An 89,927-nucleotide genomic window follows, 5' to 3' on the forward strand; every position below is an offset into this window, starting at 1 on the left:
GATTCTCCCGTCAGAACCCGCTGGCGGCGGTCTTCGGCCAGGACGTCCTGAAACTTCAGCCACTCCCAGTGCTTGCGAAGGCTTTTCAGCCAGCGCTCCCCGTTGCCAACGGGCACAACAGACACCACACAGCGGACGCGATCGTCGGTTGCGGTCGCGACCACGACATTGCCCCCGCCGAACGACGTGCCGTAGAGAGCGATGCGGTCGGTATCCACTGAGGGCAAAGTGGAGACGAAGGTGATCGCGTTGCGAATATCCTCCACCTGCTCGGGCGGTATCAGACGCGCACGCACACCCTCGCTCTTGCCGAAGCCGCGATGGTCGAATGCGAATGCCACGTAACCGTGCACAGCCAAGCGCTCAGGAACGGGGAGAAGATATACGTCCTTCATGCCGGTGTAGCCATGGCAGCACACGACGGTGGGGCGTTTTTCTCCCGGCTTGAGATCGTCCGGCTCATAGAGCAAGCCCTTGAGCTTCAAGCCTTCACTAAAGAACGTTAATTCCGTAACCTTAGGCATACTTCTACCTTTCAATTCGTCGATTGAATGAGGGGTCGGTGAAACCGGGAATTTCTATTTCGCTTCAGCCGTGACGGTCTCATTTTGCAGACGCTTCACGAGTGTCTCGAAAAAGCGATCGGCAATTTTCTTGCTGGTGCTGGCGATCAAACGCTGTCCCAGCTGAGCGATCTTGCCGTTGACGTTGGCTTCGGCCTCGTAGGACAGAAGTGTTCCGCCTTCGCCGTCTGGTGCCAGCTTCAGAGCAGCACCTCCCTTGGCGAACCCGGCGATGCCGCCGTCACCTTCGCCTATGATCCGGTAGCCGTTCGGAGGATCCAAATCCTCCAAGCGAACTTTACCTCGGAAGCGCGTCTTCAAAGGACCAAGCTCGAGCCGGACCACAGCCGCGAATATACCGTCTGCACGAGCTTCCAGCTCCTCGCAGCCTGGGATACATTCGCGAAGGACGTCCGCATCATTGAGCGCGGCGTAAACCTCAGCCTGACTCGCTGGCAAAGAATAATTTCCAGATAGCAGAACCGCCATCATCAACCTCCCTGGATACGTTTGGCCGGCCTCTCTCTTAGATGCGCCGTACCTTACCAAACCGGCCGAAGTCGCTTCGCGCCCCGACCTGAATTGAAATAGAATTCGACAACCCGTCCGGCGCTCCGCGCCAGCTCCCGTCCATCAAGCCGCTAATGTCGCGGACCACAAATCTCATTCGGCGGCTTCACAAGATGGACAACCGCCTGGCCGATGGAAGCTCTTACAACGCGGCGGTCGGGGCACACGTGCTTTGCCTCTACGAAAAGGTGCGCGAGGCCGCCGCGTTATCGATGGCGACCGGCACTTCGTAGATCGAAAGGGTCGGTGGCGCGCCATAGCGTTGCGTCAGCGACTGGCGCCACTCTTCGGTGTATAGTGCTTCCGCATCAGCCCGCGTCGACCAAACGTAGAAGGCTCCGCCCTGACCGGCGCCGTCGAACAGATAGTGTTTGCTAAGAAGACCGGGCATTCCGGTAAAGCGAGGCGCCGACAGCTCGTACGCTTCCTTTATCTGCTCCATCGTCGTTCCAGCGGGAACGGGGAACAGCACCAAAGCTGCGATCAAGATTTCCTCCTCCTATATCTCCCAAAGGCGGCTCCATTCCGCCTGTCAAGGGACGAGCCCTTGAATGATTGTCACGGTAATCCAGGCTCTGATACCGGTCCAATATCATTTTGCTACGAGCCGATGCCGGATTACTATGGCTGTCCCAAATGCCTCACGCAGACCAGATTAGCGGCAAGATAGCGCGCGCCTTGCAATGAACGGGTGGCCGCTGAATGATCAGGTTAAGAGACCGTGCCGGGTAAGTCAGCGGCTCCATCTGGGCCAATAGCAGGTGGCGATGGCTTGCCAAGCTTACCGAGGGGCAGACGGATCGATCGTCTGAAAAGCACTTCATACAAAGGCGGCGCGGAAGCTACTGCTTCCGCGCCGCTGCTGGAAATCAAGGCTTCGCTGCGTCCCAAACGCCACCGACGCCGTCGCCGGTGACATCGCCTTGCTTGGCGTCCTTGACCCAATAATAGAGCGGCTTTCCGTCCTTTGCCCACTGCTTCGTGCCGTCTTTGCGGGTTACGATCGAGTAGGCGCCATTGGCCTTGGCGTTGCCGGCGGCAATAGCCGAGGGCCAGTTCTGGGCACACTCGTCGTAGCAATTCGAGGCTCCCGCTTCATCCTTCTTGAAGGTATAAAGCGTCAGGCCCTTTTCGCCGGAAAGGACCACGCCTTTTTCGGTCTTGACCGTCTTGAAGGGAGTGGCGGCGAAGACAACGCCGGTCATCGAGGCCAGCAGGATCGGTACGAGAATAAGTTTCTTCATAATAATCTCCAGATTTTAATGATGGATTAGTGGCCGTAGGCGGCAGTGAAGGACGCCTTGCCCAGCAATTTGTCGCCAAGGCCCTTGTTCAGGACGAAGCCATGAAGCGCTGCCGTGCCAGTTTTTGGAACGCCGGCTGCCGCGTCGATGTCATCAACCGCGAGTGCGAAAAGCGAGAATTCGTACCGGTGCGGCTTGTCGCCAGCCGGCGGGCACGGGCCGCCATAATTGCCGTTGCCGCCAGTTGCACCCGTGTCCTGGAAGTCGTTGACGCCGCCATAGGCGCCTGCCGGCAGGTTTGCCGGGGCATTGCCGGCACCCTGGGTCAGCTGCGTGACGTTGGCCGGGATGTTATTGACCGTCCAATGCCAGAAACCGCTGCCGGTGGGTGCATCCGGATCATAGACCTGCAGGACAAATGACTTGGTGCCAGCCGGGGCATTTTTCCATTGCAGGGCTGGTGAGATATTTCCGCCCTTGCAGCCAAAGCCGTTGAGGACGAATTTATCGTCGATTTTGCTGCCGGGCGCGATGTCAGGGCTGGAAAGCTCGAACTTGTCGGTCGAACCGGCAACGGCCGGCGCGGACGCAAGACCAGTCGCGCTGGCTAGGAGCGCGACAAGCAGCGAGAGCCGGGTAGATACATTCAGGGTCATGTGATTGCTTTCTAAATTGGTCGAGGTCATTGCCTGTCCTCGACGCGATTGTCAGTTCGCAGTCGTTTCGTTCTTCAGGCCCAACACTTGGATCAACTCGATGGCGGGTGCCGTAGCGAACAGATCCGGTGCCTTTGCCATCAGGGTTTGCGCGATCGGGCCGGACAGGTGGTCCTGCCGCGCCTTTTCGTCGTGGAACGCGTCAAAGATGCCGAACGTCGAGGGCGAGAGTCGCAAGGCAAACCAGATTGGGGTCGGGCCTTCGTCCCGTGCCATTTCGAGCGCTGCCTATAGGAAGTTTTCGACTTCTGCCTCTTTGCCGGGCTTGGCTTCGAGACGGGCAAACAGGGCATACTGGATCATGGCATTGAACTCCTTCACTGACGTCGAACATCCGACGAAGACCAAATTAGGTCCCGAGTTTCCTCAACGGTATTGCCGCAAATGACATTTTCGGTATCATAAGCGCCATGAAGATCGTCGTCCTTGCCCACAACAATGTGTTCGACACCGGCTTGGCAGCCGTGCTCGACACACTCGCCACTGCGAACGAACTGGCTGAGCTTGAGTCCTTGCGCATCCCACGGTTCGAATGCGTCATGGCCGGCGTCAGGGAGACCGTACAGACCTCGCTTGGCCTGAGCGTGCCGGTGCAACCCGCAGCCACAATCAGGCAGCCCGACTGGGTGATCGTTCCAGCGCTGGGGACCAAAATGCCTGGGCCGCTTCTAGAGCTACTGGATGGGCGCGAGTCCCACGATGCAGCTGACCAACTGCAAACCTGGCATGCCGACGGCGCGCGGATCGGTGCGGCGTGCATCGGGACGTTTCTGCTGGCTGAGTCGGGCCTCTTGGCTGGTCACGAGGCGACGACGGCCTGGTGGTTGGGGCCGCTATTTCGTCAACAATATCCTGATGTTCGCCTGGACGAGCGGCGAATGTTGGTGCCATCGGGCGATGTCGTCACCGCTGGCGCTGCGATGGGGCATCTGGAACTCGCCCTTTGGCTGGTGCGCCAAACCAGTCCTGCGCTTGCCGACATGGTCGCACGCTATCTGCTCGTGGATACGAGGCCCTCACAAGCCCCGTATATGATACCAATGCACCTGGCGAATGCCGATCCCTTGATCCAGCACTTCGAACGCTGGGCGCGCAATCGGTTGCACGAAGGGTTCTCTCTTGACGTGGCGGCGGACGCCCTCCATGTCAGCAAAAGAACGCTTCAACGCCGCATGGAGGCTGTCCTGGGGAAGTCGCCGCTATCGTATTTTCAGGACCTGCGCGTGGAGCGGGCCGTTCACCTCTTGCGTACAAGCCGCAAGGACATCGAGTCGATCGCCACGGAGATAGGCTATGCCGACGGGGTCACCCTACGCACGCTGCTGCGCCGGCGGCTTGGACGCGGGGTGCGTGAACTGCGGGCTGTTTACAACCCATGAACGAAAAGCATCGACGCTGCGGGTCCGGTCTCCCGACGTGTGTCCGCTCGCTTCGCGATTGTGGACTACCGTTGCCCATGTGCTGGTCTCCAACACCTTATGCCATAGAAACGCCCGTCGCAGAACCGCTGAAAATCATGCGGTTGCAGGCACGGCGCTCGTAGTCACGAGTGCCGCCATATCTTGATCGCGGAGATCACGAGGATCAAAGTGAGCCCTGGCAGCAGCACGGCGCTCGGGACAATGCCGGGGAGCTGTCCGCCGATAAACGCTCCAACGACCGATCCAGCCACCATGACAAGCAAGAATACCCGGTTGCTTCTGATGACGGCAAAGCTCTGGTCGCGGCTGTAGAGCGTGCCGCGCCAATAGTTGCGGTCATGAGGCGACAATGCAGCGAGCCTATTCCTGAAGATCGCGACTTCCTTGTGCTCGAAAGGATTCAAATCAATGCAAACGGTGTCGATGTCACAATGATCTGCAGCTGCTTTCGCGGCCGTGAGCATCGGCCACGCAGATTGTCCCCTCGCCGTCAAATCCCCAGCCTCGCACTTCCCGCATTCCAGCGTTATCGCTGGCGCCGTCCCAAGCAACCGTGACGTCTCCTCGGAGCTGCACTAGTCGCACGAACCCGTCACCCCAAAGTAGTATTTGCTTTTCTCTGAAGATGTCAAAGTCAAATCGATGTTTGCGGGATGCAATTGCGTTCGCTTCTGGAGACAGCTACTGGCTGTGGGTGTCGTTGTATGAATGCGCTTGACAGTATCTTCCTGGAAAGTGTGTGCCCTTGAAATTCAAACCCGTCGGAGACGGCAATCGCAAACTGATGAAGGCAATGAGACGCCCAAACTGAAGGACGTGGTGAGAAAATCTTACCAATTTAGAGACTTTAACCGCACCTTAAAGCTCATTCGAGACCTCGATGTCCTGATTCAAGACGGCGCTCTCGACGAAGTTTCCGAGCGCACGAGCAGTTGAGTCATAGATCGACTTTTCTCCGTCCGCGCTTGAAAGCGTAAGCACGAACGCAACTTCTTGCGCCCCCGCCTGGCTGTGATGCGTCCACCCAAATTGGTAGAGATCACGCATGAACACGCGGGCATAAAGCCGCAGGTGTGGACCGGAAAACCCAAGCCCGCTCCCCTTGGAAAAGTCCCTGCAGTGCCGTCTGATAGGCTGCCATTTGCGAAGCTCATCGCGAGCGTCGTTTTCCGGAAGCGTCGACTCTTTCATTGAGCCAAGTAGCGACGGCCACTTATCCGCTCCAGACTGATACGCCAGAGATGTCTCCAAGCGGGAAGCGAAGTAGTTAGCGCCGCCAAACGGCGACACGAGAGGCCGCAGAACAGCGGTCAAGCTGGCGCGTCCGAACAATTTTCCGTCACGCACCAGCTCGGGAGGGATGGGAATATCGTTCCAGTAGTATGCGGTTCCCGGCTCGAGTTGTGCCCGCCACGCAAGCGTGACACTGCCGGGCACGCAGGTCCAAGGAAGGTGCCCTTGATACGGGGTTCCCCAACCGAGGTTGGGATCGTGCTCACTTCGCTCGGCTGAATTGATGAGGAGAGCCTTAACCAGATCCGGCGTTGGTTCCCGTAAGCTATCGAAAGTGTGGGCTGCCAAAGACGACACCAACGGCGTTGCGTAACTGCTTCCCGTATCGACGACCCCACCCAGCATCCTGAGATTCGAAAACCACGATAGGTCCGGTTTCATCATCCCATCGGGGCCGGGACCGGGGAGACAGGCAGGGCAACGGTCGCCTGGCGTTCCATCCGGGAGTGCCTGACGGCCACCTACGACAATCGCGGCTTCGCAATCAGCTGGCGGATTGGGCCGGGAATTGTTGTCCGGGCTGACATTTCCAACGGAGATCACTGGAAGAAATCCAGCCGATCTCGCCAGAAGACTGATTTCATGGCCGAGAACGCTGACCTCGGAGGGATCCAAACCGGCGCCATCCTGATTGGCAGAGATGTTCCAGACGCGCGCTTCTGGGTAAAGACGCGCAACCTCCGCCAGATAGTCTACCAACTCCCGCTCATCGAAGCGCCGATTGGCGTTCCGATGGGGGACGGCCTGAACAGTTCCGATACGGCAGTTTAGTTCAGGCAGCGAGCGATTTTTGTTCCAGGCGTGCCCGTGGATAACGAGGGAGCTAACGCTATTTCCGTGCGGCTTGTCGGCTTGGGCGTTCGTGACGAAAGGTGTCGCCCTGAAAGCTTCAGCCGCAGTGTAGCTTCGCGCATGCAGACCGCCATCGACGACGGCAACGATTGGAGCGTTCTCATCGATTACTGGTGCAGGAGGCTCCGCTCCTTCGCCAGGTGCTGCCACTCTGATCGGCCGCACAGGATCAATGCGATAAGAAGCGCCTGACGCGATGAGCTGTCTCAACCCTTCTTTGTTCGGAATTCGAACTGTAGCGCGTCCGACGCCGGTGTTTCGATAATCTCGCATTGCCCGTGCAATGCTGGATTGTCGTGGTGTCGTGAGAGAACGCGGTTCTTCCGTTTCCTCAGATGTCCCGAGCGTGAGCCGCACGCTGGTAAATGTCGGCATGACCAGCCTCTCATTGGCAAAGCCCTGGATACGCTCGAGGACTTCGGCCTTGGCATCTCGATCGCGGAACGGCGCAAGCCAAACAACGAACAAACGTCCGTCATCATCTTCCGGTGCGGAATTCCAGAGTTCATTGACCGATCGACCGCGCAAACGACTTTTCGCATCAAATTGTCCGAGAGACGAAACACGGGATATGTCGGCTTGCACCGCATAGCCGATTGGATGTTCGATTGCGTGAAGGAGGCGAGGCAATTCTTTGACATCAGCCTCGATCAAATAGCCGCCAGGAAGAGGAGCAACGAGCCTGCATCCATGACGCTGCGAGAACAAGTCATCGGGGGTGTGCGTTGGAGCAAGGGAATCCTCACTGAACATCCGAACGACTAGGTGCGTTAAACCCGAGTATGTGGGCAACTCTGTCCGGTGTTCATAAATGTCGCGTGTTTCGCTCGCGAGCACGTCCTGCTGCCGGCCGAGCCGCTCCTTGACGATGCTGTCGATGCCTTTGCCACGCCCCGTCGGACTCCGCAGCGCCGGATCCATCTGAAGGCTCAGAACGGGATAGAGAAGGGGTTGGTCTCTCGGCTCCACCATACTACACCTCCCCTTCCTGTTGCTTCAGGTAAGCATAGATGGCTTGCCGTGAAACTCCGAGAATGCGGGCGGTATCCGCCCCCCCAATGGCGTACTTCTCCTTGAGGGCTATTGCTACCTGGCGTTTCTGCTCCGCATCCAATGGCTGCCGCTGCACAGGGACAGTACGGCCTGAACGCGGCTCCAGCAGAGCCGCAACGACGGCTCCAAAATCAATGTTACGCGACTCATGAACGGCATGACGCCGCGCCGACAGACTCATCGTTTCGATATCGGCCCCCGACAACCCTTCGGACACGACGCCGAATAGCTCGGCGCGACCCTCCTCATCTTTGTCCTCAAAAAGAAAATGGCGCCAAAGGTCAGCGCGAACGCTTTCATCCGGAAGACCGAGTTCAATTTTATAAGGAAACCGCCTCCATATTGCAGGATCAAGAAGATGCGCATGATTGGTTGCAGCAACCACGATCGAGCTCGGGTCCAGCCCGTCCAACGCTTGAATGACAGTATTGACGACGCGTTTGAGCTCGCCCAACTCGTGCCGATCGTCACGCAGCTTTGCGACTGCATCCATCTCATCGAGAAAAAGAACGGCGTTTCGCGCCGGCACGAAATCAAACACCGAACGGATATTTTTGGCGGTGTCCCCGAGCAAAGAGGAGATGACCGAGTCGAGCCGGACGACATATAGCGGACGAGACAACTGCGCAGCGATATGGCCGGCAAGGAGAGACTTGCCTGTTCCTGGCGGGCCAGAGAGCAGAAGCCCAAGACGTGACGCCAATCCTTTGGCGCTCAGGTCATCAATGCGCCGGGCATCCGCGATGAAATCGCTGAACACATGCCACCCGCCTTCGTTCAGAAAAATAGGCGTATCGGGCCAGGTCTGCTCCTCGACAAGCGGCAAGCGGGATTTCGAGTCCACGGGTAGCGATTCCACGTAGCCAGACGCCTTCAAAGGCACCCCCCTCTTCCGCACCAGGGCCTTCAGTTCCTTGGCAATGGAAGTCTCACCATTCTTGTCGAGATCTCGCGCGAGCGCATTCGCAGCTCTGCGTACGCGCGTGTAGTCAGCGGAAAGTGCCGCATCGGCCAACTCCAGCACATTTTTCATCTCAATGGTCATGATCACTCCATGTATAAAATTTCTATTCCAATTCGTAAACGATAATAGCCGTATTGACAATTAAATTTTGATTAATGTAAATTGATATGGCGCTCAAGAAAAAGGAATCTGATGCGATGACAAATAAAAATCAACATGTGGTTCCCCATAACGGCGAATGGGCCGTGCGGGGCGCTGGAAATCAGCGAGTGACCTCCACCCATGGAACGCAGGCCGACGCGGCTGCTGCTGCTCGCAAGATTGCGATCAACCAGCAGAGCGAAGTAGTCATCCACCGTCCCAACGGACAAATCCGGGACAAGGATTCCTACGGTCGCGACCCGTTCCCGCCGCGTGGCTAAAACCTGAGGCCGCCTGGAATGAGGCGGCCTCTTCATCAAAGGAGAGAAGAAATGCAGTTTGAAGGCGCATTAGTTCGCGAGCAGGGCGTCACATTCGCCATCGTCATTGTTAAGCCGCACGTTATCAATAGCGGCCCCCAAGCCGATGAGGTTGCGTATAGCTTCCAGCCAGCATTCCCCGGCGTGCCGATTGTTCTCATGGCGCAAAACAGCCACGGCGTCCCGACATATCGTGGCCGACGTGATCTCGTTGATTTTCTGTCGCGGGTGCCTACTCAGGCGATACCCTGGAAGCGCTTCACCCTGAACTGATCGGGAAAGCTAAAGCCTATGAAGCCTGGGCGACAGGAAAACGGCGTCGTAGAAGGCGGCAAAAGAATTTTTCCGACTAGATAATCCCCCATGCCCGAAACCTCCCCCTCCCCGTCATCTCTCTGAGGCCGAGTTCCAAAACAATCCGCCGCGCCGCCTGCGGCGTGACGTCCAGCGTCTTCGCCACCATGCCCGCCGACACCAACGGTTTTGCCATCACCAGCTCGACCAGATCCGGCAATTTCGAAGAGGTCCGGCGCCCCTCCAGCTTCCGCTCCATCATCTTTTTGGCGAGCGCCAGCCGGTCATGCTCCTTCATGCCGATCTCGGCGGTCGCCAAAAAACCGTGGGCGATGGCGAGCAGCCGGGTCTCCCGGTCGCGGTGCCGGCGCCGATCGACGGGAATGGTTTTGAGGCCGAGATTGACGGCGGCGAGATGGGCGCCTGACGTGGCGCCGGCCTGGCGCAGGATCGACGCGGAAAACAGCCGGCCGAGCCAGGGCGAATGCTGCAGCACCGCAATCTCGTTCCAGGCATCGAGGGCGACGATCGCCCGAAACACCGCCGGCAGATTTTCCGTCTGCCGCAGCACCGTTCGCCATTCCTCCAGCCGCTCATCCTCGTCCCAGTCGAGATCATAGATCATCGGATCTTTTTCGGCAGCCCTGTTGCCTCCGGCGTCGCCAGGCCGTGTTGCACTCTCGATCGCGGCTTCCGATCGGGCGAGCACCGCATCGATGGCGGCATAGTCAACGCCGGGGAGATTTTCGATGTCATCGAAGTCGTCCCCCTCCCCTTCCGGATCGATGGCGACCGCCGGCCGAATGACGTCGCTTGGCTGCCCCGCCTCAGCGCCGGCCGGATTGCTGTCCGACGTCTGTCGCAAATTTCGGATACCCTCGGTCGATAACGCCCAATCCGGCGACTGCGCGGCAATGCGCCGGCGGGTCCGTAGAACGTCGCGGGCGATGGTCAGTTCGTGCGTCGGGGTGCGGATGTCGCGGGTGGCGTCGTGCAGGACAAGGTCTTCGAGATGGACGAGTTCACCGTCGACCCACAGCGAGGCGCAGGCGTCGGCAAAATGGGTGCGTTCGATCCACCCCGCGCCGACCGGCGAACGGGCGATCCGTTCGTCCAGACGCGTCAGCGCGATGGCGGCGTCGAAAGCCGGCTGCATCAAGGCTGTCATGCTGATTTTGGCGAGATCGTAAGCCATTGATATTATGGTAAACGATTTACTAAACGAACTCTATATGAATATTATGGTTCCTCGCATCGTATGATTGTCGGATGGCGCTCTAACCACCGATAACTACCAATTATCGATGGTAGATTGATTTTGCGGGGCAAATCACCGAAAGTGGCCTTCGCCACCGGCCCGTGAAGCTTCCGCGTAGCCATTTCAGGAACCGAAATGCCGCCACTGCAAAAATCTGCCGTCGATCGCCGCGCCGAAGAACTCGACACGATCGCCGCCGTCCTACCGCTCGAGCGCCGCGACGAACTCGCCGAACTGCTCACCGACCACGACGTCGAGACGCTGCGCCACCTGGTCAACCAGGGCATGGGCGACAACACGCTGCGGGCGCTGACCTCCGATCTCACTTACCTCGAAGCCTGGGGTCTGGCGGCGACCGGACGTTCCCTGCCTTGGCCGGCGCCCGAGGCGCTGTTGTTGAAATTCGTTGCCCATCATCTCTGGGACCCACGACACCGCGAGACGGATGCCGATCACGGCATGCCGGCCGACGTCGACGAAAGCCTCAGGAGCCAAGGGTTTCTGAAATCCGTCGGTCCACACGCGCCAGCCACGGTGCGGCGGCGGCTGGCGAACTGGTCGACGCTGACCAAGTGGCGGGGCCTCGACGGCGCGTTCGCCTCCCCTGCCCTCAAATCAGCCATTCGGCTGGCGATCCGAGCCGCGCCAAGACAACGTCTTCGCAAGAGCGCCAAGGCGGTCACCGGCGACGTCCTGGCAAGACTGCTGGCGACCTGCGCGACCGACAGTCTGCGCGATCTGCGGGACCGGGCGATCCTGATGGTCGCCTTTGCCTCCGGCGGTCGCCGGCGCAGCGAGATCGCCGGGCTGCGCCGCGAGCAGCTGACCGTCGAACCGCCCATTCCGGTCGAAGGCGGGAGCCCCCTCCCCTCTCTCGCCATCCATCTCGGCCGCACCAAGACGACCAGCGGCGACGAGGACGACGTTGTCTACCTGACCGGTCGGCCGGTGGATGCGCTGAATGCCTGGATGGTGGCCGCCAAGATCGACAGCGGCAGCGTGTTTCGGGCGATCGGGCGATGGGGGACTGTTTCGCGACGGGCGATCGATCCGCAGTCGGTCAATGCGATCATCAAGCAGCGGGTGGAACTGGCTGGATTAGAGCGTGGGGAGTTTTCCGCGCACGGGATCCGATCGGGATATCTGACCGAGGCGGCGAACCGCGGTATCCCTCTTCCAGAGGCTATGGAGCAGTCGCGTCATCGTTCGGTACAGCAGGCATCGAGCTACTATAACAATGCCACGCGCCGGAGCGGCCGCGCAGCTCGAATGCTTTGATACAATTCGCGGGCTAAATCCACTTGAAAGGGATCGCTTTGTCCGCGGCGCCTAGCTTAGACCGTAGCACTCCAAGATCGCGGGCTCGTCGAAGCACTGCTCCTGAACGATCGCAATGATAATTGCCAGGGTCGAGAAGCATACGTTGACGTCATCGTGAGTGATTACTGCGATCTTCGTGTTGTGGGCAATAGCGTTTCGGGTCTCTGTGATCCGATTAAATCGACCAAAGACTTCGCCCCAAATTCTCAGACCATTGAGTCCGTTCAAATTGGTGGGCAGGTTGCGCTTTACGACATGCCGAAGCTTCTCGTTCAACCTAATGTCGGGAGCGATTATATTTTCATGTATCTCTTCATCTATTTCGTCATCATCCAAGCCGCCGTTGAGCTTGATGCGTTCCGCATCGATGAAGCTGTCCAATGCAGCGTAATAGGAAAAGAAGGCTTGTTTGAGCTTCCCTTCTTCTTCAAACGCCCATCCTTCGGCTATCGCCTCGGCCGCATGTCTAAGCCTTGTTTCGCCTTCACGATATCCAGCGGCGATGAATTTGAAACGCACGTCCATATTCATCTCGATGGATGAACCAGATAGCAGGCCCCGGAGCATCGCCCGGCACCCGAACCTATCGACGGTATGGAGTTCCAGTTTCAGGATACCAGCCTCGCCGTATCCTGCCCTTCCAGAGGTGTATTTCGGAAGCTCGAAGTTGTCGTCATCTTCCGGGGCGTCGTCGACGAAGTAACCATAGTCACTCATCCTGAGCCGATGAATGAACAGGAATTCGTTACCGAACTCGAATTCGTGCCAGATCGGATAATCTTTCTCGCTTAGCCCCCCGTAGGACACGAAGTCAAAATCCGGCAAAAGTTCCGACTTTCGCTCAAGCTGTATTATTTCCGTCGCTTGGAGCTTCAGGCACACTTCGATTTTGTGCAGGCCGAGCTGCTTAAAAAGTTTCTTCACTTGCGATTCCGAAATTAGGTCGAGAGGTCGCTCCGATTTGATCGGAGCACCGGTAGTGGAGGTTATGATCAGATTGTCGACGGAACTGGGTCGATCCGCTCAAGCGGCGCCAGCATCATTCCGTCGGAACTCAAACTGGGTCCACTTGCATCGATACGAAAAGGTTGAGCCTTGATGACAGAGCCCGAGCGATATTGTTCCACAACGTCTGTTTCCAATCCGAGGAACCGGACCGTGGGGCGCAGGCGCTCTGGCAGGCTCGCTTGCACCGCGCGGGCATCATCAATGGACATCGGGAGAAAACCGAAGTTGTTGACGATACCTCCGATGAACGTGCGTTCTCCTAGCCCTTCTATCGTTGCCGAAACCTGCTGAGGACTGAAGCCTGGGCTCGCTCTCTTATCAACAAGGTCTGGCCTTCCCAGCCCATCGAGGAGAAGAGCAACATGCGACCGGGCGACGTCCTGTATGGCCTCTTCGAGCTCCTCTCCGCTCAGCGGCTCCCCTTCAGTGTCCGGGTCCAGAACACAATGATATGCCCTGCGAGCAGGGCTCTCGACACCCCATCGCGACATCACGCCCCAGCCTTTCACCTGTCGGTTTACCCAAACGCCGGCGGGGTCCACCTTCTGAACCCAGACTCTTGAAATCTGCTCGTACGCAGTGCGCAGTGGACCTGGCAGGCCAGAAGTCGGGGCCGGTCCTTTTGCGTGAGACCCCTTCGCTTCACCAATGGCAAGCACACCCGGACCGGCCATGATCCAGTCAGGCAAATCGAATTCTCTGCCTGGCTGGCGTACGACCCTCAGCCTGTTGCTCAAATTATATGGCGAACCACTGATCGGAGAAAACCAGGTGAAACCATAGTAGCGTTCCAGATATGCGCGGGCAAAGAACCGCCCAAAAAGGCCGGAAAACGCCCTCCTAATTTCAACACCTCGCCCCGGTCCCGACCCCTTCCAGACGAGCTGCGCAGTGCCCGGCGACAAGAGCTCGTCGAACAGCAGAGGTAGGGGATTTGATCCGGGTGCCGTCTGAATGATTTCACTCAGCGCACTCAACCCGACCTGATCGGTGTCAACCTCGCAGAGGTGTCCAGCGGGACTGAGATGCAAGAGAGCCGGCGGACAGGCTGAAGCCGGAAATATTCGGTATGCAATTGAATGAACTGCCATCACACTGCTCGTATTGCTGGTTGATTCCGGCGAAAATCGCGAATCACCAGACCTGTTGTAAAGCTGCCATTTTTTGCGATGTTCACAACCTGTAATGTGGGACAGCGATTCCAATTGATTTTACGGCTAGGTTTTACAGTCCATAGTCGTGTTGTCCGTGATGATGTGACCGAGAGAGTTCATGCCAGTTCAGGAAGCCTACTTCCACCTTCAAGACGTTCCTTATCTCCAGGCAGGTTCCTGGGTGCCACTTCGTCAAATTACCTTTTCAACGATTGCCTCCGATGACCCGGATATTCTTCGTTTAGAAGAGTGGATCGGGATCGGAAGCGCGGCCGTGATGGCCGAACGGCGCAAGGACGTGGAAGCGCTCGCATGGGACGATCTTGGCATCCAGCCCCACCGCTCCGTCGTTGAAAATGACGGCTACCGATCAGCCGACGTATTTCGCAACTGGCAGGGCGGTGACCTGGGGGTAAACCTGGTAATCGTCCAGCTCATCGACGAAGTCGACCATGAGATCTGGCATCTTCATACGGACCTTGTCGTGGCCCTGCATCTCGTTCGTGAGGGAGACGTTTGGAAGCGTCCTGAGGAAGACTGGATCGATGTCGCCAGATTGAAGCGAGATAGCGAGGGGAAGCCTACGGTTCTTGAAATCCGTAAGGAATATCTCGGCGACTATCTCGCCGCCCGCGGCATGGATCTTTACTGCTCCAGCTATCGCGAACGGACTATGATCACCGCCACTAAACCGTCGTACGCGTTTGAAGACACGCCTTCGGAAACGCGAGGGCGAGACAGCTGGGACAGAACAACCAACGAGGCTGGCTACCCCTTCCCTGCCGGCAGCTTCTTTACGCGAGGGGCCATCTGGCGGACTGAGTGGGTTCAAAGTGGTGGCCAGAGCGTGCGTGTGCGAGGCGACAAGGATAATCACGCCGCGGCCTTCGCGCTCGACACGGATGGTAACCGAGTCCTTGGTCCTCAGCTCATAGGCTCGAGCACCTGGCTCTTTTTCAATCCATCCGTCGCGGATGCGTTGCTGAGCCGCCGTGGCTCAAAACTGCATTGGTATAGCGCCGAAACTGGCGCCCTAGGAGCCAACGAGCCCGTGCATTTTGGCTTGAACAACCTTGGTCTGATCACTGTGTTCGCCAAGGATATAGGCCTACTCCCTCAATGGGAACAGCGGTTGTGGAGCGCATATAACGTCACGCCGGAAGGAGGCGTGTCTTCTGAACTCTTTGCGGCGCAAATGATGGTGCAGCCGGCTGCAACCGTCGCGCCTGAACGGGAGATGCCAAGTGTTTTGGAGGCGGTCGAGGCGGCGTTCAAAACTAAGTACGGCAGATCTCTTCTTCGAGAAAACGAAGCGGTCCCCTCGCTGCTGCGCAGGTTGCACCGCTTTCAGGCAGTGAAAACAGATGGGATTCTCGAGCTTGCAAAGGACCTGACCCGGCTGTTCATAGAAAGAATCGACGCTGATGCGATCGCTTCCCAACTTACCCTTTCTAAGAACGAAAAGCGGCCCGGATCTCTCAAGCTCTTGGAGCGGCTACTTTCCACGAGGCTCACTGCAGCGGAAGCTGGAAACCTGATGTCACCGCTTTTCGGAATCTACGACCTCAGGCTCGCTGACGCACATCTAGGGTCCGCCCGCATCGAGAGCGGAAGGACGCGTACCGGCATAGACGAAACTCTTCCTGCCCCGATGCAAGGGAGGCAGCTGCTGCACAGTTTCAATGAGACCCTTAAAAAGGTGAACGCTGCGCTCGTGTGATCCCGTCGATCTCCCTAAGCGACGCTGGTATTCACGAGCGGATCCCGACAAGTTAACGAATGGTTAAGATCGTTGCGCAGCGCGAGATGTTTTACGGTTCGCTGATAGTCGCAATGGCTGTATGGTTCAGAGACTCTCTTCAACTATGAATTACCTGGTCGCAGCCCAGTTTTTCAAATCGTTCATGATCCGGCTGGTGTTTTCCGAATGAGTATCTAGCGCCGCGACAGATGTCGGAAATCTGCTTCGATGGGCAAGGCGTATCATGCCATTTTCTTCCAGAGCCTTGAGACCGATCCAGAAGACCGGGTTGTTCTGGTTTCCAATGAAATCGTCTTCAGTGACGTCGACCGCGCTCCACTCGTCCCGCGGTATGTCGAGGCCTACCAGCGCATAGATTCCTGCAATGTAGATGGACGCTTGTCGCTCTTCAGAGAACTCTGCCGCTCGCGCTTTGAACCGGCGGTTTGTAATTTCCTGAAGATCTGTCTTCGAGATGAATGAAGTAAATTGCTCGTGCCGATCCCAGATCACGAAAATAAAATTCGCTAGGCGATAAGGCCGCATTCCATTCACAATGGCCCTCATTTTTCCTTCAGCCTCAAGCCGCATCAGAATTTTCTGAACATCTCCTTCTGCAGATATCGATGCTCTCCGCAAAATAGTCAGCAACGCCCTGCCACCGGTGCGACGATGATACCAGATTGAAGAGGTCGTCCTGCCTGCAACTCGGTCAGCTGCGACCTCCGAGAGATCATTCCTGCCCATGTCGTGCATCGTGTGGGCCAGAAGCAACAGCGTCGCGTCGCTGCAGTCACGGAACGTGATGTACCGTTTGAAAACTTCGCTATTTGCGCATCGGATCGCCGTCTGAACAGCCCTTGAAGAGCGAGACTCAATAAGCTCTTCCGGGATAAGGCGCTCGATGTATCCCTCGGCGAGGGCAGAGCGAAGCACAACTTCAAACCGGGCCTTGTGGTGTGGAAAGAACTCATCAATCAGGCCCCAGCAGATCTCGACCTTACTCGGACTTTCAGACCTGCATCGATAGGCAAAGGAATCTATACGCTTCCCTCTGTTGAGATATTTTCGAAGCGTTGAAAGAAACGGGAGGTTCCGTGAGTTCGCGCATCGGTAAAGTGTCGCGAAAGTCGTCGGGCCGACGGATGGGAGAAGCTCTTCGATCCGTCGAATCGTTTCCTGTTCGGCAAGTTTTTCCACAATGGCATTGTATACGCGCTCCATGTTTTCGGAGGCAGCCCCGAGGAAGGAGCTAAGGCCGGTTACAATATCCGGCTTTGTATCGAAAAAGGCGCCGATATCAGGAAGAAGGATACGCTCAATTTCGGGATAGGTAGTCACGTTGGACTGGACCAGGATACCGAAGACTCCGCCGGAGTTTCCCATCGAGAAATCTGGCGAGAGTGTGAGTGATTGAGAAAGGACTGACGACAACAATTCCTTTGCCAGGCTGGCTTCTCCGTTTCCGATAAGCTTCAGCCCGATATATGTTGCCTGGAAGGGATCAGCGGACATCACCTCTCCCAGCCGCGCCTTGATATCCGGATCTTTGAAGGACGTGATCAGCTTGCCCAGTTCGTGGTGAACGAGCTCATATCGCTGAGTTGTTGAACTCGAGTTCAGACGAACGAAGCCCAGATCCACAGCAGACTTTGGAACCCGGTGGTCGAGCGACCTGAGCGAGGTGGGAATTTCCAGAAGTGAGAGCGCAGCGATCTTGCCCACCTGTTTGACGTCGTCGGACGACAGCTTCGAGATGAACTTAGCTTGAAGGTATGTGCCTGCGTCCTCAACCTTGATCGCCCAATCGCGATCATAGCCGCCTCTCTTTGTGAGACCTTCAAGAGCAAGCGTGAGAATAACCAGATTGGGAATTTGATTTGACCATCGTGTGGTCACCGCTGGGGGAATATCGTTGAAACTGCTTCCGGGAAACTTTTGAGTGAGCAGGCGGTGATAGGCAGAGTTGACATCGGCTCCAGACGGAACTCTGCGGAGAAGCTCGATATTTCCCAGGCGCTTCCATTGTTCAACTTCGTCGCTGCTGCGCGTCGTCATCAAAAAGCGGAAATCATAACCGGACGCCTGGACATTTGTAATCAGTTCAGAAATGCCGGACGCATCGCCCAGATGTACGTTGTCCAATATAATCAGGACATTCGATTCCGCGAACATCGCCGCTACGTCAACGAGGCGAGCTCGCTCCGAACCGCTCTTCCAGTCAGCGACAGAGGCGTCTAAGAACAGAAAGATCTCGCCTTGCTTCCGATGCTCCGTCGCAACGGCTAGGGCCAGGCTTGTTTTGCCGCTACCGCCCTCGCCTTCGATCAACGTTAGTCTGTTTTTGAAGACCCGCTCATAGGTCCGGCTTACCTCATCGCGAGGAACAACACTCTCAGCCTCATATTCCTCAGCGGTCGGTACGAAATCGGCTAAGCCCTGCACGAAGCGCAAATCCGTGTAGAATGGCGCTGGCACAAGCTCGAGACCCAGAGCCAGCAATACGCGGTGGTATTTCGCCGATCTGACCTCACGCGCGAACTCGCCAAGAAAGACGAATTCTACCTGTCCTGCCTGGACACCCAAAAGCTTTTCAATCCGGCTCTCGGCCTGCTGGACGGTTTCCCGTGCCTTCTTCCTGTTGCTTTGAGTGAGTTCGGACTCGGACTTTCGGAAGCAGAGAAGTAGGAAACCCGCGTAGGCTCCTTTCTGCAGGCGGGACAGTTTTGATAGATCGCTCTGAAGATGTGTGCGCCAGTCGTCCTTCGTGACTTCGATCAGGTACTTCTTCTCACCCGGCACCCGCCCAGTAATGTCAGGGTATCCCTTGATGGTCTGCCCATCCGGGTTGCGACCAATTGGATTGATTGACATCCCATGCCGAATGGCAAAGAACGTCTCTGCCACCAGCTGCGATGCGGCCGCGTCAAGTTTTTTGGCTGCCGCGATGATCGTGTTTTCGGTCGGAAGCACAATTTCGGTCATTATACGGACGCCCATCAGGAAGATTATCTTCTGCCATTCACTCGACGCTTTAGATCGAGATAAAGTTGCCAGCCGGAAACTAGTCAAAATAGGTTAATTAGTTCAACCGGTTAGGCTAAACAATCATGATACTTTGACCTACGCTGACGCCTTGACGGTGCCCGAGTTCGCCCGCAATTGCGTAAACAGCATTGGCCCAAGTGAAAACTCCCCTCGCCGCGCCTTCCCCGTTAGATCCCGAAGATATCCCCCCGCCGAGTTGATGTGCCCGCCACGCTGGTAAATGCAAGCTATTGCTATCGCCGCTCCGGCCTGCCCCATCACCTCGCATGCCTCCTGATAGGCAGAGGGGCTGACGCCAAGCATGGACCGAACCGTTACCGCCGCTGACATCATTTCGCGCCAGCTTCCAATCGATCCACCAGGGCCAAATGCGTTGATCTCCGGGCAGGCACGCAACACCATGGACAACGGAAACGCTTCCGGTTCGTCTTTCCGCTCCGTTTTCTTGTTTGGCTCGGACTTTTCGCCCTGCTTCTTTTCGGAGCGGGGTTCAAGTTCATGGCAGGATTCGGTATTTGAATTCTGTATGTGGCATCCGTCCGGGATGGCATTGCCATCACTTTTTGCGGTTTCTTCTTTAATTTCCAGCATCCTGGAGACTTCTTCGTGAAGAAGGCTCATCTCGTCGAGGCTCGAAATCAGGTCCTGGAGCGTCGGGTGCCGAACGAACCTTCCCACAATCTCGACAAAGCACGTTTCCGCGGCAATCCAATCGCCGGCAAGGTTCTCTTCCATCCCGACGGTGATCAGCTTGCGGACATCTCGCCGAACGATCGTGAGGCGGTCTTTCGTGATGCGGAAGCGGCGCTGTTCAGCAGCCACGTCTTGGGCGAGGCTAGCAAACTCGCCGGCGCGCGCAAGAAGCGGTGCCAGACTGAAGCCGTAGGCGTCCTCTATGTTTCCTTCTTTGCCTTTTCGAGCATATCGCTTACCGTTAGGGCTATCCTTGCGGATGATTACACCGGCCTCCACCAGCGAACCGAGGCACTTGCGCAGAGTTGTCCCAGCGATACCGTTTGTGCGGGCTGATAGCTGAGCATTTGATGGAAAGACGACCAGGTTCCTCTCATTGCTGAGTTCAGCAACTGGGAAGAATGTTAAAAGTGCATTCAAGACCGCCAAGGCTCGATCTTGAAGGCCAAGGCGTGAGCGGGCGTCGCTTATGTCGCGAAACACGCGCCACTTGTCGACCGAGCCATCCGCTATTGCCTGCTCGGTCTTAACCTGACGCTTCACCAGAGCAAGCGTCATCGGCCGCCGCCCAAAGGGCGTCGTGATATAACCCGTTTCCATGTCCTTCACCTTTCGCAAGGCAAAGAAAAGGCTACGCCGGTGTGGCGTTGACTCTTGACTGTGATTCCGGGAAATGCGATTCTCTAAGCGACCAAACTGAGAGAGGCCTTCTGGAACACCGTTTCGGAGGGCTTTTTCTTTGCGCTATCGGCACCTTTCTTCGTTACGACTCATCTATTGCTTCGACTTCTTGAACGAAGCGTAGATCTCGGGGAGAGCCGACATCAGGTACTCACCGAATTCCGGCGCTGCCTTCTTGTCGATCATCAATGTCAGTGTTCGTTTGTCCTGGCGGAAACTCGCAGCCTTGACCCCATCGTCAGCTTGCCAGACATCCGCCTGAACTTTTTCCTTCTTAGATTTCTTCGGCGCAACCGCGTCGAAAACGCGAACAAATCGCTCATCAGAACCCAGGGAGCCAACCTCGCTAGTCGAAAGAAGAGCGCGCGCCTTCTCCGCAGCACCTTCTGCAGCCAACCGCGATGATAGCTCGTACCAGCGATCACGGCCGGTCTTAGGCGCAGCACCAATTAGTCGGATGACGTCGTCCGGCAATTGGGTCGCAGCCTGAATCAACCGCGAAAGGTTACTTTTGTCGACAGCCAGCGCTGCCATGATGACGGGACGCTGGTAGCCACTCGCTTCGAGCTGGGCTGCATAGAGCGCCCGCTCGATAAACGACAGATCCTGACGCGCGCTGTTTTCCTGACCTTGCGCCAGTACAAGCTCGTCATCTGTCAGATTTCTGATTGCGGCTTTGACCTTGAGGCCGGCCGCCTTGACCGCTCTCAACCGTCTCCGGCCGTAGGCAATCTGATACCGTCCTTCCACGGTCGGGTGAGGCCGGACAAGAATCGGAACCTGCTGCCCATTCTCACGGATGTTGCGAGCGAACTCCTCAAACTGAGCCCCATCCTCATCAAGGCGATCAGTAACGGACGGCGCATCTATCAGTTCGGGATCGAGTTCACTCAGTCCCTGCGACTTCAAAGCTTCAATCGATCGCGAGACGGCACCGATTGCACCTCGAGGCGCATACTGCGGAGTAGGGACGTCTGCAGCCCTAGCTTCATCGAACTCCGTAGATGATGAAGCAGGAGCTTTCAAATCTGAAAGGAGGTGTTTTCTAGCCATCTTGCTTTCCCCTGAGGTACTCGTGACAAGCCGGATTCCTCGACATAGAGAGTGCAAATTCCGAAAAGTTTCCGGCTGGCAACTTCTCCATCAATGTCGCGTTTTCTGAGATCTCTAGAGCCATCATTTGCGACCCCAAGATGATTGAATGAGTTGTTCGATTTCGCTGTTCACGTTGTCGAGCGATTCCATGGCTCGGTCGTATGTTGCTCGCGTGAACTGGTCGCGGCTCACCTCATAGAGAGTCTGCTTAGTAATCCCCGCGTCTGAAATGGCTGTGCTCTTGAGCATCGGGTGGTTCAGGACATGGTCGCCAAACATCGTGCGCATGAACGACACCATCTGGTTTTGCGGTCCGTCTCCCGGCTCGTAGCGCGTAACGAGATAACGCATCCAATCGTAGTTCATGCTCCCGCCAGCATCCGCAACGACGCTCAGAAGTTCTGAGGTCATCAGCAGAAACTGGCACATCGACATCACATCGAGCATCTGAGGATGTACAGTAACAAGAACGGCGGTTGCCGCGCATAGAGCCGAGATCGTCAGAAAGCCGAGCTGGGGAGGGCAGTCGACGACGACAACGTCATAGTCGTCCGCCACTGACGCGATTGCGTCATCCATTCGCGTGAAGAAGATGTTCTTGCGGTCGTTAGAGCCGAGCACTTTAGCGGTGTCGTGCTCGAATTCCATAAGCTCGAGGTTGCCCGGAACGAGATCAAGGTTCGCAAAGTAGGTTTTCTTGATTATATCCTTCAGCGGGCGCCGCTCTTCATCATAACGAACGGCGCCGTAGAGCGTTTCGTTGTCGCCAACGTCAAACTCAGGCTGGAATCCGTGCAAAGCGGACATGCTGGCCTGCGGATCAAGATCAATCGCAAGAACCCGGTATCCATTAAGCGCAAGATACTGAGCAAGATGAGCAGCCGTCGTGGTCTTACCGCTGCCTCCCTTGAAGTTCACTGCGGTTATAACCTGCAAATGCTCACGACCGCTCCGGCGTGGTGAGTACCGACGGTCACCCTTGCCGTTCTCGTCGAGATACTCGCGGAGCGCCTGAATAGTCTCGACCGAATACGAACGGCGATTGTTATTTCCGATCTCAGGCTGCGGCCCCTTACCCTCGAGCGAAAGATGGCGGAGATAGCCATCGTTGACGCCAATGAGCTTCGCAGCCTCTATCGACGAAAATGACCGAAGCGTCTTTCGAGCTTCAGGCGGATAAAGCTTCACACGATGCTCGTGAAGCGCGCCCGAGAGATCTCGCGCGTGGGCCGCTATCAGTTTATGAATAGCCTTCTGAAGCTGAGCGGGATTCTCCACGACGTCCTCTCGTACACACGGTAAATTTCGTAAATACATCTTTTTGCCGTGGATAAGACAACTCATTCCAGCGCGTTTTGCAAGATTTTTAAAGTTAACAAAGCCTTAACGCAAAACGACCATTTCCGAAGCGAACGCAACTAATGCATAGATTCCAGCGATTTATCGATCATTTGGTGCAATCTCCGTGCCCATCTTTCCTGTGATTCATAATCCGCTCCGATAGCGGAACTCGCTGGTAAACCACCGAATCGAAGCGACCCTGACGGAATCAGCCGCGACTCGCGAGGTGCAAATTTGCACATGGACTTCGCGCGGCCACCGGGGTCTGTCTCCTCCTACACTCAAACGAGGAGACAAGCTTTCCCATGCTTCAGTCGCACTCCCGCCTTGTCCGTAAACTCCAAGACGCTCTCGGCGAGCACCTTTGCATTGCCCTCGAGGATCCAACAGTCGTTGAGATCATGCTCAACCCAGATGGCAAGCTCTTCATCGAACGCCTGGGTCATGGTGTAGCGCCAGCTGGCGAAATGCAGGCGACCGCCGCCGAGACTGTTATCGGATCGGTAGCGCACGCTCTCCAGTCCGAAGCCGACGGAGAACGACCGATCATCTCCGGCGAACTACCGATTGGCGGCCACCGCTTCGAAGGCCTCCTGCCTCCCGTCGTCAACTCGCCAACGTTTACGATCCGCAGGCGCGCTTCACGGCTCATTCCACTCGATGACTATGTGACCGCAAAGATCATGACCGAAGCTCAGGCTTCGATCATCCGCAGTGCCATCACCAACCGGCTGAACATCGTCATCGCTGGCGGGACGGGCTCAGGTAAGACAACACTCGCGAACGCGGTCATCGCTGAAATCGTTTCCTCCGCGCCTGAGGACAGGATGGTGATCCTGGAGGACACGTCCGAAATCCAATGCGCAGCGGAAAATGCCGTCTGCCTCCACACGAGCGACGCTGTCGACATGGCCAGGCTTCTCAAGAGCACGATGCGCCTGCGTCCCGACCGCATCATCGTTGGCGAGGTTCGTGACGGGGCGGCACTGACCCTGCTGAAAGCCTGGAACACAGGACACCCAGGAGGCGTCACGACGATCCATTCCAATTCCGCAATGTCGGCGCTTCGGCGCCTCGAGCAACTGACATCGGAAGCCAGTCAACAGCCAATGCAAGCCGTGATTGGCGAAGCGGTCGATCTCGTCATCTCGATCGAACGCGCCGGGCGAGGCCGCCGGGTGAGGGAGGTCCTCCATGTCGAGGGGTTCAACGGCTCGCGTTACCAGACAGAACACTATCCGCAGATCGATGAGGACAGTCATGCAGCATAATCGCTTTCTCCGTTTGGGAATTATCGGCGCATTGCTTTGCGCCTCGCTTGCCGGGCCAGCACTTGCAGGTTCAGGCGGAAGCCTGCCGTGGGAAGGTCCGCTCGAGCAGATCCAGCAGTCCATCACGGGACCGGTCGCCGGCTATATTGCACTGGCCGCCGTCGCGATTGCCGGCGGCATGCTGATCTTCGGCGGCGAGCTCAACGATTTCGCGCGGCGACTGATGTATGTGGTACTCGTCGCGGGGATCCTGCTTGGTGCCACAACAATTGTCGGCCTCTTCGGTTCGACCGGTGCCTCGATCGGTAGCTCGTTTGTCGCCGAGCAACCCCCAACTCCTTCTTCAACTCCGTTAGGGGGAGGGGAGGGGCGTCATGGCTGACGCCGGCGTCGGACTCCATCGCAACCGTATTCACCGTGCTCTCTCGCGACCGAACCTCTTGATGGGAGCGGATCGAGAACTCGTGCTGCTGACCGGGCTCGCCGCGATCATCCTCATCTTCGTCGTCCTGACCATCTACTCGGCACTTTTCGGCATCGCGATCTGGATCGTGGTCGTCGGCGCGCTCCGCATGATGGCGAAGGCGGACCCCATGATGCGCAAAGTCTATGCACGCCATATGCGGTACCGGGCGCACTACCTCCCGACCTCCGCGCCCTGGCGCCGGTACTGAGGAGGCTACAATGGTCGCTTTACGCACATTTCGATCGACCGGTCCGTCGTTCGCGGACCTCGTTCCGTATGCTGGCCTTGTCGATAACGGCATTCTCCTGCTGAAGGACGGTAGTCTGATGGCCGGGTGGTATTTTGCCGGTCCGGATTCCGAAAGCGCTACGGATTTCGAGCGAAACGAGCTTTCCCGCCAGATCAACTCGATCCTCTCGCGACTGGGTACGGGCTGGATGATCCAGGTCGAGGCAGTGCGCGTGCCGACGACCGAATACCCGTCTGCTGAACGCAGCCATTTTCCCGATGCCGTCACCCTGCTGATCGACCACGAGCGCCGTAGACATTTTGGACAGGAGCGCGGGCACTTCGAAAGCCGTCATGCGCTCATTCTGACCTATCGGCCGCCCGAGCGGCGGCGATCGGGTCTCACGCGTTATATCTACTCGGACAACGAAAGCCGCTCAGCGAAATATGCCGATACCGCTCTTGATGCGTTTCGCCGCTCGATCCGGGAGATTGAGCAGTATCTCGGCAATGTTCTCTCGGTGCAGCGCATGCAAACCCGAGAGGTTTCCGAGCGGGATGGTGCTCGCGTTGCACGCTACGACGAGCTTTTCCAGTTCATTCGATTTGCCATCACCGGCGAGAACCATCCCGTTCGCCTACCAGAAATCCCCATGTACCTAGACTGGCTCGCAACGGCGGAGCTGGAACATGGCCTGACGCCGCGGGTCGAGGGTCGGTTTCTTGGTGTGATCGCGATCGATGGGCTTCCGGCCGAGAGCTGGCCAGGGATTTTGAACAGCCTGAACCTCATGCCGCTGACTTATCGGTGGTCGTCGCGCTTCATCTTCCTCGATGCGGAGGAAGCAAAGCAGCGCCTTGAGAGGGCCCGCAAGAAGTGGCAGCAGAAAGTGCGGCCGTTTTTCGACCAGCTGTTCCAGACGCAATCCCGGTCGGTCGATCAGGATGCCATGGCAATGGTCGCCGAGACTGAGGATGCGATCGCCGAAGCCTCATCGCAATTGGTGGCCTACGGCTATTATACCCCGGTCATCGTTCTCTTCGACGAAAGCCGCTCGGCGCTGCAGGAGAAGGCGGAGGCGGTTCGTCGCCTCATCCAGGCGGAAGGCTTCGGAGCTCGCATCGAGACGCTGAATGCGACAGACCCGTTTCTTGGCAGCCTGCCGGGCAACTGGTATTGCAACATACGCGAACCGCTCATCAACACGCGCAATCTTGCCGACCTCGTCCCGCTCAACTCCGTCTGGTCGGGTCAGCCGTTCGCCCCGTGTCCGTTCTATCCTCCCGATGCGCCCCCACTCATGCAGGTTGCATCTGGCTCGACCCCCTTCCGACTGAACCTGCATGTCGACGATGTCGGCCATACCTTGATTTTCGGTCCGACTGGTTCCGGCAAATCCACGCTCCTCGCGCTGATTGCCGCCCAATTCTGCCGCTACGAGAAGGCGCAAGTCTTCGCCTTCGACAAAGGCAATTCGATGCTGACGCTGACGCTCGGTGTCGGCGGTGACCACTACGAGATCGGCGGCGAGAGCGGAGAGGGGGCCAGTCTTGCCTTCTGCCCATTGTCGGAGCTTTCGACTGACGCCGATCGAGCATGGGCTTCCGAGTGGATCGAGACCCTCGTTTCGCTTCAAGGAGTCACGATTGCGCCGGACCATCGCAATGCAATCTCGAGGCAAATAGGGTTGATGGCGTCGGCGCCCGGCCGTTCGCTGTCGGATTTTGTCAGCGGCGTCCAGATGCGGGAGATCAAAGATGCGCTGCACCATTACACGGTTGATGGCCCGATGGGTCTGCTCCTTGATGCGGAAGAGGATGGCCTGACGCTTGGGCGCTTCCAGTGCTTTGAGATCGAGCAGCTGATGAATATGGGCGAGCGTAATCTCGTCCCTGTTCTGACCTATCTCTTTCGACGGATTGAGAAGCGGCTCGATGGCTCGCCAAGCCTCATCGTTCTGGACGAGGCATGGCTGATGCTCGGCCATCCTGTGTTCCGCGACAAGATCAGGGAATGGCTCAAGGTGCTACGAAAGGCGAACTGCGCCGTCATTCTCGCGACGCAGTCGATCTCCGACGCTGAGCGCTCGGGCATTATCGACGTCCTGAAGGAATCTTGCCCGACCAAGATTTGCCTTCCGAACGGCGCAGCCCGGGAAACCGGCACCCGCGAATTCTACGAGCGGATCGGCTTCAATGCGCGGCAGATCGAGATTGTCGCGAACGCCATCCCGAAACGCGAATATTACGTGACCTCACCCGATGGCCGCAGGCTTTTCGACATGTCTCTCGGACCGGTCACGCTCTCCTTCGTCGGCGCCTCTGGCAAAGCCGATCTAGCCCGCATCAGGGCACTCTCGTCGACCCACGGCCTCGAATGGCCGGGTCAGTGGCTCATCGAAAGGGGGATCAACCGCAATGAGTGAAGCAATCCAGTTCTTGAAGCTCGGCAAATCATTGGTGGTGGGATTGGTCGCCGCCGGCCTTACCGCCACGCCCACTGTTTCCTATGCAGGAGGCGCAGTTACCGGCGCGACCGAAATGACGCAGCTCTTGAACAACGGCGAGCTGATATCTTTGGTCGGGCAATCGAGCGAGCAGATCGCAAATCAGATCACCCAGATTACCCAGCTTGCCGAGCAGATCCAAAACCAGCTCAATATCTATCAAAACATGCTGCAGAATACGGCCCAGCTTCCGAACCATATCTGGGGCCAGGTTGAAGGTGACCTGAACCAGCTGCGCGATATCGTCAATCAGGGTCAGGGCATCGCCTTTTCCATGGGCAACGCTGACGATCTTCTGAAGCAACGCTTCAAAAGCTATGCGGACTTGAAGACAAGCCTGCCAAACGCCGAGAGCTTTTCGTCCACCTATCAGACGTGGTCGAACACGAACCGCGACACGATTTCCAGCACTCTCAAGGCCGCAAGCCTCACCGCCGATCAGTTCGACAGCGAAGAGGATACGATGGGCCAACTGCAATCAATGTCGCAATCAGCGGACGGCCAGATGAAGGCACTTCAGGTCGGCCACCAGATCGCCGCTCAGCAGGTCGCCCAGATACAGAAGCTACGCGGAATTGTCTCCCAGCAGACCACGATGATGGGGACCTGGCTGCAGAGCGAACAGACGGACAAGGATCTGGCGCAGGCTCGTCGAGAGAAATTCTTCAATGCGGACGTCCAATCCATTCCCTCCGGTCAGAAAATGGAGCCCCGCTGGTGACCCGCCCCGTACTGATCGCCTCCGTGTGCGTCGTGATCACAGTGATTGCCGTCACCTCAGTCGTTCTGGTTCGTGGCGAAAGCTCCGCCGCGCCGCAGATGAGTGAAGAGCAACGAGCAAAACGCGAGAAGTTCTTTGGCACGGGCAAGGCGCTGCCGCCGATCGAAAAGGGCCAGGAGATGCGCCCGAGATGGTGAAGCGCAATCGGAGAAGCACCATCCTCGTCGCGGGAATCGCCTTCCTTGCTTTGGCGGCACCAGCCTTCGCCCAACAAGGCCAAGTGCTGACGGAGTTGGAAAACCAGGTCTCGACTGCCGCCAAAGGGTGGGAAACCACCGTCATGGATGCGGCGAAATCGCTGTTCTGGATCCTCGCAGGCATCGAGGTCGGCATTGCTGCGGTGTGGCTCGCGATCCAGGCAGCATCGCTGGACAGTTGGTTTGCCGAGCTCGTCCGTCGCATCATGTTCATCGGCTTTTTTGCCTTCGCTTTGACGCAGGGCCCGACCTTCGCCAGGGCTGTCGTCGACAGTCTTTTCCAAATCGGCGCCGGTGGCGGCTCTGCGTCTCCAGCCGAAGTCTTCGACGCCGGAATTCGCGTAGCGTCCCAGATGTCGGAACAGGCGAAGTTCGGCGTCTTCGAAGACAATGCCCTGGCTATCGCCGCCGTGCTTGCGATGGGCATCGTCGTCATCTGCTTCTCGCTTGTCGCGGCAATCTTCGTATCGGTCATGGTCGAGATGTATGTCGGCCTGCTGGCAGGCATGATCATGCTCGGGCTTGGCGGCTCCTCCTTCACCAAGGACTTTGCGATCCGCTATCTCGTCTATGCTTTCGGCGTTGGGATGAAGCTGATGGCCTTGGTCATGATCGCCAAGATCGGCTCGAACGTCCTGCTTGGACTGGCGCAGGCCCCGACAGCCGAAAGCGACCAGTTCATCACCACACTCGCGATCGCTGGCATTTCGGTCGTCGTCTTCATCATCGCGGTGTACGTCCCGAACATCATCCAGGGCGTCGTGCAAGGGGCGTCGGTCTCCGGCGGCATGGAGACAATTCGCCACGGCGGACAGGCGGCCTCGTTCGCAGCGGGCGGCGCATTCCTTGGAGCTGGCGCCGTCGGCGCCGGTTTTGCCGCCGCGCAGGCAGCGCGGGCCGGCGGTTCCTCGGCCGCAGCTTCGGTACTTCGGGGCATGGGCGCAAGTTTCAGCTCCGGTGCCATGGCTGCCGGATCCGCAGCCAAGGAGAAGGCAATCGGGTCACCCGGCGCTTATGCCGGTTCCCTTCTCGGCCTGGCCAACGCAAAGCTCGATCAGGCTAGGGGCAATTCCTCAGCTCCGACGCCCCCTCCGGAAAAACCGGAGAAACCATAATTCACGGACAGGATCACACAAATGGCAGGGCATCCCGCACCTGAGAACCCGTACCTTGCTGCAAGGCAGGAATGGTCAGAACGTTACGGCTCCTACGTCAGGGCGGCGTCCGCCTGGAAGGTCGTTGGAATCTTGAGCCTGGGAATGGCCGTGATTGGCTTTGGCTACGCGCTTTACCTCAGTACGCAGGTCAAACTCGTCCCGTATATCGTCGAGGTTGATAAGCTCGGGAACACGGTTTCCGGGGGCTTCCCGCAGCAGATCGAGTATGCGGACACGCGGGTCGTGCGCGCGACGCTCGGGAACTTCGTGACCAGCTTTCGTTCGATCACACCAGATGCGGTGGTCCAGAAGCAATATATCGACCGCACCTATGCCCTCCTGCGGACGAGCGATCCCTCGACGCAAAAGGTCAATGCATGGTTCCGCGGCAACTCGCCGTTCGAAAAGGCGGTCAACGCGACCGTCGCGATCGAGGTGAACAACATCGTCGCGCTTTCGAACCAGACCTTCCAGATCGACTGGACCGAGTACGAGCGCGATCGGAAAGGCAAGGAGGTCGCGACCCGACGTTTCCGGGGCATCGCGACCGTGTCGATCACATCACCACAAGACGAAGCAACAATCCGGCTCAATCCGATCGGCGTGTACGTGACCGATTTCGACTGGACCGCGCAACTTTAAGGGCAGGGATCTGCAATGAGGATCAAACACAAACGCGTCGCTCTTCGCTGCATGCTGGCGCTTGCCGTATCGACCGCAGTTTCACCGATGGCCATCGCGCAAAGCCTGACGGGCAATGAGGCCAAAGGGACGAACCTCTCGGGCAAATGGCGAGGGCAGACCGGACTGGTCACACGCGGACCGGACGGCAAGGTGATCTTCCTTTTTGGTGAGACGCAGCCCTCCGTCGTCTGCTCCCCTTTGCAGGTCTGCGATATCGAGCTGCAGGGCGGCGAAATTGTCCGCGACGTCCTTGTCGGTGATACCGTGCGCTGGAAGGTGGAGCCAGCAACGTCGGGCGCCGCCGGTGGACAGGCGATCCATCTGATTGTCAAGCCGTCCGAGCCGGGGCTCGTCACTTCCATGGTGGTGACGACCTCACGCCGCACCTACCATATCCAGCTGAAATCGCATCCGACTCAATACATGGCGCGGGTCGGCTTCGAATATCCCGAAGACGCCGCCACAAAGCTCTCCGATATCAATGCCCGCATCCAGGCTATGACCGGACCAGACGGCGGTGTCGCTCCCGAACAGCTTGCCTTCTCCTATTCCTTGAGTGGAAGCGCACCTTGGCGGCCGAAGCGGGTCTATTCCGATGGGCAGAAGACCTACATCCAGTTTCCGCGTGCGATCTCCGGTCAGGATGCGCCGGTTCTCTTCGTCGTCTCGGGCGGACAAAACCGCATCGTCAATTATCGGATGAAGAAAGACATGATGATCGTCGATTACAATATCGACAAGGCGATCCTGATTTCTGGGGTTGGCTGGAAACAGCAGAAGATCACGATCCGGCGGGGAGGGTGATCCATGCAGCTTTATCGCCTCATTCCGATTGTCCTTACCCTCAGCCTAGCCGGATGCCAGACCGCAACCGACGGACTGTCCACCAGCGGAGCACCCGCTGAGGTCACCGGGCCTGCCGCCGGTGCCATCGCTGGCGACATGGCAGGCCGTTTCGCCGAGCAGGCCGGATCGACGACCACTCCCATCAAACTGCACAAGGACACCTCCGAATTCTCCGTCGCGCTCGAAGCCGCTTTGAAAGGATGGGGCTTTGCCATCGTCACCGATGATAAGAGCGCAAGCGTGAAGGATGCGCCCAAGCCGGTCGAGCTGGCCTACTCGATCGCTACCGTCGACGGACAAGTGCTGGCGCGCCTTTCGACGGACACGATGGAGCTCGGCCGAGCTTACTCGGTCAATAATGGCCTGGCGACGCCGGCAAGCCCCCTTTCCCTTATGAAGCGAAACTGACAGGCGGAGACGATCATGGTCCAATCGCTGCAACTGGGAACGTCAAATCAGTCTGCTGACGAGAAAGGGATGAAGCGCCTCAATCGCGTGCCCCTGTTCGTCGGCATCGGAATCCTGGTTCTGTTCCTTGCCGTTCTCGTTTACGGCCTTTCATCACGCGGACTGAGGTTTGGTCAGCACGACCCGAACGAGAGCGGTTCCGGCACGCCGGCTTCGACCTTCGCCGATCAGCTGAAGCGGGGTGTTAAAGATGGAATTATCGGTGACCGGGAGGAACAGCAGCCGGTATTTCAGCCGACCCCGGTTCCCCAGCAGCAAGGCGATACCCGACCAGTGCAAACCGAGCCAAAGATCGAGCCACGAGAGCCGCGCAGGTCTCGCATGGAGTCGGACGAGGAGTGGAATGCCAGGATGCTTCGCGAACAGCGCGAGCAGATCTTTCGTGAGCAGCAGCGCCAGCGCATGGCAAGCCTTCAGGCAAGGGGGGCGGCCCTAGACTCGCCGCTGAAAGTCGACATCACCGATGTCTCCGCACAAGCGCCGGGCGCTGCGTCTGCCGCGCCGCGTCAATCAAACACCGCGCCGAACGGCTCGCAGGATCTTTATGCCGCAGCTTTGCGGGCCGGCGCGGCGGGTCAGGTCGATCAGAATGGACAAGCGTCCAAGGAAGATTTCTTTAACGCGGACATCAAGGATCTCGGCTACCTGCCCAATCAGGTCGTGCCTCAGCAGTCACGCTACGAGCTGAAGCGGGGGTCAGTTATCCCCGCAACGTTGATCACCGGCATCAATTCCGACTTGCCGGGCCGCATCACTGCGCAGGTTAGCCAGAACGTCTATGACAGCGCGACCGGTCATTTCATGTTGGTGCCGCAGGGGACAAAGCTCTTTGGTCGTTACGACAGCAAGGTCTCGTTCGGCCAGAATCGCGCTCTCGTCGTCTGGACCGATATCATCTTCCCGAATGGCTCGACTCTGCAGATCGGCGGTATGGCCGGGACCGACTCGGAGGGTTATAGCGGTTTCAGCGACAAGGTCGACAACCACTATCTCCGGACCTTTGGTTCGGCCGCGCTTGTCGCGCTTATCGGGACAGGGATCGACATGTCGATGCCTCAAAGCTCGACTCTTGCCACGCAAGACACGGCCTCCGACGCGGCGCGCCGGAATTTTGCGGAGACATTTGGGCGTGTCGCCGAACAGACCATTTCGAAGAACCTCATCGTCCAACCGACAATCAAGATCCGACCCGGTTTCCGGTTCAATGTCCTGGTCGACCAGGACATCATTTTTCCGGGTAATTACAGCAACTGAGGTATGAGCACGATGGCGGGTGACGTTCAGGCGACGGACACCGGCTCCGTCAACCAAAAAAAGTTGCTGCAAAACTACAGTGGATGAGTCCCGAGCCAATCGCTAAAATAACTCCCAAGGCCGTACGCGCTGCATTGCTCGATTCTCAGACGAGCAAACAAGGCGTACACCGCAGGCTGAGCCTGGGCGTTGGGAGATCTTATGGGTTACGAGAGAAATGACACTGCCACGGACATCGACCTGCGGCCGATCATCGGATTGCTCTCCAACGAGCCCGAGCAAGTTGTCGAAATCCTGACGGTCGGCGCGATCAAGAAACATCGCACGCTTGTCGACCGCGCCGAAAGAATGTTCCAGGTCGCCCATGCCGGTGACCGAAGCGACGAGAAAGAGCCTAGTGACGCTCACCTAGCCTATCTGGAGGCGACGATCGAAATGCATGCGCAGATGTCTGCGCTCACAACACTTCTCAACATCCTGGGTCGAACACCGAAAGTTTGATCAAATCAGACCACGCCGAATTGCCAGAGCCACGAGCTGCGTGTTGTTGCAGAGGTCATATCGCCGTCGTGCCTCGGCGAGCGCAATGCGGACGGTATTATATTTGACCTGCTCGATATCGGCCGTGTCTTCCACCGTTTTGCCGAGTGAAAGCCATCGCGTGTAGGTCCCTTCCTTCGGAGAGAGGTAAAACGATTCCTGGATTGAAGGCGTTACCTTTAGCTGCCCGATGCGGGCATGTAACTGCCCAACCGCAGAGGATGCAGCGATCGGATCGATTTCGTCCTGCGCGGTCAGAATCGACTTTGGAGAGACGAAGCTGAGGACTGAGATGGCGCCACTGGAAATAGCGATTGGAATGGTGATGCCTGAACGGATCCCGAACTGCGCTGCAGTCTCATAGAAAGTCTGGTCTTCCTCCAGCGGCGTCCCCGTCTGTGGGGTGCCAGACCAGATAAAGGCGCGGCGTGTTTGTTGGGCACGCTTCATAACCGGATTTCGTCGGTCCAGGTCCAACTTTCGGCTTCGTTTCAGCCAATCGGGATGAAGGTTCGATATCACGTAAAAGTCGCCCGGCAGCAGTTTGGCATAGTCGTAACCGGAAAATTCGAACCGTTCTGCCAAATCCGCCAGAGCGGCCTTCAGCGTTGCATCGTCATGCGCGACAGCGCTGATCTCTAGAAGCCCCGCGACAAGTTGGTTCATCCAATCCCCTTCCATTCGGTGCTGCTCTTCTGTCCCGGAGCGGCTCATAGCGACGGTAGCGGAACGCGGTCCTGCTCCTGTCCGGCCCCTTCTGCCAACGCTAACGAGCGCAGCGCGCGGCGGTTAACTCAGCCTCAGGTTGATTTACCAATTTGGTCATCTCGACCACTCACTATGAGTTCGCCCTAAAATTTTCCAACCTGAATTCGATAACCGGCGATTGAGTGATTTGGCACGATGTAATATGAAGTGCAGCGAAACGAAACGAAATCAGAACTGGTAATCGATTGTTTCAGAACGGAAAATTATTTCTACCACCGCCAAATGACGGCAGTGACTGGAAGGAATTGTTCAAGAAACTGGCTGCGGCGGGCGCAGGCAGAGCAGTCGGTGAAGACGGATTTCCCGCGGGCCCGTGGACGCCCGAACTGCTCGCCGCGGCGATTTCACAGATCGATTCGAACCGCTCTGGGGTTGATCTGAGGACGGTGCAGCTTTGGTTTCAGGAGAATGACAGGGGAATTAGCGCGACGAACATTCGTTGGCTCGCGAGGGTTTTTGGGTGCGATGATCCGGAGGCCACGGCTGCATGGCAGGTCGAGCTAAGCGCGGCTCAGGCGCGGCTGCAAGCCAAGAGACGGGAGGCGAAAAAGGCGGATAGCCTTGCTCCAGGAACCCGAGATGTGCCGCCAGACCCCACGGTTGACCACGAGCAGTGGTCACCGGTTAAGTTTACACCCGATGCCGAACCCGAAGCCGATCGGAAGAAGCAGCGCTTCAGTTTAGCGCGAAAATCGGAGACCCTTTTTAGCGGCGGCTCGCCGCTGAACTTGCCCGCGTCTGTGTTTGCAGGCGCCTCCGCTCTCGGTTTTCTGTCCTACATCGTGGGGATCCACAGCGCCGTTTACCTCCGCGCGGATAACGTTGCGAAAGAGGTTGGATTTCTCTGGGCGCCGAATTGGACCTTCCTTTTCATGGTGCTCTTGCCACTGTTTTTCGCTCTCGTCACAGAGCTACTCGCTTTTTGGACCAAGGAAGGGCGTGTGAGGCTATGGGCGTGGAACAACACGACGACAAGCGAGGATGATTGGGCGCGCAATGTGGAGGCGTCCTCCTCTTCTTATTGGGCGGTATTCCTGATCTGTGTGTTGTTCGCCGGTGTTTTTCAATGGATTGGCGTTTGCCTGATCCCGTTGCTGGAAGGCGGTGCAGACTACGCGACTAGTTGGGGCACGCTGGCGATTGTGCGACCGGAGGTTATATCGGTCCCGGTGTCGATCGCGTTTACGGCCCTCGCTTACCTCTATATGTGCCTCTGCTTTTACCTTTTTTTTGCCGGGCTCATTTTGCTCCACACCATGATCCATGATCTCAGGAAAATTGACCTTGAAGCAAAGATCCTTCAGCAGGTTGGATCTCAAGGCGAAGTCCATGAGCTTTGCCTGAGATTAATGCGTGGGATTTTTCGTTGCACAATTCTAGGCCTCCTGGTCGCGTTGTGCATGAAGGCTCAGAGCTCCTATCTGACATCGAACGCCAAAAACATCCTCGACTGGTTGATCGGGGATTTGTCTTCAGCGCTGGCTGGACGTGATGGTGCCAGCAATGGGTTCCACTATCGGATGCCTACCCATTACAGCAGCCTGCTCGTTGCACTTTCGACCATCGTTGTCTTTGTCTACGGTTCGATCTGCCTGCGAGCTATCGGCACGCGATTTCATGTGCCTCTCTGGAAGATGGCGGCGGTCGTGACATTGCTGTTTGCCACCTACCTGCTGGTTGACGCGTTCGTGGGATTCTCAATCGTTTTGGGCATCGGTGTGTTCGTCGCGTTGTTCAGCCTGGTTGATCCTGGCCTAGGCAGTCGGCGATCCAGTGAAATAGGAAGCAAACAAATTGTATCTTAGCTGGCTTGATCGGTGGGATGAACAGCGGGCGCGACGCGGTGAGGACGGGAAGGAAACGACGAGTTTCATCCTTGATGCAGACCGTGCCTTTCCAGGTGAGAGAATCGACAGTATCCGCGAATTTTGTGCCCGCGCAGATGAAGCTTCGATTGACCCAACGTTTTTCGATGAGCAGAACGGCGGCGATCAACGATTCGAAGTCCGAGAGCATTGGGTTAAGTTTCCATCGGATATTTCGACCGATGTCGCAGAGAACAATATCGTCTGGGCGAAAATCACAAAAAGTGGGTCACTCGACAAGGCACTGGTGATTTTTCACCATTGGAACGCACGAGCTCGAAACGCTCAAATCGCCGGCTTCTTGTCACGGCGCGGCATCACAGTCATCGAGATCGCGATGCCATATCACTTCGAGCGTAACCGTCCCGGTTCATTGCACGCGGATTACATGCTGAGCGCCAACCTTGGTCGAACGATCCAAGCCGTAAGGCAGGCCGTATGTGATGGAGGAAAACTCATCCGCTGGCTGAAAAGTGAGGGCTATCGAGAAATCTCCGTCCTCGGCATGAGCCTCGGTTCCTGGGTCGCAGGATTGATTGCCGCACATGATCCGAACGTTTCGAAAGCTTCGCTGTTTCTGACAGGTGGAAGCCTTGCGGATATGGTTTGGACGGGTCGCGCTACACGAACTATCCGGAGCAGCCTCGAGCCAGAGATCGAGCTGGCTGATCTCAGAAGAGCATGGAGTCCACTCAATCTCGAAAACTACGCGCATCGTTTGGCGCGGCCGGATCTCGATATCCAGATGGTGCTGGCCAGGAGAGACACGGTTGTGATGCCGGAGCTGTCGGAGAGCCTGTTACGCAGTTTGAAGAACGCCGGCGGCCGACCGCAAATTATGAAGCTAAGCTGTGGCCACTATTCCCTCGGTAAGTTGCCATACATTTTGTACGCCGGCTTGAGCTTGAAACGGTTTCTGTCTTGAGTTGACCGAGTACCGGGCAGACGAAAATGAACGTTTGCAGCGTGTCCGCGTTACGATGCTTGGCGCCAAGCCCCCCAGGTTTGCGCTTTTGCGGGAATCCATGTAATAAACTGCAAGAAGTTGGCTCAGGAGGGCCTCGGCGATGACAGACATCCAGCTGGAGGCGCTCATCGCGCTCATGGAAAAGCGGGCTGAAGACGCCGCCAAGTCTCCAGACGATGCACGCCGTCATCTGATGGACGCCGGCATTGTGTCTGCCGATGGCAAGCTCGCCCCGGAATATGCGCGCGACGACGACGCTGAGGAAGCGGCTGCCGCTTGAGTTCCAATTATCCTGCATACGTGCTCGGCTACCACGGCTGTGACAAGGCCGTGGGTATGGCTGCGCTAACTGGCGCATCGCCCCTTCTTCCGAGCGAAAAGGCGTATGACTGGCTCGGTTCTGGGATCTACTTTTGGGAAAACGATCCCGAGCGTGCGCTCGAATGGGCGACGCTGAAAGCTGAATCTGGCGCTTATAAAGAGCCCTTTGTGCTCGGCGCAATTATCGATCTCGGCAACTGCCTAGACCTCATCACCCGCAAGTACGTCCCCCTGATCCAGACTAGCTATCGAATGCTGAAAAGTCAGATCGAAGCCACCGGCGGCAAAATGCCGGTGAATTCCGATGCCAAGGGTGACAAGAATTCCGACAAACTGGTTCGGAAGCTGGATTGCGCCGTTATCAATTACGTCCACGAGATCGCCAAGGAAGCCGCCCTTCCGGCATTCGACACAGTTCGAGGCCTGTTTCCCGAAGGCAATGAGATCTACGATGGCGCTCGCTTTCACGAGCGTACCCACACGCAGATCGCCGTTCGCAATGACCCATGTATCAAGGGCTTCTTCCTGCCGCGAGGCGAGACGCCAGCGCTCACCTCTCCGGTTTCGCCCTAGCGCTGACCCATCCGCAGCGCTCGTTATTTTTGTCCGCCGATCCTCGAAAGATCGATCCTCATTCCTGCCTCCGTAGCCTTATCCGGCTCGGCCGATTGTGAGGCATCTTCACTTTCCATGGGAGGCGCCACGGGATCCGTACCTTCGGCACGCTTTTCTGAGCGTGTACCAAAGAAAGTCGGGCCACCAGGATCTGAGGCACGGAACACGTTGTCGCCCTCGAAGCTGCCCGTCTTCCAAGCGTAGATCGTATCGTCCACCAACTGCGGAAGAAGCTCTTTATTCGTGGGGCGGCCGTACCATTTGGCGACGATGCGGGCGACCTTTGCGAATATGCCTGTCCCTGTGCGCAAATTCGCGCAGGCCTCGAACATATCTGATTGAAGCTGCGATGCGTCGTCGACGCCAACGTCCGCCGGAAACTGGGTGATGCCGACCCGCACGATGGCATGACCGACATAGTCTTTGACCACACCCATGGCCTCGTCGGGCGAGCGAGGTTTGGGGATGAGAACCAGCCGACCATCAGCATTCACGGTGACGGCGAGTGGATCGTCGGAACCGACGGCCGAAATGAACTGTTCCACGATAGCGGGGGGAAGGCTTGGATCGGCGCATTTCGCAATGAGGGCAGCGTCCATGGTCTTTGCTCCAGATCAGGTGTTGAAAGACATCACGAGAGGTTTGTTGAACAGCCGCGCCCAAGCCTCGGCGCTGGCGCGCTGTATGCCGATGATTGCGGTCCCTTTGGTCCACCAGTCGTTTCCGACGGCGACGACGAGGTCTGGATCATGAAGCATCGACTGCAGGACGGGCCAGATGATGAGTTGCTCGTAGCAAATGAGTGGGGCCACGCGCTGGCCGCCAACGGACACGACCGGATTAGCAAAGAAGTCCGCTCTGGCTCCGCCGCTCTTTCCGATCGGTGCCAACCAGGGCTGCCACATCGAGCCAGGCACTGGCATGCGTTCCCGATAGAGGATCTCACTGTCGGTGGCCGAGACGCGAACCAGCACATTGTCATATCCTTCCCGATCGACGACAGCCGCGCCGGCGATGACGCTCAGATCGGCCTCGGCCAGTTGCTGCCGCCACACGCGTTCGACCGATGGCGTCCAAAACCCGAGAGCACTTTCAGGCAAGAGCATGAAAGTGGAGCCGGGGCGACGCTCAGAGCGCAGCGTTGCAACAAGATCACTATGCCGAGCAAGACTGTTATCGCGACCGAGTCTATTTCCGAGCTGCAGGTCGACCCCCTGCCAATGCCGCCCTATGTCCGGTGCTGTCCAGAATGCGGCGGACCAGAGCCAGAAGCCTGCAAGGGTTATGGCTACAGCCGGTCGATATTGCGTCGTCATGAGCGCGAGACCGGCTGTCACTGCCGCAAGTCCGGCCCAGCCCCATCCTGGAAAGAGAACGCCTGCCGCCGTGATCGGATGTGCCCAGCCAACAATGCCGAAGGGTGGAAGGGCCATGAGGACCATCGCGATCGTATATCGCAGGGCTTTCCAGCCGCCGGACTGACGCGACCAGAGTGCGACGTGAACGAAAACGAAGCCGCTTGAGGCGACGAGCCACAAGATCAGTCCCGGCCAGATATCGGATTGATAGAAGGCAGCCACGCCTTGCGGCAGACCGCGCGACGCCGCCAGAAAATAGGCGGCCGAAACGACACTTGCGGCCCGACGACTGTGCGCCAGCGACCAAAGCGCCGGAAATGCGATCGCTGCGGGAAGCGCCAGGGCATGCCCGCTCCAGGAGATATATCCAGTCGTGGCAGCAGCCAGAGCGAGGGTAAAAGGTTGAAGCCAATCAGGGCGCATAGGTAAGCACCTGTTCTGCGAGGCCGAGAACACCGGATCCTGGGACCGGCCCGAAATATCGAGAGTCCCAGGATCCGGGAAATGGCGAATGGAGGAACAGGAAGCCGGCCGGAATCGTCCCTCCTGCGTACGGGCGCAATGGCCGCCCCTGGCCGTCCTGAGACACGAGGCTCGAGTTTGCGATCGGCCGTCCATCGATCGTGACATTGCCGGCGATCTCGATGCGCTTCCCGCCGACCGCAGCCACCGTTTTGATGAGGGGGCCAAAGCCGCCGGGGCACAGGCCTGAGCGAAGGTAGCCTCTCTCAAATCCCTCCGAAACGGCGTCAGTCTCCGGCGGGCAGACGAACACCATTTCACCCACCTGAATCGGGTGTTCGAGGGGTGCGACACGCCAGAGCCCGAGTGGCTCGCTGGGCGTGGTGTTGATCCGCAGGCCGCCGATGAACCCGCCGATAATCACCACGAGCGCAATGCCACATGACACTGCGAGGAGGGCGAGAACCGGGCGCTTTTGGCGCACAACGGCAGAGGTGGGGGAGATATGAGACATCATTTCAGCGACAACCCTTTCGTCTGGGTCTGCCGTATGGCTTCTGCCTGTTTGAGTGCCACAGCTGTTCGCTCATGCGCAGCCAATTGCTGGACGGTGCGGATCGTGTCCCAAGCGGATCGCAGCTCGTTCTTCTGGGCCGGCTGCATACCTGCGGACGCTACCTCGAACGCCTTCCCGTCTGCAGTCTTTGCCGCAAGCGGAAGGAAGGTTCTTTCCCCGAAGCGCTCCGACACGGCCTTGGCAAAACCTTCGAGCTCGGCCTTCACCATTTTGTCCGCCAGAGCGAACTCGAGACCGGCGGGGATATCGTTTCGATCGATGGCATCGCGCACGCGCTCAAGCACCTGCTTTGCGGATGCGGAGAGAGCAGGAATATCGAGCGAGAGCTTGGTGCGGACCGCGCGTTCCTCGTCCTCATAGCGGCTGGCCGCCTCTGCGCGTTTCGCAATGAAGCCCTGCAGATCGCGGGCAAGTGCGGGTGCGTTGACAAGCGCAGTATCGTGGGCCCGCTTCTCGGCGCTCCCTGCAAAAAGACCGGTCTTCCCCTTCAGCGCACCGAAGCTTTCCGGTTGCTCGGCAATCTGCACAATCGTCGTTGCCGCTACCGTTCCATTCGCCAGCATGGCGTCGACATTGACTGTCTTGAAGGCGGCTTGTGGATCAGCAAAGACGTGATGGAAGCGAGCGGAAACCTCCTGCCAGCTAGCCTTCAGGCCGGGGTCGGCCGAGAGCTTGTCTTCGGCCGCCTGACCAATTGATCTGGGGAAGGTCGTCGTGCCAGAGACCATGGGTTTTGCCTCCTTGATTGCCGATGTTGTCGATACAGTCGACTTTGCTCCGCCAAGGCCGAGCTTTGCCGCGACGGCGACAAGGCGCGCGCCGAGCTCGGCGAGTTTCGACGATTGACGGATGGTCCATTGGAGCTGATCGTGCGCGATGGTGCGGGCGACATTCATCAGGTGGAGGCTACGCGCCTCCGCGAAACGCAGCGCAGCGCGATAGTGCGAAGCGTCCTGATAGTCGAGCGTCGTTTCCTTTGATCCGGGACGCGAGAGCCGCTCATGTAGCCGGGCCATCGCCAGCTCCTCGACCGGCACGACCTTCCAGGAATTGCGGTCAACCTCAGTGCCATCGGGGAGCGTGACGCGCTGCGATCCGACGTGTTTGAGGCCGATGCGATCCCCGATCCTGGCGCCCGACGCATCCATCGCCCGCGCGAGATCGACACCCCAGACGGTTCGTTCCTGGCCATCGGCAAAGCCGAGCGTCACATAGTAGCTGTCCCGGTTGCCCGGCTTATGCTCGTAAGGCGCTTCGCCATGGGCTATCAGCACGCCGCCGCGCCGTTGCGCGAACTCTTCCAGCCCGACATAGAGTTCCGCCGTCTCGCGGTGGCGGGTCATGGCGACATAGGATAGATGCCGGTCCAGCGTGCTCGACGCCAGCACCTTGACGCGATCGACGGTGGCGCCCTGGCTCTTGTGCACCGTGGTGGCGTAGCCGTGATCGACATTGGCGTAGAACCGCTGTTCGACCACGACCCGACGCCGGTCTTCACCATTGCCGATCTCAGCGACAATCCGCCCGGGCTGGGCGTCGACGACACGCGCCAACATACCGTTCTTGACGCCGAGCGACCCTTCATTCTTCAGAAAGACAATCTGATCACCGGCCGCAAGCTGCCTCGTCCCGTCTTCCGTCTTGAACGCATGGCCGGCCTCGATCAGCCCACGCTCGACGAGTTTGCTGCGCGCCATCTCGTTCAGCAAACGCACATCAATACGGCGATGAGCGAGTATCAGAGTCGACTTGGCCGGATCGTATTCGTGGTCCCAGTCGGCGATCAAAGCTGTGATCGCCTCGTCCCTGGTCCAACCGGTCCGCACCATATCCCGCTGCGCGTAAGCGTCGAGCGCAGCCGACACGTTTCCACGCGCCAGATCGAGGGAGGCATCGCGCATCCACTGTTCGCGCTGACGGTAGATTGTCTCGAGTTCCGCATAGCCGATCCGCCCTGAAATGGCGCGGAAGGCAGCGCCCGCTTCGATCGGCTGCAGCTGCTCGGGATCGCCGACCAGGACGAGCTTGGCACCGGACACGGTTACCGCTTCGACGAAGCGCGCCATCTGCCGGGAAGAGACCATTCCTGCCTCGTCGAGGACGAAGACAGACTTTTCATCAAGCCGGTCTCGCTCCTGATCCCATCTTAGTTCCCAGGCAGACAGCGTGCGGGAGGCAATGCCCGCTTCCTTCTCCAACCCCTCTGCCGCTTTGCCCGCAAGCGCGCCACCGACGACCCTATAACCGGCTGCTTCCCAGGCTTGACGCGCCGCCTTCATCATCGTCGTCTTGCCGGCACCGGCACGGCCGATCACGGCAGCGATCCTTTCCGGACCTGCGACATGTTCGATCGCGGTTTTCTGCTCATCCGATAGACGGTCATGTCGCGAAAACACACCGCTCAGAACCGCGTGCCTGACGCCATGAGAGGATCGCTGCGACAGCCAGATTGCCTGATTGGCCATCTGCGCTTCAAGCCGGATCAGCTCTCGCGTCGTGTATTTGCTCGGTGCCCTGACGCCAGTGACGAGATCCATCCGCTCACGGTCGAGCCGCAGTGTTTGCGGGCTTTGTAGGATCCGCGCCATCAGGTTTTGGAAGAGCGCCGCATCGTCGATGTAGCGGTAGAGGATCTTGGCGATATCGCGTTCGTCGAAGACGCTCTTCTCGCGGGTAATGAGGTCGAGCACGATCTCCGGATTGCGCTGGATCCGCCGGGCATTCTCGGCGCGCCGTTCTTCCTGCAGCTCCAACCGCTCGAGCGCGACCTTCTCCTCCCCCCATCCGGTTTTATTGTCGCCCTTCCGTTCGATCGCCTTCGTCCCGACGCCGAGATGAATGGTCGGCGTCAGCTCGATCCCCTGTTTCTCGAAGGACCGGCCGTCGATGCGGATGTCGAGACCTGCGAGCGCCAGATGCCGGTTCTGGCATGCGAACCAGCCATCGCGAAACGCGTTGAAGTCGTCGGTGCTTCCAGCCCAAAGCTCGTAGACGATCTTGCCGGCGTCGTTACGCACAGGTTTGCCGGCTGGTGCCAGAACCGCAACTTTCTTGGCGCCAAACCCGTCTTCGGTCAGCGGCCGCAGGGTCGTCATCAGATGGATGTGCGGATTGCCCAGAGCATCATGATACACCCAATCGGCGACCATGCCTTTGGCCGTGATGTGGCGCTCGACGAAGTCGCGGACCAGGGCAATGTTCTGGTCGTTCGAAAGCTCGACCGGCAGAGCGATGGTCACGTCCTTGGCGAGCTGTGCATCGGCGCGCTTTTCGAACGCCTCAACCTTGTTCCAGAAAGCTTCCGAGGCGCCCGAGACCGATCTATCGGCGATCATCGACCGTAGCCAGTCGGGTGCGGTTTCGGGGATGACGAACTCCTCATGGAGGAGTCCTTGCTTGCGGCTGTAATCGATCGTCCTCGCTTCCCGCTCGAATTCCATCTTGGCGCAGTGCCGGTAGGCCGCCGACAGCACCGCGCTGCGGCCTGAGCCGCGGGCAACGATGCTGACTGAGAAATGCGGGACGGCCACGGCTGAGACAGGCTCCTAAGATCGAACATTTTCGACGCGTTCGTTGGGAGCGGGCGGCCCCGCCAGGACCCTTCAGCAGGGCGTCGCGTCAGCGACGTATAATTGCGCCCTTGGATCCGCTCCTTCGGAACGGCGGGATCATTCGCCCAAAGCTAGCGCTTTGGCGAGGTGCAACATTGCACCTTTCCAGCGGGAGAAAATTCGGGGCAGGGTTCGTCTTCAACGGACCATCATGAACAAGGAAGCAACGCTTATGAAGAAGCCAACCGCCAAAATCCGGGAAGAGATTGCTCGCCTGCAGGAGCAACTCAAGCAGGCCGAAACACGTGACGCCGAGCGCATCGGTCGGATCGCGCTACGGGCAGGGCTCGGAGAGATCGAGATAGAGGAGGGTAAACTTCTGTCGGCGTTCGAAGAAGTCGCGGCTCGGTTTCGGGCACAGGCGAGACCCGCTCAGGGGCGCAAGCCTGCGACCACGCCGCCGAACGGCGCTGGCGAGGCTGCGGGCCGGTCTGCTGAGGCTTGAGCGGGTGCAAAAGATGTCGACGGCAGAGGCTCGGAAAAAGGACGCGCGGGAAAAGATCGAACTTGGCGGCCTGATCGTCAAGGCCGGCCTGCGCTACGAGAAGCGCGCGCTCTTGCTCGGGCTTCTGATCGATGCCAGCGCACGGATAAAGGCTGACGAGGCGGAGCGAACGCGTCTGAGTGAACTCGGTGCGAAGGCATTCGCCGATGACGCCTAAGCGGATCCTTGTCGCCGGTATTCCGGCCGTAGCCATGGTGGCCATCGCTTTGACTTTCCCAGGCATCGAACGGTGGCTCTCAGCATTCGGAACGACGGATCAGGCGAAGCTGATGCTGGGGCGGATCGGGCTTGCATTGCCCTATGCACTCGCCGGGGCATGTGGCGTCATGTTCCTGTTCGGCACCAAGGGATCGATCAACGTCAAGACATCAGGTTGGAGCGTTGCCGCGGGCGGTCTCGGCGTCATCGCCGTCGCAGCTCTTCGCGAGGGATCGCGTCTGTTGACCTTTGCCAGTCAGGTGCCCGCGCGCAGGACGCTTCTGTCCTACGCCGACCCTTCGACCATCATAGGAGCGGGCACCGCGCTGCTCGTCACCTTCTTCGCGCTGCGCGTCGCCAGGATGGGCAATGCGGCCTTTACCCGAAGCGAGCCGAGACGCATCCGGGGCAAACGCGCCCTGCACGGGGAGGCCGATTGGATGACGATGCAAGAGGCGGAAAAGCTCTTTCCGGAAACAGGAGGCATCGTCATCGGCGAGCGATATCGTGTCGATCGCGACGATCCGGCCGCCACGTCGTTTCGGCCTGGCGAGCCGACTTCCTGGGGGAGGGGAGGTTCCCCACCGCTGCTCTGCTTCGACGGCTCGTTCGGCTCATCGCATGGGATCGTTTTCGCCGGTTCAGGAGGTTTCAAGACGACCTCTGTTACGATCCCGACGGCGCTCAAATGGGGCGGCTCTCTCGTCGTGCTCGATCCGTCCAACGAGGTGGCGCCGATGGTGATGGAGCATCGGCGTAAGGCAGGCCGGCGCGTTATCGTTCTCGATCCGAAGAACGCCCAATCCGGCTTCAACGCGCTCGACTGGATCGGTCGCCACGGCGGCACCAAGGAAGAGGACATCGCAGCCGTCGCGTCGTGGATCATGAGCGACAGCGGTCGCGCGACCGGCGTCCGCGATGACTTCTTCCGCGCGTCCGGTCTTCAGCTGCTCACCGCCATGATCGCTGACGTCTGCCTGTCCGGCCATACCGATGAGAAGCACCAGACGCTGCGACAGGTGCGGGCCAATCTCTCAGAGCCGGAACCTAAGCTCCGCGCGCGCCTGCAGGAGATCTACGACAATTCCGCTTCCGATTTCGTGAAGGAGAATGTCGCCGCTTTCGTCAACATGACGCCGGAGACCTTCTCTGGCGTCTACGCCAATGCGATCAAGGAAACGCATTGGCTAAGCTATGCGAACTACGGCGCCCTCGTTTCCGGTTCCAGCTTCTCCACCGAGGCGCTGGCCGATGGTGAAACCGACGTCTTCATCAATATCGACCTCAAGGCTTTGGAAACCCATGCCGGCCTGGCGCGCGTCATCATCGGCTCCTTCCTCAACGCGATCTACCATCGCGACGGGGCGATCAAAGGCCGGGCACTGTTTCTCCTCGATGAGGTGGCGAGGCTCGGCTACATGCGGGTGCTGGAGACGGCGCGCGACGCCGGCCGGAAATATGGCATTACGCTCACGATGATCTATCAGTCGATCGGCCAGCTGCGGGAAACCTACGGCGGTCGTGACGCGTCCAGCAAATGGTTCGAAAGCGCCAGCTGGATCTCGTTTGCGGCAATCAACGATCCGGAAACCGCAGACTATATCTCCCGTCGATGTGGCACGACGACAGTCGAGATCGACCAGGTCAGCCGCAGTTTCCAATCGCGCGGGTCGTCACGAACCCGCTCGAAACAGCTCGCTTCAAGGCAGTTGATCCAACCGCACGAAGTCCTTCGCATGCGTGCTGACGAGCAGATCGTCTTCACCGCGGGCAACGCGCCATTGCGATGCGGCCGCGCGATCTGGTTCCGCCGGTCGGACATGAAGTCATGTGTCGGCGAAAACAGGTTTCAACAGCGCGGTGATCGTCCAGAAGTCTCAGCTTCGGCCGAACCGAACTAAACGCGGGAGGATCCATCAATGCGATATTGGGAAGCCTGTGAGGCTCAGGTTTCGGCTGAAGACGCGATCGAGGAATGCCGCATCCACGAAGTGGCGGCCGCCGTCCGAGAAGGTGACAAGGCATTGGTCGATGAAGCTGCTGGTGAGGTCATTGCTCATGCCGACGAGGAGGGGGAATATTATGGTGCGGATATCCTCGGCTATCTCGGGTACTGATCAATGCCGCGGTGACCGCGAGAAGATCGTGACCGAAATGGGCGAAGACCGCTTGCGGGCTTCGTTCGCCGTGGCGAATAGAGCCGTACGCCGAAGGCGGATCGCCCAAGACCTAACGTTTCGAACGCTTCACCAGATTGAATCGATCACGCGAAACCGATTCATAATTGTCGTTGGACCGCGGACTCCGTACGCGCGATTCTCAGTCATGATCGCACAGCCCTACCAGCTCTATGTCGAACGCAAGGACCGCGCCAAGAACATGGCTCGCTACTATGCCATGTCGATCGAGGCCAACCTGTTCGGTGAACTTTGCCTGACCCGGCGATGGGGACGGATCGGCAGCAAGGGCCAGACATTGACCCACCACTTCGAGCGGGAGCAGGATGCGGTTGCCCTCTTCCTCGACCTGACCCGACAGAAGCGCGCTCGAGGCTATCGAACGCGGTCAGCTGCAACCCGCGAATCTGATAGTTGCGCTCCATCTACCGTCATCGAGCTTGGGGCAATCAGGTGAAATCAATTCTGACAGGCGTCATTTCCGCCGCTGTTCTGCTAGGCGCAATCTTGATTGTCCCGCATGTTGAAGCGGCTCAATCTGGTCTACCCGCAACGTACCCCAAATGTGCGTCCGGCGCCCGTTACAACTGCGTCGTCGATGGTGATACGCTGTGGATCTACGGCCAGAAGGTGAGAGTTGCCGATATCGACGCCCCGGAGATCAGCACCCCGAAATGCGCGTCGGAACTGACACTTGGCAACAAGGCAACAGAGCGGTTGATCGAGCTCGTCAACGAGGGACCATTCCAACTCCAGGCGTGGCCAGGCCGCGATACGGATCGTTACGGCCGCAAGCTCCGGGTTCTCGTCCGGGAAGGACGAAGCCTCGGCGATCGGCTGGTGTCGGAAGGCCTGGCGCGGACCTGGTCGGGCCGGCGCGAGCCCTGGTGCTGAGGATCCGGCCCGCCAAAGCGGGCCGAGGCGCCTTACGGGCGCCGGTTCCAGTCGGTCTCGAAGTTGACCTCGATGTCTACGAAGAAGGGGATCTTGATCGCGACCTTCAGGCCGAGTTTACCCTTGCGGACGAAGTGACCGACGACCTTGCCGAGAGTGCGCAGGCGGCGGCCGGTAGCGGCGAGGAATTTGGCGAGCTGTTGGATGATCTTTCTCCTGTGATTGCGTTTCATCGCGGGGATGAGATGTGCCTCGGGAAGGAGTGCTGCATCGGCACGACCGCAGCGAAGCGGAGGACCTGAGAACGACTGAATTTTGCTGCGCGAGGAAGCCGAAGGCGGGGAAAATTCTGGCGGCATCAGGTTGCGGCACGACGCTCGAGACGCACCATCCCTGATGTCGATGATATGGGATCACAGGAGAACCGCGACGGTCGATAATGGCGCGGCGCTATCGGTTGCCCTCAGTGAGGGGGCTCCCAATCGAAGATGTTGCCCTGCAGGTCGACGGCCGCCGCAAGCTCCGCCTGAGCGACATCCAGCTCGGCCTGGATCTGGCGACGCTCACCGGCGTCGCAGGCATTATGAACGCTCGCACCGTTATCCTTACAGTCAAGCGCAGACCCTGCGAACTTGTCGCTCACGCGATCGGCCTGAACCATTCCCAATTGAGAGGCAGCCTTTGCCACCTCTCCGCGTCTAAGATTTGATCCGGTTCTGGCGATGCCATCGGCCCTAGACGGCACGAGCCGCATGAACGGGGATTCCGGTTTCCCGTGTGATATCCTTTACGATTTGTGCCAGCGAGCCGAGCTCGTCCTCCGTCAACGCAACCAATTCCGGACAATCGATATCGACGCCGCTGTAATCCGCCGTCAAGGCGTTGATCCAGTCGCTGCCGTTAATGCGATATTCATGCGTGTCGAAATCGATTTCGAGGTCGTCCAACAAGCTGATGGCGCAGCGTCCGAAAATCTCGGTCTCGCCGTCCAGCTGATAGGCGGCTTCGTCGCCGGTGAGAACGCTTCGTTCCAATGCCATGATGGTCTGGATACGAGCGATTGCCGCCTCAAGTCCTTCAACCAGGCGGTCATGAAGCTCTTGCAAGAAATCGGTGTCGCAGCCGACCCGATCTGCGAGGACGACGAGCCGGAAACCGACGAGCTTGGCGTAGAGCATGAGGTTCTGATCGGATGTCATAGTGGATCTCCTTCATCTTGATGACGGAGATCGGCCGCTCTGTTGCAATGAGGGGTCAAGGACCGCGAAGCGGCTTGCAAGCGGGGGAACCGATTTTTCCAGAGCGCAGTGCAACGCAGCGGCGGAAAAATTGGGGGAGACCGCGCCGTCCTTGACGCCGGATTTGCTGGAGCAGAATAGGACGTCAGAGAGAGAAGAGACCCGCGGACCCGAAGGGGACGCGACCGATTCCGGCGTGAGCCGGCGGGGAGTGTCGAGGGGTGAAATCCCTGACAGCTTGGTCGGCCGAGCGATCCGGCTGACCAAGCTCACGGATGCGGCAAAAGCCCCCTCAGAAGGGGGGCTCCGCCTTGAGCCAGCCATCCTTCTCGGCAATGATGACGGCCAGCTCGGCGCGCGCCAGCTCGAGTTCGACCTCGATCTCGCGACGTTCGTCGGGATCGATGCACTCCCTGAGCTCGGACCGCAGTTCTTCGATCTGGATTTCAATGTCGTAGGTCATCGTCTGATCTCCTTGGATGTGAAAGACGACGACAGCGGCCGGGAGGGGATGGCGGGGTCAGGGATCGCGCAAGCGACCGGCAGGGCCGGGGAGTGGGGGAGCCGATTTTCGGAAGGCGCCACAGGCGGCTGCAGAAAATTGGGGGAACCGCTCATCCTTGAGGCCGGCATGCGCGAGCGGCACACTCCCGGTTTCTGAGCAGCTATCCCTCCCTCCCGTGTGCCACCAAAAAAGCCGGACCAGGCTCGAAGCCTGATCCGGCTTTAGATATTTGCCGAGGGAAAGACCCCGCCCTTTCGGGCGGGGCCGGAGTTCTCAGTCCCGGTTCGGCCGGGACCAGATCAGCTGGTAGCCATCTTCGCCTTCGACCTCGGAGAGCGTTGCGTAGATGGGGGCGGGGAAGCTCGGGTCATCGAGCTTAACCGAGAGGTAGTCGCGGTCGGTCTGTTCCGAGCGCTTCTGCCAGGCGGCGCCGAGTTCAACGGCTCCCGCGAAGATGCGGAACTGCGGGCCCTTGTCGGAGGGATTTTCGATGCGGGCGATGCGGGCCTTGACGTTGAGCGCGAGGGTGCGGATCGAGCCGGTGAAGCCGTTTTCGGTAGAGGTGAAGGTGCCGATAGTAGCCATTGTCGTATTCCTTTTCGCTGTTTCGGGCCGCTCTATTGCGGCCTCGATGGCAGTCGCAAAGGCCGGGGACGATCGGACCGCATCCGTAGGGCCGGAACAACGTGGAGGGCGGCGCGGAGACACTTTCTTGTTTCGCGAGGAATGACGGCGACCTGGGGTCCCCACTCGACCTGTCGCGTGGGGTGGGTTCCGGCAGGGGATGAAAGTTTCGGAGCGCCGTTGCGGGAATACGAGCGAGGCGTAGCCGCTCTCCGGCCAGACATGCCTCATCGAGCCCGCGAATGGAGCCCTGTCGTCAAGGGAAAGGGATATGGCAATGGCGGGCCCGCACCGGGGAATCGAGGTGAACTGCCACAGCTGGTCAGCAATCTGACATAGCTACCACAACGATATGCACATTCTTCGCATGACGTCCGATCAAGGTCCGCTTGCGAGACGAACTTGCCGCGATAGAGTTGCCCCGCGAATCATCGCCTGGAGGATTTATGGCAAAGCAGACGAAACCGTTTATCGTCGAAATCAAGCAGTCCCGGAAGCTGAAGCCTTCCGCTCCTAAGCCGTCGATCTGGGGAAGGTTAGACTTGAGCACTACGGAAGATCTGGCTCCCGCTGACCCGTTGACAGAGCCGGCCACCACCGAGAGCGGCGACCGACCGTAAGCCTACCTGAAGCGTTCAAGCACTCAAGCAGCGTCCCGAAAGTTGGCCGCCTCCGGCTGTAGCCCGTGAAGGAAGACCGTTGCGCGCTGCGCATGGGCAGCCGCCTGGAAGATCGCCCGCTTGTCGTCGGCCAGCACCTTCAACCAGGACTGAAGGTACGACGCGTGATCAGGCCGCGGCTCGAGTTCAGGGGCTATCCCGAGGTCCGCGCAAAGGAAACAACTGCCAAGCTCGGCAATCAGCTCTTCGCGGGCACGTTCGCTCCTGTCTTTGGCATAACGTGACAGGTCTCGGCCGACGCGGTTCTCGGCGGCAGTCCAGTGCGTCGCTTCGTGGCTGAGCGTAGCATAAAAGCTCGCCGCATCCTTAAACGTCTCGAAGGGCGGCATCTGGATGAGATCAGGACCTGGCGCATAGAATGCCTGATTGCCACCATGGCGGATCACCGCGCCGGTATTCCGGAAGAACCGGTCCGCCTGCTCGATACGCTCAACATGGTCCTGGGCTGGCGCCGGCCGGTAATAATAGTGGTCGGGCAGACCATCGATCTGTTCGACGTTGAACACGGAATAGGCCTTCAGGAAGGGAATTTCCCGATCGACCTCACCACCTTTTCCGTCCGCTTCGGATTTGGTGAACCGGCTCGCGAACACGATCGTCGATCCGGTCTCGCCCTTTCGAACGGCGGCCTCGAGTTCCAACGCCTGCTTGAACGTCATCCACATCGACGAAGCAAAGCCACGCGACATCTGCTCTGACCAGAGCAGGAGAACGTTCATGCCCGAATAGGGCTGGCCGTTGTGGCGGAGCGGGCGGGTGATCCGGCCATCCGTATTCGCCGCATTCCAGGGCTTCATCCAGGGGCGGACCCCGCTTGCGAGGTCCTCGAGGATCCGATCGGTAATGCGGGAATAGATGTCGGTGCGCTGGCTTTCGACCTTCTTGCTCATTTCTCATCTCCACTATTCGGAGCCGCGCCAATCGCGGCCCCGTCGCGCAGGCCAAGGTCAGGAGCCATGAGCCGACGGCTTGCACCGGAACGGCCGAAACGAAGTGGAGGACGGCGAAGCCGTTGCCTGACGTGGGCGGCTCCTGCAGGTCCGACGCACGAGACGGGCCGCAACGGCTCGATCAAATTCCTATTTCCGCTTTCCCTCCATCGAGAGCCGGCATGAAAAAAGGCCGCCCCAAAGAGACGGCCTCTAACGATAAGGGGGGGCGGGCCCCGCCGCATGGTGTCAGTCGAAAGCGGACATCTGGGCCGCGGCCGCCTTGCGATCCACAGAATGTCCGGGGTTTTCGACTGGGCGATCGAACGGCTTCCAGCTCTCACCGACGATATGCTTGTAGGCGGCGACGGCACCTTCGGCTGCCATCCGTAACGCGTGAGCCTGGATGCCCATGTCGGCGGCGAATTCCCGCTTGCGGTGGGCGGCGCTATCGTAGCCGACGGGACCGTCGAGGTCTTCGTCGCGGGCATCGTTTGCCGCCTTGGCCGTGGCATCGCGTGCCTGGGTGACGGCATTGCTGTAGAATTGGCCGGCGCCGTGGGCGGAGCCGACATAGGCGCCGACGATGCGCTGCAGGTGGATCTGCATGGCCCGGTCACCGAGGCCTTCGCTGAGAGCATCCGCGGTCTCGGTGATGAGCCGTTCGTGGAGGTCGCGGATCCCCTCGCTGTCGATGACGGCGGTCCCGAAGCTTTCGGCGATCTTGATCGCCTGGGCGCTGTCTGGGCAGGTGAGGCGGACCATTTCGACGGTGGCGCCCTTGCGGAGCTGGACGACCCGGGCGGTCTGGCGAGTGGTTACGGGCTTGGCCATGTCTCTTCCTTTCGAGCCGAAGTGGTTCCGGCCCCGTGCCGGCTTGCCCTTCGGTGCGGTCGACCCGAACCGGCGGAAGACGGGCGCTTCAAGATCCGGGCGTGCCAGGCCAAGCGGAGCCGATCTGCGAGCCGGCAGGGCAACCGCCCTGCGAGGCCGAGCGGAACTGCTCCGCGCAGGACGGCGGGTTCCGGCCGCCCCGCGGCGCGATAGCGGCCTTGAAGTGGACGGCCGCTGGCTCAGACCGCAGCAAAACCGAAGGACAAACCGTCACGGTGCCATCACCGGACACGACAAGGATATGGCTCCAGCCCGTTCTACTCCTCGCTTTTGCCGATGCCCACATGCGAGACCGCTGCGTTCCCGTCGGACTGGCTCCGCAATACTGCCTTCGGCAACCGGTAGGATTGAAGCCATGTGGGACCATGGGTGTTACGGAGACCGCGCAAGATCCCGCCATCGTCATAAGGCGGTCCACCCCCCATCCAGACATCGCTGAAGATGCTCTTCCAGCGTCGTCCATGCCTGGCGGCATACGCTTGTAGTGCAGCTTCCTGATCGTCGCTCGGGGCTGGCCATTGCTGGCGCCTGTGTTTGGCAGCACGCAATTCGGTCCCGTTGCGCTCTGCGATCATGCGCTTGAGCTCGGCCACGCCCGCGTCAAGGCATGCTTTCCCTTCGAGATGATGAAACCGCAGCCAGAACGCAGTTCGCTCAGCATTGGAAGATCCGATCCCGGCGTTCCGCTCGAGGTCACCTATTGTTGCCATGTCATCAGCCCTCCGGACTCGAGTGTGGGCCGGCAGAAGATAAACGGTCGCGTAGCGCTGCGATCGCAGCGTCCTGTCGAGCCAGCTTTCTTGATAGGGCTTCGGCCTCTGGCTGACGCTCTGCTGTGAGGCCGGCTAGGTTGGCGCGATAGCGCTCGAGCAGGGTGCGGCCATCGGGCGCCTTTCCGCGATGGTAGCCAGTCTGGCGCCTCGCAAGCTTCGGCAGGATTGCCGTCATCCGGCGGGTGATCTGCCTGTCAATGAGTTCCAACTGCCTCTGGGTCTGACGGCGGGCGTCCTCCATGCGAGAGAGCTGGGTTTCGGGTGACATTACCGGTGCCATCATGCCGCCCTCGCGCTCCAACCGACGAAGCTCGACGGACCATCATAGGCGGCATGACGCGCGAGATCGATGACAAAGCCAAAGCGACCGCGCCTACCATATTCTTCATGAGGAACGAGAAAGCGACGCTCCTCTCGCTGGGGTTCGCGATTGCCGCCTCTCTTGGCGAACACCTCAGTCATGCCGGAGTGGTGAGAGGAGATGATTGCAGAGATGACGATCCAGTCGTCAGCATGCACGCGATCAAACTCAGCGCTATCCTTCAACCAGGATTCCCCGGCGCTGAGCTGACGGCCGCGAAGCTTCTCCCAATAATCCGGGAAGGTGTTGCGCGCGGCCTCATTGGCGCACTGGCGCTCGTAGCCGGTGAAGAGATCCGGGAACGTCAAGGCGACGATCGCCCATTCGCTATCTTCCTCGTACCAACCGCCCGCGCTGCGAACCGAGGCATCGACCTGAAGATTTCGATCGGGAGAAAGATGAAAGCCGCCATGTCCTGAGGTCGAGTGGCTGACAATTCCCTCGGCATAGATCGTCGCCAGCTGCGAGCCGCCCCATGGCGTGCTTGCCGACATGCGTGTCTGGATGCGGGAGAAGGCTGAAAGTTCCCGCATGTGCTCCGCGGTCTCGATTGCGCGGAGACGGAACGCCGCTTCGTCCTTCACGCGCCCATCGTGGCGATAAAAATGGTGACGCCGCACTTCGGCTAACGGCTTGGTGATGCGCCAAGCACTGGCCAGAAAGAAGTCGCCGCTTCCGTTGGAGATCAGGCCGAGGAGGATTTCGCCGATGCGTGCAACAGGAAATCCGTCGGCGCTTGTCCCGAACTCGACGCCATCGGCGGCTGAGGAGATGGATACTGGGTCTGTGGCGGAGGTAAATGATGCTCCGTTCATGGTCGGGCTCCTTTGTTTGAAGGTCCTGAAAAGCAAACCGCCGCCGGGATGACCGGCGGCGGAGCGGAAGATTTGGAAAGGACTGGTGGGATTACTCGGCCGCGATCCCGTAGGCCGTTTCGTGGTCGTCGAGCGTGCCCGGACCCTCATCCGCTTCGACCATGTCGGAGACATCAACCTCTCCATGCCCGTCATTAGCGACGATACCGCCGTCAGTGCCATCGTCGGTCTCGCCCTCATCCTGCGGGGTCGCTTCGTGATCAAGATGCTTGAGGAGGGCGAGAACCTCCGTCGGCTCCGGCGCGAACAGAGCAGACGGATGGACGAGGTTCGTATCGCCTTCGAAGTGGGTGACGAGAGCTGAGCGGGTCTCGCGGACACGCGCACGCGGCTCGACACCGGCATCCTTGGCGACGGTTTCAAGGGCCCGACGCGATAGGGATGCGAGGAAATCCTCCATGCCCATGTTCGGCAGGTAGCTGTCCGCACCGATCGCCTGGCCGGCGACACGGGACACGACGCCGCTGTTCGACATGCCGCGACGGCATGAGAGCACGTCGATCAGGGCTGCACGTGCAGCGCCGCGAACTGTATCCATGTCGAAAGACAGCTTGCCATCCTCGGTGAAGAGGCGAGCGGCATGGCGGCCGAAGCGCGCACCGCCGTAAAGGTTGCCGCCCGCGCCGGAGTCGACGCGAACGTTCTGTCCCGCGAAGGCAAGCACGAGCAGCGCCATCAGCATATCGTCTTCGATCAGAGCGCGGCCGAGGGCATCGTGCAGGGCGTCGGTGCGGAAATCGCCAATCATATCCTGACCCTTCTGGGTAACATCCGGGCGTGCCTTCGGTGTTGAGCCGGTATCGTCATTGATGGCGCTCTCGGCACCATTTGCACTGTCGCCCTTCGGCTTCGCCGCCTCGGGCATGCGGTAGTAGACGGTCTGAACCTTGCCGTCGCGATTGAGATAAAGGCCTGTGTCGTCGGATTTCGAGGGCTTGCCGTAGACCTGGCTTGCCTTCTTCGGCAGTTCCGGCTGACCCCAGCTGTTGACCTCGACGATCGCGCCGCGCTTCGGCAGATTGGACGTCATCCATTCGTGCTGGGCGCCGAGAAAACCTTCGACGTTGGTGGTGTAGCGGCTGTCCTGGTCGGCCGGCGCGAACAGATCTTCGACCCATTCGATGCCATAGGCCTCGCGCAGATCATCGCCGAAGCTGGCATCCTTGGCATACATGCGCTTCTTGGTCAGGGCATTGGCGATCGACCACCAGGCAGCGGTGTCGCCCTTCTTCGGCTTGTGCGCCTTCCAGACTTCCTTCTGTTCGACCTCACCGGCGGCAGCAATGATCCGCAACTGCTGCTCGGAGGGCATATCGCCCAGCGCCATCTGCTCGAGCATCGCCGGCAGAACGTTTGCAAGCAGGCGTAGCTTGCGGATCTGGCGAACGGGGAGCGCCAGCGCGACGGCGATCGCTTCCTCGGTCCAGCCGAGTGCGACGAGCCGCTCGATACCCCGCCATTGGTCGACCGGGTTTAGCGCTTCGCGCACGCTGTTTTCGACCATCGAGCGCATGGCGCCGTTGTCGTTCGCAGCATCCACCACGAGGATCTCGATTTCCCCGAGGCCCGCAGCGATCGCGAGGCGCACTCGGCGATGGCCGGCATCGATGATGTAGCCATTGCCACCATCCGCTTCGGGCGCAACGATGGGCGGCTGGACGATACCGACGGCTTTGATCGTCGCCAGCATCAGCGCATCGGCCTGTGGCGACGATTTCGTCTGACGCATGCGGTCGGGGTTTTCCTTCAGAGCGCGGGGATCGATCGTCTTGATCTGCATGGGACTGTCCTTTCGGGAGGGTTACGAGCCGGCGCCTTGCCAGCCCTTCCTGTCTTCATTTTTCTCGAAGACACCTCCGGGACCGCGGGGTCGGCCGAACTGCCGCAACTGCGGCCGAGCATCCCTGCTGGGCAGGACGAGCGGGGCATCTGCCCTGCGAAGGACAACCGGCCGGGATCGCACAGGCGGCGGTTGAGCGGAAGCGGCGGCAGGAGGACCGATCTGCGACCGGTTCCATTTTCTTTCCTATACTTCGCCCCTTTTCTAATTTACATCGCAGCGATTTCCGGTTCATCATGCAGCGCCAGATCTGCGTATAGACGCGGCCCGTCTGAAAGACTTAGGGGCGCCGTTTCAGAAGCGAGAACGCATCAGCCACTATCCTCTTCAGCATCGCCTTTCGATCGGCCTCGACCGCGGACGTTGGGGCAGGGTGAGTGGCCGGAACCGGCCCGCCATCCTCAGGATCCGCAACCGGATCTGCGAGTGAGATAGCCGGTTTCGCAGCAACGACGATGTGCGAGACGGTCGTTTCGTCGGACTTCACAGTGACGGCGACTTTGTTGCCGGATCGGATCTGGTCGACCGCAATTCGAGCAGCGGCCTCCTCGTCGTCGGCTTCAATGAGAGAGGTCTGGATTACAAGATAAAAAGGCATGGGTTCCCGCAGTGTTATTCTTCAGGTCTCATCGCGCGCGCATCGGTCAAGGCGCCAAAAGCGAAAACGAAATCCGTATCTCGTATCCACATCGACTTAGCGGCCGAAGCGAAAAGGGCGCTCGACCCGTGCGGGGAGCGCCCTTTTCTCTGATCCCGGACGATATCGAAAGCCGCGGCGGTTGCCCGGCGGCAGGACATCATCGAAACGGGAAGTGATGCTCAGATATTGTTGATAGCCACAGATTTCAAGTCGCGGCGTGAGCGACCCCCTGATAGATGTCGCCGCCCATCCGATAACTCCCAAGTCGAGGCAAGATGAGCACGGACCCCAACACCCGGAAATCCATCGCGCAGCGGGCCATCGACAGGGCGAAAGGCCATGGCGTGCCCATCGATGAAAATCCGGCCTTCATCGCGCTTCTCGACGAATGGGTTCGCGGCGAGATCGATATGAAGCAGATGCGGGAGCGCTACCTCGGCAGACTCGCCCTGCAGGAGGCCGAGCAACGCGGCCGCCTCGCGCGCAGGCGAGCACGACCGGAACCAGGCGAGACCTGAAGACCTCCGGTTCCGGCCGCAGTTTCAAGCGGCCTCCTGGGCACCGTCATCCACGGCGGCGGCCGCCAGTTCGTCTTCGATCCCAAGGAGAAGACGGCGCTTCTCGGAGAGCTCATCGGCGAACTGGAAGGTTCCGCCCGTGCGGGAACGATAGGACGTCAGGCGTCGCTCGGCGTCATCCAGGCGCTGGCGATAGCGCCGTTGTTCCTCCTCGAACCCGTCGAGCCCATGCTCGAGCCGGGAGATCGCTCCAAGTGGGGTGACAGTGATAGCAAGCTCGATCTCGTAGTCGGCGCCGCTGCGCTGGATGAGCGTCTTGTAGCGATAGCCATCGCCCCTGCCGAACCGCTCGCCCTCATAGACGAGATCGAACCCGCCGATCGTCGCCAGATGAACCTCGCCCTCGTGCTGGAGCTGCAGAAGCGTGAGGATCTCTTTCATCAGTGAGCGGCCGGCCTCCTTGCGCTCGGTATGGCTCTCTCCCAGCACCGTCATCGTAAAGGCGTCGCCTGACGTGGGCTGGAGCCGCTCGAGGTCCTGGCCGACCTCACCGATGCGGCGGGTCGAGATCTCGATCTCGCGTTCGGCATCGCGCATCTGCCCGCGGACGGCATACTGATCGTCTTCGTGGGCGGCGCGGAGCCGTTCGAGCCGGGCAATGTCGGCTTCCAGGCCGGCTTTCTGCATCAATCGCTCGTCGCCGGACGCGATGGCCTTGGCCATGGCGAACTGGTTGGCGGCGCCTTCGCCTACATCTTCGAGCCTGCGGATCGACGTGTCGCCTGAAAGGGCAGCGGCGATAAACCGCGCCTTGCGTTCGTTGTTCTGCCACATGGAAGCGTCGAGACTTCCCTCGGTGGCATAGGCGAAGATGTCGACCTCGTCATGCTGGTTTCCCTGTCGAACGATGCGTCCTTCGCGCTGTTCGATCTGCGACGGCAGCCACGGGACATCGAGATGGTGGAGCGCTTTCAGCCGGAGCTGGGCATTGACGCCGGTGCCCATGGTCTCGGAGGATCCAATCAGGAAACGCACCTTGCCGGCGCGGACATCGCCGAACAGCCGTTGCTTGGCCTCGGTCTTCTTGTAGTCCTGCATGAAGGCGATCTCCGCCGCGGGTACGCCGAGCCGGATCAGCTCGTCGCGGATGAACCGGTAGGCCGAAAACCCCCGGGTCTTCTCGACATTCATAGTGCCGAGATCGGAGAAGATCATCTGCGCGGCCCCCGGCAGTTCGAAATCCTTGCCATCGGGGCGCCGGTAGACCGCATCACCGGTCTCCTTCCAGATCCGGTGCGCATTGCGGACCAGGAGATTCAGCTTGTTATCGTCCTCGTTCCCAGCCGCCGGCATGACGAACCGCAGATCGATAGCGGCGTGGCGGCCGTCAGTGATGACGGATAGAAGAATGTCGTCACCGGGTTTGGCCGGACCCTCGCGCTGTTCGATCATCTTGATCCTGCTGCCGAGCGTCTGCTGATAGGTCTTGAACAGCGCCGTCGGCTTCGCGGTCATGATCTGCCGCCGGCCGGTCGAGATGTCGGGCACCCTCACATACTGCCGAAGGTCATCCGGCATGACCACATCGGCAAACGAGCGGAACATCGCGATCAGCTCGGGGACGTTGACGAACGACGCAAAGCGACTGACCGGCTTGTATTTGCCGGATGGTTGGATTTCCAGTTCGGTCGTCGTATCGCCGAAGCAGGACGCCCAGGCATCGAATTCATGCAGCCCGCGCTCGAAAAGAGCCGCGTGGCCAAGCAGTCTCTGGATCGAGAACATTTCGCCTAGCGTGTTGGTGATCGGCGTGCCGGAGGCCAGCACCAGCGCCCGGCCGGGATTTTTCGTCTCGATGTAGCGGGACTTCACATAGAGATCCCAGGCGCGCTGCGAGCCGTTCGGATCGATGCCCTTCAGCGTCGACATATTGGTGGCGAAGGAGAGCTTGCGGAATTCCTGCGCCTCGTCGACGACGATCTGATCCACACCGATCTCCGAGATCGTAAGAAGATCGTCCTTGCGGGTAGCGAGACCTTCGAGCCGCTCCTTCATTCCTTCTTTCAACCGCTCAAGCCGCTTACGCGAGACGCGGTCCTCGCTGTCGACCTTGGTCAGCAGATCCTCGTATAGCTGCAGCTCGTCCTGGATCATCTCCTGCTCGAAGGCCGACGGCACGGCGATGAAGCGAAACGCCGAATGGGTGATGATGATCGCGTCCCAAGTGGCGGTCGCTGCCCGCGACAGGAAGCGAGCGCGCTTGTCCTTGGTGAAATTGGTCTCGTCGGCCACGAGAATGCGCGCGTTGGGGTAAAGAGCCAGGAATTCGCGCGCCGCCTGCGCCAGGCAATGGCCGGGGACAACCAGCATCGCCTTGGCGATCAGCCCCAGCCGGCGTTGCTCCATGATCGCGGCCGCCATCGTCATGGTCTTGCCGGCGCCGACGGCGTGGGCGAGATAGGTCGAGCCATCGGCGATGATCCGCCAGATGCCGCGTTTCTGGTGCCCATAAAGAACGAAGGCGCCAGAGGCGCCGGGAAGTTTCAGATGGGAGCCGTCGAATTTGCGTGGCGCAATGTTGTTGAAGCGGTCGTTGTAATCGCGGGCCAACCGGTCGGTGCGGTCCGGATCGGTCCAAACCCAGTCTTGAAACGCCTGCTTGATCTTCTGCAACTTGTCGCGCGCCGCCTCGGTATCGACGACGTTCAGCACCCGGCGCTCGCCATCGACATCCTTGAACACATCGAAGATCTGCGGGACGCGGCTGTTTAACGCATCGGCGAGCAGCTCGCCGGCATGCCGGCGGCCCGTGCCCCATTCGGATGTGCCGGCTGCAGAATAGCCGAGCTGGCGCGCTTCCACCGTCCAGGAGCTAAGCTCCGGCATGTGGTGGATGCGGATATCGCTTTCCATCCTTTCCTTGACGAAGGCGACGACATCCGCGGCCGGGATCCAAGGCGCGCCGAGGCGTGCCGTGATGTCCGACGGACGCAGGTCGGCCGGTTGGACCGCCTGAAGGGCACGAACATTGCGCTCGTAGACCGGATCAAGTTCCGCTGCTGCCTGCGCGGCCGCCAGCTTGGTGCGGACCGATCCGGAGAGATAGGCATCGGCAGTCTTCCAGGAACCATCAGCCGGATCTTGAAACACCGTGTCACGGAGGTCATCGATGACTGCGGAGATTTCGCGATGGAGGAGTTCGGCGATATGATCGACATCGACATGGCCGCGCTCGTTGAGTACGACCGCCAGCGCATCAGCAGCATTGGTGATGACAGGCGACATCGGCGGAGCGATCACACGGGTGGCGAAGATCGGACCCGGCTTCGCCGTGTCGGTCTCCAGATCATAGTCCTCGATCGATGCAACCAGCCAGCAATCGGGATCATCGCGGAAGGGCAACAAGTTCGGCTGACGATGGGTCTCCTTCACCTCGCCGGTCTCTGGATCCTCCTGGATCGAGACGGTTGTGTGGTTGATCGGACCGAAGTCGCGGACGAATGCCGACCAGGCGAGGCGGAGCCGCACCTGCAGGTCGCGCCACGGCCGGTCCGTCTCCTGGGCCTTCAGTATCTCACGGACGGCATCGCGGATCGGGACCAGTTTCGAGATGATCCGAACATGCTTTTCAGAGATCCCGTCACCGGGGCGGCCCTTCCGGACGGTCACCGCTACCGCCGTGCCGTCGAGCATCTGCATCAGCCCCTTCGCCCGGTCAACGAAGAAGCTGCCTTCGCGGACCGGGCTATCCTTCGGCCTGAGGTCGACGATCTCGGCGAGCTCATCTTCCAGATCGATATCAATCGGGGTCGGCTCGCCGTCATAGACGTCGGCCGGAAGAAGTTCGATGGCGGCGTCGAGGATGGTGTCGAGATCGGCTCCGTCGCGGGCGACGCAGGTGTACGTCTCGCCAAACGGCCCAGAGGTGAGGGCATGGGTGCCGAGCACGAAGTCGGGATGGCGTGCAAACCAGCGGTTCACGCGGATCGCACCCTCATCGTCGACAGCAGGCCGCACCTCATCAACATCAAGCCAGATCTGATCGCCTTCCGGTTCTCCTGCCTTGCGCTTGCGGAAGAAGAGGATGTCAACGACGACATCGGTGCCGGCGTCGCGCCGAAAGCTGCCTTCTGGCAGGCGGATCGCCGCGATCAGGTCGGCGGTTTTGGCGATATGCTCGCGTGCGGTCGTCGCGGCCTTGTCCAACGTGCCATGCGAGGTGACGAAGGCGGCCAGTGCGCCCGGCTTCAACAAGTCGATCGAGCGCGCAATGAAATAATCGTGGAGCCGCAAGCCAAGCGACCGGTAGGCCCGGTCGGAGCGGACGGTGCGATCGGAAAAGGGCGGATTGCCGATGGCGAGATCGTAGATCGGCGCCAGATCCGTGCGGGCGAAGTCGCCTTCAATGATGCGAGACCGCGGCTGAAGAAGGCGCACGATGCGCGCCGTGACCGGATCGAGCTCGATCCCGGTGACATAGGCGGTGTCGCGGTACTCTGGTGGGATGAGGGCAGGGAAGAGCCCTGTCCCGATACCGGGCTCAAGCACCCGGCCCCCGCGCCAGCCGAGACGCTGGATCCCAGCCCAGATCGCCCGGACGATCAGTTCCGGCGTGAAATGGGCATATTGGGTGCAGCGGGCAAGCGAGGCATAATCAGCCTCCGACACGGCGGTTTCGAGCGAAGAACCGAGCGCGTCCCAGCCATCACAAAAATCGACCTCGCCCGGCCGGCGGAACATGCCATTGGCAAGCTCGCCAGCACCGAAGCCAGTGAAGCGGACCATCTGTGCCTGCTCCTTGGCGGTCGCCGGCCGCTCCTGCTTCACTATGCCCTCCGTGACCAGGATTGCCGCCACGTTGACGCGAGCACGATCCTTCCATGAGGCACCGAGACCGCGGTCGCCGTCCAGATAGAAATTCTGGCGCTGACTGTTCGGGCACGCCGCCGAAGTCACAACTGGCAAAGCCGGGGCGGGCGCCGGCGGAGTGGGATCGGGATCGTCGTCATTGGCCGCCACTGTGTCGAAGCCGCCAAATGCGGTGACACCTAGCGCAAGGCCTGAAGAGAGCGCAGAGCTACCGAACATGTCGAGAGTGAAAGGATCGTTGCTCATCGGGAGTTTTCCTTTTCGGATGCGCGCCATCGCTCGCCCGCCGCAATAGCGGGCTGGAAGCGCCTGATGGATTGAAGGGATTGATGACGCCTAGGCCGCGATGTCAGGCAGATGCCGCATATGAACGGGCAGTTTGGCGGCGGTCTCATCATCGGTAAGGTCGTCCAGCAGCTTCAGAAGCGTGCCATTGGTGCCGCTCCACAGCATGACCATGCGCTGCCCCTGCATCACCGGTGGAAACCGATCGCCGGCATAGCCGCGATAGGCATTCGTAGTGCTGCTCCAGATATGTTCTAGTAGCTCTTCACGGGACATGGCGTGAACCGGCTGGGTTTCGCGCTCGAAGATCGTCGCCCGCATCGTCTCGACCGAAGTGGGATCGGACAGGTCGCAATAGCCGTGGAAGTACCGAGGCTTTCCGTCGATCCGCAGCGCAAGGAAGATGCTGGTGGTCGAGCCCGTTAGGAATTCGCGCAACGCGAAGATCGGCCCGCACATCCACAATGGCGGCAGGATATTGAGCATGTAATCGTAGAGTGCCTCATCAAGTTCGAACCATTCTCCGCTGTAAAGCGGAGCAGCATCGCTCCGCCACCGGTCGGGGCGCTGACTATGGCGATCGAAAAGCCGGAACATTTGCGGGCGCGTTGCGACGCCCTCGAAAATCTTGCGGATGGGGGCAGGGGTGTTCATCTCTGGCTCCTTCAGGTTTCGGGACCTGGCGATGGCCACTCCATCACCTCTGTTTTAGTCCCTCATGACACCTTCCGGGCCGCCGGCATCCCGATCGGCCGCGTCAAGGGCCGGCTTTAGCCGGGCGAAGCCTCCCTTGATGCGGTCGGCGGCGATGCGGCACGCCTCTCTCTTCCTTCGCTCTTCAATTTCTCTCTCCTTCTCTCCTGCAGGACTTCATTCCAATCCTCCGCCGGCGGCCGGAGACGGACCGAAGGGCGATCGACCTGTGCGGCCAGTGCCTGAAGACGACGTGCGAACGCATCGCCTTGGCTATTGGCATCGGTGGCACAGACGAGGTGAGTGCCAGGGCAAGCGAGAAGGTCGACCAGCGCCGCTTCGGTTCTGGGCGACCATCCGCCACCGGTACTGAGGTAAAGACTTCCGTCCTGCAGATCTTCGATCGTGGCGAGGCTCATCGCGTCGATGGCAGCCTCCGTCACGCAGAGACGGAGAGCGTCAGGCGCACCCAGGCGAAACAGAACTTTGCTGCCACCCGTCGAAAAGCCGCGCCAGTCAGGTCCGCGCTCTTCCCATCCAACCACCAATCCGGCGCCATCGCTATGGGCGGCCCACATGCTGCCGAATGGACCTTCTCGAACGATCCCTTGATTGATGGCCGAGCGCAGGATGGAGATCGGGATCGCACGCGACCAGCAGAGATACCTCCAGACGCCGGATCCAGTAGCTGGAAGACCGCGACCTTGCCATCGTGTCAGAATATCCGCAGGCTCGACCTTGGACGGCGGCTTCTTCCAGATGACGGGTGCAGCTGTGAAGCCGATGAGATCGCCAACACGGTCGACAGCCTCTGAAAATCCTAAATGCTGAAGCAAGCAAGTAAGAGCGAAAACGTCGCCTTTGTCGTCGCTCAAGGGATCAAACCAGCCGCGACCTTCGTGGGTGACGATGATGATTTCCGCTCCGCGACGAAACTTCACCGCCCGGCGCGTGCTTTCCTTCACATCGACCGCGAACCCAGCCTGTTCGAGGACGGCAGCACAACTCACCGCCTCGCGTAGTTTCTCGATTTCTTCTCTTTTCATGATTTTTCCGATCGCCTGCGATCGTTCCTCAATTTAACTCCCCGCATGATCGGCGGGACATCTTCCAGCCGCCGCGAAGAGCAGAGGGGGCAAGGGCGCGGGAAGCAAGGTGCAAGGTTGCACCGCCCGCGGCGAAGCTTCCCTTGCCGCCGATAGGTCGCCAGCGGCACTCGGAACGGCAATTGCCGGCTCAGTGAGCCGGCCACGGATGAAATTCATGGATGACCGAAAGGTCATCATCGGCGTCGATCTCGTCAGAGGGCAGGACGCCATACTCCCCGTCGACTTCGAAGACGGTGACGGGGACCATCAGGTCGCGGGAGAGCTGGAAGGCGTGGGACTGTGCGAGAGAAAGATCGTGCGACATGTGAGAGGCTCCATTTGGGAGCGGGCCAATTCCCGCTCGATGGCTCCTCAAGAGGCCCTGGGACGGGCGCGATCACCGCGAGGGTGCAGCCCGAGTGGCCGCAGCTTGCTAGCGGACCCCTTGCGGGTTGATCGTGGAAGATCCGGATCTGGGCCAGGACGCCATCGCAAGAGAGCGGGTTTGGCGTGCTTCCGAATGGTGCCGCCCAGCCACAGCCGAATTCGAATGGAGTTGGACACTCAGCCGCGTACAAGCCAGACATTCGGGACATTTGCGGATGTCCTTCACAGACGAAAGGGAGAGGCGTGTATGCACACGCATGTGTTTGCAAACCGCTCGACGATAAGCCATGTCATGGAGGAGGTGAGGGCGAACAATGCTGGCATTCGGAAACATGTTGGACCTGGCGGGAATTGAACGAAGCACGGTCCGGCTGCTTCGACATCAGGACAACCGGCATGCCGGGTTCCCGACACCCTATGCTTTATGGCGTGACCATCGCGAACGCTTCGAGGCATACCAGGCGACCCAATCCTTCGCCAGTGAGCCGAAACTGCGCGCGACCTACTGGGCCTCTTTTGTCGGCATTCCCGAGCGGGAAACGTTGTTCGTTGGGCTATACGCAGCCCGGCTTCTCGGCCCATTGCCGGCCGATCGCCAGCACCCGATCACCGGCGGCATAGAGCCCGCCGGAAGCTGCAACGTTTACGAAGTTGATCGCCTGCCTTCGCTTTCCGAATACGCCGGCCGGCTCTGGATCGACTGGGGCGATAGCTATAGGTCCTGGATCCAGCGCGGTGACGGTAAGGCGAAGCGCCTAATCGAACTGCGGCGAACTCTAGGCGATCCTCCATTCCCCGGCTTTGCGGCCTTTATCGCCAATCTCTCCGATATCGAGAGCCTTCCCGCGACCTGGCAGGCACCTCTGTCTGCGACGAGCGGCATCTATCTTCTGACCTGCCCGAGAACGCGCGAGCAATATGTCGGCATGGCGTCGGGTGTCGACGGCTTCATCGGCAGGTGGCGCGAATACTTTGCAACGGGCCACGGCGGTAATGTCGGGCTTAAGAGTCGCGACGCCAGCGACTACCAGCTATCGATCCTTAAACGGTCGGCTCGACCGCGACGATCGCGGACCTCGGGGAGCTCGAACGACGCTGGAAGGACAAGCTGCAGAGCCGGGAAATGGGCCTTAACAGGAACTGACATGACAAAAGCAGATCAGATACGCTCATTAGCGGCGGATGGCCTGAAGGCGGCGGACATCGCTGCTCGATTGGGGATCCGCTATCAGCATGCCTACAATGTCATCAATGCCGGTCCCCGTCGGACGTTGGAAGCGGCGACCAAGCCGTCCCCCATCGGTCGACCGGAAACGCGCCCACAAAGCAAACCCGCGCTCACGACCGACATCCTGATCAGCGGCGGCTTTACACGGGTCGGACGCTGGATCATCTCGGGGGACAGCCTTGCTGTCGAAACGCCTGCGCCGAAGTCCAAGGGTGTCTATGCCTTCGTAAAAGCCGGCGTCGCGCTCTATGTCGGCGTCGCAACAAAAGGGCTCGCGGGCAGGCTCTATTCATATGGGCGCCCGGGGATCTCGCAGCGAACCAACCAGCGCCTCGAAGCCATCATCATGGCAGAGCTGTCAGGCCCTGAGGCCATTGAGATCTCCATAGCCATGCCTCCGGATCTCGAATGGAATGGCCTGCCGGTCAACGGAAGTGCGGGCCTTGAACTCGGATTGATCGAGAAATACTCGCTTCCGTGGAATATCCGCGGCGCCACTGCGCTCGAAGCCATAGCCGGCCCGGGTCAACCGGCGTTAGGCCGAGATCCGGGACAAAAAATGTAGAACATCGGAGAAATCAGCATAGCGACGGCCGCTCGGCCGGGATTTCGGGAATTCTCGACACGGCACTGCCGGAAGTAGCGCAGCCGCAGGAGGCTTAGCATAGCGCCGGTCAGTGGAAGCCGGGACCGACTGCGCCCGGCGGGGGCGTTCCGCTTCAGGCTGCTGCCTGGTCGTCCGAGACATATTCCCTCAAGCCGTCGAAGACTCCCAGTCTTTTTGGCGGAGCCTCCTTGACGCATCGTTGGGGCGGATCGGGGCCAGTCGATGACCATCGCTTCAAGAGGGCCGAGGCCGTCTCCTCCTTAATCGATCTCGTCAAACAAAAAAGCCTACGCGGTTGGGCGTGGCCACGGGCGCATAGACACAAGGTTGTGCGTTCTAGCTCAGATCGAAGCAACGCAGGATTGACCAATGCACTGGCTACAGGCGCTATTGCGCAACTCCTTGAAGCTGGGTTGATTCGCCCCGGAGAGATCCATGGCCGTCGTCGATGCTCGAATTCTTATTCTCTGCAAGACCTACCCGTCGCCGAGCGGAAAGTATGCGGAGACGACGTGTGTTGCTGGGATGGACGAGAGTGGCAAGCTGGTCCGCCTCTTCCCGGTTCCTTTTCGTCTTATTGCCACGGGTCAACAGTTTAAGAAGTGGCAGTGGATCCGTGCGAAGGTTGAAAAAGCGCGCAAAGATCATCGGCAGGAAAGCTTGACCATCAAGGTCGACACGATCGAAGGCGAAGCCGTCGTTCAGCCGGGCAAGGATTGGGCCGAACGAAGACACCTGATCTCGCCCATCCATGTCTACGATCATTTCGATAAGATAGATGCCGAGCAGCGGGCCAGCGGTATGTCGCTCGCCATGTTGAAGCCGGCGCGGATCCTTGGTCTGGATATCGAGCCAGTCTCGAATCCCGAATGGACCGAAGAGGAACTGGCGAAGCTAGTGCAAGAGCAAAAGCAGGGCGGTCTCTTCGATGATGAAGACAAGCCATCGATCAGGACCCTGCAGAAGCTTCCCTTCGACTTTTACTACCGCTACCAGTGCGGCGAAGGTCCAGGCGCGAAAATGTTCAGGCACAAGCTTGTGGACTGGGAGGTGGGTGCTCTCTATTTGAACTGTCATCGCTCCCATGGAGCCGACTGGGAAAAATACTTCCGGGACCAACTCGAAAATAAGATTCCAGCGAAGGACCTGATGTTTCTCATGGGCAACCAGCACCGGTTTCAGGACCAGTGGTTGATCATCAGCCTCATCTATCCGCCACATCTTGCCCAGGGGCTGCTGCTATAGCTAAAGAGCTACGACCGCTTCGGAAGCCGGTCCTGGTTTCGGATGTACCGTGCAGGATCGTCGCCGAAGAGATGCGTCATCTCGTATCCGAAAGCGCCCATGCGTTCGCCGACTATGAATCGGTGGCAGGTTTTCGGATCGCGTTCGAAGCAGAGGAGGCAGACCGCCTGCTCCTCGGAGGCGGTCGCGAGCTCTTCAATTGCCGCGGCTACTTCGGGAAGGTCAACATGCCCGGAATAGATCGAGCGGAACCGATCGTAGTCGCCCGCCTTCGCCGCTTCACGGCCTTCTTTCGGATCGCCAAGCTGCTGCATCGCGAGATACTTGATGCCGGCTTTTTCAAGATGCTCCCGCAAAGCGTTCTTGGAGAATCCCTTCTTGCGTGACAGGGGAACTGCCCGGACATCTGCTACCGCTTCGATTCCGACGGCGGTCAGCGTCTTCACGAAACGCTCGATGTCGGTGCCCTCGTAGCCGATGGTGTAGACTGTCTTCATGCGATGCTCCTTCTTCGCTCGTGATAGCGAGCGTCGCTGGCCTGACGCTTGCCTAGCGCGAACGCGCCTCGATACTGCATCGGGGAGGGGGCCGCCAGAGGGAAACGCCGATTTCCGCAAGGGCGGGTAACCTGGCCGCCGCTATTGACTTGCAATGCCGAAGACCTTCTAGCCCGAGTTTCTGTGGACGGCCCGCATCGCGCGTTTGCAGGAATCTTGGCCAGCCTTGTACCTTCCCGGTCGCTAAACGTTACAGGAGAGATGGAGATGGCACTGAAGTGGACCGCGCTTGGTGTCCTGCCGAACATTAACATGATGTCGGACGTCTTTGCAGGCGAGCACATGGCGCTGGTGGGCTTCCAGGATGATCGCTTCCTAGATGCCCTCGCCAACGGTCCAAACCTCCAGACCTTTCTCTCGAAATTCGAAGGCAACCACGGTCAGCGGCTAAGACCGAGCCTGCTGGTGAGATCGGATGCCTATCCGGATCGCCCGAACTCGGAGGCAATTTCGAGCTTCATGGATATAGTTGTCGCCTGTGTCGTGCTTGATGCCAGAGTGAGGGCGGTGACATGGCGCAGGAACGTCGGCCCGTTTCATACCGATGCCTTCGAGATCTACCCGTGGATGATCGACCCGCAGGGCAAGAGACTCGTCGCCGGTAACGCCGCGCTGTGGGCAATCCACGAACTCGACAAGTTCCGCGGCGCGGCGTCGGCGGCCGTTCCGGTCCAGGACGTCGGAAACGAGCCGGCGCATCCCCGGTTCTTCAAGCAGCTCCTCGCGCTATGGAAGTCCCGGTTCATCGACGGGCACAACGATTGGACGTCGCGCGCTATTCTACGGTCTCTGAAAATGGCTGCGTCCGCGATGCGCCTGTCGTCTCCTACCGGTTCCACCGAATCCTTCTACGACTACGGTCGCGTCCTGTCCCTGTGGGTCAGCGCGTTCGAGATCCTCGTGCATCCCGGAGCGACCGGCAAGGCGACCCGTCAGAGGGTGCTCGACCTGCTGAAGTCCATTCCATGGCAGAGCGAGATGGCGAGGGAGGAGACACATTCGGCTGACTTCGGCGGCGGAAAGACCTTCGACCTCCGGCTCGCGAATGCGCTCTATATGAAGATGAATGACCTGAGGAACAACTTCCTTCATGGAAATGCCGTCGAACCAGAGGACTTCCGACTCAAAAACGGGACGTTGATCCTGTCCTTCCCGGCCGCAATATTCCGGATGGCTCTTGCGACAATACTGGGCGATCCGGATGGGGTGACATCGGAGCAGGTCATTGCGGGTGAAAAAACTCGAGAGGAATACGGCAAGCACCTGCAGGCGACGAGGTTCAGGAACGACTGCGAGGAATGCCTTCTGGCGGCAGTCAAACCGCAGACTCCCGACGACGAATAGCAGCTTCCGACATTACGAATCAATTCGTGGAAAAGCTAACCCAAGTGCATCACGCCTGTTTTGCAGAGTAGGGGATCACCTATCTTCGTGCAAATGCGCCATAAACACCTCGGTCGGCGTCCTGTATCCGAGGCATTTGCGCGGTTGATCGTTGACATGACGCGTGAGGTGGAGAAGGTCGCGTTGCGACACAACTGCCAGATCTGTGGTGCCTGGCAGGAAGCGTCGAATGCGCTTGTTGGTGTTCTCGACTGTCCCTTTTTGCCAAGGCGCACTTGGGTCGCAAAACCAACTGCACGCACCGATCCCTTCTTCCAAAGCCCTGAACCCGGCAAACTCGGTCCCTCGATTCAACGTGAAGCTTTGACGCGCGAACGCCGGCAAAGGAGAAAACGCTCTGATGATCTTGTCCATGATTGGGCGCGAGTGCCGGCTCGGATTCTTGATGAGAACGGTATAGCGGCTCTTGCGCTCGACGAGAGTGGTGATATTGGCATGGCCGAGTGGGCGTTCGAAGATGAGAAGGTCACCCTCCCAATGGCCAAACCGCGATCTATCTCCAACAAAATCAGGCCGTTGGGATATGCGGTGCGTGGCTGGAAACGCACCGTCGCGCGGCTTCCTGGAGCGCATTGCACGACGTTTGCGGCGTGCCTCCGGTAGATACTGATAGAGACCAAGCCCATAATCTTCCTTGCTGTAGATGAAGCGATAGATTGTCTCCTTGCAAACGCGAATACGACTGAGGCCGTCCGACAGCAGGCGTCCGGCAATCTGTTCCGGCGACCAGCGAGCCTCCAACTGGTTGATGATCTCTGTGCGCAAGGTCGGGTGGCGCCGCAGCTTTCTCAGCCGGCGACGTCGGTCCTGCGCAATGTCGTTCGCAACCGTGCTGTAATAACCGTTGTAGTCCGGCAGTTCACGGTCGTGAAACGTATTGCGCTTGATCTCGCGGTAAATCGTCGAGCGATGACGGCCAAGCTGACGTGCCATCTCGTTGACGGGAACTTTTGCCGCCACCAGCTGATGTAGGCGTCGCCGGTCGGCGAGGGCAAGCTGCATATAGCATCGAGACATGCCAAAATCTCCAAAGTGAAGCCATTGAAATTACTGGCATGTCGCACTTGGAAATAGAATGTACCTCGTAATGTTATAACGTTGCATAAGCAGGTTTATGGAACTGCAGCTTTGAGAGAAACAGATGGCAATGTCACCAGACCTGGCTGAACGGTGACACCCCGCAGGTTCAGCGCCTTAGAGCCTCACCGGTACTTTTCAAGAAGAAATGCATCTTTTCCGGATCGATCGGAACATCGATCGTGTCCTCCGGTCTGACCCTGGATGAAGCGTGAATCTGAGCGGTAAACGCACTCGCACCAGCTTTACCGATGGCAAGCGTGTGCGGGCCGAGAGGTTCGATATCCGCGACGTGCACGCGGATCATCGGAAAGGTGCTGTCCGCTGTCATCGTGTGCTCTGGCCGAATACCGAGAACGACAGCCTGGCCAATACCCGCCGAGAGATGCTCCTCCATGCGTGCGGGAACGACAATCGCCACATCGCCTTCCGCCCGGAAGACAACGCCGCCGTCGCCGGCCTCCAACCGTCCTTGAACGAAATTCATGCTGGGCGCGCCGATGAAAGCGGCGACGAAGAGGTTCTTCGGCGATTCATAAAGCGTGATCGGGTCGGCAGCCTGTTCGATCCGGCCCTGGTTCATCACCACGACCCGGTCGGCCATGGTCATCGCCTCCACCTGGTCGTGCGTCACATAGACGATCGTGGTCTGCAGACGGCGATGCAGCAGTTTGATCTCGGTGCGCATTTCGATGCGCAACTTGGCGTCCAGATTGGATAGCGGTTCATCGAACAGAAAAACATCGGGCTGGCGTACAATGGCGCGCCCGATGGCGACGCGCTGACGTTGACCGCCCGAAAGCGCGCTCGGTTTGCGATTGAGATAGGCGCCGAGATTGAGAATGCGCGCAGCATTCGCAACAGCAGTGTCGATGTCCTCTTTCGGCGTTCCACGCACCTTCATGCCGTAGCCAATGTTTTCGGCGACCGTCATATGCGGATAGAGGGCATAATTCTGAAACACCATCGAGCAATTGCGCAGACCCGGACGCAACGCAGTAACCTCTCGCTCGCCGATGCGGATTTCTCCGGACGTCGCCTGTTCCAGCCCCGCGATCATTCGCAGCGTGGTTGTCTTCCCACAACCGGAAGGCCCGACGAGAACCACGAATTCCTTGTCGGCAATCACCAGATCGAGCGGAGGAATGACCGCAACGCTACCGAAGGACTTGGTGACCTGATCCAAACGCACCTGCGACATGCTGAAACCTTTTCATGAGAATTCCATCGCCTACCCGAAGCGGCGATGGTCCCTTCCTCTACCAACGATGCTGATCCCACCCCGCAGAGCCGGGATGGGATTTATTGAAGACGGCCTACTTCGCAGGCAGGCCCATCGACGAGCGATAAGCTGCCCGTTGTTTGTCACGGCCGAACTCGTCCGTAAGCTTGTTCCATCCGTCAGCCACGGTATCCAGCGCCTGCTGGGGCGTCACTTCTCCGGCCAATGCCTTGGAAAGCTCGATCTCGAGAATTTCCGTGTAGGAGAAGTAGCCCGGCAGGCGCATATCGAGCGCCGTGTTTTTCGCTGTGACGGCGTCCTTCTGCGCGCCGAGATATTCCTTAGCCTCGCGCTCGGAGAAGATCTTCGACCACAACTTGGTATTTGTCGTATGCGAAAGGCGGTAAGGGTTGACGCCTGTGCCGCCGGTAATCGCCGCCTGACCGGAAACCGCCGGGCTCGTCAGGAAGTGGATATAGTTCCAGGCCGCCTCCTGGTTCTTGGAGGACGACGGAACAGCCGCCTGCCAGCCACCGAAGGCCATGAAGGAGGTCTGGACGACCTCGGCCTGCTTGTCCCACTTCTTGGTCTTGTAGTTCCAGATTTCGTCCGAGCCCGGCAGCGATGCCGAACCGACATTGCCAGCAACCTTCGACTGTTTCGGGTCGGCGGCGATGACGCCGGTGTCGCCCCAGCCGATCGATTCCGCGACCTGTCCGCCCGCAAAGGCGGCATTGACTTCGCCGAAGGAGAAGTTCAACGCATTCGGCGGCGCCAGCTTCGAAGCGCGGATATATTCCTCAAGGCCGCGAACCCAGCCCGGATTGTTGACCTGCGCATCCATCGTATCCGGATCGAAGAACATGCCGCCCGGATTATCCGGATGGCTTGTGTAACCGGCAACATGGCTGAACAGGAACCAGAACTGCTGGCCACCACGGCGGAAGGCTTCCGCCGTGCCCCAGAGGCCCTTATCCGGCTGCTGGAAGAATTCAGCGATGTCGAGATACTGCTTCCATGTCTTCGGCGGGGCTAGATCGTAGCCATACTTCGCCTTGAAGGCGCTCTGGTTTTCCGCGTTTTCAAACAGATCAATGCGGTAGGTATAGGTATGGGCGTCACCGTCCATGGTCTGCGACAGGACCTTGCCGTTCCAGACCATCAGTTGCTCGCGGTAAACCGGGGCAATGTCCTCCCAGTCGGCACCCGATTGCATCGCTTTCGGCATTTCCGAGAGATAGTCGGTAAAGTCCGGTGCCCAGGCCGGTGCGAAGGCGACCACGTCGAACGTGTCTTCGCCCGAGGTCAACGAGGTTACAATCTTCGGATAGAGTTCCGACCAGGGAAATTCAACGACGTTCACCTTGCCGCAAGTCTTTTCTTCCCAACCCTTGCCCGCGAGTTGCAGCGCAGAGGCGATATAGGGCCCCGTCTGCGTCGTGGCGGTGAGCGTGACACCGGTATAATCCGGTTCGCAGGCAAGCGCGGATGTGGTGCCCGCCGCAGCAAGCAGTGCCGCAGCCGTTGAACTCAATAGCAATCTTCTCATGTTTTCCTCCCCGGAATTGAACAATGACTAGGGTTGTTGAGCGGTCACTTTATTGCTCCTAAAAGCAGGCCGGACCGCATCAGCCTGCTCAAAATGCCCGCCATGACGACCATGGGTATGATCGCGACCAAGGCGGCTGCCGATATCGCCCACCATTCATCGCCGCGTTGGCTGTTCTGGCCTGCGACGAGAATGGGGAGTGTCTGCCATTTGGAATTGGTCAGGAAGAGAGCAAACAGGAACTCGTTCCAGACAAAGGCGAGCGTGATCATGAACGTAGCGATCAGGCCCGGTTTGGACATGGGCAGGACGATACCGAAGAAAATTCTCCATGTGGGGACGTTGTCGACCATCGCCGCTTCCTCCACCTCGACTGGCAGCGCCGCAAAGAAATCGCGCATCAGCCAGATCACGATCGGCAGCGAGAAAGCGACGTAGGCGAAGGTAAGACCCGTATAGGTATCCACCAGCTTGATGCCCATCTTGCCCATTTCCGTATACATCAGGAACAAGGCGAAGGCGGCGACGATCGGCGGAAACATGCGCTGGCTCACGAACCAGAAGACGATATCGTCATTGCCGAGGACCGGCCCTGGAAGCTTGATCCGGCTGGAGCCGACGGCCAGTGCAAGCGCTGCGACAAAGGCGTAGATTAGCGAGATAGCCTGTCCGAAGCCCAGCACATGGCGGCCAAGCAGATATCCGCCGAAGGCGACGACGACGAAAATCACGCCGGACAGCAGCCTGACCTCGAAGGTGAAGCGCACCAGAGCATAGGCTGCCATTGATCCGATAAAGGTGGCCAGCACCGATGCCGAAAGCCCGACGATCGTCGAGGCGATGAAGGTGTTATAGAACTGGCCGCGCGCGCCCGACAGAAGCTCGCTCCAGGCTGTCAACGTCGGGTCGAAATCGACAAATGGAACATAGGTCGGCCCGCCGACGACGCCGAGCGGCGATTTGAACGAGGTGATCGCCACCCAGTAAAGCGGGAAGAAGGTGAAGGCCAGCCAGAGCAGGCAGCCTGCGAGCGCCCACCAGCGGCCGGATCCTTTGAGGTCACGCACGCTCATTTGTGCTTCTCCAGATAGGGCTTCAGGATGGCGAGATAGACGAGCCCGATCACGGTAATGACGATCAGGAACAGGAAGGACAGGGCGGAGGTGTAGCCGAGGTTGAACTTCTTGAAGCCCTCCTGATAGGCGAACAAGGTGAGCGTTTCGGTCGAAATGCCAGGTCCTCCGCCGGTCATCACGAACACCGTATCGATGATCTTGTAGCTCTCGATGAGGCGGATGAAGACCACAGCCACCGAAATCGGCAGCATCATCGGGAAAGTGATCCCCCAGAACTGCTGCCAGGGGCTGGCATTTTCAAGCGCGGCAGCCTCGTAGACGTCCTCCGGCAGGGTTTGCAGGCCGGCAAGAAGCATGAGGATGACGAAGGGTGTCCACTGCCACACTTCGACGGAAATGATGGCGCCGATAGCCCATCTGGTCTGCGTCAGAAACGGCAGATTGGGAAAGCCGAAGGCGGTCATCAACTCGTTGAGAGGGCCCATCGTCGGGTTGAGGATCTGGCGGGCAATGAGTGCAACGGCGACGGGCGCCACCAGCATTGGCACGAGGAAGCTGACCCGGAACAAACCTTCGCCAGGCACCCGACGGCTGAGCGCCAGCGCCACGGAAAAACCGATGACATACTGCAGCGACACCGCAACAAAAGCGATGATCGTCGTCGTCCAGGTGACACTCCAGAAGCGAGGGTTCTGAAGCAGTTCCGCATAGTTGCCGAAGCCGACGAAATGCGCGGGGATCGGCGGCACGAGCCGTAGGCTCATGAAGCTGGTGGTCAGCGAATAGATCAGCGGGAAGATCGAGATCACCAGCACGATCAGCAGCGCCGGCCAGATGAAGAAGTGTTTGACCGGATCGTTGCGGGTCATGCTGCGCCTCCTTTCTGCAGAAGCGCCTCGATTTCCTCGTTCTTCGGCATTGCAGGCGCGGTACCCCGTCGCGTCACCGCGATACCGGCGGTCGCGCAGCCGAAGCGCAGGGCCTCGACCGGAGTAACGCCCCGCGACAGCGCTGCCGAGAAGCCGACGACGAAAATCCCGAGGATCGAAACACCCACCTTCATTATCGTTTCCCCTCAAACGGTTTCCGGCGGAATGACGCCTTTGGTGAAGAGGAAGCAGCCGTAGAAGCGGTTTTCGCCCGTGGTGATGACGCAATAGGCCTTTTTTGCCTCCTCATAGAAGGCGAAACGCTCGATGCCATACATTAGCGCCGGTTTGCCCTCGGCGCCGTCGACAACGGCCTGGACTTCCTGTTGCACGGGAGGGATCTCGTCCGGCGCGCCCATGATTTCCATTCGCCCGGCGGACGGCTGTAGCGGCGTATCCAGCGGCATTACCGAAAGAATAGCTTTGATGGCGCGGGCAGCCGACACATTGTCTATCCGCAACAGCTTGCCGAGCACCGTTTGCCGGGCAATGGAATCCGAAGGAAAATTGGTGTCGGAAACGACGACCGTGTCGCCATGCCCCATGGATCGAAGCGCGTGCAGCACATCCGCATTCAGAGCCGGATCGATATTTTTCAGCATGAAAATCCTCCCTTAGTTGCACCATTTCGCAGCACCTCGTGCCGCAAAACCGAGCCCATACCGCAAGTCCGTTACAACTCTGCGATTCCCTCAAATTCCGTCGTTCTCGCCTGCCGGTGCGGTTCTCCTCCCGCCCGCATGACCAGAGTTGGAGCCCTTAATCTCCGTAGGGGATCCAGATATTCTTCACATCCACAGCGCGGCGAAGGTATAGCGCGCCTTCGGCGGAGGCCTTGCTCCCCCACTCGAATGCTTCCTCAAAATCTTCATCGTAGATAGGAGTTTTTAGCGCCTGGAGCACAATGGTGGGATTGGTGGTACAATCCATTGGCTTGAGGCGCTTGACGGCTTCAACGTCGGCGGTGTCGGCGACTACCGTCGTCATTTGACGCAATTGCGCAAGCTTGTCCATGAACTGAACTTCTCCTCATATCTATTCGGCAAGTGACAATCGCTCGGCAATTCCACACATCGATGGTGCTCCACGCCGGCTCAGCTTCGTGGTTTGGTGCAGACATTTTTGAGCGCCACTGTCGTTAAGGCATCCTCCGTCCACTTTCCAAGACGAACGGATCAGGGGTTTTCGGACACGGCGCTCTTTGCTCTCCAGAATTCGAAGAGGTGCAACCGATCGAATATGCCTGTGCCTGAGCGGAGCGCGGAAACGCCGATCAGAAGTGCCCCCCAGATGGCAATTGTCAGGAACTGGCTAAAGTTCATCAAATTGAACGCGGAGGAGATCAGCTGCAAGAGCAGCAACGCAGCAAACAACCCTGATACTTTTCCGGTGCCGCCATATGGATCGATGCCCCCCAGAACCGCCGCCAGGATGCTGATGAGAAGGAAGCTCTCGCCATAGGACGCGTTGGCAGAATTGAATCGGGCCATCATTACAAGCCCGCCGCATCCTGCAAGCGCGCCCGATAAGGCATACGTCAAAAGCAAAACTCGTTTGACATGTATGCCCGAGAACTGGGCAGCTTTCTCGTTGGCGCCGACAAGGTAGACCTTCTGACCGAAGGATGATCGCCGAAGAACCACCGACACGAACACGCAAAGGGCAACAAACAGCAGGAACGCAAGCGGTACCCCCAGATAGGTTCCATTTCCAATCGCAACGATTGGATCTGAAAAGCCTGACAAGACGTTTCCACGCGTCAGTCCAATGGCAAGACCTTTGCAGGCGATCATGGTCCCCAGTGTGGCCAGAATGGGGGATACTCCGAGATAGGCGATGATGAAGCCGTTCAACAGGCCTATCAGAATTGCGACGGCGAGGCCCGCGGCAACCGCGCCTACTTGCCAGGTGAGCCAAAGCACACTTCCAGCATCGCCCCACGGAATTGTGAACTGCAACACCGACGCTATCGTCAAAGCGCAGAGATTGGCCGTCGAAATGATCGACAAATTCAGCCCGCCGGAAAGGAGCGCAAGCATCATCGCAAGACCAAGAATGCCAAGTTCCGGGGTCTGAAAGGCTATCGACTGAAATGTTCCCACACTCAGCAGCCGATCGCCGAGAATGAGGCCAAACACCGCTAGAACGGCCATGAAAATGGTAGCAAGCGTCATCGTTGTGGCGTTCTCTCGAACGAAACGGGATATGAGAGATCGATTGGCGGACGGCTTCATGGTAATTTCCTCCCTAGGACGCGAGTCCAGCATGCCGACGCCGCTGAGACAGCGCAGTCGCCGAGACCGCAAGCAGAATAACGCAGCCGACAAAGAACTGATTCCAGTATGAGGACACGCCAAGCAATATCAGTCCGTTCTGCAAAATTGCGATGAGCATCACGCCCAGTACGGCGCCAAACACGGAGCCGTTGCCACCGGCCAGACTCGCGCCGCCAAGAACGACAGCCGCAAGCACTTCGAGTTCCTTGCCGATGAGCGTCGTCGGCGTAACCGATTGGGCCAGCTGGGCTTGCGATATTGATGCGATCGCAGCCATGAACCCCATATAACCGTAGACAAGGCACCTCAGGCCGAAGACATGAAAACCAAGGCGTTCGGCGGCTATCTCATTCCCCCCCATGGCATATATTTGACGACCGATGTTTGTCTTGTTGAGCAAGACCCAGGTCATAAAGAATGCGACCACTAGCAACAGCGCCTGGAAATTGATCGCATAAGGAAATCCATTACTGTCGGTGAATTCGAACCACCAGATCCCTTCGCGGAAATAGCTGGGAAGCGAGGTGATATAGTCGCCGCGGGTGATATATATTAGCAACCCATAAAAAATATTGAGAGTGGATATAGTCACAATAACCGAAGAGATGCGAACCTTATGAATAATAGCCGCATTGAATAGCCCACATAGTATACCAGTGCAGCAGGCGACAAGGAACACTCCGAACCACCCAATTGGATAGGTCTTGGCAATCATGAGAGCCACATATTGAGCGACGCTGGCTATGGCAGTAAAGGAGATGTCGATCCCACCGAACACCAAGACCACAAGCAGACCGGCTGCAAGAATGCCTGCAAACGAAGTGGAGGTGAGAAGGTCGAAAAGGTTTTGCAGCGTCAGAAAACTGTCCGTCGCTGCCGTGAGGAACAGGGACAATACGATGACGACCGCAAGCAGCCAAAATTCGTGACTTCGTGTCCAGCGTTGAATTGTCTTAGGCATAGATTTCCTCCTGCAGATTTCTCTCGGTCGACGAAAGCGGATCCACTTCGCTGACGAGCCTGCCTTGCCGCATGACCAGGACACGATGGGTGTGGTAGAAGACCTCCTGGGCTTCGTCGGAGATGAGCAGTACCCCGACGCCTTCTGCCGCCAATCGGTGCACTATCTCATAGATTCCGTCCTTGGCCTTGATGTCCACGCCGACGGTTGGGCTATCGAGTATCAGCACGCGGGGTTTTGTGGCCATCCACTTGCCCAACACTACCCGTTGCTGGTTGCCTCCTGACAGAGTTCCGACGGGATTTTCGAGGTCGGACACTTTCGTGTTCAGGCGAACGATCCAATCATCGGCTGCGGCTACACGTTTGGCGGGGTTGATGAGGCCGAATTTGCCGGCCAAGCTGTCGAGGACCGTCGCGAGGATGTTTGCAGAAATGGGCTGCCCCAGCGCCAGGCCGAGCATCAACCTGTCTTCCGGGACGTAAGCCACGCCGCTGGCTATTGCGACACGATTGGAGCTGGCTATCAGCGGCTTTCCGGAGACTTCAATCGTGCCGCGGGACGGTGGATTCATACCGAAGATGCTGAGTGCGAGTTCTGTCCGTCCGGAGCCCAAAAGCCCGGTAAGGCCGACGATCTCTCCTTTGCGAATGTCGAAGCTGATATCCTCGTAGTGGCCTGGTCGAGACAGGTTTCGAACCGCCAGCACAACCTCCGCAGCCTCGCCTCCGGGCCGCGGAGGCGCATAGTGGAACTCATGACCGGTCATCAAGGTCTCGAGCCGCCGTGAAGTGATCTCGCTGGCATCGAAGGTCCCCACCTTACCGCCGTCACGCAGAACCGTTACGCGCTCGGCTATCTCCATTACTTCATCGAGACGGTGGGATACGAACACCGTGCAAATGTCTCTGCTCTTAAGGTCGTTGACGACACGCAGCAGAGAATCCACCTCATGCCGGGTCAACGAGGCGGTGGGCTCGTCCATGATGACCAGCTTTGCGTCGGCGGCCATGGCGCGGCAAATCGCAACCAGTTGCCGGTTTGCGATAGAGAGGTCCGACACCATCGTCTCCAGGTCGAGATTGACGTTGATGCGGGCCATGGCTTTCGCCGCAATGTCATTTATGCGGTTCCAATTCGCGAGCCGAGGCAAGCCCATGTGGCTGCCGATGGCGATGTTCTCCGCCACGGACATATTGGGGAAGAGGGAGAGATCCTGATAGATAACCTGGATGCCACTCTTGGTGGAAAGAATGGGGTCCAAACGCGCATGTTCGCGACCCTCCAGAACGATGCTACCACCTGGATCGGGCGCCTGCACGCCAGCAATAATCTTGATCAGGGTGGATTTGCCCGAACCATTTTCGCCAACAAGACAGTGAACTTCGCCGGCCTCCAGCGACAGATCGACATCTCGAAGCGCACGAACTCCGCCGAAATGCTTGGAGACATGGGTCAATTCAAGGAATGTGGTCATAGTGGGCTTTACCCTTAGTCGCTGGCATCTGTCCTGCCGCAGGCGAGCGCGGACCCGCCTGCGGTATTTCCTGCAAGGACGGCTACAGACCTTGGGCGATCAGGCCATCCACGGTTTCTTTGTTGATGTGGGTGATCTTGTCGACCTTGATGAGCTTTCCGGGAACATCCACCGTAGCCTTGCCGAGGCCGGGAACATCCATCCCGTCCTCGATTTTCGTTCCGTCGAGGACCAATCTGGCGACGGCAACCATCGCAGAGCCAGCTTCTCTCGGGTTCCACATGAAACCTTCCCGAATGACGCCGTCCATGATCAGGTCCTTGGCCTGCGACGGCAGCACCGTGCCTATGACGGCAACCCGCTTGCTCAGGTGCTTTTCCTTCACGGCGTTGCCGGCGGCGATCGGACCGTTCGAGCCAAACGCGAGAATACCCTTGAGCTTCGGATAGGCCTTCAGCACGTCGATGGTCGTGCGGTAGGCGCTGTCGATTTCGTCGGCGCCAGGGAAGCGATCGGCCACGAGGTTCATCTTGGGATAATGTGCCTTTTGATAGGCGATGGCCGCGTCGGCCCACTTGTTGTGCAGCGGGGTAGTCAGGGTGCCGACATAGACGACATAGTCCCCTTCCTCGCCCATTTCCTTGGCGAGGCTCTGCATTTGAACTTCGCCGAACTTGGTCGAGTCAATGAGTTCGACGTCCCAGTCGCGGCCCTCCTGTTCCGGCCCCTCGTGGACAATAACCTTGATGCCTGCTGCCTGAGCCCGCTTGAGCACAGGCTCGCAGGCCTTGACGTCCAGGGGCACAAGGCCGATCACGTCCACCTTTTTGGCGATCAGATCTTCCAGCAGCTTGACCTGCTGAGCCGGGTCGATGTTTGCCGGACCGGTCATGGAAACGTCGATGTTGAATTGCTTCCCTGCCTCCTGCAGGCCGCGCTCAAGGGCACCGAAGTACGGGATGCCGGCAATCTTGACAACAGTCACCATGACTGGGTCGGCCGCCATCGCGAGGTTTGGCGTGGCAATCAGCCATGCCACGCCTGCGGCCAAAGAAAACTTCAAAATGTCACGACGTTTCATGCTCTTCTCCTCCTGTGAGCGTTGTAGACTCTAGATTTTCGGAATTGCGTCTGCGGCCCGTCGCCGCCAGATGTCGCCTCAGAGGCCGTAGCGTGTCGCCAAGCCGCGCAAATACGGCAGCCCTTGATCAAGTACAGCGCCAGCATTGGGCGCGGCCGGCCGCCACATGCAGAGTGCCGCAGCAAGCTGTGGCGGTACCGAGACAAAGCTCTCAATGACAAGATCGCCATCGAATCCGGTGTCGCGCAATGTCCGGAAGACCAGTTCCCAATCTACGGTACCGGTGCCTGGGACACCGCGATGACTTTCGGAAAGGTGGATATAGGGCGAGCGTCCCGCGGCCTGGCGGATGCCGTCGTCGAAACCACTCTCCTCTACGTTCATGTGATAGGTGTCGAGGTGGACGAAGGTATTCGGTTCATCGATTTGCTCAAGCAGCCATATTCCTTGCGCGGCCGTATTGAGAATGTGGGTGTCGAAGCGTGTGCAAGGTTCGACACCGAACGTCATGCCGAGTCCAGCAGCGCGCCGGGCTACCGGCTTCAGTGCCCGAACCACCGCTTCGTACTCGCTACTTGTTGGGGGAACACCGGTCTTGTAGCCGAGCGCCGAGTAGGTGACGCCAGTCAGCATGGAGCACCCAATGTGGTGAGCGGCGTCGAGAACTTGAAACAGATATTGCGTACAGGCTTCCGGAGCCAGGTGAGCCATCTTGTCTTCGGGCAGGCAAAGCGACGCGGTTGCCTGAAGACCATGATCTCGGATTATCGACTTTGCGTGATCCAGATCGATTTTGGCCGGCTCGAACAAAGGGATCTCGATTATTTCCAGCCCGTATCGCGCCGCCTCAGGGATAGCGGCGTTGGCCGCCTCTGTCGTCCACTCGGGCGCCCACAGACTGAAGTGCATTCCAAATTTTGCCATTGCATTTATCCTCCCGTAATCCGCTGCAGAGCCAACGAGAACGCTGGACCAGACAGCGTCAGCGCGACATCTCTTCACCGCTGATCATTATGGGAATAGTCATCGAAAAATTTGCAAAGGTCAACACAAATATAGCTTGTGAAACACATTTGTTTACAGGCTCCAACACCATGCCACGCCACAAATTGCCGTTCCGTCGCATTTGTACGATCATCGCTTAAAAAGAACCTAACACAAAAATCTTTCTTGAAATACATTTGTTGTGACGATATATGTCTAGTGGCTAAGGGGATTGTGACCCCGGCAAATCCCATCGGAGGTCAGAATGCCCAAGGAAATCCACATCGACCCCAGGACCTTCAAGGTGCGCAGTACGTTGAAAGCACCCTCAATTCCTATCCACGCGTACGATGAGAATATCGAGGCGGAACGTGCCCGGTATGGCGACGAGGGATTGCTGCAAATTCTGCGCGATATGATTATCATACGCGAATTTGAGACGATTTTGGCTTCGCTAAAGGGAAAGGGAGCATATTGCGGCATTGAGTTTAACTACAAAGGGCCGGCTCACCTTTCGATCGGGCAAGAGGCTGCTGCCGTCGGAGCGGCAGCCTCACTCGAGCCGGATGACCATATTTTCGGCAGTCATCGCAGCCATGGCGAGTTCATCGCGAAGGGCCTTTCTGCGATCCGAAAGCTCCCAGATGATGCCTTGCGTCTGATTATGGAGAGCCATGAGCGTGGTACGCTTCTCAGGACCGTGGAGACCTCGCTGCAGGGTCCGAAAACAAGCGAGACCGCGGAGAATTTTCTACTGCTCGGCCTGCTTTCAGAGATCTTCATGCGCTCAACCGGTTTCAACCGAGGCATGGGCGGGTCGATGCATGCCTTCTTCCCGCCTTTTGGGACTTATCCGAACAACGCAATTGTCGGCGCGTCCGCCGGAATAGCCACGGGGGCCGCATTGCGAAAGAAGCTTGCGGGGGCCAGCGGCATCACTGTGGCCAACGCGGGCGATGGCTCTACTGGCTGCGGGCCCGTCTGGGAAGCTATGAATTTCGCCGCTATGGCACAATTCGAGACGCTGTGGGCAGATGCTTTCAAAGGAGGTTTGCCGGTCCTGTTTTTCTTCACCAACAACTTTTATGCGATGGGCGGTCAGACCATCGGCGAAACAATGGGATGGGACCGCCTGTCTCGCATAGGGCTGGCGGTCAACCAGCAAGCCATACACGCGGAAACCGTCGACGGAACAAATCCGCTCGCCGTTGCTGACGCCGTCGCACGCAAGCGCGAGCTTTTGGTTCAAGGCCGCGGGCCCGCCTTGCTGGACGTAGAATGTTACCGCAGCTCGGGTCATTCAACAACAGATATCAACTCATATCGGACGAAGGACGAGATGCAGGCGTGGGAACAGCACGATCCTATCATTCTGTTCTCCAATCGCCTTCAGGAGGCCGGGATTGTGACCGCTGGCCAGGTCGCCGAACTGCGCGAACAGACAACGGATCGCATGCGCTCGATTACTGCGATCGCGGTCGATCCGGCACTTACTCCTCCCGTTGATATTCATGCAGATCCAACGCTGATCGGCAAGCTCATGTTCTCGAACACCAACATAGAGCTGCCCTCGCAAGAAGTTTCGCTCCTCAAGCCTGTCGACGAGGTGAGCCGGATCCGTCAGGACGCGAAGAAAAGTCGATACGGCTTTGCCGAGGACGGAGCCAAGCTGTCACCCATGCGGGCTATCACATTGCGTGACGCGTTGTTCGAGTCCGTCTTGCACCACATGACGCACGACGGCAGTCTTGTCGCCTATGGGGAAGAATGCCGGGAATGGGGTGGCGCATTCGGCGTTTACCGGGGGCTTGCCGAAATCCTACCGCATGATCGGTTGTTCAATTCACCGATCTCCGAAGCTGCGATCGTTGCGACGGCGGTCGGCTTTGCGCTCGAGGGCGGCCGCGCGCTGGTGGAACTGATGTATGGCGACTTTCTAGGCCGGGCGGGCGACGAAGTCTTCAATCAGATGGCAAAATGGCAATCGATGTCCGGAGGTGAGCTGAAGGTTCCCGTCGTTTTGCGTTGCTCGATCGGTTCGAAGTACGGCGCCCAGCATAGTCAAGACTGGACGGCATTATGCGCCCATATTCCAGGCCTCAAAGTTGTATATCCGGCAACGCCGTATGATGCGAAAGGCCTGTTGGCTTCCGCATTGTCAGGCAACGATCCGGTGGTTTTCTTTGAAAGCCAGCGCCTCTACGACACCGTGGAAGAGTTCCGCAATGAAGGCGTGCCGACCGGCTACTACCAACTTCCCATTGGTGAACCCGATTGTAAGCGCGCTGGAGAAGACGTCACAATTCTGACGGTGGGACCTTCGCTTTACTCCGCGCTCGCTGCTGCTGAAGAACTCGAAAGCACCTTCGGCATCTCGGTCGAAGTGATTGATGCGCGTTCGCTTGTTCCATTTAACTATGAACCCGTGCTTGCCTCGATAAGGAAAACCGGACGCATCGTACTGGTATCGGAGGCCTCGGAGCGCGGCAGCTTCCTGATGACGCTCGCCGCAAACATTACGCGATTCGGCTATGAAACTCTTCACGCCGCGCCTCGTGTAATCGGCTCTCCGAATTGGATCGTGCCCGGCGCTGAGATGGAATCAACCTACTTTCCCCAGAAAGATGACATCATTGATGTCATCACCAGCGAGTTGTTTCCAGGCCAGCGCAGCAACCGCCGCAGCATACGTGACTGGGACGATCGGGAACTTGCCCGTCTCGGTCTGTGAACCAACACATTTTTGAGCGAGGAACACATATGGATATCCCGATCATCATGCCGAATCTCGGAAACGAAATCGACGAGGCCCAGATCGACGAGTGGTTCAAGACGGAAGGCGACATGGTCACCGAAGGTGAACAACTCGTCCTGATCACGACACCCAAGGTCACCATGGAAATCGAAGCCCCAGCGACAGGCATTCTGAAGAAAATCCTGATTCCCGCAGACGAGCTTGCGGCAGTGGGCTCCACGCTTGGGATCATCGAGACATGACAAACGCGACCGCAAACTTACCGCTTCCAGTCTTCCGCTTGGGTGGGTCGGGGCCGAACCTTCTGCTTCTCCACGGGTTCGGAGCTGATCGAATGAGCTGGATAGCCAATCAGGACGCGCTCATGCAGTCGTTTGCGGTTTTTAGCTGCGACCTGCCTGCGCATGGCGGTCAACCGCCTGGCAGGAATGGCATGAAAATCTCGGAGATGGCCGATGAACTGATTGACGCACTCGCGCGACAGAACGATCGCTTTGTAGTGGTGGGGCATTCACTGGGCGGCGCAATCGCCATCGAACTGGCAGCCCGCCGACCGGATTTGGTCGCCGGCCTTGGCCTGATCGCACCGGCTGGTCTGGGCAAAGAGGTCGGTCGAGAATTTCTGAGCGAACTGCCTGAACTTAACGAGTTGGGCTCTGCGTTGGCGCTACTTCAGCGTTTGGTCTCGCGCCCGCGCCTGATAACGCCACCGATCGCTCAACGGCTCCTCGATCACCTGGAACGACCGGGCATTCGTGCCGCTCTTAGAGCCCTGGCTTCGGAGTTAAGCCATGTCGAGACCTCGATTGAACCCCATGTGGCCTCCATAGCCGTCAGCAGAGTTCCGCGGATCGTCATTTGGGGAGAGGAAGACACGATAAATCCGATCGACCGTCCGAGACTGTCGAGGTTCAACGCTCAAGTGCTGACTCTGCCGGATACCGGGCATCTTCCTCACGTTGAGGCAAGCAGAGCCGTAAGCCGGCATCTTTGTGAATTTCTGAAGAGTGCCGTATTGGAATTGGGGGGATGAGTTCATGATCGTTGTCTGCGGTGATGCCTTGATTGACTTCTTGCCGGTCGCGCTCCCGGAAGGTGGCAGTGGCTACATCCCTGTCTGTGGTGGATCCTGCTGCAACATCGCGACAGCGATTGGCAGGTTAGGCGGGAAAGTCGGATTCATGGGAGGGCTGTCCGAGGATTTTTTTGGCGCCATGCTGGTTCAGCAATTCAACGAAGCGGGGATTGATCTTCGCTATGCAACCCGCCTGCCTTTCGACACGACGTTGGCTTTTGTGCGTCTGGGCGACGACGAGCCTGAGTACGCGTTCTATGACAGCGGCAGTGCGGCACGGCACTGGACGCTGAAAGGGGCACCATCTTTGGGCACCGAGGTTGACGTCCTGCACATCGGTTCGGTCACGTTGATTCACCCCCCTGTCTCGAGCGCTTGCGAGTCGCTGTTCGAGAACGAACAGGGTAAGCGCGTGCTCTCAATCGATCCAAACTGCCGGCCCGGTCTGGCGCAGGATCCAGAGGCATATCGCCAGCGTCTCAATCGCCTCTGCGGTATGGCTGATATCGTAAAGCTGTCGGTGACGGATCTCGGATTCATGCAGCCGGGTGTTGGGCCGCATTCAGCAGCGGAGAGTTGGCTTTCAAACCGGGCCAAGATCGTCCTCGTCAGCCGGGGTGCGGGCGGCGCAACGGTTTATCTTGCGGGTGGCAGAGTCGTTGAAGTTCCAGCACGCCCTGCAAGGGTTGTTGATACCGTTGGAGCCGGAGACGCACTCATTGCAGGCTTTCTCACCCATCTCCAGCAGAGCGGCGACTTGCATCGCGATAGCATCGGTGCCTTGACGGGTGACCGGGCTCGCAAAGCTCTCGAGTTTGCCGCACATGTTGCAAGTCTTGCCTGCGAGCACCGCGGAAGTGACCCGCCGTGGCGCAGAGAAATCATCGTGGCTGGATACGACGAGAGCAGTCAAATGTGACGCCAAGCACCGCAAGCTATTGCGGAGGTTAGCCGCGCCAGTTAAGGGTGAATCGCCACGTCTAGAGATGCTTTACTCGAAGATCTGCGAACGGATTTGGGCGCCGTTCGCATCGTGGGCGCAACGATTATCCAAGTTGGTAGAATTATGGGCTGCCGACACTTTCGGAGGGGCGGATTGGATGACAAAACTGACAAGGATGCCCCCCACCAGCTTGCTGGACGCTGAAAGCCTCAGGTTGAAGGCAGCTTTTCTTTATTACAATCAGAAACTTACCCAAAACGAAGTCGCCGCAAAACTGGGGGTCAGCCGCAGCACAATCGTTAAGCTCCTCGATGAGGCGCTGAAGCGGGGCGAAATCCAGATTTGGGTGAAGCAGGCCGCAAGCGAGTTGGAGCTGGCATCTGAGCTGGAAGCCGCGCTCAATCTCGACGAAGTGATCGTCACGCCGCCGGCGAAAGATGTCGACGGAACGGCCCGGGCCGTTGGGCAAGCGCTGGGTCAGTTTCTTTCCGACACCATTCCCAACAACGCGACGATCGGGGTTGGCTGGGGACGAACACTCAGTGCCGCGCTTTCGAGTTTTCGCCCGCTGCGGCGCGAAGGGGTAAAAATTGTGTCTCTGCTTGGAGGTACAGTGGAAGCCCAGCATGAAAACCCGATCGATTTTACCTGGCAGCTCGCCAATCAACTCGGGGCGCAATGTTTTCTTTTGATGGCGCCGCTGCTGGTTGACTCTCCCGACACCAAAGAACGCCTAATCGAAAAGTGCGGCTTGAATCGGATCATGAAGCTGTCCGCCGATCTGGACATTGCACTGGTGAGCGTCGGCGATATCGGCACCCATTCAACATCGCTGTCGGTCGCATCTCTTGCGCCAGAGGAGTTGGAGACGCTCATCGGCAAGGGAGCAATGTGCGATGTTCTGTGCAATTTTCTTGATCGAGACGGCCGCACGGTGGACCATCCGGTAAACGATCGGGTGATGTCAGTCGATCTCGATACAGTGAGACGCGCACGGCACGTGGTTATCGCATCGGGGGGAGAACAACGAGCCGCCGCAATCTTGGCAGCTATCAGGCGAATCGGCTGCAATACTTTGGTGACTGATGAAAGCGCTGCGCGTCAGATGCTCAGCTTGCTCAGAAGTCCGAGGGTTGATTGATAATTTTCGTCGCCGTTTTTTCCAGTTCGCCGCCAAGAACGACGGCTGGGCCGAATCGCTCCAAAACCACCGTGACGGCGTGGCCGACCATATGGGCTTCCGGATGGCCGAGCTGCCGAGGGCCGTGCGCTGATGTCCTGCACCCCGGACCAAAACGCACCGGGCCTGGCGCTGCCGTGCGCCTCGGGGATCGAGGGTTATCTTAAAGGAAAAGCAGGAAAACAATGTCCCCATCCTGGCGCCGGGCGAGATCTGGTCCGCGGCCTGTAGGTTCGGCTGCCTCTCGGCCGACTTGGCCCAAACACTGAACGACAAGATGATGCGTGCTTCGATCGCTTAGGAGTCGAAGTGGGTTCGGCACTCCGCCCGCATGAAAAGCGATCTTTCTGAAGCAGGACTCAACGAGCCGGAACGCACTTCTCCTAAATGTTCATGTGGACCTTAGTTTTTCGTGCCTGGGCTCGCTTGAGAACGGGTCGCAGCGCTAACCCAGAAGGCGTGCCGATTTCCAATCGCCAAGCTTGCAATCGTGGGTGCGATGAGGAGTTGGACAACCGAAGAGATCTCTCCGCGATAGATGGCGAGATCGGCATCGGTTGCATCGGAAAAATCGTGGTGCCGTGTCACCTCCTGATTGCTGTAGAAGCGGGGCACTAGAAATCAACTTGAACTTGAACCGAGTGCACCGCGTTTCTCGCATCAGATACCGGCTGTTCTTCCCCAAGCTCGTTTTTGCAGCGACATAACAGGACGTGGGGGCCTGGCTCCGGCGACCAAGTCAACTCGAACCGCTGCCAACTTCTTCCCTCGCGCGGCCCTACTGAGGCAGTCCGCCATGAGCCTCCACCGTCCACGCTGACCTCGACGCTAGAGATCTGGCAATCTCCCCAAGCCCAGCCCCATATTTTCGTTGGCATGTCCGCTGACAGCAGATCATTTGGGGACGGCGATACGATAACGGACTCCGGGGTCACGTCCCAAACCGGCTTCGTTCCCGACGCGGTGGGGTCATTATAGAACCGCGTCGTATAGGCGCCGCTTGCGCGCCGGTTCGCGGCCGTGATGGAACCAACCCACTTTACGGAATTCGTGCCATACCAACCCGGCACAACCAGTCGAACCGGACCTCCACGCTCCGGAGTGAGCGGCCGGCCGTTGATCTCAAGTGCAAGAAGAACCTCTTCCGCGAGTGCTTTCTCGATAGGCAGGTCTTTTTGATAGGCTTCTTCAATTTCGGCGTATTCGCCCCACTCGAGGCCGGAAGTCCATACATATGACGCATCGGTGCTGATCTTTGCACGTTCCAGAACAAGCGACAGCGGCACGCCTTTCCAAACCACATTTCCGATCCTGCGTTTAGCCACTGTCGGCGCAAGCGGACTTCCAGCGCATTCGTGAAACGACATGTACTCGCGCTGTGGCATTGCTTGGAGGTCAGACAGATGCAATCTCGTCGGGTTGCCGACGAGGCCATCCACATCCAAATGCCAATGCTCGGGGTCGATCTCCAGGAACCCCATATGCGTCACCAGAAAAAGATCATCTTCAGGGGTGATCCACGATTTAAGGGCATGAACGCCGTCGGCAGGGCCCTGGAAGGAGAAACCCTTCTTGGTCATGTGCATACCCGTCCGCGCCATCACCTTTACTCCGG

At 58.9% G+C, this 89,927-nt stretch carries 85 protein-coding genes and 3 pseudogenes (1 of these 88 only partly in view); 36 read left to right on the forward strand and 52 right to left on the reverse strand.

Features of this window, described 5'->3' with window-relative positions; translation table 11 throughout:
* The 6 genes and pseudogenes from HJB89_RS27225 to HJB89_RS27250 form a co-directional block, all read right to left on the reverse strand.
* Nucleotides 1–524 carry the 5' portion of an alpha/beta hydrolase gene (locus tag HJB89_RS27225; protein WP_011654652.1) on the reverse strand. It extends 409 nt beyond the left edge of the window, so the window shows 524 of its 933 coding nt (coding positions 1–524); it begins with the start codon at nucleotides 522–524; the stop codon falls past the left edge of the window.
* A gap of 54 nt (nucleotides 525–578) precedes the next feature.
* Complete coding sequence (locus tag HJB89_RS27230; RefSeq protein ID WP_026242413.1) at nucleotides 579–1,052, reverse strand: carbon monoxide dehydrogenase subunit G; 474 nt, start codon at nucleotides 1,050–1,052, stop codon at nucleotides 579–581.
* Between the two features lie 259 nt (nucleotides 1,053–1,311).
* On the reverse strand, nucleotides 1,312–1,620 hold the full coding sequence (locus HJB89_RS27235) for a hypothetical protein (RefSeq protein WP_011654650.1): 309 nt from the start codon (nucleotides 1,618–1,620) through the stop codon (nucleotides 1,312–1,314).
* 382 nt (nucleotides 1,621–2,002) lie between these two features.
* Entirely contained in the window at nucleotides 2,003–2,377 is a 375-nt protein-coding gene (locus tag HJB89_RS27240) for a hypothetical protein (protein ID WP_011654649.1), read from the reverse strand.
* 26 nt (nucleotides 2,378–2,403) lie between these two features.
* Nucleotides 2,404–3,033: a YbhB/YbcL family Raf kinase inhibitor-like protein gene (locus HJB89_RS27245; protein WP_011654648.1), complete on the reverse strand. Its 630-nt coding sequence runs from the start codon at nucleotides 3,031–3,033 to the stop codon at nucleotides 2,404–2,406.
* Nucleotides 3,034–3,084: 51 nt separating this feature from the next.
* A pseudogene (locus tag HJB89_RS27250) lies at nucleotides 3,085–3,396 on the reverse strand (putative quinol monooxygenase).
* A 107-nt stretch (nucleotides 3,397–3,503) separates the two neighbouring features.
* On the opposite strand from HJB89_RS27250, the gene HJB89_RS27255 reads away from it, so the two are divergent.
* Nucleotides 3,504–4,472, forward strand: a complete 969-nt coding sequence (locus tag HJB89_RS27255; protein ID WP_011654647.1) for a GlxA family transcriptional regulator — start codon at nucleotides 3,504–3,506, stop codon at nucleotides 4,470–4,472.
* 164 nt (nucleotides 4,473–4,636) lie between these two features.
* On the opposite strand, the gene HJB89_RS27260 is transcribed toward HJB89_RS27255, so the two are convergent.
* The 3 genes from HJB89_RS27260 to HJB89_RS27270 all read right to left on the reverse strand — a co-directional run bounded on the left by HJB89_RS27260 (nucleotide 4,637) and on the right by HJB89_RS27270 (nucleotide 8,757).
* Nucleotides 4,637–4,978, reverse strand: a complete 342-nt coding sequence (locus HJB89_RS27260; RefSeq protein WP_244432392.1) for a hypothetical protein — start codon at nucleotides 4,976–4,978, stop codon at nucleotides 4,637–4,639.
* Between the two features lie 394 nt (nucleotides 4,979–5,372).
* The gene (locus HJB89_RS27265; protein WP_041936682.1) at nucleotides 5,373–7,631 is read right to left on the reverse strand and encodes a S8 family peptidase; all 2,259 of its coding nucleotides are present in this window, start codon (nucleotides 7,629–7,631) and stop codon (nucleotides 5,373–5,375) included.
* A gap of 1 nt (nucleotide 7,632) precedes the next feature.
* On the reverse strand, nucleotides 7,633–8,757 hold the full coding sequence (locus HJB89_RS27270) for an ATP-binding protein (protein ID WP_011654644.1): 1,125 nt from the start codon (nucleotides 8,755–8,757) through the stop codon (nucleotides 7,633–7,635).
* A gap of 116 nt (nucleotides 8,758–8,873) precedes the next feature.
* Between HJB89_RS27270 and HJB89_RS27275 the strand changes: the two genes are divergently transcribed.
* Together HJB89_RS27275 and HJB89_RS27280 are read left to right on the forward strand one after the other, a co-directional pair.
* Complete coding sequence (locus HJB89_RS27275; protein ID WP_011654643.1) at nucleotides 8,874–9,098, forward strand: DUF2188 domain-containing protein; 225 nt, start codon at nucleotides 8,874–8,876, stop codon at nucleotides 9,096–9,098.
* A gap of 51 nt (nucleotides 9,099–9,149) precedes the next feature.
* Nucleotides 9,150–9,410 carry a hypothetical protein gene (locus tag HJB89_RS27280; protein ID WP_041936681.1) on the forward strand — a complete coding sequence of 87 codons (261 nt, stop codon included), beginning with the start codon at nucleotides 9,150–9,152 and terminating at the stop codon, nucleotides 9,408–9,410.
* Between the two features lie 76 nt (nucleotides 9,411–9,486).
* Here the strand turns inward: HJB89_RS27280 and HJB89_RS27285 are convergent, their stop codons facing one another.
* On the reverse strand, nucleotides 9,487–10,635 hold the full coding sequence (locus HJB89_RS27285; protein ID WP_162039386.1) for an RHE_PE00001 family protein: 1,149 nt from the start codon (nucleotides 10,633–10,635) through the stop codon (nucleotides 9,487–9,489).
* A 189-nt stretch (nucleotides 10,636–10,824) separates the two neighbouring features.
* On the opposite strand from HJB89_RS27285, the gene HJB89_RS27290 reads away from it, so the two are divergent.
* Complete coding sequence (locus HJB89_RS27290; protein ID WP_011654640.1) at nucleotides 10,825–11,967, forward strand: site-specific integrase; 1,143 nt, start codon at nucleotides 10,825–10,827, stop codon at nucleotides 11,965–11,967.
* 51 nt (nucleotides 11,968–12,018) lie between these two features.
* Here the strand turns inward: HJB89_RS27290 and HJB89_RS27295 are convergent, their stop codons facing one another.
* Together HJB89_RS27295 and HJB89_RS27300 are read right to left on the reverse strand one after the other, a co-directional pair.
* Nucleotides 12,019–12,933 carry a hypothetical protein gene (locus HJB89_RS27295; RefSeq protein WP_011654639.1) on the reverse strand — a complete coding sequence of 305 codons (915 nt, stop codon included), beginning with the start codon at nucleotides 12,931–12,933 and terminating at the stop codon, nucleotides 12,019–12,021.
* 68 nt (nucleotides 12,934–13,001) lie between these two features.
* Nucleotides 13,002–14,222, reverse strand: coding sequence for a hypothetical protein (locus HJB89_RS27300; protein WP_129557811.1), 1,221 nt, complete (start codon nucleotides 14,220–14,222; stop codon nucleotides 13,002–13,004).
* Between the two features lie 67 nt (nucleotides 14,223–14,289).
* Between HJB89_RS27300 and HJB89_RS27305 the strand changes: the two genes are divergently transcribed.
* Entirely contained in the window at nucleotides 14,290–15,891 is a 1,602-nt protein-coding gene (locus HJB89_RS27305; RefSeq protein WP_011654637.1) for a hypothetical protein, read from the forward strand.
* A 150-nt stretch (nucleotides 15,892–16,041) separates the two neighbouring features.
* On the opposite strand, the gene HJB89_RS27310 is transcribed toward HJB89_RS27305, so the two are convergent.
* From HJB89_RS27310 to repA, 4 genes are all read right to left on the reverse strand, one after another.
* On the reverse strand, nucleotides 16,042–18,897 hold the full coding sequence (locus HJB89_RS27310; RefSeq protein ID WP_011654636.1) for an ATP-binding protein: 2,856 nt from the start codon (nucleotides 18,895–18,897) through the stop codon (nucleotides 16,042–16,044).
* Nucleotides 18,898–19,035: 138 nt separating this feature from the next.
* Entirely contained in the window at nucleotides 19,036–20,253 is a 1,218-nt protein-coding gene (gene repC / locus HJB89_RS27315; RefSeq protein WP_011654635.1) for a plasmid replication protein RepC, read from the reverse strand.
* Nucleotides 20,254–20,427: 174 nt separating this feature from the next.
* The gene (gene repB / locus HJB89_RS27320; RefSeq protein WP_011654634.1) at nucleotides 20,428–21,387 is read right to left on the reverse strand and encodes a plasmid partitioning protein RepB; all 960 of its coding nucleotides are present in this window, start codon (nucleotides 21,385–21,387) and stop codon (nucleotides 20,428–20,430) included.
* A 123-nt stretch (nucleotides 21,388–21,510) separates the two neighbouring features.
* Complete coding sequence (gene repA, locus HJB89_RS27325; RefSeq protein ID WP_011654633.1) at nucleotides 21,511–22,707, reverse strand: plasmid partitioning protein RepA; 1,197 nt, start codon at nucleotides 22,705–22,707, stop codon at nucleotides 21,511–21,513.
* Nucleotides 22,708–23,075: 368 nt separating this feature from the next.
* Here repA and trbB point away from each other — a divergent pair, with 368 nt between their 5' ends.
* The 12 genes from trbB to HJB89_RS27385 all read left to right on the forward strand — a co-directional run bounded on the left by trbB (nucleotide 23,076) and on the right by HJB89_RS27385 (nucleotide 33,130).
* On the forward strand, nucleotides 23,076–24,041 hold the full coding sequence (gene trbB / locus HJB89_RS27330) for a P-type conjugative transfer ATPase TrbB (RefSeq protein ID WP_011654763.1): 966 nt from the start codon (nucleotides 23,076–23,078) through the stop codon (nucleotides 24,039–24,041).
* Nucleotides 24,031–24,423 (forward strand): TrbC/VirB2 family protein, encoded by a 393-nt coding sequence (locus HJB89_RS27335; protein ID WP_011654762.1) that lies wholly within the window; start codon nucleotides 24,031–24,033, stop codon nucleotides 24,421–24,423. The genes trbB and HJB89_RS27335 overlap by 11 nt, the downstream gene beginning before the upstream one ends.
* Entirely contained in the window at nucleotides 24,416–24,715 is a 300-nt protein-coding gene (locus tag HJB89_RS27340) for a conjugal transfer protein TrbD (RefSeq protein ID WP_011654761.1), read from the forward strand. Before HJB89_RS27335 ends, HJB89_RS27340 begins: the two co-directional genes overlap by 8 nt.
* A gap of 10 nt (nucleotides 24,716–24,725) precedes the next feature.
* On the forward strand, nucleotides 24,726–27,161 hold the full coding sequence (locus HJB89_RS27345; protein WP_221150808.1) for a conjugal transfer protein TrbE: 2,436 nt from the start codon (nucleotides 24,726–24,728) through the stop codon (nucleotides 27,159–27,161).
* Nucleotides 27,154–27,963: a P-type conjugative transfer protein TrbJ gene (gene trbJ / locus HJB89_RS27350; protein ID WP_011654759.1), complete on the forward strand. Its 810-nt coding sequence runs from the start codon at nucleotides 27,154–27,156 to the stop codon at nucleotides 27,961–27,963. Before HJB89_RS27345 ends, trbJ begins: the two co-directional genes overlap by 8 nt.
* Nucleotides 27,960–28,160, forward strand: coding sequence for an entry exclusion protein TrbK (gene trbK, locus HJB89_RS27355; RefSeq protein ID WP_028744197.1), 201 nt, complete (start codon nucleotides 27,960–27,962; stop codon nucleotides 28,158–28,160). The genes trbJ and trbK overlap by 4 nt, the downstream gene beginning before the upstream one ends.
* Complete coding sequence (gene trbL / locus HJB89_RS27360) at nucleotides 28,154–29,335, forward strand: P-type conjugative transfer protein TrbL (RefSeq protein ID WP_011654758.1); 1,182 nt, start codon at nucleotides 28,154–28,156, stop codon at nucleotides 29,333–29,335. The genes trbK and trbL overlap by 7 nt, the downstream gene beginning before the upstream one ends.
* Before the next feature lie 21 nt (nucleotides 29,336–29,356).
* Nucleotides 29,357–30,019 (forward strand): conjugal transfer protein TrbF, encoded by a 663-nt coding sequence (locus tag HJB89_RS27365; RefSeq protein WP_011654757.1) that lies wholly within the window; start codon nucleotides 29,357–29,359, stop codon nucleotides 30,017–30,019.
* 15 nt (nucleotides 30,020–30,034) lie between these two features.
* Complete coding sequence (trbG, locus tag HJB89_RS27370; RefSeq protein ID WP_011654756.1) at nucleotides 30,035–30,865, forward strand: P-type conjugative transfer protein TrbG; 831 nt, start codon at nucleotides 30,035–30,037, stop codon at nucleotides 30,863–30,865.
* A gap of 3 nt (nucleotides 30,866–30,868) precedes the next feature.
* Nucleotides 30,869–31,315 carry a conjugal transfer protein TrbH gene (trbH, locus tag HJB89_RS27375; protein WP_011654755.1) on the forward strand — a complete coding sequence of 149 codons (447 nt, stop codon included), beginning with the start codon at nucleotides 30,869–30,871 and terminating at the stop codon, nucleotides 31,313–31,315.
* Between the two features lie 15 nt (nucleotides 31,316–31,330).
* A complete protein-coding gene (gene trbI, locus HJB89_RS27380; RefSeq protein ID WP_011654754.1) occupies nucleotides 31,331–32,629 on the forward strand; it encodes an IncP-type conjugal transfer protein TrbI in 1,299 nt (432 codons plus the stop codon).
* Between the two features lie 201 nt (nucleotides 32,630–32,830).
* Nucleotides 32,831–33,130: a transcriptional repressor TraM gene (locus HJB89_RS27385; RefSeq protein ID WP_011654753.1), complete on the forward strand. Its 300-nt coding sequence runs from the start codon at nucleotides 32,831–32,833 to the stop codon at nucleotides 33,128–33,130.
* On the opposite strand, the gene HJB89_RS27390 is transcribed toward HJB89_RS27385, so the two are convergent.
* Entirely contained in the window at nucleotides 33,131–33,835 is a 705-nt protein-coding gene (locus HJB89_RS27390) for an autoinducer binding domain-containing protein (RefSeq protein ID WP_011654752.1), read from the reverse strand. It lies immediately after the preceding gene.
* 287 nt (nucleotides 33,836–34,122) lie between these two features.
* Here HJB89_RS27390 and HJB89_RS27395 point away from each other — a divergent pair, with 287 nt between their 5' ends.
* The 4 genes from HJB89_RS27395 (at nucleotide 34,123) to HJB89_RS27410 (ending at nucleotide 37,663) form a co-directional block, all read left to right on the forward strand.
* A complete protein-coding gene (locus HJB89_RS27395; protein WP_130749038.1) occupies nucleotides 34,123–35,742 on the forward strand; it encodes an RcgA family putative transporter in 1,620 nt (539 codons plus the stop codon).
* Nucleotides 35,732–36,727 (forward strand): RcgR family putative quorum lactone hydrolase, encoded by a 996-nt coding sequence (locus HJB89_RS27400; protein ID WP_011654750.1) that lies wholly within the window; start codon nucleotides 35,732–35,734, stop codon nucleotides 36,725–36,727. Before HJB89_RS27395 ends, HJB89_RS27400 begins: the two co-directional genes overlap by 11 nt.
* 142 nt (nucleotides 36,728–36,869) lie before the next feature.
* Entirely contained in the window at nucleotides 36,870–37,049 is a 180-nt protein-coding gene (locus HJB89_RS27405) for a hypothetical protein (protein WP_018010295.1), read from the forward strand.
* The gene (locus HJB89_RS27410; RefSeq protein ID WP_011654749.1) at nucleotides 37,046–37,663 is read left to right on the forward strand and encodes a hypothetical protein; all 618 of its coding nucleotides are present in this window, start codon (nucleotides 37,046–37,048) and stop codon (nucleotides 37,661–37,663) included. Before HJB89_RS27405 ends, HJB89_RS27410 begins: the two co-directional genes overlap by 4 nt.
* A gap of 23 nt (nucleotides 37,664–37,686) precedes the next feature.
* Here the strand turns inward: HJB89_RS27410 and HJB89_RS27415 are convergent, their stop codons facing one another.
* The 4 genes from HJB89_RS27415 to traA are packed head-to-tail and all read right to left on the reverse strand — an operon-like array spanning nucleotide 37,687 to nucleotide 43,632.
* The gene (locus HJB89_RS27415) at nucleotides 37,687–38,304 is read right to left on the reverse strand and encodes a TraH family protein (protein WP_011654748.1); all 618 of its coding nucleotides are present in this window, start codon (nucleotides 38,302–38,304) and stop codon (nucleotides 37,687–37,689) included.
* A 15-nt stretch (nucleotides 38,305–38,319) separates the two neighbouring features.
* Nucleotides 38,320–39,486 (reverse strand): conjugal transfer protein TraB, encoded by a 1,167-nt coding sequence (locus tag HJB89_RS27420; protein WP_011654747.1) that lies wholly within the window; start codon nucleotides 39,484–39,486, stop codon nucleotides 38,320–38,322.
* A complete protein-coding gene (gene traF, locus HJB89_RS27425; RefSeq protein WP_011654746.1) occupies nucleotides 39,476–40,042 on the reverse strand; it encodes a conjugative transfer signal peptidase TraF in 567 nt (188 codons plus the stop codon). The genes HJB89_RS27420 and traF overlap by 11 nt, the downstream gene beginning before the upstream one ends.
* Nucleotides 40,039–43,632, reverse strand: a complete 3,594-nt coding sequence (gene traA, locus HJB89_RS27430; protein ID WP_011654745.1) for a Ti-type conjugative transfer relaxase TraA — start codon at nucleotides 43,630–43,632, stop codon at nucleotides 40,039–40,041. The genes traF and traA overlap by 4 nt, the downstream gene beginning before the upstream one ends.
* A 232-nt stretch (nucleotides 43,633–43,864) precedes the next feature.
* Between traA and traC the strand changes: the two genes are divergently transcribed.
* From traC to HJB89_RS27460, 6 genes are all read left to right on the forward strand, one after another.
* Nucleotides 43,865–44,158 (forward strand): conjugal transfer protein TraC, encoded by a 294-nt coding sequence (traC, locus tag HJB89_RS27435; RefSeq protein WP_011654744.1) that lies wholly within the window; start codon nucleotides 43,865–43,867, stop codon nucleotides 44,156–44,158.
* A 13-nt stretch (nucleotides 44,159–44,171) separates the two neighbouring features.
* A complete protein-coding gene (gene traD / locus HJB89_RS27440) occupies nucleotides 44,172–44,375 on the forward strand; it encodes a conjugal transfer protein TraD (protein WP_018010302.1) in 204 nt (67 codons plus the stop codon).
* The gene (traG, locus tag HJB89_RS27445; RefSeq protein WP_011654742.1) at nucleotides 44,365–46,317 is read left to right on the forward strand and encodes a Ti-type conjugative transfer system protein TraG; all 1,953 of its coding nucleotides are present in this window, start codon (nucleotides 44,365–44,367) and stop codon (nucleotides 46,315–46,317) included. The genes traD and traG overlap by 11 nt, the downstream gene beginning before the upstream one ends.
* Before the next feature lie 18 nt (nucleotides 46,318–46,335).
* Entirely contained in the window at nucleotides 46,336–46,533 is a 198-nt protein-coding gene (locus tag HJB89_RS27450) for a hypothetical protein (protein ID WP_086935601.1), read from the forward strand.
* A 208-nt stretch (nucleotides 46,534–46,741) separates the two neighbouring features.
* Nucleotides 46,742–47,050, forward strand: coding sequence for a WGR domain-containing protein (locus tag HJB89_RS27455; protein ID WP_032981063.1), 309 nt, complete (start codon nucleotides 46,742–46,744; stop codon nucleotides 47,048–47,050).
* Nucleotides 47,047–47,487 carry a thermonuclease family protein gene (locus tag HJB89_RS27460; protein ID WP_011654740.1) on the forward strand — a complete coding sequence of 147 codons (441 nt, stop codon included), beginning with the start codon at nucleotides 47,047–47,049 and terminating at the stop codon, nucleotides 47,485–47,487. Before HJB89_RS27455 ends, HJB89_RS27460 begins: the two co-directional genes overlap by 4 nt.
* 32 nt (nucleotides 47,488–47,519) lie before the next feature.
* On the opposite strand, the gene HJB89_RS27465 is transcribed toward HJB89_RS27460, so the two are convergent.
* From HJB89_RS27465 to HJB89_RS27520, 12 genes are all read right to left on the reverse strand, one after another.
* Nucleotides 47,520–47,720, reverse strand: a complete 201-nt coding sequence (locus HJB89_RS27465; RefSeq protein WP_128409067.1) for a hypothetical protein — start codon at nucleotides 47,718–47,720, stop codon at nucleotides 47,520–47,522.
* Nucleotides 47,721–47,950: 230 nt separating this feature from the next.
* Nucleotides 47,951–48,130, reverse strand: coding sequence for a hypothetical protein (locus HJB89_RS27470; RefSeq protein ID WP_244432391.1), 180 nt, complete (start codon nucleotides 48,128–48,130; stop codon nucleotides 47,951–47,953).
* A 91-nt stretch (nucleotides 48,131–48,221) separates the two neighbouring features.
* A complete protein-coding gene (locus HJB89_RS27475; protein ID WP_011654737.1) occupies nucleotides 48,222–48,686 on the reverse strand; it encodes a hypothetical protein in 465 nt (154 codons plus the stop codon).
* Between the two features lie 331 nt (nucleotides 48,687–49,017).
* Nucleotides 49,018–49,188, reverse strand: coding sequence for a hypothetical protein (locus HJB89_RS27480; protein WP_165419764.1), 171 nt, complete (start codon nucleotides 49,186–49,188; stop codon nucleotides 49,018–49,020).
* A 315-nt stretch (nucleotides 49,189–49,503) separates the two neighbouring features.
* Nucleotides 49,504–49,815, reverse strand: coding sequence for a DUF736 domain-containing protein (locus HJB89_RS27485; protein WP_011654735.1), 312 nt, complete (start codon nucleotides 49,813–49,815; stop codon nucleotides 49,504–49,506).
* A gap of 682 nt (nucleotides 49,816–50,497) precedes the next feature.
* Nucleotides 50,498–51,424 (reverse strand): ArdC family protein, encoded by a 927-nt coding sequence (locus HJB89_RS27490; RefSeq protein ID WP_011654733.1) that lies wholly within the window; start codon nucleotides 51,422–51,424, stop codon nucleotides 50,498–50,500.
* Nucleotides 51,425–51,712: 288 nt separating this feature from the next.
* Nucleotides 51,713–52,297, reverse strand: coding sequence for a hypothetical protein (locus tag HJB89_RS27495; RefSeq protein ID WP_011654732.1), 585 nt, complete (start codon nucleotides 52,295–52,297; stop codon nucleotides 51,713–51,715).
* A 317-nt stretch (nucleotides 52,298–52,614) separates the two neighbouring features.
* Nucleotides 52,615–53,067, reverse strand: a complete 453-nt coding sequence (locus HJB89_RS27500) for a hypothetical protein (RefSeq protein WP_011654731.1) — start codon at nucleotides 53,065–53,067, stop codon at nucleotides 52,615–52,617.
* Nucleotides 53,068–53,071: 4 nt separating this feature from the next.
* A complete protein-coding gene (locus HJB89_RS27505; RefSeq protein WP_032981051.1) occupies nucleotides 53,072–53,413 on the reverse strand; it encodes a hypothetical protein in 342 nt (113 codons plus the stop codon).
* Nucleotides 53,410–54,501, reverse strand: coding sequence for a DUF7007 domain-containing protein (locus HJB89_RS27510; protein WP_311044383.1), 1,092 nt, complete (start codon nucleotides 54,499–54,501; stop codon nucleotides 53,410–53,412). The genes HJB89_RS27505 and HJB89_RS27510 overlap by 4 nt, the downstream gene beginning before the upstream one ends.
* Complete coding sequence (locus tag HJB89_RS27515; RefSeq protein ID WP_041936704.1) at nucleotides 54,398–56,146, reverse strand: ParB N-terminal domain-containing protein; 1,749 nt, start codon at nucleotides 56,144–56,146, stop codon at nucleotides 54,398–54,400. The genes HJB89_RS27510 and HJB89_RS27515 overlap by 104 nt, the downstream gene beginning before the upstream one ends.
* A gap of 340 nt (nucleotides 56,147–56,486) precedes the next feature.
* Nucleotides 56,487–56,804: a hypothetical protein gene (locus HJB89_RS27520; protein ID WP_011654728.1), complete on the reverse strand. Its 318-nt coding sequence runs from the start codon at nucleotides 56,802–56,804 to the stop codon at nucleotides 56,487–56,489.
* Nucleotides 56,805–57,121: 317 nt separating this feature from the next.
* Between HJB89_RS27520 and HJB89_RS27525 the strand changes: the two genes are divergently transcribed.
* The gene (locus HJB89_RS27525; RefSeq protein WP_041936703.1) at nucleotides 57,122–57,364 is read left to right on the forward strand and encodes a hypothetical protein; all 243 of its coding nucleotides are present in this window, start codon (nucleotides 57,122–57,124) and stop codon (nucleotides 57,362–57,364) included.
* A 24-nt stretch (nucleotides 57,365–57,388) separates the two neighbouring features.
* Here the strand turns inward: HJB89_RS27525 and HJB89_RS27530 are convergent, their stop codons facing one another.
* The 4 genes from HJB89_RS27530 to HJB89_RS27545 form a co-directional block, all read right to left on the reverse strand.
* Nucleotides 57,389–62,479, reverse strand: a complete 5,091-nt coding sequence (locus tag HJB89_RS27530) for a DEAD/DEAH box helicase family protein (RefSeq protein ID WP_011654727.1) — start codon at nucleotides 62,477–62,479, stop codon at nucleotides 57,389–57,391.
* Nucleotides 62,480–62,569: 90 nt separating this feature from the next.
* On the reverse strand, nucleotides 62,570–63,172 hold the full coding sequence (locus HJB89_RS27535) for a DUF1419 domain-containing protein (protein ID WP_011654726.1): 603 nt from the start codon (nucleotides 63,170–63,172) through the stop codon (nucleotides 62,570–62,572).
* A 116-nt stretch (nucleotides 63,173–63,288) separates the two neighbouring features.
* The gene (locus HJB89_RS27540; protein ID WP_011654725.1) at nucleotides 63,289–64,257 is read right to left on the reverse strand and encodes a DUF3991 and toprim domain-containing protein; all 969 of its coding nucleotides are present in this window, start codon (nucleotides 64,255–64,257) and stop codon (nucleotides 63,289–63,291) included.
* A gap of 190 nt (nucleotides 64,258–64,447) precedes the next feature.
* Nucleotides 64,448–64,624: a hypothetical protein gene (locus HJB89_RS27545; protein WP_011654724.1), complete on the reverse strand. Its 177-nt coding sequence runs from the start codon at nucleotides 64,622–64,624 to the stop codon at nucleotides 64,448–64,450.
* Between the two features lie 376 nt (nucleotides 64,625–65,000).
* Here HJB89_RS27545 and HJB89_RS27550 point away from each other — a divergent pair, with 376 nt between their 5' ends.
* Nucleotides 65,001–66,479, forward strand: coding sequence for a hypothetical protein (locus tag HJB89_RS27550; RefSeq protein ID WP_011654723.1), 1,479 nt, complete (start codon nucleotides 65,001–65,003; stop codon nucleotides 66,477–66,479).
* A 477-nt stretch (nucleotides 66,480–66,956) separates the two neighbouring features.
* Nucleotides 66,957–67,766: a hypothetical protein gene (locus tag HJB89_RS27555; protein ID WP_011654722.1), complete on the forward strand. Its 810-nt coding sequence runs from the start codon at nucleotides 66,957–66,959 to the stop codon at nucleotides 67,764–67,766.
* An 8-nt stretch (nucleotides 67,767–67,774) separates the two neighbouring features.
* Here HJB89_RS27555 and HJB89_RS27560 read toward each other — a convergent pair whose 3' ends face one another.
* Nucleotides 67,775–68,263 carry a DUF488 family protein gene (locus HJB89_RS27560; protein ID WP_011654721.1) on the reverse strand — a complete coding sequence of 163 codons (489 nt, stop codon included), beginning with the start codon at nucleotides 68,261–68,263 and terminating at the stop codon, nucleotides 67,775–67,777.
* 267 nt (nucleotides 68,264–68,530) lie between these two features.
* On the opposite strand from HJB89_RS27560, the gene HJB89_RS27565 reads away from it, so the two are divergent.
* On the forward strand, nucleotides 68,531–69,667 hold the full coding sequence (locus HJB89_RS27565; RefSeq protein ID WP_122330903.1) for a hypothetical protein: 1,137 nt from the start codon (nucleotides 68,531–68,533) through the stop codon (nucleotides 69,665–69,667).
* 75 nt (nucleotides 69,668–69,742) lie between these two features.
* On the opposite strand, the gene HJB89_RS27570 is transcribed toward HJB89_RS27565, so the two are convergent.
* The 13 genes and pseudogenes from HJB89_RS27570 to HJB89_RS27630 form a co-directional block, all read right to left on the reverse strand.
* A complete protein-coding gene (locus HJB89_RS27570; RefSeq protein WP_011654719.1) occupies nucleotides 69,743–70,744 on the reverse strand; it encodes an IS30-like element ISRle2 family transposase in 1,002 nt (333 codons plus the stop codon).
* Between the two features lie 169 nt (nucleotides 70,745–70,913).
* The gene (locus HJB89_RS27575) at nucleotides 70,914–72,005 is read right to left on the reverse strand and encodes an ABC transporter ATP-binding protein (RefSeq protein ID WP_011654718.1); all 1,092 of its coding nucleotides are present in this window, start codon (nucleotides 72,003–72,005) and stop codon (nucleotides 70,914–70,916) included.
* 115 nt (nucleotides 72,006–72,120) lie between these two features.
* Nucleotides 72,121–73,575, reverse strand: a complete 1,455-nt coding sequence (locus tag HJB89_RS27580; protein WP_011654717.1) for an extracellular solute-binding protein — start codon at nucleotides 73,573–73,575, stop codon at nucleotides 72,121–72,123.
* Nucleotides 73,576–73,619: 44 nt separating this feature from the next.
* A complete protein-coding gene (locus tag HJB89_RS27585) occupies nucleotides 73,620–74,648 on the reverse strand; it encodes a carbohydrate ABC transporter permease (RefSeq protein ID WP_011654716.1) in 1,029 nt (342 codons plus the stop codon).
* Complete coding sequence (locus tag HJB89_RS27590; protein ID WP_003560016.1) at nucleotides 74,645–75,520, reverse strand: carbohydrate ABC transporter permease; 876 nt, start codon at nucleotides 75,518–75,520, stop codon at nucleotides 74,645–74,647. The genes HJB89_RS27585 and HJB89_RS27590 overlap by 4 nt, the downstream gene beginning before the upstream one ends.
* Nucleotides 75,517–75,684 (reverse strand): annotated as a pseudogene (locus tag HJB89_RS27595) (PfkB family carbohydrate kinase); the annotation flags it as partial. The gene HJB89_RS27590 and the pseudogene HJB89_RS27595, both read right to left, overlap by 4 nt.
* A 42-nt stretch (nucleotides 75,685–75,726) precedes the next feature.
* Nucleotides 75,727–76,182, reverse strand: a complete 456-nt coding sequence (locus tag HJB89_RS27600; protein ID WP_011654715.1) for an RbsD/FucU family protein — start codon at nucleotides 76,180–76,182, stop codon at nucleotides 75,727–75,729.
* A gap of 232 nt (nucleotides 76,183–76,414) precedes the next feature.
* A pseudogene (locus HJB89_RS27605) lies at nucleotides 76,415–76,594 on the reverse strand (transaldolase family protein); the annotation flags it as partial.
* Nucleotides 76,595–76,755: 161 nt separating this feature from the next.
* A complete protein-coding gene (locus HJB89_RS27610) occupies nucleotides 76,756–77,814 on the reverse strand; it encodes an ABC transporter permease (RefSeq protein WP_011654714.1) in 1,059 nt (352 codons plus the stop codon).
* 13 nt (nucleotides 77,815–77,827) lie between these two features.
* Nucleotides 77,828–78,817, reverse strand: coding sequence for an ABC transporter permease (locus HJB89_RS27615; RefSeq protein WP_011654713.1), 990 nt, complete (start codon nucleotides 78,815–78,817; stop codon nucleotides 77,828–77,830).
* A complete protein-coding gene (locus tag HJB89_RS27620) occupies nucleotides 78,810–80,294 on the reverse strand; it encodes a sugar ABC transporter ATP-binding protein (RefSeq protein ID WP_011654712.1) in 1,485 nt (494 codons plus the stop codon). The genes HJB89_RS27615 and HJB89_RS27620 overlap by 8 nt, the downstream gene beginning before the upstream one ends.
* Before the next feature lie 82 nt (nucleotides 80,295–80,376).
* The gene (locus HJB89_RS27625) at nucleotides 80,377–81,375 is read right to left on the reverse strand and encodes a substrate-binding domain-containing protein (protein WP_011654711.1); all 999 of its coding nucleotides are present in this window, start codon (nucleotides 81,373–81,375) and stop codon (nucleotides 80,377–80,379) included.
* Nucleotides 81,376–81,453: 78 nt separating this feature from the next.
* Nucleotides 81,454–82,299, reverse strand: a complete 846-nt coding sequence (locus tag HJB89_RS27630; protein WP_011654710.1) for a sugar phosphate isomerase/epimerase — start codon at nucleotides 82,297–82,299, stop codon at nucleotides 81,454–81,456.
* Between the two features lie 325 nt (nucleotides 82,300–82,624).
* On the opposite strand from HJB89_RS27630, the gene HJB89_RS27635 reads away from it, so the two are divergent.
* The 5 genes from HJB89_RS27635 to HJB89_RS27655 all read left to right on the forward strand — a co-directional run bounded on the left by HJB89_RS27635 (nucleotide 82,625) and on the right by HJB89_RS27655 (nucleotide 88,273).
* Nucleotides 82,625–85,090 carry a thiamine pyrophosphate-dependent enzyme gene (locus tag HJB89_RS27635; RefSeq protein WP_041936699.1) on the forward strand — a complete coding sequence of 822 codons (2,466 nt, stop codon included), beginning with the start codon at nucleotides 82,625–82,627 and terminating at the stop codon, nucleotides 85,088–85,090.
* Between the two features lie 29 nt (nucleotides 85,091–85,119).
* Nucleotides 85,120–85,356, forward strand: coding sequence for a lipoyl domain-containing protein (locus tag HJB89_RS27640; protein ID WP_011654708.1), 237 nt, complete (start codon nucleotides 85,120–85,122; stop codon nucleotides 85,354–85,356).
* Nucleotides 85,353–86,147, forward strand: a complete 795-nt coding sequence (locus tag HJB89_RS27645) for an alpha/beta fold hydrolase (RefSeq protein ID WP_011654707.1) — start codon at nucleotides 85,353–85,355, stop codon at nucleotides 86,145–86,147. Before HJB89_RS27640 ends, HJB89_RS27645 begins: the two co-directional genes overlap by 4 nt.
* Before the next feature lie 4 nt (nucleotides 86,148–86,151).
* Nucleotides 86,152–87,108, forward strand: a complete 957-nt coding sequence (locus HJB89_RS27650; protein ID WP_011654706.1) for a carbohydrate kinase — start codon at nucleotides 86,152–86,154, stop codon at nucleotides 87,106–87,108.
* Nucleotides 87,109–87,289: 181 nt separating this feature from the next.
* A complete protein-coding gene (locus HJB89_RS27655) occupies nucleotides 87,290–88,273 on the forward strand; it encodes a sugar-binding transcriptional regulator (RefSeq protein WP_011654705.1) in 984 nt (327 codons plus the stop codon).
* A 653-nt stretch (nucleotides 88,274–88,926) separates the two neighbouring features.
* Here the strand turns inward: HJB89_RS27655 and HJB89_RS27660 are convergent.
* On the reverse strand, nucleotides 88,927–89,913 hold the full coding sequence (locus HJB89_RS27660) for a molybdopterin-dependent oxidoreductase (RefSeq protein ID WP_041936697.1): 987 nt from the start codon (nucleotides 89,911–89,913) through the stop codon (nucleotides 88,927–88,929).
* Nucleotides 89,914–89,927 lie beyond the last annotated feature (14 nt).

The sequence above is a fragment of the Rhizobium sp. NZLR8 genome, from assembly GCF_019685025.1.
In the GTDB taxonomy this organism is placed as follows: domain Bacteria; phylum Pseudomonadota; class Alphaproteobacteria; order Rhizobiales; family Rhizobiaceae; genus Rhizobium.

Excerpts from the sequence above, each read along its gene's own strand:
- HJB89_RS27230 (WP_026242413.1), bottom strand. The coding sequence starts at position 1,052 with ATGGCGGTTCTGCTATCTGGAAATTATTCTTTGCCAGCGAGTCAGGCT.
- HJB89_RS27240 (WP_011654649.1), bottom strand. The coding sequence starts at position 2,377 with ATGAAGAAACTTATTCTCGTACCGATCCTGCTGGCCTCGATGACCGGC.
- HJB89_RS27245 (WP_011654648.1), bottom strand. The coding sequence starts at position 3,033 with ATGACCCTGAATGTATCTACCCGGCTCTCGCTGCTTGTCGCGCTCCTA.
- HJB89_RS27255 (WP_011654647.1), top strand. The coding sequence starts at position 3,504 with ATGAAGATCGTCGTCCTTGCCCACAACAATGTGTTCGACACCGGCTTG.
- HJB89_RS27260 (WP_244432392.1), bottom strand. The coding sequence starts at position 4,978 with ATGCTCACGGCCGCGAAAGCAGCTGCAGATCATTGTGACATCGACACC.
- HJB89_RS27265 (WP_041936682.1), bottom strand. The coding sequence starts at position 7,631 with ATGGTGGAGCCGAGAGACCAACCCCTTCTCTATCCCGTTCTGAGCCTT.
- HJB89_RS27270 (WP_011654644.1), bottom strand. The coding sequence starts at position 8,757 with ATGACCATTGAGATGAAAAATGTGCTGGAGTTGGCCGATGCGGCACTT.
- HJB89_RS27275 (WP_011654643.1), top strand. The coding sequence starts at position 8,874 with ATGACAAATAAAAATCAACATGTGGTTCCCCATAACGGCGAATGGGCC.
- HJB89_RS27280 (WP_041936681.1), top strand. The coding sequence starts at position 9,150 with ATGCAGTTTGAAGGCGCATTAGTTCGCGAGCAGGGCGTCACATTCGCC.
- HJB89_RS27290 (WP_011654640.1), top strand. The coding sequence starts at position 10,825 with ATGCCGCCACTGCAAAAATCTGCCGTCGATCGCCGCGCCGAAGAACTC.
- HJB89_RS27305 (WP_011654637.1), top strand. The coding sequence starts at position 14,290 with ATGCCAGTTCAGGAAGCCTACTTCCACCTTCAAGACGTTCCTTATCTC.
- HJB89_RS27310 (WP_011654636.1), bottom strand. The coding sequence starts at position 18,897 with ATGACCGAAATTGTGCTTCCGACCGAAAACACGATCATCGCGGCAGCC.
- repC (WP_011654635.1), bottom strand. The coding sequence starts at position 20,253 with ATGGAAACGGGTTATATCACGACGCCCTTTGGGCGGCGGCCGATGACG.
- repB (WP_011654634.1), bottom strand. The coding sequence starts at position 21,387 with ATGGCTAGAAAACACCTCCTTTCAGATTTGAAAGCTCCTGCTTCATCA.
- trbB (WP_011654763.1), top strand. The coding sequence starts at position 23,076 with ATGCTTCAGTCGCACTCCCGCCTTGTCCGTAAACTCCAAGACGCTCTC.
- HJB89_RS27335 (WP_011654762.1), top strand. The coding sequence starts at position 24,031 with ATGCAGCATAATCGCTTTCTCCGTTTGGGAATTATCGGCGCATTGCTT.
- HJB89_RS27340 (WP_011654761.1), top strand. The coding sequence starts at position 24,416 with ATGGCTGACGCCGGCGTCGGACTCCATCGCAACCGTATTCACCGTGCT.
- HJB89_RS27345 (WP_221150808.1), top strand. The coding sequence starts at position 24,726 with ATGGTCGCTTTACGCACATTTCGATCGACCGGTCCGTCGTTCGCGGAC.
- trbJ (WP_011654759.1), top strand. The coding sequence starts at position 27,154 with ATGAGTGAAGCAATCCAGTTCTTGAAGCTCGGCAAATCATTGGTGGTG.
- trbL (WP_011654758.1), top strand. The coding sequence starts at position 28,154 with ATGGTGAAGCGCAATCGGAGAAGCACCATCCTCGTCGCGGGAATCGCC.
- HJB89_RS27365 (WP_011654757.1), top strand. The coding sequence starts at position 29,357 with ATGGCAGGGCATCCCGCACCTGAGAACCCGTACCTTGCTGCAAGGCAG.
- trbG (WP_011654756.1), top strand. The coding sequence starts at position 30,035 with ATGAGGATCAAACACAAACGCGTCGCTCTTCGCTGCATGCTGGCGCTT.
- trbH (WP_011654755.1), top strand. The coding sequence starts at position 30,869 with ATGCAGCTTTATCGCCTCATTCCGATTGTCCTTACCCTCAGCCTAGCC.
- trbI (WP_011654754.1), top strand. The coding sequence starts at position 31,331 with ATGGTCCAATCGCTGCAACTGGGAACGTCAAATCAGTCTGCTGACGAG.
- HJB89_RS27385 (WP_011654753.1), top strand. The coding sequence starts at position 32,831 with ATGGGTTACGAGAGAAATGACACTGCCACGGACATCGACCTGCGGCCG.
- HJB89_RS27390 (WP_011654752.1), bottom strand. The coding sequence starts at position 33,835 with ATGAACCAACTTGTCGCGGGGCTTCTAGAGATCAGCGCTGTCGCGCAT.
- HJB89_RS27405 (WP_018010295.1), top strand. The coding sequence starts at position 36,870 with ATGACAGACATCCAGCTGGAGGCGCTCATCGCGCTCATGGAAAAGCGG.
- HJB89_RS27415 (WP_011654748.1), bottom strand. The coding sequence starts at position 38,304 with ATGGACGCTGCCCTCATTGCGAAATGCGCCGATCCAAGCCTTCCCCCC.
- HJB89_RS27420 (WP_011654747.1), bottom strand. The coding sequence starts at position 39,486 with ATGCGCCCTGATTGGCTTCAACCTTTTACCCTCGCTCTGGCTGCTGCC.
- traF (WP_011654746.1), bottom strand. The coding sequence starts at position 40,042 with ATGATGTCTCATATCTCCCCCACCTCTGCCGTTGTGCGCCAAAAGCGC.
- traC (WP_011654744.1), top strand. The coding sequence starts at position 43,865 with ATGAACAAGGAAGCAACGCTTATGAAGAAGCCAACCGCCAAAATCCGG.
- traD (WP_018010302.1), top strand. The coding sequence starts at position 44,172 with ATGTCGACGGCAGAGGCTCGGAAAAAGGACGCGCGGGAAAAGATCGAA.
- traG (WP_011654742.1), top strand. The coding sequence starts at position 44,365 with ATGACGCCTAAGCGGATCCTTGTCGCCGGTATTCCGGCCGTAGCCATG.
- HJB89_RS27450 (WP_086935601.1), top strand. The coding sequence starts at position 46,336 with ATGCGATATTGGGAAGCCTGTGAGGCTCAGGTTTCGGCTGAAGACGCG.
- HJB89_RS27455 (WP_032981063.1), top strand. The coding sequence starts at position 46,742 with ATGATCGCACAGCCCTACCAGCTCTATGTCGAACGCAAGGACCGCGCC.
- HJB89_RS27465 (WP_128409067.1), bottom strand. The coding sequence starts at position 47,720 with ATGAAACGCAATCACAGGAGAAAGATCATCCAACAGCTCGCCAAATTC.
- HJB89_RS27475 (WP_011654737.1), bottom strand. The coding sequence starts at position 48,686 with ATGACATCCGATCAGAACCTCATGCTCTACGCCAAGCTCGTCGGTTTC.
- HJB89_RS27480 (WP_165419764.1), bottom strand. The coding sequence starts at position 49,188 with ATGACCTACGACATTGAAATCCAGATCGAAGAACTGCGGTCCGAGCTC.
- HJB89_RS27485 (WP_011654735.1), bottom strand. The coding sequence starts at position 49,815 with ATGGCTACTATCGGCACCTTCACCTCTACCGAAAACGGCTTCACCGGC.
- HJB89_RS27490 (WP_011654733.1), bottom strand. The coding sequence starts at position 51,424 with ATGAGCAAGAAGGTCGAAAGCCAGCGCACCGACATCTATTCCCGCATT.
- HJB89_RS27495 (WP_011654732.1), bottom strand. The coding sequence starts at position 52,297 with ATGGCCAAGCCCGTAACCACTCGCCAGACCGCCCGGGTCGTCCAGCTC.
- HJB89_RS27500 (WP_011654731.1), bottom strand. The coding sequence starts at position 53,067 with ATGGCAACAATAGGTGACCTCGAGCGGAACGCCGGGATCGGATCTTCC.
- HJB89_RS27505 (WP_032981051.1), bottom strand. The coding sequence starts at position 53,413 with ATGATGGCACCGGTAATGTCACCCGAAACCCAGCTCTCTCGCATGGAG.
- HJB89_RS27510 (WP_311044383.1), bottom strand. The coding sequence starts at position 54,501 with ATGACGGGCATGGAGAGGTTGATGTCTCCGACATGGTCGAAGCGGATG.
- HJB89_RS27515 (WP_041936704.1), bottom strand. The coding sequence starts at position 56,146 with ATGCAGATCAAGACGATCGATCCCCGCGCTCTGAAGGAAAACCCCGAC.
- HJB89_RS27520 (WP_011654728.1), bottom strand. The coding sequence starts at position 56,804 with ATGCCTTTTTATCTTGTAATCCAGACCTCTCTCATTGAAGCCGACGAC.
- HJB89_RS27525 (WP_041936703.1), top strand. The coding sequence starts at position 57,122 with ATGAGCACGGACCCCAACACCCGGAAATCCATCGCGCAGCGGGCCATC.
- HJB89_RS27530 (WP_011654727.1), bottom strand. The coding sequence starts at position 62,479 with ATGAGCAACGATCCTTTCACTCTCGACATGTTCGGTAGCTCTGCGCTC.
- HJB89_RS27535 (WP_011654726.1), bottom strand. The coding sequence starts at position 63,172 with ATGAACACCCCTGCCCCCATCCGCAAGATTTTCGAGGGCGTCGCAACG.
- HJB89_RS27540 (WP_011654725.1), bottom strand. The coding sequence starts at position 64,257 with ATGAAAAGAGAAGAAATCGAGAAACTACGCGAGGCGGTGAGTTGTGCT.
- HJB89_RS27545 (WP_011654724.1), bottom strand. The coding sequence starts at position 64,624 with ATGTCGCACGATCTTTCTCTCGCACAGTCCCACGCCTTCCAGCTCTCC.
- HJB89_RS27550 (WP_011654723.1), top strand. The coding sequence starts at position 65,001 with ATGCTGGCATTCGGAAACATGTTGGACCTGGCGGGAATTGAACGAAGC.
- HJB89_RS27555 (WP_011654722.1), top strand. The coding sequence starts at position 66,957 with ATGGCCGTCGTCGATGCTCGAATTCTTATTCTCTGCAAGACCTACCCG.
- HJB89_RS27560 (WP_011654721.1), bottom strand. The coding sequence starts at position 68,263 with ATGAAGACAGTCTACACCATCGGCTACGAGGGCACCGACATCGAGCGT.
- HJB89_RS27565 (WP_122330903.1), top strand. The coding sequence starts at position 68,531 with ATGGCACTGAAGTGGACCGCGCTTGGTGTCCTGCCGAACATTAACATG.
- HJB89_RS27570 (WP_011654719.1), bottom strand. The coding sequence starts at position 70,744 with ATGTCTCGATGCTATATGCAGCTTGCCCTCGCCGACCGGCGACGCCTA.
- HJB89_RS27575 (WP_011654718.1), bottom strand. The coding sequence starts at position 72,005 with ATGTCGCAGGTGCGTTTGGATCAGGTCACCAAGTCCTTCGGTAGCGTT.
- HJB89_RS27580 (WP_011654717.1), bottom strand. The coding sequence starts at position 73,575 with ATGAGAAGATTGCTATTGAGTTCAACGGCTGCGGCACTGCTTGCTGCG.
- HJB89_RS27585 (WP_011654716.1), bottom strand. The coding sequence starts at position 74,648 with ATGAGCGTGCGTGACCTCAAAGGATCCGGCCGCTGGTGGGCGCTCGCA.
- HJB89_RS27590 (WP_003560016.1), bottom strand. The coding sequence starts at position 75,520 with ATGACCCGCAACGATCCGGTCAAACACTTCTTCATCTGGCCGGCGCTG.
- HJB89_RS27600 (WP_011654715.1), bottom strand. The coding sequence starts at position 76,182 with ATGCTGAAAAATATCGATCCGGCTCTGAATGCGGATGTGCTGCACGCG.
- HJB89_RS27610 (WP_011654714.1), bottom strand. The coding sequence starts at position 77,814 with ATGAAGCCGTCCGCCAATCGATCTCTCATATCCCGTTTCGTTCGAGAG.
- HJB89_RS27615 (WP_011654713.1), bottom strand. The coding sequence starts at position 78,817 with ATGCCTAAGACAATTCAACGCTGGACACGAAGTCACGAATTTTGGCTG.
- HJB89_RS27620 (WP_011654712.1), bottom strand. The coding sequence starts at position 80,294 with ATGACCACATTCCTTGAATTGACCCATGTCTCCAAGCATTTCGGCGGA.
- HJB89_RS27625 (WP_011654711.1), bottom strand. The coding sequence starts at position 81,375 with ATGAAACGTCGTGACATTTTGAAGTTTTCTTTGGCCGCAGGCGTGGCA.
- HJB89_RS27630 (WP_011654710.1), bottom strand. The coding sequence starts at position 82,299 with ATGGCAAAATTTGGAATGCACTTCAGTCTGTGGGCGCCCGAGTGGACG.
- HJB89_RS27635 (WP_041936699.1), top strand. The coding sequence starts at position 82,625 with ATGCCCAAGGAAATCCACATCGACCCCAGGACCTTCAAGGTGCGCAGT.
- HJB89_RS27640 (WP_011654708.1), top strand. The coding sequence starts at position 85,120 with ATGGATATCCCGATCATCATGCCGAATCTCGGAAACGAAATCGACGAG.
- HJB89_RS27645 (WP_011654707.1), top strand. The coding sequence starts at position 85,353 with ATGACAAACGCGACCGCAAACTTACCGCTTCCAGTCTTCCGCTTGGGT.
- HJB89_RS27650 (WP_011654706.1), top strand. The coding sequence starts at position 86,152 with ATGATCGTTGTCTGCGGTGATGCCTTGATTGACTTCTTGCCGGTCGCG.
- HJB89_RS27655 (WP_011654705.1), top strand. The coding sequence starts at position 87,290 with ATGACAAAACTGACAAGGATGCCCCCCACCAGCTTGCTGGACGCTGAA.
- HJB89_RS27660 (WP_041936697.1), bottom strand. The coding sequence starts at position 89,913 with ATGGCGCGGACGGGTATGCACATGACCAAGAAGGGTTTCTCCTTCCAG.